General features: G+C 63.7%; 101 protein-coding genes and 1 pseudogene (2 of these 102 cut by a window edge). 37 read left to right on the top strand and 65 right to left on the bottom strand.

What is annotated here, in order from left to right:
- Positions 1–1528, bottom strand: the 5' portion of a protein-coding gene (locus C2L66_RS06900; protein ID WP_060601178.1) for a penicillin-binding protein 1A. Its footprint begins 1022 nt before the window's first position; the window shows 1528 of its 2550 coding nt (coding positions 1–1528); it begins with the start codon at positions 1526–1528; its stop codon lies beyond the left edge, outside the window.
- 628 nt (positions 1529–2156) lie between these two features.
- On the opposite strand from C2L66_RS06900, the gene C2L66_RS06895 reads away from it, so the two are divergent.
- The 3 genes from C2L66_RS06895 to C2L66_RS06885 all read left to right on the top strand — a co-directional run bounded on the left by C2L66_RS06895 (position 2157) and on the right by C2L66_RS06885 (position 5326).
- Positions 2157–2783 carry a plasmid mobilization protein gene (locus C2L66_RS06895; RefSeq protein ID WP_060601182.1) on the top strand — a complete coding sequence of 209 codons (627 nt, stop codon included), beginning with the start codon at positions 2157–2159 and terminating at the stop codon, positions 2781–2783.
- Positions 2784–3297: 514 nt separating this feature from the next.
- The gene (locus C2L66_RS06890; RefSeq protein WP_060602700.1) at positions 3298–3978 is read left to right on the top strand and encodes a PspA/IM30 family protein; all 681 of its coding nucleotides are present in this window, start codon (positions 3298–3300) and stop codon (positions 3976–3978) included.
- A 109-nt stretch (positions 3979–4087) separates the two neighbouring features.
- Positions 4088–5326, top strand: coding sequence for a tetratricopeptide repeat protein (locus C2L66_RS06885; RefSeq protein WP_060601185.1), 1239 nt, complete (start codon positions 4088–4090; stop codon positions 5324–5326).
- 60 nt (positions 5327–5386) lie between these two features.
- Here C2L66_RS06885 and C2L66_RS06880 read toward each other — a convergent pair whose 3' ends face one another.
- A complete protein-coding gene (locus C2L66_RS06880; protein ID WP_060601187.1) occupies positions 5387–6013 on the bottom strand; it encodes a TetR family transcriptional regulator in 627 nt (208 codons plus the stop codon).
- A 200-nt stretch (positions 6014–6213) separates the two neighbouring features.
- Between C2L66_RS06880 and C2L66_RS06875 the strand changes: the two genes are divergently transcribed.
- Both C2L66_RS06875 and C2L66_RS06870 read left to right on the top strand, forming a co-directional pair.
- Entirely contained in the window at positions 6214–7719 is a 1506-nt protein-coding gene (locus tag C2L66_RS06875; protein WP_082670349.1) for a flavin-containing monooxygenase, read from the top strand.
- Positions 7720–8237: 518 nt separating this feature from the next.
- The gene (locus C2L66_RS06870; RefSeq protein ID WP_054934524.1) at positions 8238–9650 is read left to right on the top strand and encodes a methyl-accepting chemotaxis protein; all 1413 of its coding nucleotides are present in this window, start codon (positions 8238–8240) and stop codon (positions 9648–9650) included.
- Positions 9651–9742: 92 nt separating this feature from the next.
- On the opposite strand, the gene C2L66_RS06865 is transcribed toward C2L66_RS06870, so the two are convergent.
- The 4 genes from C2L66_RS06865 to C2L66_RS06850 all read right to left on the bottom strand — a co-directional run bounded on the left by C2L66_RS06865 (position 9743) and on the right by C2L66_RS06850 (position 13866).
- Positions 9743–10561, bottom strand: coding sequence for an ABC transporter permease subunit (locus C2L66_RS06865; protein ID WP_007588301.1), 819 nt, complete (start codon positions 10559–10561; stop codon positions 9743–9745).
- Positions 10561–11490: an ABC transporter permease subunit gene (locus C2L66_RS06860; protein WP_060601192.1), complete on the bottom strand. Its 930-nt coding sequence runs from the start codon at positions 11488–11490 to the stop codon at positions 10561–10563. Before C2L66_RS06860 ends, C2L66_RS06865 begins: the two co-directional genes overlap by 1 nt.
- On the bottom strand, positions 11487–12650 hold the full coding sequence (locus tag C2L66_RS06855; RefSeq protein WP_054934531.1) for an ABC transporter ATP-binding protein: 1164 nt from the start codon (positions 12648–12650) through the stop codon (positions 11487–11489). Before C2L66_RS06855 ends, C2L66_RS06860 begins: the two co-directional genes overlap by 4 nt.
- A gap of 115 nt (positions 12651–12765) precedes the next feature.
- Entirely contained in the window at positions 12766–13866 is a 1101-nt protein-coding gene (locus C2L66_RS06850; RefSeq protein WP_054934521.1) for a polyamine ABC transporter substrate-binding protein, read from the bottom strand.
- Between the two features lie 547 nt (positions 13867–14413).
- Between C2L66_RS06850 and C2L66_RS06845 the strand changes: the two genes are divergently transcribed.
- From C2L66_RS06845 to C2L66_RS06835, 3 genes and pseudogenes are all read left to right on the top strand, one after another.
- The gene (locus tag C2L66_RS06845) at positions 14414–15715 is read left to right on the top strand and encodes an Nramp family divalent metal transporter (RefSeq protein WP_060601195.1); all 1302 of its coding nucleotides are present in this window, start codon (positions 14414–14416) and stop codon (positions 15713–15715) included.
- A gap of 249 nt (positions 15716–15964) precedes the next feature.
- Positions 15965–16102, top strand: a pseudogene (locus C2L66_RS06840) (phospholipase A); the annotation flags it as partial.
- Positions 16103–16204: 102 nt separating this feature from the next.
- On the top strand, positions 16205–16408 hold the full coding sequence (locus C2L66_RS06835; protein ID WP_054934518.1) for a DUF1289 domain-containing protein: 204 nt from the start codon (positions 16205–16207) through the stop codon (positions 16406–16408).
- Between the two features lie 119 nt (positions 16409–16527).
- Here the strand turns inward: C2L66_RS06835 and C2L66_RS06830 are convergent, their stop codons facing one another.
- From C2L66_RS06830 to C2L66_RS06810, 5 genes are all read right to left on the bottom strand, one after another.
- Positions 16528–17172, bottom strand: a complete 645-nt coding sequence (locus C2L66_RS06830) for an OmpW/AlkL family protein (protein WP_054934517.1) — start codon at positions 17170–17172, stop codon at positions 16528–16530.
- 96 nt (positions 17173–17268) lie between these two features.
- Complete coding sequence (locus C2L66_RS06825) at positions 17269–18459, bottom strand: NAD(P)H-dependent flavin oxidoreductase (RefSeq protein WP_054934516.1); 1191 nt, start codon at positions 18457–18459, stop codon at positions 17269–17271.
- 185 nt (positions 18460–18644) lie between these two features.
- On the bottom strand, positions 18645–20081 hold the full coding sequence (locus C2L66_RS06820) for an aldehyde dehydrogenase family protein (RefSeq protein ID WP_060601201.1): 1437 nt from the start codon (positions 20079–20081) through the stop codon (positions 18645–18647).
- Between the two features lie 170 nt (positions 20082–20251).
- Positions 20252–21844, bottom strand: coding sequence for an ABC-F family ATPase (locus tag C2L66_RS06815; protein WP_060601204.1), 1593 nt, complete (start codon positions 21842–21844; stop codon positions 20252–20254).
- Between the two features lie 98 nt (positions 21845–21942).
- Positions 21943–22851 carry an NAD(P)-dependent oxidoreductase gene (locus C2L66_RS06810; RefSeq protein WP_098021536.1) on the bottom strand — a complete coding sequence of 303 codons (909 nt, stop codon included), beginning with the start codon at positions 22849–22851 and terminating at the stop codon, positions 21943–21945.
- 172 nt (positions 22852–23023) lie between these two features.
- On the opposite strand from C2L66_RS06810, the gene C2L66_RS06805 reads away from it, so the two are divergent.
- Positions 23024–23233 carry a dodecin gene (locus C2L66_RS06805; RefSeq protein WP_035990918.1) on the top strand — a complete coding sequence of 70 codons (210 nt, stop codon included), beginning with the start codon at positions 23024–23026 and terminating at the stop codon, positions 23231–23233.
- A 198-nt stretch (positions 23234–23431) separates the two neighbouring features.
- Here C2L66_RS06805 and C2L66_RS06800 read toward each other — a convergent pair whose 3' ends face one another.
- The 4 genes from C2L66_RS06800 to C2L66_RS06785 form a co-directional block, all read right to left on the bottom strand.
- Positions 23432–24526: a BMP family ABC transporter substrate-binding protein gene (locus tag C2L66_RS06800; RefSeq protein WP_054934512.1), complete on the bottom strand. Its 1095-nt coding sequence runs from the start codon at positions 24524–24526 to the stop codon at positions 23432–23434.
- A 77-nt stretch (positions 24527–24603) separates the two neighbouring features.
- Positions 24604–25533, bottom strand: coding sequence for an ABC transporter permease (locus C2L66_RS06795; protein WP_054934511.1), 930 nt, complete (start codon positions 25531–25533; stop codon positions 24604–24606).
- Positions 25534–25557: 24 nt separating this feature from the next.
- On the bottom strand, positions 25558–26658 hold the full coding sequence (locus C2L66_RS06790; protein WP_060601210.1) for an ABC transporter permease: 1101 nt from the start codon (positions 26656–26658) through the stop codon (positions 25558–25560).
- A 65-nt stretch (positions 26659–26723) separates the two neighbouring features.
- Entirely contained in the window at positions 26724–28352 is a 1629-nt protein-coding gene (locus tag C2L66_RS06785; RefSeq protein ID WP_054934509.1) for an ABC transporter ATP-binding protein, read from the bottom strand.
- A 317-nt stretch (positions 28353–28669) separates the two neighbouring features.
- Between C2L66_RS06785 and C2L66_RS06780 the strand changes: the two genes are divergently transcribed.
- Entirely contained in the window at positions 28670–29599 is a 930-nt protein-coding gene (locus tag C2L66_RS06780; RefSeq protein ID WP_035990911.1) for a LysR substrate-binding domain-containing protein, read from the top strand.
- Positions 29600–29680: 81 nt separating this feature from the next.
- Here C2L66_RS06780 and C2L66_RS06775 read toward each other — a convergent pair whose 3' ends face one another.
- Positions 29681–31090, bottom strand: a complete 1410-nt coding sequence (locus C2L66_RS06775) for an 8-oxoguanine deaminase (protein WP_060601213.1) — start codon at positions 31088–31090, stop codon at positions 29681–29683.
- Between the two features lie 622 nt (positions 31091–31712).
- On the opposite strand from C2L66_RS06775, the gene uraH reads away from it, so the two are divergent.
- Entirely contained in the window at positions 31713–32066 is a 354-nt protein-coding gene (gene uraH / locus C2L66_RS06765; protein WP_042313565.1) for a hydroxyisourate hydrolase, read from the top strand.
- 228 nt (positions 32067–32294) lie between these two features.
- Positions 32295–33488 carry a urate hydroxylase PuuD gene (locus C2L66_RS06760; RefSeq protein WP_054934507.1) on the top strand — a complete coding sequence of 398 codons (1194 nt, stop codon included), beginning with the start codon at positions 32295–32297 and terminating at the stop codon, positions 33486–33488.
- Positions 33489–33606: 118 nt separating this feature from the next.
- Here the strand turns inward: C2L66_RS06760 and C2L66_RS06755 are convergent, their stop codons facing one another.
- The 11 genes from C2L66_RS06755 to C2L66_RS06705 all read right to left on the bottom strand — a co-directional run bounded on the left by C2L66_RS06755 (position 33607) and on the right by C2L66_RS06705 (position 43273).
- Positions 33607–33975, bottom strand: a complete 369-nt coding sequence (locus tag C2L66_RS06755) for a VOC family protein (RefSeq protein WP_060602702.1) — start codon at positions 33973–33975, stop codon at positions 33607–33609.
- Between the two features lie 202 nt (positions 33976–34177).
- Complete coding sequence (locus tag C2L66_RS06750; RefSeq protein ID WP_060601219.1) at positions 34178–34690, bottom strand: ureidoglycolate lyase; 513 nt, start codon at positions 34688–34690, stop codon at positions 34178–34180.
- Entirely contained in the window at positions 34687–35700 is a 1014-nt protein-coding gene (gene alc / locus C2L66_RS06745) for an allantoicase (RefSeq protein ID WP_042313548.1), read from the bottom strand. Before alc ends, C2L66_RS06750 begins: the two co-directional genes overlap by 4 nt.
- Before the next feature lie 66 nt (positions 35701–35766).
- Positions 35767–36288 (bottom strand): 2-oxo-4-hydroxy-4-carboxy-5-ureidoimidazoline decarboxylase, encoded by a 522-nt coding sequence (gene uraD / locus C2L66_RS06740; protein ID WP_060601223.1) that lies wholly within the window; start codon positions 36286–36288, stop codon positions 35767–35769.
- Complete coding sequence (gene puuE / locus C2L66_RS06735; protein WP_054934504.1) at positions 36285–37238, bottom strand: allantoinase PuuE; 954 nt, start codon at positions 37236–37238, stop codon at positions 36285–36287. The genes uraD and puuE overlap by 4 nt, the downstream gene beginning before the upstream one ends.
- 155 nt (positions 37239–37393) lie before the next feature.
- Positions 37394–38251 (bottom strand): aspartate/glutamate racemase family protein, encoded by an 858-nt coding sequence (locus C2L66_RS06730; protein WP_060601225.1) that lies wholly within the window; start codon positions 38249–38251, stop codon positions 37394–37396.
- Positions 38252–38336: 85 nt separating this feature from the next.
- Positions 38337–39833 carry an NCS1 family nucleobase:cation symporter-1 gene (locus tag C2L66_RS06725; protein ID WP_054934502.1) on the bottom strand — a complete coding sequence of 499 codons (1497 nt, stop codon included), beginning with the start codon at positions 39831–39833 and terminating at the stop codon, positions 38337–38339.
- Between the two features lie 394 nt (positions 39834–40227).
- The gene (locus tag C2L66_RS06720) at positions 40228–40944 is read right to left on the bottom strand and encodes a GntR family transcriptional regulator (protein ID WP_054934501.1); all 717 of its coding nucleotides are present in this window, start codon (positions 40942–40944) and stop codon (positions 40228–40230) included.
- Positions 40945–41272: 328 nt separating this feature from the next.
- The gene (gene ldcA / locus C2L66_RS06715; RefSeq protein WP_060601226.1) at positions 41273–42199 is read right to left on the bottom strand and encodes a muramoyltetrapeptide carboxypeptidase; all 927 of its coding nucleotides are present in this window, start codon (positions 42197–42199) and stop codon (positions 41273–41275) included.
- A gap of 13 nt (positions 42200–42212) precedes the next feature.
- Positions 42213–42791 (bottom strand): tRNA adenosine(34) deaminase TadA, encoded by a 579-nt coding sequence (gene tadA, locus C2L66_RS06710; RefSeq protein WP_224101588.1) that lies wholly within the window; start codon positions 42789–42791, stop codon positions 42213–42215.
- Between the two features lie 80 nt (positions 42792–42871).
- Complete coding sequence (locus tag C2L66_RS06705; protein WP_060602705.1) at positions 42872–43273, bottom strand: DnaJ family domain-containing protein; 402 nt, start codon at positions 43271–43273, stop codon at positions 42872–42874.
- 159 nt (positions 43274–43432) lie between these two features.
- Between C2L66_RS06705 and C2L66_RS06700 the strand changes: the two genes are divergently transcribed.
- Positions 43433–43669: a hypothetical protein gene (locus C2L66_RS06700; RefSeq protein WP_060601229.1), complete on the top strand. Its 237-nt coding sequence runs from the start codon at positions 43433–43435 to the stop codon at positions 43667–43669.
- A 176-nt stretch (positions 43670–43845) separates the two neighbouring features.
- On the top strand, positions 43846–44520 hold the full coding sequence (locus tag C2L66_RS06695) for an outer membrane lipoprotein (RefSeq protein WP_060601232.1): 675 nt from the start codon (positions 43846–43848) through the stop codon (positions 44518–44520).
- A 106-nt stretch (positions 44521–44626) separates the two neighbouring features.
- Here the strand turns inward: C2L66_RS06695 and C2L66_RS06690 are convergent, their stop codons facing one another.
- Entirely contained in the window at positions 44627–45445 is an 819-nt protein-coding gene (locus tag C2L66_RS06690; protein WP_054934497.1) for a response regulator transcription factor, read from the bottom strand.
- A 184-nt stretch (positions 45446–45629) separates the two neighbouring features.
- On the opposite strand from C2L66_RS06690, the gene C2L66_RS06685 reads away from it, so the two are divergent.
- Positions 45630–46475, top strand: coding sequence for a carbon-nitrogen hydrolase family protein (locus C2L66_RS06685; RefSeq protein ID WP_060601234.1), 846 nt, complete (start codon positions 45630–45632; stop codon positions 46473–46475).
- A gap of 170 nt (positions 46476–46645) precedes the next feature.
- Entirely contained in the window at positions 46646–47986 is a 1341-nt protein-coding gene (locus tag C2L66_RS06680; RefSeq protein ID WP_060601236.1) for an APC family permease, read from the top strand.
- A 64-nt stretch (positions 47987–48050) separates the two neighbouring features.
- Here C2L66_RS06680 and C2L66_RS06675 read toward each other — a convergent pair whose 3' ends face one another.
- The gene (locus tag C2L66_RS06675) at positions 48051–49592 is read right to left on the bottom strand and encodes a tetratricopeptide repeat protein (protein WP_060601239.1); all 1542 of its coding nucleotides are present in this window, start codon (positions 49590–49592) and stop codon (positions 48051–48053) included.
- 265 nt (positions 49593–49857) lie between these two features.
- On the opposite strand from C2L66_RS06675, the gene C2L66_RS06670 reads away from it, so the two are divergent.
- From C2L66_RS06670 to C2L66_RS42130, 3 genes are all read left to right on the top strand, one after another.
- On the top strand, positions 49858–51069 hold the full coding sequence (locus C2L66_RS06670; RefSeq protein ID WP_060601241.1) for a putative DNA modification/repair radical SAM protein: 1212 nt from the start codon (positions 49858–49860) through the stop codon (positions 51067–51069).
- A 15-nt stretch (positions 51070–51084) separates the two neighbouring features.
- Positions 51085–52545 carry a UdgX family uracil-DNA binding protein gene (locus C2L66_RS06665; protein ID WP_060601244.1) on the top strand — a complete coding sequence of 487 codons (1461 nt, stop codon included), beginning with the start codon at positions 51085–51087 and terminating at the stop codon, positions 52543–52545.
- A 149-nt stretch (positions 52546–52694) separates the two neighbouring features.
- Complete coding sequence (locus tag C2L66_RS42130) at positions 52695–52829, top strand: hypothetical protein (protein WP_257722136.1); 135 nt, start codon at positions 52695–52697, stop codon at positions 52827–52829.
- 110 nt (positions 52830–52939) lie between these two features.
- Here the strand turns inward: C2L66_RS42130 and guaA are convergent, their stop codons facing one another.
- From guaA to guaB, 3 genes are all read right to left on the bottom strand, one after another.
- Positions 52940–54523, bottom strand: coding sequence for a glutamine-hydrolyzing GMP synthase (gene guaA / locus C2L66_RS06660; protein WP_060601247.1), 1584 nt, complete (start codon positions 54521–54523; stop codon positions 52940–52942).
- A 210-nt stretch (positions 54524–54733) separates the two neighbouring features.
- Positions 54734–55552 carry a hypothetical protein gene (locus tag C2L66_RS06655; RefSeq protein WP_060601250.1) on the bottom strand — a complete coding sequence of 273 codons (819 nt, stop codon included), beginning with the start codon at positions 55550–55552 and terminating at the stop codon, positions 54734–54736.
- Positions 55553–55558: 6 nt separating this feature from the next.
- A complete protein-coding gene (gene guaB, locus C2L66_RS06650) occupies positions 55559–57019 on the bottom strand; it encodes an IMP dehydrogenase (RefSeq protein ID WP_054934486.1) in 1461 nt (486 codons plus the stop codon).
- Positions 57020–57326: 307 nt separating this feature from the next.
- On the opposite strand from guaB, the gene C2L66_RS06645 reads away from it, so the two are divergent.
- Positions 57327–58301 carry a DMT family transporter gene (locus C2L66_RS06645; protein WP_060601253.1) on the top strand — a complete coding sequence of 325 codons (975 nt, stop codon included), beginning with the start codon at positions 57327–57329 and terminating at the stop codon, positions 58299–58301.
- A 111-nt stretch (positions 58302–58412) separates the two neighbouring features.
- Here C2L66_RS06645 and C2L66_RS06640 read toward each other — a convergent pair whose 3' ends face one another.
- Together C2L66_RS06640 and C2L66_RS06635 are read right to left on the bottom strand one after the other, a co-directional pair.
- Positions 58413–58745, bottom strand: a complete 333-nt coding sequence (locus C2L66_RS06640) for an RnfH family protein (protein WP_060601256.1) — start codon at positions 58743–58745, stop codon at positions 58413–58415.
- Positions 58742–59179, bottom strand: coding sequence for a type II toxin-antitoxin system RatA family toxin (locus C2L66_RS06635; RefSeq protein WP_035990853.1), 438 nt, complete (start codon positions 59177–59179; stop codon positions 58742–58744). Before C2L66_RS06635 ends, C2L66_RS06640 begins: the two co-directional genes overlap by 4 nt.
- A gap of 131 nt (positions 59180–59310) precedes the next feature.
- On the opposite strand from C2L66_RS06635, the gene smpB reads away from it, so the two are divergent.
- Positions 59311–59757, top strand: a complete 447-nt coding sequence (gene smpB / locus C2L66_RS06630) for an SsrA-binding protein SmpB (RefSeq protein WP_035990850.1) — start codon at positions 59311–59313, stop codon at positions 59755–59757.
- Positions 59758–60595: 838 nt separating this feature from the next.
- On the opposite strand, the gene C2L66_RS06625 is transcribed toward smpB, so the two are convergent.
- From C2L66_RS06625 to ppsA, 3 genes are all read right to left on the bottom strand, one after another.
- Positions 60596–61522, bottom strand: a complete 927-nt coding sequence (locus tag C2L66_RS06625; RefSeq protein ID WP_054934483.1) for an SPFH domain-containing protein — start codon at positions 61520–61522, stop codon at positions 60596–60598.
- Positions 61523–61589: 67 nt separating this feature from the next.
- A complete protein-coding gene (locus C2L66_RS06620) occupies positions 61590–62042 on the bottom strand; it encodes an NfeD family protein (RefSeq protein WP_060601259.1) in 453 nt (150 codons plus the stop codon).
- A gap of 119 nt (positions 62043–62161) precedes the next feature.
- On the bottom strand, positions 62162–64564 hold the full coding sequence (gene ppsA, locus C2L66_RS06615) for a phosphoenolpyruvate synthase (protein ID WP_060601262.1): 2403 nt from the start codon (positions 64562–64564) through the stop codon (positions 62162–62164).
- A gap of 12 nt (positions 64565–64576) precedes the next feature.
- Here ppsA and C2L66_RS40550 point away from each other — a divergent pair, with 12 nt between their 5' ends.
- Both C2L66_RS40550 and ppsR read left to right on the top strand, forming a co-directional pair.
- Positions 64577–65077 (top strand): hypothetical protein, encoded by a 501-nt coding sequence (locus tag C2L66_RS40550; protein WP_146174372.1) that lies wholly within the window; start codon positions 64577–64579, stop codon positions 65075–65077.
- Between the two features lie 22 nt (positions 65078–65099).
- On the top strand, positions 65100–65915 hold the full coding sequence (ppsR, locus tag C2L66_RS06610; protein WP_060601265.1) for a posphoenolpyruvate synthetase regulatory kinase/phosphorylase PpsR: 816 nt from the start codon (positions 65100–65102) through the stop codon (positions 65913–65915).
- A gap of 28 nt (positions 65916–65943) precedes the next feature.
- On the opposite strand, the gene C2L66_RS06605 is transcribed toward ppsR, so the two are convergent.
- The 16 genes from C2L66_RS06605 to rpsB all read right to left on the bottom strand — a co-directional run bounded on the left by C2L66_RS06605 (position 65944) and on the right by rpsB (position 82180).
- Positions 65944–66729, bottom strand: coding sequence for a TrmH family RNA methyltransferase (locus C2L66_RS06605; protein ID WP_054934484.1), 786 nt, complete (start codon positions 66727–66729; stop codon positions 65944–65946).
- Between the two features lie 69 nt (positions 66730–66798).
- The gene (gene rnhB, locus C2L66_RS06600) at positions 66799–67548 is read right to left on the bottom strand and encodes a ribonuclease HII (protein ID WP_060601268.1); all 750 of its coding nucleotides are present in this window, start codon (positions 67546–67548) and stop codon (positions 66799–66801) included.
- Positions 67545–68714, bottom strand: coding sequence for a lipid-A-disaccharide synthase (gene lpxB / locus C2L66_RS06595; protein ID WP_060601270.1), 1170 nt, complete (start codon positions 68712–68714; stop codon positions 67545–67547). The genes rnhB and lpxB overlap by 4 nt, the downstream gene beginning before the upstream one ends.
- Before the next feature lie 3 nt (positions 68715–68717).
- Positions 68718–69506 carry an acyl-ACP--UDP-N-acetylglucosamine O-acyltransferase gene (lpxA, locus tag C2L66_RS06590; protein WP_054934479.1) on the bottom strand — a complete coding sequence of 263 codons (789 nt, stop codon included), beginning with the start codon at positions 69504–69506 and terminating at the stop codon, positions 68718–68720.
- 172 nt (positions 69507–69678) lie between these two features.
- Positions 69679–70140, bottom strand: coding sequence for a 3-hydroxyacyl-ACP dehydratase FabZ (gene fabZ, locus C2L66_RS06585; protein WP_035990836.1), 462 nt, complete (start codon positions 70138–70140; stop codon positions 69679–69681).
- A gap of 169 nt (positions 70141–70309) precedes the next feature.
- Positions 70310–71386: a UDP-3-O-(3-hydroxymyristoyl)glucosamine N-acyltransferase gene (lpxD, locus tag C2L66_RS06580; RefSeq protein ID WP_060601273.1), complete on the bottom strand. Its 1077-nt coding sequence runs from the start codon at positions 71384–71386 to the stop codon at positions 70310–70312.
- A 111-nt stretch (positions 71387–71497) separates the two neighbouring features.
- Positions 71498–72034 carry an OmpH/Skp family outer membrane protein gene (locus C2L66_RS06575; RefSeq protein ID WP_176052539.1) on the bottom strand — a complete coding sequence of 179 codons (537 nt, stop codon included), beginning with the start codon at positions 72032–72034 and terminating at the stop codon, positions 71498–71500.
- 41 nt (positions 72035–72075) lie between these two features.
- Entirely contained in the window at positions 72076–74388 is a 2313-nt protein-coding gene (bamA, locus tag C2L66_RS06570) for an outer membrane protein assembly factor BamA (protein ID WP_035990831.1), read from the bottom strand.
- A gap of 65 nt (positions 74389–74453) precedes the next feature.
- Positions 74454–75842 carry an RIP metalloprotease RseP gene (rseP, locus tag C2L66_RS06565; RefSeq protein WP_060602707.1) on the bottom strand — a complete coding sequence of 463 codons (1389 nt, stop codon included), beginning with the start codon at positions 75840–75842 and terminating at the stop codon, positions 74454–74456.
- A gap of 7 nt (positions 75843–75849) precedes the next feature.
- The gene (locus tag C2L66_RS06560) at positions 75850–77055 is read right to left on the bottom strand and encodes a 1-deoxy-D-xylulose-5-phosphate reductoisomerase (protein ID WP_054934476.1); all 1206 of its coding nucleotides are present in this window, start codon (positions 77053–77055) and stop codon (positions 75850–75852) included.
- Between the two features lie 21 nt (positions 77056–77076).
- Positions 77077–77898, bottom strand: a complete 822-nt coding sequence (locus C2L66_RS06555) for a phosphatidate cytidylyltransferase (RefSeq protein ID WP_060601276.1) — start codon at positions 77896–77898, stop codon at positions 77077–77079.
- Positions 77892–78674, bottom strand: a complete 783-nt coding sequence (gene uppS / locus C2L66_RS06550) for a polyprenyl diphosphate synthase (RefSeq protein WP_054934474.1) — start codon at positions 78672–78674, stop codon at positions 77892–77894. Before uppS ends, C2L66_RS06555 begins: the two co-directional genes overlap by 7 nt.
- Positions 78675–78747: 73 nt before the next feature.
- Entirely contained in the window at positions 78748–79308 is a 561-nt protein-coding gene (gene frr, locus C2L66_RS06545) for a ribosome recycling factor (RefSeq protein ID WP_054934473.1), read from the bottom strand.
- Positions 79309–79402: 94 nt separating this feature from the next.
- A complete protein-coding gene (pyrH, locus tag C2L66_RS06540) occupies positions 79403–80116 on the bottom strand; it encodes a UMP kinase (RefSeq protein ID WP_012400732.1) in 714 nt (237 codons plus the stop codon).
- 241 nt (positions 80117–80357) lie between these two features.
- A complete protein-coding gene (gene tsf / locus C2L66_RS06535) occupies positions 80358–81239 on the bottom strand; it encodes a translation elongation factor Ts (protein ID WP_054934477.1) in 882 nt (293 codons plus the stop codon).
- Between the two features lie 188 nt (positions 81240–81427).
- A complete protein-coding gene (rpsB, locus tag C2L66_RS06530) occupies positions 81428–82180 on the bottom strand; it encodes a 30S ribosomal protein S2 (RefSeq protein ID WP_054934472.1) in 753 nt (250 codons plus the stop codon).
- Between the two features lie 441 nt (positions 82181–82621).
- Between rpsB and map the strand changes: the two genes are divergently transcribed.
- The 3 genes from map (at position 82622) to C2L66_RS42265 (ending at position 88102) form a co-directional block, all read left to right on the top strand.
- Positions 82622–83434, top strand: coding sequence for a type I methionyl aminopeptidase (gene map, locus C2L66_RS06525; protein WP_054934471.1), 813 nt, complete (start codon positions 82622–82624; stop codon positions 83432–83434).
- 24 nt (positions 83435–83458) lie between these two features.
- Positions 83459–86038 carry a [protein-PII] uridylyltransferase gene (locus tag C2L66_RS06520; RefSeq protein WP_054934470.1) on the top strand — a complete coding sequence of 860 codons (2580 nt, stop codon included), beginning with the start codon at positions 83459–83461 and terminating at the stop codon, positions 86036–86038.
- Positions 86039–87199: 1161 nt separating this feature from the next.
- Positions 87200–88102 (top strand): pseudouridine synthase, encoded by a 903-nt coding sequence (locus C2L66_RS42265; protein WP_082434034.1) that lies wholly within the window; start codon positions 87200–87202, stop codon positions 88100–88102.
- Positions 88103–88181: 79 nt separating this feature from the next.
- Here C2L66_RS42265 and def read toward each other — a convergent pair whose 3' ends face one another.
- Together def and ligA are read right to left on the bottom strand one after the other, a co-directional pair.
- A complete protein-coding gene (gene def, locus C2L66_RS06505; protein WP_007580570.1) occupies positions 88182–88715 on the bottom strand; it encodes a peptide deformylase in 534 nt (177 codons plus the stop codon).
- The gene (ligA, locus tag C2L66_RS06500; protein ID WP_060601281.1) at positions 88712–90763 is read right to left on the bottom strand and encodes an NAD-dependent DNA ligase LigA; all 2052 of its coding nucleotides are present in this window, start codon (positions 90761–90763) and stop codon (positions 88712–88714) included. The genes def and ligA overlap by 4 nt, the downstream gene beginning before the upstream one ends.
- A gap of 251 nt (positions 90764–91014) precedes the next feature.
- Here ligA and C2L66_RS06495 point away from each other — a divergent pair, with 251 nt between their 5' ends.
- Positions 91015–91854, top strand: coding sequence for an alpha/beta fold hydrolase (locus C2L66_RS06495; protein ID WP_060601282.1), 840 nt, complete (start codon positions 91015–91017; stop codon positions 91852–91854).
- 182 nt (positions 91855–92036) lie between these two features.
- Here C2L66_RS06495 and C2L66_RS06490 read toward each other — a convergent pair whose 3' ends face one another.
- The 4 genes from C2L66_RS06490 to C2L66_RS40545 form a co-directional block, all read right to left on the bottom strand.
- On the bottom strand, positions 92037–93275 hold the full coding sequence (locus C2L66_RS06490) for a cell division protein ZipA C-terminal FtsZ-binding domain-containing protein (RefSeq protein WP_060601283.1): 1239 nt from the start codon (positions 93273–93275) through the stop codon (positions 92037–92039).
- Between the two features lie 170 nt (positions 93276–93445).
- Positions 93446–96964, bottom strand: a complete 3519-nt coding sequence (smc, locus tag C2L66_RS06485; RefSeq protein ID WP_060601284.1) for a chromosome segregation protein SMC — start codon at positions 96962–96964, stop codon at positions 93446–93448.
- A 167-nt stretch (positions 96965–97131) separates the two neighbouring features.
- Positions 97132–98109: a DMT family transporter gene (locus C2L66_RS06480; protein ID WP_060601287.1), complete on the bottom strand. Its 978-nt coding sequence runs from the start codon at positions 98107–98109 to the stop codon at positions 97132–97134.
- Entirely contained in the window at positions 98106–98282 is a 177-nt protein-coding gene (locus tag C2L66_RS40545) for a hypothetical protein (RefSeq protein WP_158512159.1), read from the bottom strand. Before C2L66_RS40545 ends, C2L66_RS06480 begins: the two co-directional genes overlap by 4 nt.
- A 278-nt stretch (positions 98283–98560) precedes the next feature.
- Between C2L66_RS40545 and dapC the strand changes: the two genes are divergently transcribed.
- The 6 genes from dapC to cls all read left to right on the top strand — a co-directional run bounded on the left by dapC (position 98561) and on the right by cls (position 104992).
- Complete coding sequence (dapC, locus tag C2L66_RS06475; RefSeq protein ID WP_060602709.1) at positions 98561–99778, top strand: succinyldiaminopimelate transaminase; 1218 nt, start codon at positions 98561–98563, stop codon at positions 99776–99778.
- A 95-nt stretch (positions 99779–99873) separates the two neighbouring features.
- Positions 99874–100701, top strand: a complete 828-nt coding sequence (gene dapD / locus C2L66_RS06470; protein ID WP_035990804.1) for a 2,3,4,5-tetrahydropyridine-2,6-dicarboxylate N-succinyltransferase — start codon at positions 99874–99876, stop codon at positions 100699–100701.
- Positions 100702–100703: 2 nt separating this feature from the next.
- Positions 100704–101072 carry an ArsC family reductase gene (locus tag C2L66_RS06465; RefSeq protein ID WP_054934458.1) on the top strand — a complete coding sequence of 123 codons (369 nt, stop codon included), beginning with the start codon at positions 100704–100706 and terminating at the stop codon, positions 101070–101072.
- Between the two features lie 130 nt (positions 101073–101202).
- Positions 101203–102342, top strand: a complete 1140-nt coding sequence (gene dapE / locus C2L66_RS06460) for a succinyl-diaminopimelate desuccinylase (RefSeq protein ID WP_060602712.1) — start codon at positions 101203–101205, stop codon at positions 102340–102342.
- 15 nt (positions 102343–102357) lie between these two features.
- Positions 102358–103245: a 50S ribosomal protein L3 N(5)-glutamine methyltransferase gene (gene prmB / locus C2L66_RS06455; RefSeq protein WP_054934457.1), complete on the top strand. Its 888-nt coding sequence runs from the start codon at positions 102358–102360 to the stop codon at positions 103243–103245.
- 307 nt (positions 103246–103552) lie between these two features.
- Positions 103553–104992, top strand: coding sequence for a cardiolipin synthase (gene cls, locus C2L66_RS06450; RefSeq protein WP_054934466.1), 1440 nt, complete (start codon positions 103553–103555; stop codon positions 104990–104992).
- Positions 104993–104999: 7 nt separating this feature from the next.
- Here the strand turns inward: cls and C2L66_RS06445 are convergent, their stop codons facing one another.
- Positions 105000–105491 carry a glutathione peroxidase gene (locus C2L66_RS06445; RefSeq protein ID WP_054934456.1) on the bottom strand — a complete coding sequence of 164 codons (492 nt, stop codon included), beginning with the start codon at positions 105489–105491 and terminating at the stop codon, positions 105000–105002.
- Positions 105492–105617: 126 nt separating this feature from the next.
- Between C2L66_RS06445 and C2L66_RS06440 the strand changes: the two genes are divergently transcribed.
- Positions 105618–107555 carry an ATP-binding cassette domain-containing protein gene (locus C2L66_RS06440; RefSeq protein ID WP_060601290.1) on the top strand — a complete coding sequence of 646 codons (1938 nt, stop codon included), beginning with the start codon at positions 105618–105620 and terminating at the stop codon, positions 107553–107555.
- 57 nt (positions 107556–107612) lie between these two features.
- A complete protein-coding gene (locus C2L66_RS06435; protein WP_098021538.1) occupies positions 107613–108740 on the top strand; it encodes a CaiB/BaiF CoA transferase family protein in 1128 nt (375 codons plus the stop codon).
- Here C2L66_RS06435 and C2L66_RS06430 read toward each other — a convergent pair.
- From C2L66_RS06430 to alr, 3 genes are all read right to left on the bottom strand, one after another.
- On the bottom strand, positions 108737–109000 hold the full coding sequence (locus C2L66_RS06430; RefSeq protein WP_035991350.1) for a DUF2866 domain-containing protein: 264 nt from the start codon (positions 108998–109000) through the stop codon (positions 108737–108739). The genes C2L66_RS06435 and C2L66_RS06430 overlap by 4 nt on opposite strands.
- A 139-nt stretch (positions 109001–109139) precedes the next feature.
- Positions 109140–110516: a DNA repair protein RadA gene (radA, locus tag C2L66_RS06425; RefSeq protein WP_035990795.1), complete on the bottom strand. Its 1377-nt coding sequence runs from the start codon at positions 110514–110516 to the stop codon at positions 109140–109142.
- Between the two features lie 45 nt (positions 110517–110561).
- Positions 110562–111632 carry an alanine racemase gene (gene alr / locus C2L66_RS06420; protein WP_054934454.1) on the bottom strand — a complete coding sequence of 357 codons (1071 nt, stop codon included), beginning with the start codon at positions 111630–111632 and terminating at the stop codon, positions 110562–110564.
- A 219-nt stretch (positions 111633–111851) separates the two neighbouring features.
- Here alr and lplT point away from each other — a divergent pair, with 219 nt between their 5' ends.
- Both lplT and thiD read left to right on the top strand, forming a co-directional pair.
- A complete protein-coding gene (gene lplT, locus C2L66_RS06415; protein ID WP_060601293.1) occupies positions 111852–113159 on the top strand; it encodes a lysophospholipid transporter LplT in 1308 nt (435 codons plus the stop codon).
- A 96-nt stretch (positions 113160–113255) separates the two neighbouring features.
- A complete protein-coding gene (thiD, locus tag C2L66_RS06410; RefSeq protein ID WP_060601296.1) occupies positions 113256–114062 on the top strand; it encodes a bifunctional hydroxymethylpyrimidine kinase/phosphomethylpyrimidine kinase in 807 nt (268 codons plus the stop codon).
- A 22-nt stretch (positions 114063–114084) separates the two neighbouring features.
- Here the strand turns inward: thiD and C2L66_RS06405 are convergent, their stop codons facing one another.
- A complete protein-coding gene (locus C2L66_RS06405; RefSeq protein ID WP_060601298.1) occupies positions 114085–115065 on the bottom strand; it encodes a DUF1853 family protein in 981 nt (326 codons plus the stop codon).
- On the bottom strand, positions 115062–115343 hold the final stretch of the coding sequence (locus tag C2L66_RS06400) for a uracil-DNA glycosylase (protein WP_060601301.1). The gene runs 744 nt beyond the window's last position; the window shows 282 of its 1026 coding nt (coding positions 745–1026); its start codon lies beyond the right edge, outside the window; it ends in the stop codon at positions 115062–115064. Before C2L66_RS06400 ends, C2L66_RS06405 begins: the two co-directional genes overlap by 4 nt.

Here is a 115343-nt window from a genome sequence, read left to right as displayed (position 1 = left end):
CGTGGTTGAACTTGTTCTTGTTGAAGTCGAAGCCGCCGACCAGCGCGCGGATCGCGCCGTCCTGCGGTGTCATCGACACGAGCGCGCCTTCCACCTGCGGCAACTGCGTGATCTGCCAGTTGCCGTTCGCATCGGCAATCAGGCGCACGATCGAGCCCGGCCGGATACGCTGCGCCTGCGCCGCACGCGCCGACAGCGCGCCCGCCGCGAAACGCAAGCCCTCGCCCGTCACGCTCGCCTGCGTACCGTCCAGCAATTGCGCCTTCACTTCCTTCGGCGTCGCCGACGTCACGACGGCCGCAATGATCTCGCCGTTGTCAGGGTGATCGTTGAGCGCGTCTTCGATGGCTTCGTCGCGCTCGTCGCCGGCAGCCGGCAACTCGACGAAACCTTCCGGTCCGCGATAGCCGTGACGGCGCTCGTAGTCCATCACGCCCTTGCGCACGGCAAGATAGGCCGCTTCCTGATCCGCGGAATCGATCGTCGTCGTGACGTTCAGACCGCGCGTGTAGGTCTCGTCCTTGTACTGCGCGTACATCATCTGGCGGACCATTTCCGCGATGTACTCGGCGTGCACGCTGTATTCGTTACCCGCCGTCTTCGTACGAATCTCTTCCTTGATGGCCTGGTTGTACTGGTCTTGCGTGATGTAGTTCAGATCGAGCATCCGCTTCAGGATGTACTCCTGGCGGATCTTCGCGCGCTTCGGGTTGACGACCGGGTTGTACGCGGACGGCGCCTTCGGCAGCCCCGCGAGCATCGCCGCCTGCGCGAGCGTGATGTCCTTCAGATCCTTGCCGAAGTACACCCGCGCCGCAGCCGCGAAGCCGTACGCGCGCTCGCCCAGATAGATCTGGTTCATGTACAGCTCGAGAATCTGATCCTTCGTCAGTGCGCGCTCGATCTTGTAGGCGAGCAGCATTTCATAGATCTTGCGCGTGTACGTTTTCTCGCTCGACAGGAAGAAGTTGCGCGCGACCTGCATCGTGATCGTGCTCGCGCCTTGCGACGAGCCGCCATGTGCGAGATCCGCGAAACCCGCGCGCAAAATGCCGATGAAATCGACACCGCCATGCTCATAGAAGCGGTAGTCCTCGATCGCGAGCACGGCTTTCTTCTGCACGTCGGGGATGTCCTGGAAGCGCACCAGACTGCGACGCTCCTCGCCGAACTCGCCGATCAGCACGTGGTCCGCCGTATAGATGCGCAGCGGCACTTTGGGGCGGTAGTCGGTGAGCGCATCGAGCGACGGCAGTTGCGGCCCCATCACGACGAGCGCATAGCCGATGATCAGCGCGCCGACCACCGCGAGCGTCGCGAACAGTCCGGCGAACCACAACGCGATCGTGCCGCCTATCGAACGACCCGAACGACCCGAGCGGGCACCGCGCCCGCGCTCATCGCGGTCGTCTTCTTCGCGCTGCGCGTAGCGGTAATCGCGGCTCGGGTTGTCGTTGCTGCCGAAAGATGGCTCGCGGCCTGAATGCCCTGAAGAGCTGGAAGAATGCGGTCGTTTGATGATTGGCATGACTGGAATGATGGGCGCTACCTACACGCCGGAGTTGCACGCGCAGTGCGCCTGGATCGTGATCGTGGCGCCGCTGCCGCGACATAACGCGCGACTGCGGCACCGTTGCGCGCCAGATCGGCGCCTTGCCGCCGATCCGACGGCCGCCATGCACGGGACGCTCGCGCGCAACACATGACGACGGCCTCTGCCTCTGGCGATTGCCGCCGCGCGGCGCCGACTTTTCACCCCGTCCCGGTCGGCCGCACGGCGCGCCCAGGCGGTGTCTGGCGCAACGTAACAGCGCATTTTAAAGAAATCAAGCGGCGCTGAAAGTGATTTTTTTGTAAGAATTCCCTCATGATTGCGCCCCGATGTAAGAAAAAACACTGTGTCCCGCCACGCGAGTCCGGTTGTGCCGCGTCGTGCGGTTATCAACAGAAAATGTTCACAGCCCTGTGGACAATACATCTTCAAACGTAGCAACTCATTGATGTGACAGCCATTTTACGGGCCGCCCGATTTGCGCCAGCGCCCAACCGCGCGCCGCGATTTAGTCTTATGATGGCTCGACGCGCGCCAAGCAGGACTCGCCGCCCTGCCCGGATTCCTCCGCAGTTCGACACCAACAAAGAACGCGAGCCGACCTATGAACAAGCCTAGCGAACGCATCGTCGTCTTCGTCAGCCCCGCCCAGAAACGCGCCATCTCCACGACGGCGGAGAACCTCGGCATCAGCGTCAGCGAACTGATGCGGCGTGCGGTGCTGAGCTTCGGCGCGACCAGCGAGCAGGTCAAGGCGGCGAGCATCGTCGACCGGTTGCGCGCGCCACGCGAACCCGACGCGCTGAACGAAGCGCTGCAACGCGTTGCGCGCGCAAGCAAGCACCTGCGGCAAGCCACGCCGGCCGCGCTCCGATCGCCCGCGCCGGGCAGCAAAAGCACGCCGACTGAAAACGATACCGTCTTCGCCGCCTCCGGCATGCCGCACGAGGCGCTCGCTCCCATCGATGTCGCCACGCCCGTCGCCGCGCTCGCGGCGCACGATGTGTCCGTCACGCCCGACAGCACCGACGACGATGCCACCGCTCAGGCTGCCGCTCGCGTGGCGGCCGCGAAAGCCGCCGCGCTCGCGTCGCATGACGCCGTCAATGCCGCCACCAGCACGCCCGCACTGCCGTCGTCGAAACGCAATGCCGCAAGCAAACGTCAGCAAGCGCACGAAGACGACGAACCGGGCATCGATCCCGCCGAAGGCAGCGGCCACTTCGCCTGAATTCGCAGCGCCACATGACGCGAGTACGATGCGCTCGCGGGCGCGGTATCGTCGGCTATCCGAAAGAATCCGGCCGCGCAGTTTGACAAATCCGCACGCTGATTCGTTCATCACGTTGCGTATGACGCCACACGTCGCAAAGATTGCGAAAGCATCGGCTGAAAGGCGCAGGAAATCGCGTTTTAAGACGGCTTTAAGGGTACGCGTGGTGTAATATCCGCGAGCTGTTGAATAGCCGGTCGTGCATCGATTGCGACGCGTGTATGAAGCGTCGAAGCGTGCGACGTGACAACTCGAATGCGTACTCGGCTCTTGCATTCCGGGCGCGCGCCCCGATGTCAGGTCCGTTTGCTCCGCCGTCATGCAACGAGCACGAAGGCACGTTGTCTGATGGCATGGAGCAAGACCCGCAGCATTGCGCAGGGCGGCGTAAACTACGTTAAGTCGATGTCGTCGCGCACCAGGTTCAATGCGCCGGGTATTCAGCATCGATTTCAATCAATGGAGGTATTTCATGTCGCTTTTTGACAGCATCACGCGGACGGTCAAAGGTCTCTTGAACGATGCAGCCGACTCCGTGCAAGACCCGTCGCGTGATGCGCGCCAGATCGTGCGCGAACTCGACGAGAGCATCGCGAAAGCGGAGAACTCGCTGATCGAGATCCAGGCGCAGGTCGCCACGCAGCAAAGCAAGCGCGACGTGGCCGCCGACAAGGCGAAGAAGTACGAAGACGGCGCCAAACGCGCGCTGCAGTCGGGCGACGAAGCGCTCGCGCGCGAGGCGCTCGGCGCGCAGTCCACGGCAGAAGCCGAACGCGATGCGCTCGCTAAGGAACTCGCAACACTCGAGCCGTCCGTCGAGCAGTTGAAGACGCAGATCGACGACATGCGTCAGCGCCGCAACGACCTGAATGCGCGCTCGAACATCCTGCAGGCCAAACAGCAGATCGCGGAGGCCAAGGACACGGCGGCCACGGCGCTGGGCGGAATCGGCGGCAAGAATCTTGCTGAAGACTTTCAGAAGCTGGAGGACAAGGTCGCGCTGTCGACGGCACGTTCCGACGCACGCCTGAATTCGGCCGATGTGAAGAGCGGCAAGGCGCTCGACGACAAGCTCGAGGACCTCAACCGCGGCCCGTCGATCGACGACCGTCTCGCCGCGCTGAAGAAGCAGCTGGACACGCCTGCGCAATAAGCGCGAGACAGGCGATGTGCTGCGCGGCGCCGTGTACTACGACACGACGGCCGCGCGGCACGGCAACTCGATAGTAAGGAGACGGGCGTCAATCCGCCCGGCCCGCATCATGAAAAAATTGCTCGCAGCAGCCGGTGTGTCCCTGACGCTTTCGCTGATGCTCGTGTCGGGCACCGCCTTCGCGTTGCCCACGGCGACGCAGATCGAAACGACGATCCAGCAGGGCGACTGGCAGAAGGCCGACTCGCAGTTGAACGAGGTGCTGAAGGCGCATCCCGACAGCGCCCGCGCGCACTATCTGTACGCCCAGGTGCTCGATCGCGAAGGCCGCCCCGCCGAGGCGCTCGCGCAGCTTCAACAGGCGAAGACGCTCGACCCGCAGGTTCGCTTCACCGACCCCGCCCGCTTCGCGCAGACGGAAGCGCGTCTGCGCTCGGACGCCGCGCGCGTGAGCGGCGGCGCCGGTGGAAGCGTCACGCATCGCACGAACAATCCGTTCGCGCAGCAGGAATCCGCGCCCGCCACGCCGTCGGCGTTCCAGCCGGCGCCCGAACGGCATGGTCCGTCGATGGGCATGTGGATCGGTATCGTCGTGCTGATCGGTGCGATTGCGTTGATCCTGCGCTGGACGCTGCGTCGCGCGCGCTCGCAGGACGACACACGCGCCACCGACGACCGCCGCGCACAGCTCAAGCGTGCTACCGATCTCCTCAACGACGTGCGCTCGCTGAAGCTCGACGTGAAGCTGTCGACGGCGCCAGGACATGAAGCGCTCGAGCGCGAAGTAGAAGGCGCGGAGACGCAGTTGCGTCAGCTGGTCGAAGCGCTGTCGAATAGCAAGAACCCCGTGCCGCCGTATCAGATCGAAGATCTCGAACGGCAGGTCGCGAGCCTCAAGGCGCGCGCCGAAGGCCGGCCTGATCCGAATGCGGCCCCTGCGGCGTCGGCGGGTACGGGCGACTCTTCCTACGCACGCGAAGCGGACCAGGCGTTCGGACGCGGCGGCCAGCAGCCTGGTTACCCGCCCGGTTATCCGCAAGCGCCCTACCCGTATCCGCCGCAGCAACAGCAGCCGCCCGTCATCGTGCAGCAAGGCGGCGGCTTCGGCGGCGGCATGGGCGGCTTGCTGACAGGCGTGCTGCTCGGCGAAGCGCTCAACTCGGGCCGCGACCGCGTGATCGAACGCGATGTGATCGTCGACGACGAATCGCGCAAGCGCGGCGGCAACGACGCAGGCTCGATCGACTTCGGCCAGGGCTCGAACGACTGGAGCGACGGTAACGGCGGCGGAGACGGCGGCGTCGATATGGGCAGCAACGACGATTCGGGCGGCTGGAACGACACCTGACCGGCTCAGTTGGTCCGTATGAAACGCGAAGGGCTCCTCACGGAGCCCTTTTTCCTTTTCTCATTGCGCCTCATGCTGCGCGAGGACAACGGCGCCCGCGAACAACCTGACGATGAAACGCTCCGCATAGCCGATCAACGACTCCCGCTGCGCGGCATTGCCAATGAATTCACGCGACAAATGGAAAAGCTGCAACACGATCTGCGTGCAGATTTCCTCGACGGTCTCGCGCGGCAACGCGGGCACCAACGTGAGCTGCACGACATCCTCGGCCATTTCCGCCGACACCTCGTTCAGGTTCGCTCGCACAGCCTCGCGCAACGCCGCAGACGTGCCGTGATACTCGGCCAGCGCGCTCAAAAACGCCTCGCGGTTCTCCAGCGCAAACGCAAAGAAGGCAACGCAGGCGCGGCGCAACACGCTATGCGGCTCGTCGTGAGCAGCCAGCCATCGTTCGCGCCGAAGCATCGGGCGCAGCCGGCGGCTGACCGATTCGACGGCTTCGCGCGCGAGATCGTCCAGCGTTTCGAAGTGCCGGTAGAACGTGTTGGGATTGAGTCTCGCCTCGCGCGCCACTTCGCGCAGGCCGAGGCTCGCAAAGCTGCGGCCGCCCGCTGTCAGGCGCAATGCGGCTTCGATCAGCTTGCGCTTGCCGGGAGCGAGTTCCAGTTCCGATGCGGATTGCATGACCTTCCGTTTAACGACGCATCATGGCCAACGCAATGTCATGGCCTTGGAGCCAGCACTGTACAACGATCTTGACGCACTGTGTACAGTTGTCTACCCTCCGCCTTAACCGTCGTAGACGGATCTAGACAAATCAGCTTTTATCTTATTCGGCATCGGAGAGTTTCCAGACTTCGACGATGCGCGGGAGCGTTGAACCTATGCCCTCATCCCCTCGTGCTGAGATGCGAATCGCGATTATCGGAAGCGGCTTCTCGGGCATCGGCATGGCGATCCGCCTCAAGCGCATGGGTTTTACGTCGTTCACGATCTACGAAGCTGCGGGCGAACTGGGCGGTACGTGGCGCGACAACACCTATCCAGGCGCTGCATGCGATGTGCCGTCGCATCTGTACTCGTTTTCATTCGAAGCGAACCCGTCGTGGTCGCGGGCGTTCAGTCATCAACACGAGATTCTTGCGTATCTGAAGCATTGTGCACGCAAGTATCAGGTGGACAGTGCGATGCAGTTCAATGCACGAGTAACGGCCGCGCGCTTCGATGAGGCGCGACTCGTCTGGCGGCTCGATATCAACCGCACTGGCGTGCATGACACCGTCGAGGTCGATGCAGTGATTTCTGCTATCGGGCTGTTATCGCGGCCGGCGATTCCGCAGATCGACGGACTCGACACGTTCGGCGGCAAGATATTTCACTCGGCGCGCTGGGACCACGACTATCCGCTCGAAGGCAAACGCGTCGCCGTCATCGGCACCGGCGCCAGCGCGATCCAGTTCATCCCGCGTATCCAGCCGCGCGTCGCGCAGATGCTGCTGTTCCAGCGCACCGCGCCGTGGATCATGCCCAAGCCCGACAAGCCGGTCAGCGCGCGCGCGCGCTGGCTGTTCAAACACCTGCCGTTCACGCAACGCTGCGTGCGCAGCGCGATCTACTGGCAGATGGAATCGCGCGGCCTCGGATTCTTCGTCAATCCGAAGCTCGTGAACCCTGCAATGAAGTTCGCGCACAGCTACCTCGAACGAAGGGTGAAAGATCCGGCACTGCGCGCCAGGCTGACGCCCGACTACAGACTGGGATGCAAACGCGTGCTGTTGTCGAGCGACTACTATCCGGCACTCGGCCAGCCGAATGTCGACGTGGTGACGACACCGATCCGCAGCATCGTGCATGACGGCATCGTGACGGCCGACGGCGCGCATCATCCCGTCGAAGCGATCATCTGCGGCACCGGGTTTCAGGTGAACGACGTCGGCGCGCCATTCGACGTGACGGGACTGGGCGGCGCCGATCTCGGCGCGCGCTGGCTGCGCGACGGACCCGAAGCGTATCTCGGCACGAGCATCGCGGACTTTCCGAATTTCTTCATGATGGCCGGGCCGAACACGGCCCTTGGGCACAACTCGATGATCTACATGATCGAGTCACAGGTGCAATACATTGCCGATTGCCTACGCGAACTGCACCGTCGCGGCGCCCGCACGATGAATCTTCGTGCGGACGTACAGCGCGAATTCAACGCGAGCCTGCAACGCGACATGCAGCGAACTGTCTGGGCGAGCGGCTGCCACAGCTGGTATCAGACGAAGAGCGGCAAAATCACGGCGATCTGGCCGCGCTTCACATTCAATTTCCGTCGGCGCACACGTCGTGTGCGCAGTACCGAATACGTGTATTCGGATCAGGCGCAGGCATCGGCGCAAAAGTAGGCGAAATCGACTGGCCAAAGCCGGATAGTCGACATTGAAGCGTCGTAACAGCGCTTCGTCGCCCACGAGGCCCACTGCGGTTCATCGTGCTCCGCGTGACAGTGCATTGCATTCTGCTTTAGGTTCAGCCGCCGCCCAGCAGACGCAGCAGGCCCCACAGGAACTTGCAGACCATGACGATCAATTCCCATAGATACAACAGCTGCTCCCAGCCAGAGACGCGCGCAAAGGATTCGATCATGGGTTTGGTTGGCGGATTCGACAGACATCTGGCACGGCTGGCGCGCGGACACCGGCGATCGTACCCGATTCGACTCCGGGATAGTCCCTATCAAGCAGTTCCGTAAGGAGCCGTTGAGAACCCGTAAGCGTGTAAGACGACGTGCACTTCATTTGCCGCAGCCGATCTGCGACATGCAGATCAGTGCGTGTCATCCTGCTTGCGACATGAACTTGTACACATACAACGGATACCAGGTCGGCGTGCGCCAGCGCCGCGCCGTTCAGGAGACTTGCCCATGACGGGTCTTTTCACTCGCCGCCGGCGCCGCAGCGGCGCCACCTTGTCCGTTGTCGGCGATATCGCCTCGCAGGCGGGCAAGCTCGGCATCGAGATCTGCGACGTCTCCGGTCATATCGAAGAAGTCGCCACCCGGGTCGAACGGCAAGCGGGCGTGTGCCAGACCCTTCGCCAGTCGGCGGCAGCGACGCTCGCCGGCAATCACCGCATCGCCGCCGCGGCCCGCGAAATGCGCGCGGTCACCGCGCAGGCGGCGGGTGACGTCGAGACCTCGCAGCAGACGCTCGAAGCGTCGCTGTCGGATATTCATGGGCTTGTCGAAGGCGTGACGGTGATCGAGAGCCAGATCGGCGCGTTACGCGCAGCGCTGTCGCACGTGAGCCGCGTGTCGGAGGAGATATCGCTGATCGCGCGCCAGACGCATCTGCTTGCGCTGAATGCCGCAATCGAAGCCGCGCGCGCGGGCGAATTCGGCAAAAGCTTCGCGGTGGTCGCCGCCGAGGTGAAGACGCTATCGGCGAAGACCGCGCAGGCAACGGGTCAGATCGAAACGACGCTGGCGCAACTCACCGAGCAAACCGAGCGCCTGATCACCGAAGGCGCCGAGAACACGGCACGCGCGCAGCGGGTACGCGAAGGCACGCGGATGATCGGCGACGTCGTGCATTCGACAGGTCACGCAATCATGCAATTGAATGCAGAGGCGAACCAGATCGCGACGCTGTCCGGCGAAATCGAAGATCAATGCAATGCATTCGAGTCACAAGTGCTCGATATTGCCACCGACGTCGAACATTCCGGCGAAAACTTCGTGCAGGCGAAGAACCGGCTCGGCAATCTGCTCGGCGTATCGGAAAACCTGATCGAACTGACGGCCGCCACGGGCGTCGCAACGGCGGACACACCGTTCATCGACGCCGTCGAACAGGCCGCCGCAAAAGCCGGCAAACTGTTCGAAGCTGCTGTCGCGCGGGGCGAACTGTCGATGAACGACCTGTTCGACGATCGCTATGTGCCCGTGCCGGGCACGAATCCGCAGCAGTTCACGACGCGTTTCACCGACCTCACCGACCGCGTCCTGCCGTTGATCCAGGAGCCCATCCTCGAACTCGATCCGCGTGTCGCGTTCTGCGCGGCCGTCGACACGCGCGGCTACCTGCCCACCCACAATCTCAAGTTCTCGCAGCCGCAGCGCGGCGATCCCGTCTGGAATGCCGCGAACTGCCGCAACCGGCGGATGTTCAACGACCGCACCGGCCTCGCTGCCGGGACCAGTACGAAACGCTTCCTGCTGCAAACCTATCGGCGCGACATGGGCGGTGGCGAATATGCACTGATGAAGGACGCGTCAGCGCCTATCTTCGTCAACGGCCGGCACTGGGGTGGATTGCGGATCGGATATCGAATCTGAGCGCGGGAATCGTGCATCACGCCCGCTGATGAAGACTCGCTTTGCCGGCGCCCACGCAGGCGCCGGCAAAGGACATGAAACAGCGGGATGAACTACACAGCCATCGCCAGGCGCCGCTTCTCGGCGCGCTGCATGAAGTGATTTGCCACCACGACGCCGACGGTGACGACTGCAATGAACAACGTCGCCAGCGCGTTCATCTCCGGGTTCAACCCCAGCCGCACGCGCGAGAACACCACCAGCGGCAGCGTCGTCGAACCCGGCCCGGACAGGAACGCGGACAACACCAGATCGTCGATCGACAGCGTGAACGACAGCAGCCATCCGGCAATCAATGCCTGCGAGATCAGCGGCAGCGTGATGAAGAAAAATACACGTAACGGCGTGGCGCCTAGATCCAGTGCTGCTTCCTCGAGCGATGGATGCAGGTCACGCACGCGCGACTGCACAATAATCGCGACGTACGAAATGCACAGCATGACGTGGCCGATCCAGATCGTGAAGATGCCGCGTCCCGCCGGCCACCCGAGCCACTTGCCCATTTCGATGAACAGCAGCAGCAGCGAAATGCCCTGGATCACTTCCGGAATCACGAGCGGAGCATTGATCATGCCCGTGTACAACGTGAAGCCGCGAAACCGCCCCATGCGCGCGAGCACGAACCCGGCCCACGTGCCGATGATCACCGACGCGAACGCCGTCAGCAACGCCACGCGCAGCGACAGCCACGCGGCATTGATCAGTTCCTCGTCCTGCAACAAAGCGGCATACCAGCGCGTCGAGAACCGCGTCCACACCGTCACGAGTTGCGACTCGTTGAACGAATACACGACGAGGCTGATGATCGGCACGTACAGGAACGCGAAGCCGATTGCGAGTGCAATGAACTGCAATACACGATTTGGCTTCATCAGCGTCGCTCCTCCAGTTCCTTCGCCTGCGAATACTGGAAAAGCGCCATCGGCACGAGCAGCAGCAGCACCATAGCGCAGGTGACGGCGGACGCCATCGGCCAGTCTGCATTGTCGAAGAACTCATTCCACATTACGCGGCCGATCATCAGCGTATTCGCGCCCCCGAGCAGTTCAGGAATCACGTACTCGCCCACGGCAGGAATGAACACCAGCAGACAGCCCGCGATGATGCCGTTCTTCGACAGCGGCAGCGTGATCTGCCAGAACGCCCGCCACGGCTTCGCGCCGAGATCGTATGCGGCCTCGAGCAGCGTCAGGTCCATCTTCACGAGATGCGCGTAGAGCGGCATCACGAGGAACGGCAGGTACGAATAGACCATGCCGATATAGACGGCCGTGTTCGTGTGATACAGCTCGATTGGCGAATGAATCAGCCCGATCGACATCAGGAAGTTGTTCAGCAGCCCATTGTTCTTCAGGATGCCGATCCACGCGTACACGCGAATCAGGAACGAGGTCCAGAACGGCAGCATCACCGCCATCATCAGGATGTTGCGCGTGCCGGGGTTCGAGCGCGCGATGTAGTACGCCATCGGATAGCCGAGCAGCAGGCACAGCAGCGTCGAGATCCCCGCGACCACCACCGAGTTCACATACGTCGCGAAGTACAGGCTGTCCTGTAGCAGAAACGCGTAGTGCGAGAGGTCGAGGGCGACATGAATCACGCCGTCCTTGAACGACGTCAGTTCCGTGTACGGCGGAATGCCGAGCTGCAGATCAGCGAAGCTGATCTTCACCACCAGCAGGAACGGCACGAGGAAAAACAGCAGCAGCCAGATGAACGGCCCGGCGACGACGGCCGTGCTGCCCGTCAGATTGAAGCGGCGCACGGGCCACGTCATGAACGAATGCAGCGCGCTCTTCATGATGTCAGCACCACCCCCGCCGATGCGCTCCAGCGCACGTACACTTCATCGCCCCACGTCGGCGTTTCGATTTCCGACAACGCGAGACTCGACACGTTCGCGATCACCGTCTTGCCTGCGTCGAGCTTCACGTGATACAGCGAGTAGCCGCCCATGTACGCGATGTTCGTGACGACGCCCTTGCCCCAGTTGAACGCGCCTTCAGGCGGCTTGCGCGTGAGCGCGATGCGCTCCGGACGCACCGAAATCGTCACGGGCATGCCGAGCGGCCCCGTGATGCCGTGGCTCACGTACAGCCGCACGGGCAGATCGGCCGTTTCGATGTACACGTGATCCGGCTCGTCCTCGACGACATTGCCGTCGAACAGATTCGTCGAACCGATGAATTCCGCCGAGAAGCGGCTGTTCGGATACTCGTAGACCTCGTTGGGCGTGCCGAGCTGCACGATCTCGCCTTCGCTCATCACGGCGAGGCGGCCCGCCATCGTCATCGCTTCCTCCTGATCGTGCGTGACCATGATGCAGGTGACGCCGACCTTGTCGAGAATATTGACGAGCTCGATCTGGGTGCGCTGACGGATCTGCTTGTCGAGCGCGGACATCGGCTCGTCGAGCAGCAGCAGCTTCGGCCGCTTGACCAGCGAGCGCGCCAGCGCGACGCGCTGCTGCTGGCCACCCGACAGCTGATGCGGCTTGCGTTTCGCGAAGCGCGCCATCTGCACGAGCTCCAGCGCGGCCTGCACGCGCTCCTTCAGCTCGGCCTTCGGCACGCCTTCCTGCTTGAGGCCGAACGCGACATTCGATTCGACCGTCATGTGCGGAAAGAGCGCGTACGACTGAAACATCATGTTGACGGGACGCCGGTATGGCGGCATCTGCGCGAGGTCTTCACCGTCGATCAGGATCTTGCCCGAGGTGACCGTTTCCAGCCCGGCGAGCATGCGCAACAGCGTGGACTTGCCGCAACCGGAACTGCCGAGCAGCGCGAACAGCTCGCCCTTCCTCACCGACAGGTTGACACCCTTGACCGCGACCGTCTCGCCGAATTTCTTCACGACGTCGACGATCTGCACGAAATTGTCCGCTGCGTTCTGCGCAGCGGCGGGATTGCCCGAGGACGACACGCCGGCCCCTGCCAGCACGTTCGACTGGTCACTCATGATCTGCTGCTTCTCTCCCTGCATTTGACGAACAAAGCCCCCGGCTGGATACCGAGGGCTTCATGATGATGCTTGCCTGCACTATCGTCTGGCTCAGACTGGCTCAGTGACGAAGTCAGCGGCCGGACTTGAACTCGGTCCACAGCCGCGTCTGCAGACGCTGGATTTCAGGCGGCAGCGGCTTCAACAGGAACAGCGTCTTGACGACGTCCGCCGGCGGATAGACGGCGGGATCGTTCGCGACATCCTTGTCCACGTACTTGCGCGCTTCCGTGTTCGCGCTCGGATAGTAGACGGCGTTGGTGATGGCCGCGTGGACCTGCGGCGTCTCGATGTAGTTGATCCACTCCATCGCCGCTTCCTTGTTCTTCGCGTCCTTCGGGATCGCCATCACGTCGAACCACACGGGCGCGCCGCCCTTCGGAATGTAGTAGTCGATCTTGTACGCCTTCTTCGCTTCCGCCGCGCGATGCTTCGCGATCACGACGTCGCCCGACCAGCCGTAGGCGAAGCAGATGTCGCCGCCGACCATGTCGTTGATGTAGCCCGACGAGTTGAACTGCGTGATGTACGGACGGATCTTCTTCATCATCGCGAGCGCTTCGCGATAGTCGGCCGGGTTCGTGCTCATCGGATCCTTGCCGATGTAATGCAGCGCGGCCGCGAACATCTGGTCGGGCGCGTCGAGCACGGAGACGCCGCATGCCTTGAGCTTCGAAATGTTTTCCGGCTTGAACAGGACGTCCCAGTTGTCGAGCGCGACGCCCTTGCCGAGAATCTGCTGCGCCTTGGTGACGTTGTAGCCGAGGCCCGTCGTGCCGTATGCCCAGGGCACCGAGAACTTGTTGCCCGGGTCCGCGCCCGCGACGAGCGCCATCAGCGCGGGGTCGAGATACTTGAGGTTCGGGATCTTCGACTTGTCGAGCGGCGCGAAGATGCCCGCTGCGATCTGCTTGCCCGCGTAGTTGCTGGTCGGCACGACGATGTCGTAGCCTGAGTTGCCCGTCAGCAGCTTGGCCTGCAGCGTGTCGTCGCTATCGTAGTTGTCGTACTTGACCTGAATGCCCGTCTGCTTGGTGAAGTTCGGAATCGTGTCCTTGGCGATGTAGTCCGACCAGTTGTACACATTGAGTTGTGTATCTTTTGCCGCCGCCGACAGGAAAGGCGTCGCGCACAGTACCAGCGCAGCCAGTTGGCCCACCACCCGTTTCTTCATTCCGTTCTCCGTTCTGACCAGCGCGAACCGGTCGCTTACCCCGCTTCAAGCCGCTGTACGCTGCCTGCGGCTACCCTTGAAAAACCCGAAAACTACCATCAATCGATGCCCGATTCAAAAAAAACCGCCAGATGTCGCGCAAAGGGTACAGCGCGCGGTTCTGTGGCCGGGTTCCGGCTTACAGACGGATTCCATGCGGTTCCGGCATCGAGCCTGCCGCCGGCGGCCTGTCGAGGCTGAACAGCGGCACTCCGTCCCGCCACATGCATCGGGTCGGCACAGCCGGCACGCCGCTGCAAAATTGGCCGCAATTTTATCGGGTTATCGCGTCCTGTCCACCCGAAAAAAACCTTGCTTCCTGCATCGAGCCTTCCTGCGCCTTGCTCGCCCCTGAAGCGGACTGCATCCCGCCCCTTACCCTCTTTCACCATCACTATAGACTGTCAAATTGGCCCAGATAGTGGTCGCGGCTTTATGCATCCGGGTGCAGTGGACTGCATGGCATGCCGATTGCCCCGTGGAGTGCGTCTTTCCCCGTCACAGTGCAATGAACTCGAACCCGTTCGCGTTGGATCCGTCCCGCCGCCGGCGCCGCCCAGGCTCGAAGCCGCCGCGCCGCGGCACCTGGCTGCCGTTCGTCGGCTCGGGCGCGCTGGTCGCGATCGGCTATATGGACCCCGGCAACTGGGCGACCGCGCTCGCGGGGGGCGCGAGCTACGGTTACACGCTGCTGAGCGTCGTCATCATGTCAAGCCTGATGGCGATGCTGCTGCAGTGGGTGTCGTCGCGCCTCGGCGTAGTGACGGGCCGCGACCTCGCGCAGCTGTGCCGCGAGCGCACCGGTCCGCGCATGACGCTATTCCTGTGGATCACGAGCGAGATCGCGATCATCGCGTGCGATGTCGCCGAGGTGGTCGGCAGCGCGGTCGCGCTGCAGTTGCTGTTCGGCGTGTCGCTGACGGCGGGTGTGCTGATGTCGGCAGTCGGCACCTTCGCGATGCTCGCCTTGCAACGGCACGGACAGCGCACGCTGGAGACGGTGGTGGTCGCGCTGATCCTGTTCGTCGGCCTGTGCTTCGTGATCGAACTGGTGCTCGCGCGGCCCGACTGGCGAGCCGCGCTGACGGGTGCGGCGCCCAGCCCGGAACTGCTGCGCAATGCCGGCATGGTATGGCTCGCGGCGGGCATTCTGGGCGCCACGGTGATGCCACACAACCTGTATTTGCATTCGTCACTCGTCAAAACGCACGCGCGCTCCGCCGGCGACGCCGACATTGCCGATGCCTTGCGCGGCGTCAACTTCGGCACCTTCAGCGCGCTTTCATTGGCTTTCGTGATCAATGCGGCGCTGCTCGTCGTGTCAGCGGCCGTCTTCCACGCGAGCGGCCATCGCGCCGTGACCGACCTTGCCGATGCGCACCGGTTGATCGCGCCCATCGTCGGTTCGCACTGGGCGGCTATCCTGTTCGCCGCTGCGCTGCTCGCGTGCGGCCTGAGCGCGACCGTGACGGGCACGCTGGCGGGTCAGGCGGTCATGGAAGGCTTCCTGCAGATCCGCCTGCCGCGCTGGCAACGCGCGCTGCTCACGCGCGCGCTGGCGATCGGCCCGGCGCTCGTCGCTGTCGGCCTGTTCGGGCCGCACGGCTCGGCACAGTTGCTGGTAGCGAGCCAGGTGGTGCTGAGCCTGCAACTGCCGCTCGCCGTCGTGCCCTTGATCCGCTTCGGATCGGACAGCCAGCTGATGCACGGCTGGCGCGTGCGCGGCGCCCCGCTCGCACTCGCGTGGATGTGCGCCGCGGGCATCATTGCACTGAATGGCGCGTTGATCTGGGAAACAGCGACCGGTTGACTGGACGCGTCCGGATGCATTCGACTGCCGCCCGCTTCGTTGCACGCGCGCGTGCGGCGCGCGCTTTGTAAGTCGTCTTTTACAATGACTTGATCGCAATCCGTGTCGGGACACTGCATCGAGCCCCTACACGCGATTGCGCCGCAAGTATGAAAATGCATTGAGGACGTTCGCAGCAAAGTGCAATGCAAGGCAATGCATACGAAGTTCGTTGCAGATCCCGTCGTCGACGGTTCTGCAGCGTGCACATTGGCCAGGCTGCTCGGCAGCAGCGCATGGGGTGGGTATCTGTGGGTCGGCTACTTCAACGGCTACGGCGAAGATCTGCTGGACTACAACAAGCGTCAGCACTGGATGGCGCGTATCGGCTACAGCATCGCGCGATGAAGTTCAATGCATGTCGGCCGAGCGCGAAATGGGTGCAGGAAGCCGACTGCGCTTTTGGTTTACCATAGCGGACCGCACGCATTTCCCGTTCAAGGTATCTCGATGTCATCGAATCTGCACGACCTTCCCGACAGCCCCTGCATCGGCGTCTGCTCGACGCTTTTCGACGAAGTCTGCAAAGGGTGCGGCCGCACGGCGACGGAAGTATCGAACTGGGTGTTTCTGACCGATGAGGAAAAGCGCGCCGTCTGGACGCGCATCGAGCTCGAAGGCACGGCGATGCGATTCAAATTCGACAAGCTGTGATGCATCGTCTGTTGGGCGGATGCACCGCGCCGCTGCGCATGCACTGATCCGCCAGGCGAAAACGCCGGCTCATAACGAGCCGGCGTTTTTCATTGCATCAACGTTGAGACGAGCGGTACTCAGAACTTCATCCCGACACCCACGCCGACGATCAACGGATCGATATGCAGCGTGCCGAGCGATGCACCATTGAGCGATGCATCCGTCTTCATCCAGACCTTCTTCACATCGACGTTCGCGAACACCGATTTCGTCAACTGCACGTCGACGCCTATCTGCAGTGCCGGACCAAAACTGCTGCGCTTGACGGAAATCTGCTGGTCGCCCGCATGCAGCCCGTCGTTGTAGAAGTACGTGTAGTTCACGCCCGCGCCGACATAAGGCCGAACCTGCCCCTGATGATTGAAGTGATACTGCAGCAGCAGCGTAGGCGGCAGCACGTTGACGCCGCCCAGGTCGCCGAGGTTCGAAGTCAGTTGATGCCGCGACGTGCCGAGAATGAGTTCCACGCCGATGTTGTCGCGAATCATGTATGTGAAGTCGAGTTCAGGCACGGTCGCGTTGTTGACGTCGACATTCAGGGCGGACAGCGTGTCGCTCGTACGCACCTGCGGCATGATACTGATTGCGCGCAGACGCACGAGTATGTCGCCGGCATGAATGCCCGAAGTCGGGTCGCCGTCTGCCGCGAATGCGTGTGAAGTCATCAGCGCCAGCCCGGCTGTGCACAATGCTGCCCCGATGGATCGAATTTTCTTGTTCATAAGCTACCCTGATTTTCTTGTGTGGTTGCGCGAGGTGCGAAGAATCGCGCACGTGAGCATTGTCGGCGTTCCCCTACGCGTGCTCTTTGACCCCCATCAACCCAGCGAAAACGCAAGCCGCCCTGCGACCACCGGTCGCGCCGCACCTGTCAACAGCAGTTCGAGAAGATCGCGCACGCTGCGGATCGCAGTGCCGAACGGCAAGGCTTCGCGTCCACGAAAAAACAGGCCGTTGTTCACGTCGCCGCGCAGTGCAGCCGCAAGGCGCGTATCGATGCAGAAGTGCCCGAACTTTTCAATGCCGTCGCGCAAACCACATGCACTCAGGCATTCGAGTGCGGTCGGGCACGCGCGTGTGAGTGCACCGATTTTTGTCCGGATGCGCGATTCGTTGCGCAGATAGCGTTCGAGCCACGGCGTCTTCACGGCGCGCGCCGGCAGGCCCGTCACGCTGACGAACTCGACGATGTCTTCGGACGTCGCATCGGCCAGCACGCGCTTGAAATTCGGATGGGCATCGCCCTCTTCGGTGACGGCGAACGGCGTGCCAATCTGCACGCCGTTCGCGCCTGCTTCGAGACACGCACGCACCGCTTCATGACTGTTGATGCCGCCTGCAACGATCACCGGCACTTCACTTCGACTGATCTGCAGTGAAGTGAATATCTCGTCGATTTCCTGCAGTACGCGTGTGAACTCGAAACGCGCATCGTGCATGTCGTCGAGATTCGTCACGCCGAGGTGACCGCCTGCATGCGCCGGGTGCTCGATCACGATCGCATCGGGCAAGCGGCCCTTCTTCATCCACTTCCTGAGCACGACGCCAACGCCCCGGCTGTCGGACAGAATCGGGATCAACGCAATGTCGCGTCCTTGCGTCAGGTCGGGGAGATCGAGCGGCAGGCCTGCTCCCATGACGATCGCGTCCGCGCCCAGCTCACAGGCGATCCGGACATAGTCCGCATGCGCGTTGACCGCCTTCATCACGTTGACGGCAATCATGCCGCGCCCTTCGCTGAGGGTTCGGGCGGCATGAATCTCACGTGTAAGCGCGATGCGGTTGGCGTCTTCGAGCGTCGCGCGGTCGGGGGTCGCGCGGCAGCGCTCGAGCAGGTCCGCGTGGTGATGGCGCAAATCGATGCTGGCGATCGTGCCGAGTGCGCCTTCGCGCGCCACGCTGCCCGCAAGCCGATGCGCGGACACGCCGACACCCATGCCGCCCTGCACGATGGGTAACAGCGATCGCCCGCGAATCACGAGCGGTGCAAAGGGATGAGATGGAAACATGAGAGGCCTCCGTCGCCGATGGGATTCGACGAAAAGCCTCGATGGTCGCAACTGGCAAATGCAGTATCTTGCGTGAGGTCAAACAAAAAGCGCGTGCCGGCCATCGACACGCGCTTTCGTTGCGCTCCGTCATCGGTTGTGCGTGCGCGTCGACATGAATTGCCCCGTGTCGCGCTCATGCAAATCTATGCAGGCTTGTCCACCTTCAATTGCATCGACTTGTACTCCAGATACTCTTCGAGCCCGTAGGTGCCGTTCTCGCGCCCGTGTCCCGACTGCTTGTAGCCGCCGAACGGTGCGGCCATGTTCCATGCGCCGCCGTTGATATCGACCTGTCCGGTGCGGATACGCCGCGCGACGCGGATGGCGTGCTCATCGCTCCCCGCCCATACCGCGCCGCCGAGTCCGTACACCGAGTCGTTAGCAATGCGCACGGCTTCGTCTTCGTCCTTGTAGGTAAGGATGGTCAGCACGGGACCGAAGATTTCTTCCTGCGCAATCGTCGCCTTGGGATGCACGCGGCCGAACACCGTCGGTTTCACGAAAAAGCCCTTTGAGATTCCATCCGGCATGCCGGTGCCACCCGTGATGAGCTCGGCGCCTTCTTCGATGCCACGCGCAATATAGTGCTGTACACGAGACTGCTGCGCAGCGGAAGCCAGCGGACCCAGACGTGTCGTTTCGACGCGAGGATCGCCTGCGACAAATGCTTCGGCCGCCTTCTTCGCCAGGTCGCGCGCTTCGTCATAGCGCGATTCGGGCACGATCATGCGCGTGTGCGCCGAGCACGTTTGGCCCGAATTCAGGAAGCACGCGCCCACCGTGCCCTTGATCGCCGCAGCGAAATCCGCGTCGTCGAGAATGACCGACGCCGATTTGCCGCCTAGTTCCAGCGCAACTCGCTTCACCGACGCGGCCGCCAGTTCCGACACGCGCTTGCCAGCCCGTGTCGAGCCGGTGAACGACACCATATCGACGGATGGATGGCTCGCGAGCACTTCACCGACCACGGGACCATAGCCGCTCACCAGATTGAACACGCCGGCGGGCAGCCCGGCTTCATGAATTGCTTCCGCCAGCACGAAGGCATTCAGCGGCGCCACTTCCGACGGCTTGAGCACGATAGTGCAGCCAGCCGCAAGCGCGGCTGCCACCTTCAGCGTGACCTGGTTTAGCGGATAGTTCCACGGCGTAATCGCGGCAACGACGCCGACGGGTTCGCGCACGACGAGCGAATTGCCGACCTGCTCTTCGAACTGGAATTCACCCGCGAGCTTCGCATAGGCCCGCCAGTTATACACGGGACCGCCGACCTGTATCGCGCGGGCAAGCTTGACCGGCATGCCGACTTCACCGCAGATGTAGCCCGCGAGTTCATCGGTTCGCGCCTTGAGATTGTCTGCAATTTTTTGCAAGTACGCGCCGCGCTCCTTCGGCGGCGTCGCGGCCCAGCTGTCGAAAGCAGCGCGTGCAGCGGCAATGGCCGCCTCGGCATCGGCTTCGACGCCCTCGGGAATGCGGCCCATCACTTCTTCCGTGCCCGAGTCGATCACATCGATCATGCCTGTGCCGCACGGCTTGATCCATTTGCCGGCGATGTAGAAATGCTCGAAGGTCTTCATTGTCTTGCGTCCTGTCTCCTGGATAGTCTGTCCATTTTACTCGTGGCAAAACGACGCGATCGGACACGCACAAGAGGAATCGGCGCGAGAGCGCAAGATACATCGGCAGCGGGCAATAAAAAACCCGCTTCGTAAGAAGCGGGTTTTCGCCTGAATCAATGCGGTAACGCTTACTGCACGCCCTGACTCGAAAGGAAGTCTTCGTAGTTGCCGCCGAAGTCAGTCAGCGTGCCATCCGTCTTCACCTCGATGATCCGGTTCGCCAACCCGCTCACGAATTCACGGTCGTGAGAAACGAAGATCAAAGTACCGTCGTATTTGTCCAGCGCGATCTGCAGCGATTCGATCGACTCCATGTCCATGTGGTTGGTCGGCTCGTCCATCAGCAGCACATTGTGGCGACCGAGCATCAGCTTACCCCAGATCATGCGGCCTTTCTCGCCGCCCGACAGCACTTTCACCGACTTCCTGATGTCGTCTGCATTAAACAGCAGCCGGCCCAGCGTGCCGCGCACCATCTGCTCGTCGTCGCCTTCCTTGCGGTACTGGTCGATCCAGTCCATCAGCGTGACGTCGCTCGGGAACTCTTCGTACGTGTCCTGCGGCATGTAGCCGACGTTCGCGTTTTCGGCCCACTTGACCGAACCATGGTCGACACTCAGATTACCGAGCAGCGAACGCAGCAGCGTCGTTTTGCCCGCGCCGTTCTCGCCGATGATCGCGATGCGCTCGCCCGGTTGCACACTGAGGCTGAAGTTGCTGAAGATCGTGCGGTCGTACTTCTTCGTAATGCTGTCCGCGACCACTGCAATATTGTGCAGCTTCTTCTCGTACTCGAAGCGGATGAACGGGTTCTGACGCGACGACGGCTTGAATTCCTCGATCTTGATCTTGTCGATCATCTTCAGACGGCTGGTTGCCTGGCGCGCCTTCGACTTGTTGGCCGAGAAGCGGCGCACGAAATCCTGCAGGTCGGCGACACGTTCCTTGGCCTTTGCATTCGCAGCCTGCTGACGCTCGCGCGCCTGCGTGCTCGCGAGCATGTAGTCGTCGTAGTTGCCGGGGTAGACCTTCAGCGTACCGTAGTCCATGTCCGCCATGTGCGTGCAGACCTGGTTCAGGAAGTGTCGATCGTGCGAGATGATGATCATCGTCGAGTCGTACTCGTTCAGCACGTCTTCGAGCCAGCGGATCGAGTTGATGTCCAGATTGTTGGTCGGTTCGTCGAGCAGCAACACGTCCGGCTTCGAGAACAGCGCCTGCGCGAGCAGTACGCGCAGTTTCCAGCCCGGCGCGACGTTGCTCATCGGACCATTGTGCAGGTCTATCGAGATACCGATGCCGAGCAGCAGTTCACCCGCGCGCGCTTCGGCCGTGTAGCCGTCGTACTCGGCGAACTTCGCTTCCAGTTCGGCTGCGTGCATGTAGTCGTCGTCGGTCGCTTCCGGGTTCGCGTAGATCGCGTCGCGTTCGGTCATCGCCGCCCACATTTCCGTGTGGCCCATCATCACGACGTCGAGCACGCGCACGTCTTCGTAAGCGAACTGGTCCTGGCGCAGCTTGCCAAGACGGACGTTCGGCTCGAGCATCACGTTGCCCGAGCTTTGCTCCAGATCGCCGCCCAGGATCTTCATGAACGTCGACTTACCACAACCGTTCGCGCCGATCAGGCCGTAGCGGTTGCCTTCGCCGAATTTGACCGAGATGTTCTCGAACAGGGGCTTCGGCCCGAATTGCATGGTGATGTTGGCAGTAGACAGCACGGCGCGTCCCTTTGAATGATAGATCGGCGAAAAACCTAGTATTTTAGCAGGTTATCGCATCACGCGCGCCGCGCTCCAGGCCTGTCGCGAGTGTCCTGCTACCCTTTTTTACGCGGCGTGTGCAACACGTCGATGAAACCGGACAAATCTGCATCCGCCAGTCCCATGGCTGCACCGAGACGCAACAGTTGCTGCACTGCGCCCGAAACCGGCATTGGAGTGCCTGTTTCGTAAGCGGCGGCGGCAATGGTGTCTGCATCCTTCTGGAACGTGCTCAGCGCGCCGATGGGCGGCTGACCCGACTCCGTCATGCGCGGCACGAAGGTCTGCAGCAGCACCGAGTCGGCCCAGCCGCCAGCGAGCGCCTGCGTCAGACGTGCGGCGTCGATGCCGCTGCGCTGCGCGAGGCTGACGGCCTCGGCAATGGCCGCCACCGTCGACGTCACGATCGCCTGGTTGCACAGCTTGGTGGTCTGTCCGGCGCCCGCTGCGCCCATGTGCGTGACGCGAGCCGCATAGGACTCGATGACGGGCGTGACGGCCGTGACGTCAGCGGCCTCGCCGCCGGCCATGACAGCGAGCGTTCCGGCGATCGCGCCCGCCACGCCACCCGAGACGGGCGCGTCGATCCAGCCGATGTTCGCTTCCGCCGCCCGCGCGGCGAACGCGCGCGTCGCCGACGGTGGGATGCTGCCGTGATCGACGATCCAGCGCACGCGGCTGTTGCCTTTCGCCTCGAGCACGCCCGGTACGATGCCGTTCGCGCCGAACACGACTTCTTCGACAGCCGCCGCGTCGAGCACGCACAGGAAAATGGCTTCAGCCCTGCCGACGAGTTCAGCGGGTGTCGACGCGACCGCCGCGCCGTCCGCCACCAGTGCCTCCGCTTTGGCTCGCGTGCGGTTCCACACCTGCACTGCATGACCTGCACCCAGCAAATGACGAATCATGGGCGCCCCCATCAAGCCCGGTCCGCAAAAACCGATCTCCACTTCTCTCTCCTCCATTTAATGCACCGCACGCAACGGACTGCCTCCACCGCCGAACGACGGCATGTGAACTGTTCATCATACCGGCCGCATCGCGTTGCAGCATGCCGGGCACGCGATGTGCGGCATGAATCGAGTTCGACACGCAACAGTCATTGCCTATACTTTTTGGACCATCAGGAGGTGAATCATGAGCGACCACGTGTACAAGCAGATCGAGCTAACGGGCTCGTCAACGAAGTCCAGCGACGACGCGATCCGCTGCGCGATCGAAAAAGCCGGAAAAACACTGCGCAATCTGCACTGGTTCCAGGTCATCGAAACGCGCGGTCACATCGAAGACAACAAGGTCTCGCACTGGCAAGTGACACTGAAGGTCGGATTGCGGATCGACGATTGAGGCCGGGAGGAGTCGCGCAGCGGGTTGCATGAAGCGTGCAGCCTGCAGGCGGCACGATCCGCGCAACCATGAAAAAAGCTGCATCCGGTACAAAACCGGATGCAGCTTTTGGCGTTAGTGCATGACGCGACAGACGCGCACTGCATGCCTTTCAATCGCGGAAAGCAAACCCCGCACGAATCCCGCGCGCCTGCGGCGTCACTTCGGCAACGAACCGTCCACGCCTTCGACGTACCAGTTCAGACGCTGCAGTTCAGGATCGGCAAGCGTCTTCCCAGCCGGCACTTTCACTGCACCCGTCTGGTCCTTGATCGGGCCCGTGAACACATCCCACTTGCCGCTTGCCAGTTCCGCGCGCTTCGCGTCGACATCCTTCATCGCGTTGGCGGGAATTGCCGTCGTGTTCATGTCTTCGAGATTGACGGCCTTCTGCGGAATGCCCCACCACACGGGATCGTTCTTCCACTTGCCGTCCAGCACCTGCTGGATCGCAGCCGAGTAGTACACGCCCCAGTGCGCGACCACCGAACCCAGATGCGCCTCGGGACCGAACTTCTTCATGTCCGAGTCCCAGCCGAATGCATGCACATGCTTTTCCGCAGCCGTTGCCAGCGTCGCGCTCGAATCGGTGTTCTGGAGCAGCACGTCCGCGCCCTGCCCGATCAGCGTTTCGGCGGCCTGCTTTTCCTTGCCCGGATCGAACCAGCTGTTGATCCAGATGACCTTCGTGTGCACCTTCGGGTTCACCGAACGCGCGCCGAGCGTGTATGCATTGATGTTGCGCACCACCTCAGGAATCGGCACGGAAGCGACGAAGCCGAGTGTATTCGTCTTCGTCACGTAACCAGCGGCGACGCCTGCCAGATAGGCACCCTGATACATGCGAACGTCGTACGTGCCGAAGTTTGCTGCCTTCTTGTAACCCGTTGCGTGGAGGAAGACCGTGTCGGGGAAGTCCTTCGCAACCTTGAGTTCGAAGTCCTGGAAGCCGAAGCTCGAACCGAAGATGATCTTGTTGCCCTTGTTCGCCAGATCGCGGAACACGCGCTCCGAGTCGGCGGACTCGGGCACGTTCTCGACACGCGTGATCTTGATCTTGTTGCCGAACTTCGCTTCCGCTTCCTTCGAGCCCTGGTCGTGCGCGTAGGTCCAGCCGGCATCGCCGGGGTTGCCGAGATACACGAATGCTACGCCAGGGACATCGGCCGCCTGCGCACTCTGCGTCAGCGCGCCGCCCGTCGCCAGCGTTGCGGCGGCCAACGCCAGTGCGCTCAGCATGGTTCTTTTCTTCATGTTTTCTCCTGTCGTCGAATCAGATGTTTTTACTTGATGAACTGGCATGCACTGTCATGCATCGCTGGACGCCGAGCTCAGCCCGCCGCGAAGAACGGCTTGCCGAGCGACGCGGGCGCATTCAGGCGAATCGTGTTCGGATTGCGCGAAATCAGCACGAGCACAACGACCGTTGCAACGTACGGCAGCATCGCGAGGAACTGCGTCGGCACCGGAACGCCGATCGCCTGTGCATAAAACTGCAGGCCCGTCACTGCCCCGAACAATAGTGCACCGATAAGCAGACGCCCCGGACGCCACGTCGCGAACACGACGAGCGCCAGCGCAATCCACCCACGACCTGAAGTCAACTGCTCCTGCCACAAATGCAGATTGACGATCGAGTAGTAGCCGCCGGCGAGCCCGGCCATCGCGCCGCCGAACAGCGTCGCGCCATAGCGCACGCCGATCACGGGAAACCCGACCGAATGCGCGACCTGCGGCGACTCGCCGACCGAGCGCAGCACCAGCCCGGCGCGCGTGCGATACAGAAACCAGCCGACGACGCCGAACATGATGAACGCGAGGTAGTCGAGCGGCGTCAGGCTGAATAGTGCAGGTCCGAGCACGGGAATCTTCGAGAGGCCGGGAATGACCCACGTGCCGATCGACTCGCGCACGGCCGCCGACGTGTACGGCTTGCCGACATAGGCCGACAGGCCGATACCGAAGATCGTCAGCGAGAGCCCGGTCGCGACCTGGTTTGCGAGCATCGACAGCACGAGAAACGCGAACAGCAGCGACATTGCGATGCCCGCGCCGATCGCGGCGAGCACGCCGAGCCACGGGTTGCCCGTCACGGCCGTCACCGCGTAGCCGGTCACGGCGCCCATCAGCATCATCCCTTCCACGCCGAGGTTGAGCACGCCCGACTTCTCGGTGACGAGTTCGCCGACGCCGGCGAACATCAGCGGAATCGCTGCGACGACGGCACTCGACGTGAGCGCGCTGGCTTGTTGAATATCCATGAGATTTGATCTGTTTCGACGGTTTTACGATGCCGCGATGCCGCGACGGCGCACGCGATAGTTGACGAACAGGTCCGCACCGAGCAGACAGAACAGCAGCAGTCCCTGGAACACGCCCGACAACGCCTGCGGCAGCTGCATCGACGTTTGCACGGCTTCGCCGCCGAGGTAGAGCAAAGCCATCAGCAGACTCGCGAGCACGATGCCGACGGGATGCAGCCGTCCAACGAACACGACGATGATCGCCGTGAAGCCGTAGCCCGGCGACCACGTCGCCTGCAACTGGCCGATGGGACCGGAGATTTCGCCCATGCCCGCGAGTCCCGCGAGGCCGCCGCTGATCAGCAACGACGTCCAGATCGTTTTCTTGTCGGAGAAGCCTGCGTAGCGCGCGGCCAGCGGCGCAAGACCGCCGACGTTCATCCGGAAACCCGCGAAACTCTTGCGCATGAACAGCCACACGAGCGGGATCGCGACGATCGTCACGAAGACCGACGCGTTCAGCCGCGTGCCCTTCAGAAATTTCCAGTGCCAGTCTCCATAGAACGTCGGGTACAGTGCATCGCCTGAGAACATTTCGGAGAGCGGGAAATTCATGCCCTGCGGGTCGCGCCAGGGACCGCTGACGAGATAGATCAGCACCTGCGTGGCCACGTAGGTGAGCATCAGGCTCGTGAGAATCTCGTTGGTGTTGAAGCGGCTTTTGAGCAACGCGGGAATCGCGGCCCACGCCATGCCGCCCAGCACGCCCGCGATCATCATGGCCGGCAGGATCCACCAGCCGGTCGCCTGATCGAAGTAGATCGCGACACCGCTCGCCGCAATACCGCCGAGCAGCATCTGCCCTTCCGCGCCGATGTTCCACACGTTCGCGCGGTAGCCGATGGCAAGGCCCAGCCCGATCAGGCACAACGGCGACGCCTTCAGCAGCAGTTCGGCCCAGCCGTTGACGCTCGACAGCGGCTCGATGAAGAACGCGGCCATCGCCTGCCCCGGGTCACGCCCGACGAGACTGAAGATCAGATAGCCGATCACAAGCGTGAGAAGCGCGGCGATCAGCGGCACGGCAAGCTGCATCGTTCGTGACGGCGACGTGCGGGCTTCGAGTCGATACGGAAGAATCATTGTGCGTGTTGTCGATGTTGTCTGTGCAGTTGCATTCGTAAGCACTTCAGTGCATGCATCACATTTCATGCATGTGCCGGGTGCCCCGCTGACGGGGGTGCACCTTCAGGCGGTGTGCCCTCGCGGTCGCCGAACAGCCCGGCCATCCAGCGGCCGATTTCTTCCGCGTTGGTGTCGCCCGTCATGCGGGCCGGCGACATGCGCCCGCGCGCAATGACGGCGATCCGGTCGCAAATGTCGAACAGTTCCTCGAGTTCTTCGGATATCACCAGAATCGCGACGCCGCGCGCCGACAGATCCAGCAACTGCTGTCGGATGAACGCGGCCGCGCCGACGTCGACACCCCACGTCGGCTGCGCGACGACGAGCACCTTCGGCGCCTGCAGAATCTCGCGGCCGACGATGAATTTCTGCAGATTGCCGCCCGACAGGCTCTGCGCGAGCGCGCCGTCGCCGCCGCAACGCACGTCGAACGATTCGATGCAGCGCTTCGCGAACGCGCGCATTGCGCCCGCGTCGATCCACCCCGAACGCACCATCTGTTGCCGATGCGCCGTCAGCAACGCGTTTTCCGCGAGCGACATGGCGGGCACCGCGCCGCGTCCCAGCCGCTCTTCGGGCACGAAGGCAAAGCCTAGCCGGCGACGCGCCGCCGCGCCGAGCTTGCCAGCAGGTTTGCCGCAGATCGTCACGGCATCGGCGCGATTGCCCTTGTGCTCGCCCGAGAGCGCCGCCAGCAGTTCCGCCTGACCGTTACCCGATACGCCCGCGATGCCGAATATTTCACCTGCATGCACGCTGAACGACACATCGGCGAGCGAGGTCCCGAACGGATCGTCGCTGGCAGATGAAAGATTTTTCACGTCGAGCAGTACATCGCCCGGTGTGTGCACGCGGCGCTCGTAATCGGGCAGCGAGTGACCGACCATCAGTTGCGCAAGGGATGCATGCGTCTCTTCGCGCGGCGTCACGCGGCCTGTCACCTTGCCGCCGCGCATCACGGTAGCCGTGTCGCAGAGTTCCTGGATTTCGTCGAGCTTGTGGCTGATGTAAAGAATGCTGCAGCCTTCCGATGCGAGCCGGCGCAGCGTCCCGAACAGCTTGCGCACGGCTTGCGGCGTGAGCACCGAGGTCGGCTCGTCCATGATGAGCAGACGCGGATTCTGCAACAGGCAGCGCACGATTTCGACGCGCTGCCGCTCGCCCACTGTCAGGCTGTGCACGTGGCGCTGGGGATCGATGTCCAGTCCGTACTCCGCCGACACTTCGCGGATGCGCTTTCCCAGTACCTTCAGATCGAATGGCTCGTCGAGCGCGAGCGCGATGTTCTCGCCGACCGTCAGCGTCTCGAACAGCGAGAAGTGCTGGAACACCATGCCGATGCCGAGCTTGCGCGCCGCGGCCGGGTTCGCGATCTCGACGAGCTGGCCTTCCCAGCGGATCTCGCCTGCATCCGGGCGCACCGCGCCGTAGATGATCTTCATCAGCGTGCTCTTGCCCGCGCCGTTTTCGCCGAGCACTGCATGAATTTCACCGGGAGCGACGATCAGCGTGACGTCGTCGTTCGCGCGAACTGCAGGATATTGCTTGCTGATGCCCGTCAGTGCGAGGCGCGCTGTGGCGCCGTCGCTACGGTTTGCGCCGTTTGCGTATGCGCTGCTGCCCGTCGGGCCGCCTTTAGGTGTGTCGCTCATGTTGTTCCGTATTACGCGTGTGGCCGGCGGCACGGAGCGTCGCTCGCGCGCTCCCCGCTTGAGTCCTGCTCGAATCCCGTTTGAACGCCAGTTCAAATCCCGCTCGAAATTCCGGCCCCGGACGCGCGCGTCGTGCTACCGCAGCCGATCGACGATACCGAAATCGCTCCTCCCAGTCGAGCCGCCAAAATTCCCGCAGAGCCGCGCCGCAGCGTGGTTTGCGGGTATCCCACCCTTGACGGTTTCTTATCTCTATATTAAAACGCATATACCCCCAAGCCTGTTCGATCAGCCAGAACATATATTTCGGAGAAGTCATGAGTCAGCAACGCGAGGCGATCGACACCTACCTACTGCGCGTCTTGCACACCCTTCTGATGGAGCGCAGTGTCACGCGCGCCGCCGTCAAACTAAACCAGTCGCAACCCGCGATCAGCGCCGCGCTGCGTCGGCTGCGCGACATCACGGGCGACCCGCTTCTCGTGCGCGGCAAATCCGGCATGGTGCCGACCGAGTACGGGCTGCGCCTGCTCGAACCCGTGCAAAATGCACTGCGCGAAATCGAACGCATTAAATTTCAGCAACACAACTTCGATCCTGCGACGTCGATCCGCTGCTACCGGATCGGCTGCCCGGACTATCTGAACGTCCTGTTCGTGCCGACCGTCGTCGAGCGCTTCCGCCAGGCCGCGCCGAACGCGACACTCGAGTTCCACTCGCTCGGCCCCGCGTTCGACTACGAACTGGCGCTCGAGGACGGCAAGCTCGACATCGTGGTCGGAAACTGGCCGGAACCGCCCGAGCAACTGCACCTGTCCAATCTGTTCGTCGACCAGATCGTGTGCCTGATGAGCAACACGCATCCATTCGCAAAGCGCGGCGGCCTGACGCTCGACCAGTATCTGAACGCACCGCATCTCGCACCGACGCCCTATTCCGTCGGCCAGCGCGGCGCGATCGACGTGCATCTCGCGCGCGAGCGCCTCAAGCGCCATGTCGTCGTCACACTGCCCTACTTCAACCTCGCGCCGTACGTGCTGATCAAATCCGATCTGATCTTCACGACCACGCGCCTGTTCGCCGACTACTACGCGAAGTTCCTGCCATTGACCGTCGTGCCCGCGCCGCTGGATTTCCCGCCGATGCAGTATTACCAGCTGTGGCATGAGCGTGTGCACTACTCCGATGAAGTGCGCTGGTTGCGTAGCCTCGTCGCCGAAGCGACCAAGACTTTGATTGCGAAGTAGTTTTCCTTTCACTCACAGCATGCAAGGCACTAAGGTGCAGGCGACGGCTCCGCGCCGCCGCCCTGCTTTCATGCCACGCGCTCAGGCTGCACTTTCATACAGCGTCTGAGCGAGACGGTTATGCCGCTCGATCACCGGGCCGAGATCCACCGTGTTCAGCACGCCGTCCTTCACCACCACCTTTCCGCCAATCACGCTCGTCGAGACTTGCGACGGCGCACAGAACACCAGCGCCGCGACGGGATCGTGCAGCGCGCCCGCAAAGAGCGGTTGCCGCAGATCGAACGACACGAAGTCCGCCGCCATGCCGGGCGCCAGCGCGCCGATATCGTCGCGGTTCAGCACTTTCGCGCCGCCGAGCGTCGCGATCTCGAGCGCCTCGCGCGCAGTCATCGCATCCGGTCCGAAGCCGACCCGCTGCAACAGCAGCGCCTGACGCACTTCGGCGACCATCTGCGCGCCGTCGTTGGACGCCGAACCGTCGACGCCCAGGCCGACAGGCACGCCCGCGAGCCGCATCTTCTTCACGGGCGCGATGCCCGATGCGAGCCGCATGTTCGAACACGGACAATGCGCGACGCCGGTTCCCGTGCGCGCGAACAGCCGGATTCCGGCATCGTCGAGCTGCACGCAGTGCGCATGCCATACATCGTGACCAATCCAGCCGAGGTCCTCTGCATATTCTGCCGGTGTCATGCCGAACTTCTCGCGGCTATATGCAATATCGTTCACGTTCTCGGCGAGGTGCGTATGCAGCGACACGCCGTAGTGCCGCGCCATGGCCGCCGACTCACGCATCAGATCGCGGCTCACCGAGAACGGCGAGCACGGCGCAACGACGACACGCAACATCGCGTAACGCCCTTCGTCGTGGTATGTCTCGATCAGACGCTGCGTGTCTTTCAGAATGTCGGCTTCCTTCTCGACGACGGAGTCCGGCGGCAGGCCGCCGTCCTTCTGCCCGACACTCATGCTGCCGCGGCTCGCATGAAACCGCATGCCGATGCGGCGTGCAGCGGCAATGCTGTCGTCGAGCCCGCTGCCGTTCGGATAGATGTACAGGTGATCGCTCGACGTCGTGCAGCCCGACAGCAGCAGTTCGGCCATCGCCGTCAGCGTCGACACCTCGATCATTTCCGGCGTGAGATTCGCCCACACCTTGTACAGGCTGGTCAGCCAGCCGAACAGCTCGGCGTCCTGCGCAGCGGGTATCGCGCGCGTCAGGCTCTGATACATGTGGTGGTGTGTGTTGACGAGGCCGGGAATCACCAGATGGCCCTTCATGTCGAGGATTTCGTCGGCTACGTCGGGCAGTTCATCCGACCGGCCGACCGCGACGATCCGGTTATCTTCGATATAGAGCCCGCCGTCGCGCAGCTCGCGCCGCTCGCCGTCCATCGTGACCAGCACATCCGCATGCCTGACGAGCATCGTCTTGCCGCGTTGGCCGGTCGTCCCGCTCGCGCCGGTTGAATTGGTTTGCATCGTCATTCGTTTCTCCAGTACTGCCCTGTGTTGCCGCCGATGAGGCCGCTGCACGATGCTGCGCCCTCGCGCTGCTCCGCCGGCATGTAGCCGCTCAAAGCTGCATCGTTCTGCCGTCGCCGCAGCCTGCGGTTGTCCGGGCAAGTGCAAAAGTCGTTCGAACGCGATGTCGCCGGCACGCCACCGTGCCGTCGCGTCCGTTCGAACGCAGTTGGCCCGGTTACCCAGCGTGCTCCGCCGTCTTCGGGATGCGCAGCCGTGCCGCGCATGGACGTAACCTTCGGGCGACAAAATTACGCTGGCAACTCGCGCCATTGCGATACCGAAGTTCACGACGTGCATATAGTCGGTATTTTTGGCGCCGGTACGATCGGAACCGTGCGGCGCCGCCCGCCGAGCCTGCATCGGACTGCCTGTCCGATGGGCGGCAGCGGGGCGTCATGCGGTAGCGATTATCTTTCCTATCGCTGGCTCGCGGAGGTGAACAATGTTTCTACAATGGATGTCACGGCGCTCGCTTCAAACCGCCGACGGGTATGTAGCCACTGACGTGGAGCCTCGATCCGCCGCAACGTGTAATGGATCGGGCCGCCGCTGAAACCTCGCATCCACACAAGGACAATCGCGAATGGGCAAGCTCACTACCCACGTGCTCGACACGGCCAACGGCCGTCCCGGCGCCGACATCAAGGTCGAACTCTTTGCGCTTTCCGGCGACACGCGCCGTGCGCTCAAAACCACCACCACCAATCACGACGGCCGCTGCAACGAGCCGCTGCTCGAGGGCGATGCACTCGCCGTCGGCGAATATGAACTGGTGTTCCATGCCGGCGACTATTTTGCGTCGATCGGCACCAAAGTGCCCGAACCGCGCTTCGTCGATCGCGTCGTGCTGCGTTTCGGCGTTGCGGATGCGGGTGCGCACTATCACGTGCCGCTGCTGGTGTCGCCTTGGGCTTACAGCACCTATCGCGGCAGCTGACGCGAACGGCGTCGCGTGCAAGATCGTGCGCATGCGTGCATTTCGCAGATGACATGGAGACATTCGCGAAGCGCAAGCCAGAGATCCGCGATCGATCGGCACCCGATTTCATCCGATTGCCGTTGCATGCACTGATCCGATAGCGGACATGCACCGGCGCAACAACCCCGCATGCCGCGCAACACCCGAGATGCTGCGCGAACAACGAATCAGGAGTGGAGGAGTTTCATGGAAGGCTTTATCACCGACTGGCTGAATCTCGCGATTCGCTGGTTTCACGTTATCGCCGCGATTGCATGGATCGGCGAGTCGTTCTATTTCGTTGCGCTCGACAACAGCCTGAAGCCGCCCACCGACCCGAACCAGCGCCGGCGCGGCGTGTTCGGCGAGCTGTGGCATGTGCACGGCGGCGGCTTCTACAACATGCAGAAGTACACCGTCGCACCGCCCGAAATGCCCGATGACCTGCACTGGTCGAAGTGGCCGTCGTACACGACGTGGCTGTCCGGCTTCGGTCTCTTCACGGTGTTGTATCTGTTCGCACCGAACACGTATCTGATCGACAAGAACGTGCTCGACATGGGCCCCGTGGTCGCGATCTTCTCGGCGCTCGGGTTTCTCGCCGCAGGCTGGATCGTGTATGACTCGCTGTGCCGGCTGCTCGGCAACAAGGACAAGGTGCTCGGCATCTGCGTGGGCATCTATGTGCTGATCGCCGCGTTCCTCGCGTGTCACATTTTCGCGGGCCGCGCAGCGTATCTGATCATGGGCGCGATGCTCGCGACGATCATGTCGGCGAACGTGTTCTTCGTCATCATCCCCGGCCAGCGCAAGATGGTCGCCGCGATGCTCAAGGGCGAAACGCCCAACCCGATCTACGGCAAGCGTGGCAAGCAGCGCTCGGTCCACAACACGTACTTCACGCTGCCCGTCGTGTTCGCGATGCTGTCGAATCACTATGCGATGACGTACACGCATCCGTACAACTGGGCCGTGCTGGTCGTCATCATGCTGGCGGGCGCGCTGATCCGTCAGTTCTTCGTGATGCGTCATCGCGGCCAGGTGCTGTGGTATCTGCCGCTCGCCGGCATCGTGCTGATGTTCGGCGCGCTGTTCTGGACGATGCCGAAGCCCGTCGTTCCCGTGGCGGAAGCAGCGAACGCGCCCGTCGTGAAGACGGCCGACATCGTGCCCGTGTTGCAGCAGCGCTGCGTCGCCTGCCACTCCGCGCATCCGACGATGATGGGCAGTGCACCCGCTGGCGTGCTGCTCGATACGCCGGCAGAAATCTCGACGAACGCGCAGCGTATCTATCAGCAGGCCGTGACGCTGAAGGCGATGCCGCTTGGCAACGTCACGCACATGACCGACGAGGAACGGCAGAAGATCGCCGCGTGGTTCCAGGGCGGTGCGGTGAATTAACGAATGAGGTGTCGATGACGGGCGCAAGCCCGGTTCTTCGAGGTTAGCGGGCGGTTCGCGCAAGCGGCAGTCCGCTTTTTTTATTTCCGTGACGGCACGGCAGCATCACCACGCACGCTCAACGTCCCACGCGAAAGCCTCGACTGGAAATCGACACGGAATTGCCATCCGGGTCTTTTGCATTCGCAAAGCTGTAGCCGTCCGCGCGATGCGTCGCGCCGAATACGAGTCCTGCATCTGCGCAACGCGTCTTGAACGCTTCCACGTCTTCAACGTCGAACACCAGCTTGACGGTTGCTTGCCCTGCTTTGACGCCTTTCGCGGCAGGGTGAATCATCAGGATCGCGCCGCCGTGCGGCGGAGTCAGTTCGACGATACGGTCGTCGTTATCGCGCGTAGACGCGAATCCGAAGTAGCGTTGATAAAACTCACACGCGCGTTCGACGTCCTTCACGTACAACAGAATCCTGTTCAGTGACGGTTGCATGTTTTCCCGTGGAAAGATGTTTGCCTGCATATGATCAATGCCGCCCGCGATTCTGCGCGATTTCATACGGCACGCGCAACACGCACAACACGCGCACCAAAGCAAAGGCCCATTGCGACTCCCGTCGCAATGGGCCTTTTTCAACCACAACCAGTCACACTACCAAACCGCGCAATTCGAACCTAAGCACAGCGCGCCAGACTCAGACGACCACCGCATTCATCGCGTCTTCCGTCAACCACTGCGATTCGCGCAGATTCTGCTCATTGAGATTCAGCCCATCACCGCCACGATCGACGACGATGAAATCGCTCACCTCGCCCAACGCGAGCAGCGGATGATGCCACACGCCCTTCGCGTAGTTCACGCCTTGCCAGCCGCTCGTGACGAACGCGCGAATCTTCGACTCATCCAGCTCGCCGGCAGGCGCCACGACAACCAGATAAGGCTTGTCGTTCAACGGAATGAACGCTTGCGAACCAAGCGGATGCCGCTCCATCATCGTGATTTCGAACGGCAGCGCGCGCGGCTGTCCGCGGAACAGATTGACGAGCGTGCGGCCGTTTTCATCCGTGACGTCGACTTTCGCGAGATCGTGATAACGGATCGTCGTGCCGAGATTGATCGGGATCTGCTTCGCACCTTCCAGCTCGATCACATCGCCGAACGGCGCGAACGCTTCGCGTGTCAGCGGTTCGATAGCGAGTGTCTTCATGATGCGAGCGTGCCCCACAAACGCAGACGCGACACGCCGCCATCAGGAATGATGTTGAAGCGGATATGCGTGACGGGACCGAGCGCCGCGATCTCGCTTTCGAAGAAGTGCTGCTTGTCCATCTGCAACTTCTGCTCGCCAAGCAGCACCGGCCAGAACATCGCCTGCGTGATCAGCGAACTATCGGTGCCGCCCGTCACATACGCCGCCTGGATCGAGCAGCGGTCCGGATAGTTGCCCTTGAAGTGCGCCGTATCGACTTCGATCTTCTTGATGACCCCGGGCTGCGCGAGCGCGACGATTGCCCAGTCGTTGCCCGGTTCGCGGCGACGGCGCGTTTCCCAGCCGTCGCCCATGTTGACGCCGCGGCCTGGCATCAGCAGCGTCGATGCGGCGCCGAAGTGCTGGTTGTTCGCGCCGACCAGGTAGGCGCCGTTTTCCATCGCGGCGAGGTCGAACAGATCGGTGCGGCTCGCGCCCGCCCAATCGACCTGCGGCTGGCCGTACACGCGCAGACGCGCGATGCCGCCGTCCGGATAGATGTTCACGCGCAGGTGCGTGTACGCGTTCGTGTCGCCCACTTCGAGGTAGTGGTGGCTGTTACCTTGCAATGTGGTCGACGGGACGATCTCCGTCCATTGCGTCGACTGGTTCGGCGCGCCATCGACGACGCGAGCCGCTTCCACCGATGCCGCCGGCGGGAAGTTGCCCGTGAAATGGCTGGTATCGAGATCGAGGCCCTTGATGACGCCCGGACGCGCGAGCTTCACGACGCACCAGTCATAGCCCGTCGTGCGCTTGCGGCGCGTTTCCCAGCCATCCATCCACTTGCCGTGCTCGTCGTACTTACCCGGAATGAAAACGGCCGGCTCCGGATTCAGCATGCGGTCTTTCGGCGCGAAAAAATCGTCGCTGGCTTCGAGCGCCTGTGCGCCAAGACGCGGGTCCGCGAGGTTCACGAAACGGCGCGTGAAGTCGGGTGCGTTGGGGTCGAGAATCGGGAGTGCCATCGTTGTCTTCCTTGCTGTCTGGTTGTTGCTTTGTAAATGCGTGAATGTGCGACGATATCCCAGCGATCAGGGGCTGATCAGATCGTCGAGACGAAAACGCGCAATGCGGTAGATCTGGTCGAGACTCGCGCGCAGTTCGTCGGCGCGGCTGTTGTTCACGCGCGCTTCGAAGTTCGCGATGATGCCGTGCCGGTCATAGCCGCGCACGGCGAGAATGAACGGAAATCCGAACTTCTCACGATACGCTGCGTTCAGGCGCAGCAGCTTGTCGAACTCTTCCTGCGTGCATTGACCGAGGCCCGCGCCGCTTTGCTCGCGCGTCGATTCAGCCGTCAATTCGCCACGCACGGCCGCCTTGCCCGCGAGCTCCGGGTGAGCGTTGATGAGCGCGAGCTGCTTCGCCACGCCTGCCGTTTCGACGGCGTTCGACATCGTCTGATGCAACGCATCGATGCTCGCGTACGGCCGCTGCGCCGCAGCCACTTCGGCGACCCACGGCGAATGCTCGAAGATGCCCGACAGCGCCGCGACGAACGCGTCGGTCGAGATGCTGTTGAGTTGGTCCAGTGTGTATTGCATCGCCTTCATGCCGCAGCCCCGCGGTTGTCCTGTTGTTGATAAGGATGATGCTCGCGCCAGTGACGCGCGATATCGACACGCCGTGTGACCCACACGCGCTCGTGCTTTTCGATGTGATCGAGAAACCGCTGCAGCGCGCGGAAGCGGCCCGGGCGGCCGAGCAGGCGGCAGTGCATGCCGATCGACAGCATCTTGGGCGCTTCGTCGCCCTCTTCGTACAGTACGTCGAATGCGTCGCGCAGATACGTGAAGAAATGGTCCGCCGTGTTGAAGCCTTGCGGCGTGGCGAAACGCATGTCGTTGGTGTCGAGCGTGTACGGCAGGATCAGTTGCGGCACTTTCGCGCCGCCCGTCACTTCGACATCCATCCAGAACGGCAGGTCGTCGCCGTAGTTGTCGGAGTCGTACAGAAAGCCGCCGTATTCGGCGACCAGCCGGTGCGTATTGGGACTGTCGCGGCCCGTGTACCAGCCGAGCGGCCGCTGGCCCGTCACGCGTTCGATCGCTTCCATGCCGAGGCGCATATGCTCGGCTTCGCGCTCCGGCGACATGTCCTGATAGTGAATCCAGCGATAGCCGTGACACGCAATTTCATGGCCCAACTCGACAAAGGTGCGCGCAAGCTCCGGGTGTCGCTCGATCGCCATGCCGACGCCGAACACCGTCAGCGGCAGGCCGCGCTTCTCGAACTCGCGCAGGATGCGCCACACGCCCGCACGCGAGCCGTATTCATAGATCGACTCCATACTCATGTGACGCGCCGGATACGACGCCGCGCCGACGATCTCCGACAGGAACTGCTCCGAGCCTGGATCGCCGTGCAGCACGCAGTTCTCGCCGCCCTCTTCGTAGTTGAGCACGAACTGGACCGCGACGCGCGCGCGTCCTGGCCAGTTTGCCTGCACGGGGTGGCGGCCGTAGCCGATCAGGTCGCGCGGATAGTTCGGATCGAATGACATGATATGAATGGCGCAGCGGTTGGCGTGAGCGTTGACAGGTACGCGCCGGCGGACGTCGTAAGCGCGGGAAAACACGCTACGGCAAGGCCGGCAGGGTTGAACCAGTGTAGCGAAAACACCCGGGTGCGCCCATACACCCGGGCAGATAGTGCATGTCAGACTGAGTGTATGTGCGGTGCAATATCGGCGGCGGGGTCGGCGCGTAGTGCACTCGAGTTCACTCGCAGCAGCGCGTCCCCGGCGGCTTGCCGGGCGGCAGGCGCCGCAGCTGGCTGCTCGCCCGTCGGGCTGAAGCGCGCGAACTCGCCGTCATAGCGCTTGGCGAGCGGACGCGCATAGTCGCCGCGCTTGGCCGTAGCCAGCCGCAGCGAAACCAGCGCTTCGACCCACTTCACAGCCGCCGTCACGCCTTCGACGACAGGTGCGCCCAGTGCGTCCTCGATCTCGCGGCACAGTTCGGCCATCCCTGCGCAGCCGAGCACGATCGCGTCCGATCCGTCTTCGTCGAGCGCGCGCCGGCATTCGTCGAGAATGATGCGCCGCGCGGACGAGCCGGGCTGATCGAGCTCGAGTACGGCGACATCCGTTGCACGCACGTTGCGGCAGAAGCGCTTCATGCCGTAGCGCTCGGCCAGATGCCACGCCATGCCGCAGGTGCGCGACAGCGTCGTGACCACCGAGAAGCCCGGCGCCAGCACGCTCGCCGCATGCATCGCCGCTTCCGCGATGCCGATCACCGGGCCGCGCGCCAGTTCCCGCGCCGCGTAGAGGCCAGGATCGCCGAAACATGCAATCACATAACCATCGAAGCCGTCACGCTCGCCCGCCTCGATTTCCGCGAGCAGCCCCGGCGTGGCGAGCGCCTCGTCGTAATAGCCTTCGATCGACGGCGGGCCCATCGTCGGGCTCACCGCCACCAGCTCCGTGCCCGGCGCCACGACGTCGCGCGCACAACGGCCCATGGCTTCCGTCATCCGTTGCGTCGTGTTCGGGTTGATCAGTTTGATACGCATGTCGACTCCTGTGTCGACGGGAGTTAGCGCTTTAGCGCTTACTCCCGTCCCATGCAAGATATTGCTTGCACGCTTTGATGAACTCTTATGCACCGCGCGGCAGATCGCGAGCCAATACACTGTAGAACACTGCACCGAGTCCCGCACCGATGAACCACGAGAAGTTCGCGAGAGCGTTCAGCGACGGCACCATCACGCAGATCACCGCGATCACTGCAGCCGGCAGCAAGGCACCGACTGCACGATAGTTCACGCCATTGCGATACCAGTACGAACCCTTTTCCGACACCGTGTACAGATCGTCGAGCACGATCTTCTGACGCTTCACTAGGAAGAAATCGACGATCAGGATGCCGTACAAAGGTCCGATGAAGCTGCCAAGCACGTCGAGGGTGTAATGGATCACAGCCGGGTTGTTGAACAGGTTCCACGGCGTGATGAAAATCGATGCCACTGCAGCGAGCATGCCGCCTGCACGCCAGCTGATGAGCTTCGGCGCCACGTTCGAGAAGTCGAATGCGGGCGAAACGAAGTTCGCGACGATGTTGATGCCGATAGTCGCGATCGTGAACGTCAGTGCACCGAGAATCACGGCTGTCGGATAGTCGATGCGGCCCACCGTTTCGACGGGATCCGTAATGAGTTCGCCGAACACGGGCAGCGTCGCAGCCGTCGTGACGACCGTCACCAGCGAGAACGCGAGGAAGTTGACGGGCAAGCCCCAGAAGTTGCCGCGCTTGACGCTGCGGAAGCTCTTGCCATAACGCGAGAAGTCGCCGAAGTTCAACATCGGGCCGGAGAAGTACGACACCACGAGTGAGATCGCCGTGATCATCACCGGGATCACTTCCATGCCGTGATACTTCACGCCGCCCAGATTGATGCCGATGTTCTTCCAGCCCGCGCGCCAGATCATGTAACCAGCGAGGATGAACATCACCACGTACACGGCGGGACCCGCGAAGTCGATGAACTTCTTGATCGTCTCCATGCCGTTCCAGAACACGAGTGCCTGCAGCACCCACAGCAGCATGAAGCCGGCCCAGCCTATCGTCGACAGGCCCATGAAGCCGTGGTGATGCACATCTGCGTAGGGCAGCAGCTGTGGAAAGAACTTGAGCACGACGATCACGAGCGCGCTCGACGCGAGATACGTCTGGATGCCATACCACGCAACCGCAATCAGGCCGCGGATCACAGCGGGAACGTTGGCGCCCAGCACGCCGAAGGTCGCACGGCACGCAACGGGATACGGCACGCCGTTCTGCTGGCTCGGCTTGGCGATCATGTTGCACAGCACGTTGACAAGCGTAATGCCGACGAGCAGCGCGATCAGCACCTGCCAGCTCGTCAGCCCGAGCGCGAAGAGACTCCCCGCGAACACGTAACCGCCAACACTGTGCACGTCCGACATCCAGAACGCGAAGATGTTATAGGCGCCCCACGTCTGATGCTTCAACGGCGCGAGGTCTTCGTTGTAGAGGCGTTCGCTGTAGCCTGCGGGCAGCGCATGAGCGCCTTGTTCGCTGCTCTCGTAATCGGGGATTGCCGAACTATCCGGTGCTGCACTGAACTGAGCCATGGATTCCTCCTAAGATGGGAACGCCGACGGGAATCGACGAGCATTGCATCGTGTATGCCAGGCGCACGGCCGGCCCACTATGTGGCTGGCTCGCATGCGTATCGCTTACAGGTTGCCGCGGATGTCTCCGTACTTACGTACTTGTTTTGATGGCCCTGCGCACTTTCCGCGAATGCCTGCAGGGCTTCGCCGCGTGAGCGTGGCCGCCTGATGGGCGTCCCTCGCCGTACGGTCTTTCGGTCTCGACACGTGCCGGGTGCGGCGCGTATCGGATGGGGTAGCGATCGACGTTTGGGTCGACTTTCTGTTCAAGCTCCGTTCACTTCAGTGCAGCGCGCACCGCCAGCGAGCGCGGGCGTGCGTCAGGCTTGCACTTCGACAATCCATCAGCGTGTCAGCCGGCTGCGGCTCTGGGCGCGCGCGTGCCGAACACTTCGTGCAGATCGGTCCCACCGCTAGCTGGCCGATCCAGCATCTTCAACTCAACGCTCTGCAAGTGACGCGACATCAACGCGCCTGCTGTTTTCGCGTCGCCGGCGTCGAGCGCGGCGAGAATCGCTTCATGGTCTTCGAACGAACACGGGCTGCGGCCCAGCGATTCGTACAGCGCCGAGATCAGCGTCGAGCGCGCGACCAGGCCGTTCAGGCAATCGCACAGCACCGTATTGCCTGTCAACGACGCGAGCTCCGTATGGAACTCGCCCGACAGTCTGATCCACGCCGGAAAATCGCGCGATTCGAACGCCCTGCGCTCCCGCGCGATCATCCCGCCAATGTTCTTCAATCGCCGCGAGCCTTGGCTCGCGCAAATCTTGTCGACGACGGCCAGTTCGATGATCCGGCGCATCTCGAACACTTCATGCACTTCCTGCAGCGACGGACTCGCGACAAACGCGCCGCGGTTCGGCTCGAGGTCGACCAGGTGGTCAGTGGACAGCAGAGCCAGCGCCTGGCGGATCGGTCCGCGCTTGACGCCGAATACTTCGCACAACTGGGCTTCCGTCAATTTCGCGCCAGGCGCGAGCCGATGCTCGAGGATCGCGGCGCGGATGCGCTCGGCGATCGCTTCGGGTTTCGTACTGCTCGCGGTGGCGTTGGGTGTCTCGGACATGATGAGCTTGCTGTTATGGGGTCCATCTTAGGACGGACATAAATATTGTCAACAATTTTGCGGGTCGATTTACGACAATTCTGGTTTGGACTGCCGTGCTCAAAATGATCCCAAATCTGGCGAAGGCGTTGTCCCCGCTCGTTTTCAGCGCATCGGCGCAGTTCGATCGATCGCTGTCTTGCAGACTATTTTGTCAACAAAATCGGGGTTTGCGCTGACGTGACCGGATTAGGAGGTATCGGTGGAACTAGACCGTTAGTTGCATTCAATGCTGAAACACAAAGGCGAGTTGCCTCGCCTTCGCGGATGTGAAAGGGGAACGCAACCTTCAGTCGAGCACGGGATGCCCCGAAACCGTCAGCTTGAACCCACGCGCGCCCGCGACGAGCCGCGCTTCGGCGCCGACGGGCAGCGTGACCATATCGGGAATATGGCCAAACTGAAGGCCCGTCACGATCGGAATGCCGATCACCGACCTCACCTGCTCGACCATCGCGCGCAGATCGTAGCCGTTGTCGTAGTCGAATGGCTTGCCGCCCGAGAAATCGCCGAGCACGAGCGCCTGTTGCCGCTCCAGAATGCCCGCGAGATGCAGCTGATAGATCAGCCGCTCGATCCGGAACGGCTGCTCGTTCACGTCCTCGACAAACAGGATGCCGCCTTCCACAGGCGGCATGTAAGGCGAGCCGACCAGCGATGCGATCACGGCCAGATTGCCGCCCCACAGCGTGCCCGTCACGTCGAAGGTTTGCGACTGGGGGGCCGTGCTGGAGATCGTGAACGTCTCCGAAGTCAGCGCGTGCCAGAAATGCTTCATCGTGAAATCGCTGACGCTTTCGGCGCCGAAGTCGACGGCGAGCATCGGGCCGCCGAAGGTCTTCACGTTCGCCTGCGACAGCAGCGCCAGCTGCAGCGCCGTGAAATCGCTGTGGCCGCAAAAGGCGATCGGCTGGTCGCCCAGGCGGCGCTGCAAGCCGCGATAGTCGAGCCCATGCAGGAGCCGCACCGCGCCGTACCCGCCGCGCACGGCGAGCACGATATCGGGCAGTTCGCGCGATGGGTCCGCGAGACGATTGAGTTCAGCCGCGCGCTCGCCATCCGTGCCGGCGAACCGCTGAAAGCGCCGCTGCGTCGCGCTGACGTTCTCGACGTGATGCCCTTGCGCACGCAAGCGCTTCAGCGCGACATGAACCGCGTTCGGATCGTGTGGATAGCCGGAAGGCGCGATCAGTTCGATGGTGCGGTGCTTGGCCATATGAAGTGGCAAGTCAGTGGGTCGGGTTGGTGTCCGGGCGCGGATCGGCCGCGTCCGATGCATTGCTCGATGCGGCCGCAGCCCGTGCTTCCCGCGCGGCGCGCCGGCGGTCGGCGAAAAACGAGCGCAACGCGGCGCCACACTCGTCTGCGAGCACGCCGCCCGTCACGGTCGTGTGATGGTTCAGTTGCGGATTCGCGAACGCATCGACGACGCTGCCGCATGCACCCGTCTTCGGGTCGCGCGCGCCGTACACGACGCGTGCGATGCGCGCGTGCATGATCGCGCCCGCGCACATCAGGCAAGGCTCCAGCGTCACATAGAGCTCGCACCCCGGCAGCCGGTAATTTTCGAGCTTCTGCGCGGCGGCGCGCAGTGCGGCCATTTCGGCGTGCGCCGAAGGATCGTGGCCGCCGATGGGATGATTGAACCCCTTTGCGATCACTTCGTCGCCGCAGACCAGCACCGCGCCGACAGGCACCTCGCCGGCGGCGCGCGCCTCTTCGGCGGCAGCCTGCGCGAGCGCCATGAAGCGGCGATCGCGTTCGCTAATGGGGGCGGGTTCGGGCGTGTCGGCGTTCGCATCGCTCACGTTCGAGCAGAGTGCGCCGCCTGAATCTTCAGATGAAACGGAAACGGCAGACGGCAAAACAGCCGGCGCGGGGCCGGTGTTCACGCCGGCCCCGCGCCGGCGGCCGGCTCGTCCGCGACCCGCTCGTACAGGCGCTCCGCGATCCGGCGGCAGTACTCGCGCGGCATCACCATCGGCCCGCCGCGCAGCGATTCCAGTGCCATATCGAGAGCCAGCATCTTCGCTTGCAGGCGGCAGCGGCTGTTGCGGTCGCTGACGGCATCCAGTTCGTTTTGCAGATCGCGCAGCGCTCGCAATTGTTCGACGGCGGGCGGCACGAAGCCCGCATTCTTCAGAATGCGGTTCGCTACTCGAACTTCCTCGGGCACCAGGGCGTCGTCATCGAGAACCTGCGGCGCGCCGGTTCCCGGCAAATCATCGAACTCGCCGCGCGCAGCCGCGGCGGCAATCCGTTGTTCGACAAGTGCATCAAGCAATTTCATTTGCAGTCCACTACGTTGCGGCTCTGACATTTTATCAGGACGCTGCGAAATGGATTTGTCAGACGCCTAGAGGACACACCCAAGATTAGGATTTATCGTATTTGCTGGCATTCCAGGCGCAGATATGGTTGTCGGCTTTTCAGATCTTCCGGCCCCGTCATGTCCCATCGAAATACCACTCCCGCCATCGTCTCGATTCAGCAGAAGCGCGCCGCCGCCCGCCGCTCGCGGATGCCGGGCGCGATTCGCCGCCGCGTCGGCTGGTACGCGACGATGTTTGTAACGGGCGTCGCACTGTCGCTGGCGTTGTCCGGCTGCGGCGTGTTTTGCAATGTCGGCGGGGGCAGCGGCGGCGTTGGCGGCAGCTGCGGCGTCGGCACCGGTTTTCGCTTCTGACTTCACTTGTCACGCGATCGTCTGACCCACCTCCGGCCCGCGCCTCACTGTGTCGCCAGGCGTTTTTATCGGACGCGCAATTTACATACTGTTACGCAGGCCGCGCATCACGAGCGATGCGCGTTTCCCTATACTCGTCGCGGCCACACCCGGTGGCATCACGACAATCACGTAACATGACCCACACACGTTTTGCTCGCCCTCTCGTTCGAACGACGCTGATCGCGCTCTGCGTGACGCTGCCGCTCGCCGGCTGCGTCGTCCCTGGCAATTCGCCGTATGGCGCGAGTTATGGCTCGACGTACGCCACGCAACCGGCCTACGCACAACCGGCGCAACCCGTCTATTCGCAGCCCGGCTACGTGCAGCAGCCGCAGTATCAGCAGCCTTATCAACAGCCCTATCAGCAGCCGTATGCGCAGCAGCCGCAGTATCAACAGCCCGGCTCCGATCAGTCAGACTGGCAAAACGGCCAGGCATATCAGCAGCCGCAACAGGGCTATGGCGAGCAATACGGTGTCGTCTCGTCGATCCAACCGCTTGCGAATCCCGGCGCCGTGACGGCGGGCGGTGTGGCGGGCACGGTGATCGGCGCGGTGGTCGGCGGCGTGATCGGCAACCAGTTCGGGCGCGGCCACGGACGCGATGCGGCGACTGCGATCGGCGTGCTGGGCGGCGCCGTCGCGGGCAACCAGCTGGGGCAGCAGGCGGGCGCGTCGTCGCCGGGCGGCTACCGCATTTCGGTGCAACTGAACGACGGCTCCGTGCGCGCTTTCGATGTCGGCTCACCCGGCGACTTGCATCCTGGTGATCGCGTGCGTGTCGCGGGCAACCGGCTCGACCGCTATTGAGCCGCCTGCGCCGTCACCAGACCACGAACTCGACGCACGCCCGCGCGGCTAGCACCGTGCGCCGCGCGCTGCTTCGATCACGAGCAATCGAAGCAGCGCGCGAAATTCACTCCGGTTCGACCGTTCTTCCCGGCTCGTAAAACATCGCAAACAGTTCGGACTGCGATCCGACGCCGAGCTTCGCGTAGATGTGCTTCTTGTGCGCGCGCACCGTTTCGAACGAGATCGACAGTTTCTCCGCGATCGCGCGCGACGAGAAGCCGCTTAGCGACAGCATCGCCACTTCGATCTCGCGTGCGGTCAATGCGCCGCGCCCGTTCTTGCCCGTCAGCATGCCGAAGCGCGCGTGCAGATCCGCCTCATCGTTCCCGGCCGCGCGCGGCTCTTCTTCGCCGACGAATTTCTCGAAGCGCAAGCGCTGCTGCATCAACGCGAGCACCCACGGCGAATACAACGTGAGCAACGCGGTCTCGCGCTCGTCGTAACGGCTCGTCTTGCCGAGCGAGAAGCCCATAGTGTGATCGCGATCGATCACGACATTGAAATGCACCTCGTCGCCGACGATATTCTTCTTGAAGTAGCGCTGGTAGTACTCGGTCATCCGGAAGTTGTCGGGCGCGACGTCGGCGAGCGTGTAGAAGCCCGACGCCTGCGTTTCGAACGCGGCAAGATAAAACGGATCGAGCTGGTAGAGCGCGGCCAGATAATCCTGGAACATCAGGTCGATCTTGCCGTCGGGCATGGCCTGCTCGGCGAGCACGAGCGGCGCGGCATCGCGCTTGAAGCGCAGCGCAACCCAGCTGTCGAAACCGATGTGCCGTTCGAGCACCCGCGTCAGCCGCGCCCAGAAATGCGGACCATCGAGGGCGTCGATGGCCGAGCCGATCTCCCGGTGAAAAGCGAGATCTCGCCATTCGAAGTCCATCGTGTCCTCCGGTGAGGGTAACCCTCGTGGGTAATTTCAGGACAAAAATAATACCCTGATAATCGGCCTCACTACGAGAGCGGGCGGCGCACGCACCGTTCCGCGCGGCACGAGAATCGCAGGCAATACGGATGCGCGACGCACACCGCGCACCGCTGAAAGGCATCTGGAAGGAGGCAACACCATGCAGGTAGAACTGGCGCAACTCACGCTGATCGACGGCGTCGTCGCGCACAACACGCGCAAGGTCGTCGAGACGATCGGAAGCGCCGACGCAGCGGGCGGCACGAAACTGATCGTGTTCCCCGAAACCACGCTGTCGGGCTTTCCGACGCGCGAGAACGTCGCCGACGTCGCGCAGACGCTCGATGGCCCCGCCCTGTCCGCCGTGCGCGACGCGGCCCGGCAACAAGGCGTAGCCGTCGCAGTAGGCCTCGCCGAACGTGACGGCAAGCAGTTCTACAACACGACAGTGCTCGTCGACGAACGCGGTGACATCGTGCTGCGCTATCGCAAGACGCATCTGTGGGCATCGGATGTAGGCGTGTTCACGCCGGGCGACCGCTTCGAGACCTGCGTGTGGAACGGCCTGACGGTGGGCTTGCTGATCTGCTACGACATCGAATTTCCCGAATCGGCGCGCGCCGTCGCCGCGCTCGACGCCGATCTGCTGATCGTCACCAACGGCAACATGGACCCGTTCGGCCCCGTGCATCGACGCGCAATCACAGCGCGCGCAATGGAAAACCAGATGTTCGCGCTGATGGTGAACCGCTGCGGTTCCGGCGACGACAATCTGACGTTCCCCGGCCTCTCCGCACTGATCGATCCGTTCGGGGAAACCGTGCTCGAACTGGGTGGCGACGAGACGGTGACGAAGGCCACCGTCGATTTCAAGCGGCTCGAAGCGAGTCGCGAGCACTACAACTATCTGCACGACGCACGCGTGCCGCTTGGCCTCGTGCCCGTCGAACAGTCGAACGGCCATCGCGCGCTGATGGTCGAAGCGCGCCGCCGCCGCACCGACTGAACGCTTTTTTTAGCAGTCTGTCCGGACGCACCGCACGGGGCCGAGCGCGCCCTGCGCGGGCGCGCCCACGCCCGTCGAAATGCCAGCCGTACGGCGAGTGCCCGGCACCATAAGGCATCCAGAAGACATCCATATCGGCCATCGCTATCGGCCTGGCTTTAGGAGAAATCATGCAAGCGTCGTCATCCCATGAACCGTCGCACCTGAAGCGCACGCTCGGCTTGCCGTCCGTGTTGCTGTTCGGTCTCGCCTATATGGCGCCGCTGATCGTCTACGGCACCTACGGCGTACTCGCCAAGGCCAGCGACGACACAGCCGCCCTCGCCTATCTGCTCGCGCTGATCGCGATCGCCTTCACGGCGCTCAGCTACGGCAAGCTCGCGCGCCTCTTCCCCGTCGCCGGCTCGGCGTACACGTACACGCGCAAGACCTTCAACGCGCACCTGGGCTTCCTGATCGGCTGGGCGACGCTGCTCGACTATTTCTTCCTGCCGATGGTGATCTGGCTGATCGGCGCCGCGTATCTGAACGCGGCGTTTCCGCATGTGCCGTCGTGGATCTGGATCGTCGCGTTCATCGTGCTGACCAGCGGGCTGAACATCGTCGGGATCGAGCTGGCTGCGCGTTTCAATATCGTGCTGATGGTCGTGCAACTGGCGATCGTCGCGATGTTCGTCGCCTTGTGCTGGCACTATGCATCGGCGGCGGCCGGGCCGGGCGGCATCGCGATGGCCGAACCGTTCTTCAAGCCGCATGTGCCGCTCGGCGCGACGATGGCGGGCGCCGCGATTGCCGCCTATTCGTATCTCGGCTTCGATGCCGTGTCGACGCTGACGGAAGAAACCATCGATCCGAAGAAGAACATGCCGCGCGCCATCCTGCTGATCGCGCTGATCGGCGGCGCGATTTTCGTGATTGCCGCGTACACGATGCAGCTGGCGCACCCCGGCGTCGAGTTCAAGGACACGGACTCGGCCGCGTTCGAAGTCGCGAAGATGATCGGCGGCGATATTTTCGTGACCGTGTTTCTCGCGGGGCTGATTCTCGCGCAGTTCGCATCGGGCATCTCGGCGCAGGCGAGCGTCGGCCGTCTGCTGTATGCGATGGGCCGCGATGAAATCCTGCCGAAGCGTTTTTTCGGCTACATCCATCCGCGCTTCAAGACGCCGGCGATCAACATCGCGATTGCGGGCATCGTCGGATTGATCGCGCTGAAGCTCGATGTGGCCACGTCGACGTCGTTCATCAACTTCGGCGCGTTCCTCGCGTTCACGGCCGTCAACCTGTGCGTGATTCGCGTGTATCTGTCGGGCAATCATGGCGAGCGCAAGATCGGCCTGCTCGGCGGACTGGTGTTTCCGCTGATCGGCGCGGTGGCCGATATCTGGCTGCTCGCGAGCCTCGAAAAGACGGCGCTCGTGCTCGGCGCGGCGTGGTTCGTGCTGGGTATCGCGTATCTGTGCTGGATCACGCGCCTGTTCCGCCAGGCGCCGCCCGAAGTGGCGATCTGAACGAATAGCGTGCGAGAAAACGCGGCGCATACAATGCGCCGCGTTTCGCTTTGTGTTCTGCCATTTATGCGCGCGCCGGAAATTCCGCTTCCAGCGCGTCGATCAGATTCGACAGCACGTCGACCCAGTTGCCGCGCTCCGACTGATTGAAGAGCCGCATGCCGGGATACCAGGGGCTATCCGTGCGCTCACGCAGCCACCGCCAGCATCCCGCGTAGCGATTGAGCAGCCACACGCGCTTGCCCATCGCGGCGGCGAGATGCGCGACCGATGTATCGACCGCGATCACCAGATCGAGCGGCTCGACGAGCGCTGCCGTGTCGGCGAAATCCGCGATCTCGTTCATCCAGTCGGTCACGTTGGGACGGGGCACGCAAGCGAGTTCCTTCGACGCATCGTCTGCCTTCTGCAAGCTGATCCACTGTGCGCGCGGCCATGCAAGCAGCCGCTCGATCTGCGCAGGCGCGATGCTGCGCATCCTGTCCATATGCGCGTTGATCTTGCCGCCCGCCCACACCATGCCGATGCGCGGCACACCTTGCGGCGCGACGTCCGCGAGACGCGCGCGCCAGTACGCGGCGCGCTGCGGGTCGGCGCGCAGATAGCGCGACGGCGCCGAGCCGAGGTTCTGCAAGCCGATGCCGAGCGCCATCGGCAGCGAAAGCATCGGCGAATAGCAGTCCCAGTCGCGCCAGTCGGAGGGCACGTCGTCCACCAGTCGCAACTGCGGATAGCGCTCGCCGAACGAATCCTCGAAGAGCCGCCGCAGCGGCTTGGGGCAGTTGAAGCCGATTGTCGAGAAACGGTCGAGCGTGAGCGGAAAGAAGCGGCTGAACTGCAACGCATCGCCGAGTCCCTGCTCGTACACGATGAACAGCCGCGCGTCGCGGGTCGGGGCAGCGTCACCCAGCCATTGCGGCACGGGCCATTCAGCCGGCCGCGCGCCGCGCTCGCCGCGATTGTTGCCGAGCGCGGCCCAGCGATATTCGAAATGCGGCCATGCTTCTTCGTATCGCCCGGCCGCAAGCATCATATGGCCGATATTGCTGCGTGCTTCGAGATTCGACGGATCGAGTTCATACGCGCGCCCGTGATGCACGATCGCCGCTTCGACGTCGCCGAGCGCGTTCAGCACGAGACCGAGGTTGTTGTGCGCGCCGGAGTGCGCCGGATTCGTTGCGATCACGCTGCGATACGCGTGCTCTGCCGCTTCCATGTCGTCGTTGAGTTGCAGCGCGACGCCGAGATTGAAGGCGAGAATCGATGTATCGATCGACACGGACGGCTCGCTGCGCGCGAGATCGAGGCCGCGTTGCGCGCTCGCCGCGCCCTCGGCGAGCGCGCCCGACCGAATCTGCACGACGCTCAGACTGTTGTAGAAGATGGGATCGGGCCGCACGCGCAGCGCCTGTTCGATCCAGTGCGCCGCGCCGCCCGGCTCTTTCGCTTCGAGCGCGACGAGGCCGCGCAGATGCAGCGCGGCGGCGTGCCCGGGATGCGCTTGCAGGACACCGTTCAGATATGCACGCGCCACGTCGTGGTCACCCGCGACAAAGGCTTGCTCGGCTGCCGCGTACCGCTCGTCGATATCTGGCTGGGATGTCATTCGATCATGTCCTTCACCGCGAAAAAACGGAGGCTTCGAACCGTCGATACGTCGATTCGTCGATTCGGCCCCGGCGGCGGCAATGATTGCACTGTGCCGCTGGCGAGCTGTGAAGTTATGTAACGGCAGAAGCCAACGTGATTCCCCTTATCCAATGAAAATAGGACAAAACCGCGACGGCCGCGGGGTTTGCGTCGATACATGCCTTGTAGACCACGCGCGACGGCGTAGAATACTGTACGCATATACAGTATCGTCGTCTGCTATGGAACTGCTCAAAAAGCTCGAAATACTCGCCGACGCGGCTAAATACGACGCGTCGTGTGCGAGCAGCGGCGCGCCGCAGCGCAATTCGCGCGGCGCGGACGGGCTCGGCGCGAGCACGGGCGCGGGCATCTGCCACAGCTTCACGCCCGACGGCCGCTGCGTGTCGCTGCTGAAAATCCTGCTGACCAATTTTTGCCTGTACGACTGTCAGTATTGCGTGAACCGCCGCACGAGCAATGTGCCGCGCGCGCGTTTCACGCCCGAGGAAGTCGTGAGCCTCACGCTCGACTTCTACCGGCGTAATTACATCGACGGGTTGTTTCTCAGCTCCGGCGTGATCCGCTCATCGAACTACACGATGGAGCAACTGGTGCGCGTCGCACGGTCGTTGCGCGAAGTCCATCTGTTTCGCGGCTATATCCATCTGAAGACGATTCCCGACGCCGACCCGGAACTGATCGCGCAAGCGGGCCGTTACGCGGATCGCCTGAGCGTCAATATCGAACTGCCGACCGAAATCAGTCTGGAACGGCTCGCGCCCGAGAAAAGCGCGCGCACGATCCGCCTCGCCATGAGCTCGATCCGGCTAGCCAGCGACGAAGCCGGGAGCGACGCGAAAGCGCCGCGCTTCTCGCCGGCTGGGCAAAGCACGCAGATGATCGTCGGCGCGGACGACACCAGCGACAGCACGATCCTGCAAACGGCTGAGACGCTATACGGCGCTTACCGGCTCAAGCGCGTCTACTACTCAGCGTTCAGCCCCATTCCCGACAGTCCGACCGCGCTGCCGGCCCAGGCGCCGCCGCTGTTGCGCGAGCATCGCCTGTATCAGGCGGATTTTCTGCTGCGCGGTTACGGCTTTCGCGTCGACGAACTGTTCGACACACCGGGCAATCTCGCGCTCGACATCGATCCGAAGCTCGCGTGGGCGCTGAATCATCGGGAGCGCTTTCCCGTCGATCTGAATCGCGCCAGCGCACGCATGATCGCCCGCGTGCCGGGCATCGGCATGCGTAACGCAAAGCGTCTGGTGGAACTGCGGCGCTCGCGGCGCATCCGCTATCAGGATCTCGTGCAACTGCGCTGTTCGATGGACAAGACGCGGCCATTCGTCGTAACAGCCGACTATCGTCCTGCACATGCCGACCTGTCGACGCAGCGCTTACGCCACGCGCTGACGCCGCCGCCGACACAGTTGTCGCTGCTTTGACGCGGGCGCGAGCGCATGCAGATCATCTCGATCGACGACGACTATCAGGCGTGGCGTGAAGCCGCGTTACAGGCGCTTGCGAGCCGCATGGCGCCCGAGGATATCGACTGGCGTGTGATTGCCGACGACGATCGCGCAGCCACGCCCGCCTTGTTCGACGATCGCGCGCGCGTGCCGCGCGCGGCAGTGGCGCCCGCCAAGGTGCGCATTTCTCGCGAACTCGGCGAACTGCTGAAGGACGCGGCATGCTATCGCGACACGGCACGCTGGGCGTTTCTCTACCGCGTGCTGTGGCGATGGCATGACGGTGACCGCTCGGTCGCGTCCGCCGCCGATTGCGACGGCGCGCGTCTGTACAAGATGGCCAAGGCCGTGCGACGCGCGAAGCACGACATGATCGCCTATGTCCGGTTCCGGCTGCGGGAGCCGGGCAACGATGTGCCTGCGCCCGATCAGCCCGAATATGTCGCCTGGTATGAGCCGGAACACGATGTGCTCGCGTGGTCGGCCGAACATTTCGCGCGCCGCATGGGTCGTTCGACGTGGCTCATCTCGACGCCCGATGCCGCCGCGTGGTGGGATGGCAAAAACTTGCGGCTCGAACACCGCCCTGCGTCATCCAGCGATCATTGCAGGCACACCGCCGATGAGGCCGAAGCACTCTGGCTCGCTTACTACCGCAGCACGTTCAATCCCGCCCGCCTGAACGAGACGGCGCTCGAACAGCACATGCCCGTGCGCTTCTGGAAAGGATTGCCCGAAGGCCGCCTGATTCCGTCGATGATCAGTGAAGCGAAGAGCGGCGCGCAACGGATCGCGCAGGCTCGCGGCGTCGGCATGCTGGGCGGCAAGAGCGTGCCCGTCGATGCACATGACGCGCAACCGGCGCGTGCGCAGCCATCGACGCTCGACGCTTGCCGGCGCTGCGAGCTGTGGCGGCACGCGACGCAAGCTGTCGACGGCATCGGTCCCGACGACGCACGCATCATGCTGATCGGCGAGCAGCCCGGCGATCAGGAAGATCTCGCGGGCAAGCCGTTTATCGGGCCAGCCGGACGCTTACTCGATGCGGCGATCGAGCGCGCGGGGTTACGGCGCGAGCATCTTTATCTGACCAACGCCGTCAAGCACTTCAAGTGGATGCTGCGCGGCAAGCGGCGCCTGCACAAGACGGCGGCGCAGCAGGAGATCGAGGCGTGCGGCTACTGGCTCCAACGCGAACTGGAGCGCGTGACGCCTGCCGTCGTCGTCACGTTGGGCGCGACCGCTTTGACTGCGCTGCTGCGCGAGAAAGTCAGCTTGCGCGATTGGCTCGACCGGCCAATCGAGGTCGACGGCATGCGGGTGATCGCGACGTATCACCCGTCGTTCGCGTTGCGGCAGGAGCATGACGAGGCGCGCGAGCGCGTGCTGGATGCGATCGCTTCTGCGCTGGCGCGGGCGCGTGATCTGGCTGACGCAGAGCGGGAACGGTAGCGGGCATTGGGCATCGGGCTGGTGTTTCACCATCAAGCGAACGCGGCGAGCGCAGCGCTGACGCGTCCCTATTCTTGAAACATCAACAGAGCGCCACTCGACACCATCTGAATCGCGCCTGTTACCACCTTCAACGACAGGAGCGCATCATGTTTGCCTACTTCCTTCTCAGCCAGTTCAGCCACTGGCTTCGTTTCGTGGACAAGCCGCGTTGCGGCGCATTTCTCGCAGCATCCGTCGATCTCGAAGAGCTAGGCAAGCACGCGCAACGATACGATCGATAACTCGAATCTCCACGATTTGCCACCGCGAAGAGTCGACGCAAAAAAAGCCCGCTGACGCGGGCTTTTGAACATTCTGATGCTTGCAGGTTTCGGTACGTTCAGGCGTCCGATCACTCCCACTCAATCGTCGCAGGCGGCTTCCCCGAGATGTCATACACCACGCGATTGATGCCGCGCACTTCATTGATGATCCGGTTCGACACATGGCCGAGCAGATCATGCGGCAGATGCGCCCAATGCGCCGTCATGAAGTCGAGCGTCTGCACCGCGCGCAGCGCGACGACATACTCATACGTGCGCCCATCGCCCATCACGCCTACGCTCTTCACCGGCAGGAACACCGCGAATGCCTGGCTCGTCAGGTCGTACCACGACTTGCCCGTTTCCTTGTCGATAAAGGTGCGCAACGTTTCGATAAAAATCGCGTCCGCACGACGCAGCAGATCCGCGTAATCGCGCTTCACTTCGCCGAGAATCCGCACGCCGAGGCCCGGACCCGGGAACGGATGGCGATACACCATCGAAGGCGGCAGACCCAGCTTCACGCCGAGCTCGCGCACTTCATCCTTGAACAGTTCACGCAGCGGTTCGAGCAGCTTGAGATTCAGCGTCTCCGGCAGGCCACCGACGTTGTGGTGGCTCTTGATCGTATGCGCAGCCTTCTTGCCCTTGCCCGCCGACTCGATCACGTCCGGGTAGATCGTGCCTTGCGCAAGCCACTTCGCGTCCGTCAGCTTGCCGGCTTCCGCCTGGAACACTTCGACGAACTCGGCGCCGATGATCTTGCGCTTCGCTTCCGGATCGGTCACGCCCTTGAGCTTCGACATGAACGCTTCGCTCGCATCGACGTGGATCACCTTCACGCCGAGGTTGTCGGCGAACATCGCCATCACCTGCTCGGCTTCGTTCAGACGCAACAGGCCGTGATCGACGAACACGCAGGTCAATTGATCGCCGATCGCGCGATGCAGCAGCGCCGCCGCCACCGACGAATCCACTCCCCCCGACAGACCGAGAATCACATGCTCGTCGCCGACCTGCTTGCGGATGTTCTCGACGGCTTCGTCGATGTAGTTGCCCATTTCCCAATCGGGCTTCGCACCGCAGATCTTCAGCACGAAGCGCTCGAGCATCGCGCGGCCCTGCACCGTGTGCGTGACTTCCGGGTGCCATTGCAGGCCGTAGAAGTGGCGCGCCTCGTCGGCCATCGCCGCGATCGGACACGAGTCCGTCGACGCCATCAACTGAAAGCCTTGCGGCATTTCCAGCACCTTGTCGCCGTGGCTCATCCACACCTTCAGCATGCCGTGTCCTTCGGACGTCGCGAAGTCCTGGATGCCGTCGAGGAAACTCGTGTGGTTGCGCGCGCGCACTTCCGCGTAACCGAATTCGCGCAAATGGCCCGTTTCGACCTTGCCGCCGAGCTGCTCGGCCATCGTCTGCATGCCGTAGCAGATGCCGAGCACGGGCACGCCTGCTTCGAACACCGCTTGCGGCGCGCGCGGCGTGTCGCTCTCGGTCACCGAGTTCGGGCCACCCGACAGGATGATGCCCTTCGGCTTGAATTCGCGGATGAACTCGTCGCTGACGTCGTGCGGATGGATTTCCGACAGCACGTGCGCCTCGCGGATGCGGCGTGCGATCAGTTGGGTGACTTGCGAACCGAAGTCGAGGATCAGGATCTTGTCATGCATGGCAGCGGACGGAATCTAAAAAGAACGGATAGGGAAAGCCGCGCTGGTCGCATCGCGACAGAACGGCGTTGTATTCGAAACGGATTGGCTTGCGCGGCGACGGCGGCGTGAACGCCGCATCGCTGCGTGCCGTGATCGATAAAAAGCGCGATAAAAGACCTGCGCAGACGGATTCCAGTTGTTTCGGCAGTGGGCGTGAGCTTGCGCGGGTCAGCCATGAAACGGCGGCCGGGGCGTGCCCGATTTCGCTTCGGCAGCGCGCGCGTCGGCTTCGTTGCGCTGGGCTGCGGCGCGTTCGCGCGCGGCGGCGTCCTGGTGGGCTTCGGCCCGGCGTTCATGCGCCAACGCATCTTCACGCGCGGCGGCGGCCGCTTCGGGCATCGTCGCGCGCGGCGGTTGCGCCGTCAGGCCCGGCTCGACGGGATGCCCCGTCGCGGGACTCACAGGCGTTGCCGCGCCCACGGCAGGCGTGGCGGCGAGTGTCGGCTCCACATGCGGCCCCGTGGTAGCAGGATAAACCACACCCGGGCGAGCAGCGTTACGCTCACGCTCGGCCTTGCGCGCCTCGTTCTCGGCCTCGCGCGCCGCCACACGATCGGTGCGTTCGGCGGCAGCCGTGCCGGCCAGCCGCTCGCGCCGCTTCACCGCGCTGGAGAGCTTCACACCACCCAGGCCGATAATGAGCAGCACCACACCCGTCAGCACCGCCACCAGCTGACCAAACCCCGTCAACTGCGGTGTATGCAGCCCGACCAGCCAGACCAGCATCAGCACGCCTGTCAGCCAGTTCACATGGCCGACGACCTTGGCCGTCGTCGCCGTCATCGCGCCGTCGATGGACGCATGCAGCGCAAGCCACGCCAGGCCGATCAGCGCAATGCCCGCCCCCTGCCCAACCAGCGCAGGGTCCGTCTGCACCAGCTGCAGCGCGTCGTACAGCGATTTCCACGGCGTGAGCAAGAACAGCAGCCCGAACGCCAGCAACAACAAGGCATCGATGATCAGTACGGCACGCAGCAGCGGCTTCATCGGCAATTAGTCCACGTGGTAGTTGGGGGCTTCCTTCGTGATCTGGACATCGTGCACGTGCGATTCGCGCATGCCCGCCGCCGTGATTTCGACGAACGACGCCTTGTCGTGCAGTTCGTCGATCGTGCGGCAGCCGCAATAGCCCATCGACGCGCGCACGCCACCGATCAGCTGGAACAGGATCGCGCCGACCGAGCCCTTGTACGCAACACGGCCTTCGATGCCTTCCGGCACGAGTTTGTCGATGTTCGCGGAGTTGTCCTGGAAGTAGCGGTCAGCTGCGCCGTCCTTCATCGCGCCGACGGAACCCATGCCGCGGTACGACTTGTACTGGCGGCCCTGATACAGGAACACGTCGCCTGGCGATTCTTCCGTGCCGGCGAACATGCTGCCCATCATCACCGCATTCGCGCCCGCTGCCAGCGCCTTGCTGACGTCGCCCGAGAAGCGCACGCCGCCGTCGGCGATGACGGGTACGCCCGTGCCCTTGAGCGCCGCCGACACGTTGGCGATCGCGCTGATCTGCGGCACGCCCACGCCTGCGACGATACGCGTCGTGCAGATCGAGCCCGGGCCGATGCCGACCTTCACGCCGTCCGCGCCGTACTCGACGAGCGCCTTGGCCGCGTCAGCCGTCGCGATGTTGCCGCCGATCACCTCGACGTGCGGGAAATTCTTCTTGACCCACTGCACGCGCTCCAGCACGCCGCGGCTATGGCCGTGCGCCGTATCGACGACGATCACGTCCACGCCCGCCTGCACCAGCAGCGACACGCGCTCTTCGTTGTCCGCGCCGACGCCGACGGCTGCGCCCGCGCGCAGCTTGCCATGCTCGTCTTTACACGCGTCCGGGTGTTCCGTCTGCTTCGTGATGTCCTTCACCGTCATCAGGCCGCGCAGCTCGAACGCGTCGTTGACGACCAGCACGCGCTCCAGGCGGTGGCTGTGCATCAGCGCTTTCGCTTCGGCGAGCGGCGTGCCTTCCTTGACCGTGACGAGGCGCTCGCGCGGCGTCATGATCGTGCGCACCGGCTCGTCCAGGCGCGTTTCGAAGCGCAGATCGCGGTTCGTGACGATGCCGATCAGCTGCGCGCCTTCGACAACCGGGAAGCCCGAAATGCCATGCTGGCGCGACAGCGCGATCACGTCGCTCACCTTCATTTGCGGCGGAACCGTGATCGGATCGCGCACGACACCCGATTCAAAGCGCTTGACCTTGGCGACTTCACGCGCCTGCTCGGCCGGCGTGAGATTCTTGTGGATGATGCCGACGCCGCCCATCTGCGCCATCGCGATGGCGAGGCGAGCTTCGGTGACGGTGTCCATGGCGGCGGACACAAGCGGCATATTCAGGGAGATGTTGCGGGTCAGCCGGGTTTTCAGGCTGGTGTCGCGCGGCAGAACGTCGGAGAAGGCCGGGACGAGGAGCACGTCATCGAACGTGAGTGCTTTTTGGATCAGACGCATGGCAAATCCTATAGGCGCAAAAGCGAATTATACGCGATACCTCCCCGGTTTTCACTGCGCGAACAGTCAGTTAGCGAAATTCTTCAATGTTTTTTCGCGTCGAACGACCGTCTGATTTCGCTTCTGCGTTCGGCTCGCGTTCGAACCGGTTTCGTATGCTCGTTCGAACGCACGCGCTGCCCGTCATCCTTCGAAGCGCGTTTTTCAGCATAGGCGAAGCGCTGCAAAGTGCAGAATCGAACAAGACGCGACGACGCCCGTCCGGCTATGCTTCGCGCACTTTCAGTTTTTCGATCGGGGCAAGGCAATGCAGCGCGGCGTCGTGTATGGGATGTTGGCGGGAGCGTTATGGGGCATGGTGTTTCTGGTGCCGCGGCTGTTGCCCGATTTTTCGCCCGTGCTGCTGAGCGCCGGCCGCTACGCGATGTACGGCGTCGTCTCGCTGCTGGCCGCGCTGCCTTCCGCGCGCTCGCTGCTGCGCCGGCTCACGCGCGAAGACCTGAACGCGCTCGTCAGGCTCGCGTTGGCGGGCAACCTGCTGTACTACCTGCTGCTGACGGGCGCCGTGCACCTCGTCGGCATTGCGCCGTCCTCGCTGATCGTCGGCGTGCTGCCCGTCACCGTGACGCTGCTGGGACGGCGCGACCATGGCGCCGTACCGCTCGCGCGGCTCGCGTGGCCGCTTGCGCTCGTCGTCGCGGGCATCGCGTGCATCAATGTCGATGTGTTCGGCACGGCAGGCGAAACGCCCGGAACCATCATGAACAAGCTGATCGGCATTGCGTGCGCTGTGGGCGCGCTGGGCTGCTGGACTTGGTTCGCCGTCGAAAACGCGCGCTATCTGCAGCGTCATACGCATTTCAGCGGCAACGAGTGGTCGGTGCTGTGGGGCGTCGTGACGGGCCTGCTTGGCGCGCTGCTGTGGCTCGTAGTGGCGGTGCTGCCGTCGTCGGCCGTCGATACGACGCATGTCGACACCCGCTGGCATCTGTTCTGGCTGCTGAACCTGGGACTCGCGATTGGCGCGTCGTGGCTCGGCAACGGCCTGTGGAACGCGGCGTCCAAGCGTCTGCCGCTCACGCTGTCGGGCCAATTGATCGTCTTCGAGACGCTGTTCGCGCTGCTCTACGCGTTCATCTACGACCACCGGATGCCCCGTCCGCTCGAAATGGCCGCCATCCTGCTGCTGGTCGCGGGCGTCAGCTGGTCGGTGCGCCAGCATGCCGACGACGATTCGGACCGCTCGACGCTCGAAGAAAAGGCTCAGGCGGCCGTTCACTAGGCTGCGGCTCGCCATGGGCCGGGCGACCAACGCCGGCCGCAAAAACGGCAACGGCGCACCGCGTGACACGGTGCGCCGTTGCCGTTTGCCAGTCGCAGGTTCAGCGCGACGTCAGCGCGAATCCTTGTGCAGCCACTTACGCCCTTCGACCGAGCCTTCCTGGCGCGATTTCTCGACGCGCCGCTGCCGCGCGAGCTTCGGATCGACGATCAGCGGCCGGTAGATTTCGACGCGGTCATGGTCGGCCAGCACGGTGTCGAGCGGCTTGAGCTTGCCGAACACGCCTGTCTTCTGTTTCGTCAGATCGATTGCGGGATGTCGGGCGAGGATACCGCTCGCGTCGATGGCCTGGCCGAGCGTCGTGCCTTGTGGCAACTGAAGTTCGAACAACGTCTGCTCGCGCGGCAGCGCGTAGCAGACCTCGATGGTCAATGTCGTGCTCATGCCTTGCCGTAGCGCTGGTCGGCGCGTTTCACGAACGATTCGACGAACGTGTTCGCGATATGGCTGAACACCGGACCGATGATTTTCTCCAGCAGAATGTTCGCGAATTCGTAGTGCAGCGCGAACTCGATCTTGCAGGCGTCCGCGCGCAGCGGCGTGAAGCGCCAGTAGCCGGTGAACTTCTTGAACGGGCCGTCGGCGAAGTTCATGTCGATGCGCGTCGGCCGCTCTTGCGTGTTGTGCGTTGCGAAGTGCTGCTTGATGCCCTTGAAATTGATGTCGATCTTCGCCTCCATCAGGTTTTCCTCCTGGCGGCGGATCTCGACGCCGCCGCACCACGGGAGGAAATTGGGGTAGTCGGCGACATCGGTGACGAGGTCGAACATCTGTTCCGCCGAGTGGCGTATCAACACGGTTTTCTGGACATCTGCCATAAATTGAACGGCGCGTGGCAACAGGGATTGATAAATAGCGAGCGCGTGACAACTGAATGACACCGCGGCGGGTTTTCGGCGTCCCGCTTTGCTAAAATCGTGATTTTAAACGAGTTGGCCAGTTTCCATTCATGAGCATCATCGACAACAGAAAAGCGTTCTACGACTACTCGGTCGAAGAACGTTACGAGGCGGGGCTCGTGCTTGAGGGCTGGGAAGTCAAGGCGCTGCGCGCCGGGCGTGGCCAGATCAAGGAAGGCTACGTCGTGATCAGGAACGCGGAGCTGTTTTTGATCGGCACGCATATCAGTCCGCTGCCCGAAGCGTCGACCCATATCACGCCGGACCCGGTCCGTACGCGCAAGCTGCTGCTGCATGCCGAGGAAATCAGCAAGCTGATTGGCAAGGTCGAGCAGCGCGGGTATACGCTTGTGCCGTTGAATTTTCATTACAAGAATGGGCGCGTTAAGTGTGAGATTGGGCTTGCCAAGGGCAAGAAGCAGCACGATAAGCGTGAAACCGAGAAGAAGCGGGATTGGGAGCGGGAAAAGGCCCGGTTGATGCGGACGCCGGTGTGAGGGTTTTTTTGGCCTGCGCGGCGCGGTGAGGGTTTGGGGGTTTGGGGTTTTGCCGCGGTGCGGGTTTTGGTTTTGGTTTTGGTTTTGGTTTTGGGGTTGTGTGGTGCGCTGGCCTTTGCGCTGGCATCCGCGATTTGCTTGCGTACTTCACGCGTCGCCCCTGTGCGGGGCGGCACCTACTTTTCTTTGCCGCCGCAAAGAAAAGTAGGCAAAAGAAAGCGGCTCACACCGCCAGTGCTAGTTCTTGCCTGAGGGCCCCCAAAGGTTCTTACGCCTCACACGGCAATCACATCATTCGTGTTCGTTGCCAGCGCTCTTGCTGGGGGCCTCACCCGCTTCACGCACCCGCGTTTCAGCATGCCTCACCAGACAGTCCACGGCCGCCCAGGTGGCAAACTGTGTGTCGGCCCTCGGTGCTCCACATGCTTCACTCCAGACCGATTGAGCACGCGCTCCACCCTGTAAGAGCGCTAACGTGTACGTCAGGAAAACCTACACACAGTTTGCCACCTGGGCGGCACATACCATTCGCTGCCGCTTGACCGGGTACGGGTATCCGAAGCGGGTGAGGCGTTTGTTCGAAGCGTTGGCAACGGGCACCAACCAAGGCGCTGGTGTGTGAAGGATGGGGACGTTGGGGGCCCGTGGGTAAACGTCAAGAATTGGCGGTGTGAGCCGCTTTCTTTTGCCTACTTTTCTTTGCGGCGGCAAAGAAAAGTAGGTGCCGCCCCGCACAGGGGCGACGCCTGAAGCACGCTAACAATTCGCGGATGCCAGCGAAAACACAAATCGCGGATGCCAGCGCCCCCCCCCAGCCTCGCCGACACAAAAACCCTAATCACCCGGCACTCTTCGCCTGCTTCACGATCGTCAACGCCGACGCAATCATCGACCCCATATCCGCCATATTCCCCGGCACGATCAACGTATTCCCGGCCTTCGCCAGATTCGCAAAAGCACCCACATACTGCTCAGCGACCTTGAGATTCACCGCCTCCATCCCGCCTGTAGACTGAATCGCCGCCGCAATTTTTTGGATTGCCTGAGAATTAGCCTCGGCGACCGCCAAAATCGCCGCCGCCTGGCCCTGCGCCTGGTTAATCGCCGCCTGCCGTTCGCCCTCCGACTTCTGGATCGCCGCCTCACGCCCGCCCGACGCGATATTGATCTGCTCCTGCTTGCGCCCTTCCGATGCCGCGATCAGCGCGCGCTTCTCGCGCTCCGCCGTGATCTGCGCCTGCATCGCGTGGAGAATCTCCTTCGGCGGCGTCAGATCCTTGATCTCGTAACGCAACACCTTCACGCCCCAGTTCGACGCCGCTTCGTCGAGCGCCGACACGATCGAATGATTGATGAAGTCGCGCTCCTCGAACGTCTTGTCGAGCTCGAGCTTGCCGATCACCGAGCGCAACGTCGTCTGCGACAGCTGCGTGATCGCGAACACGAAATTGCTCGACCCGTATGACGCCTTCATCGGATCGGTGACCTGAAAGTACAGCACGCCGTCCACCTGCAACTGCGTGTTGTCGCGCGTGATGCAGACCTGGCTCGGCACGTCGAGCGGAATTTCCTTGAGCACATGCTTGTACGCAATCCGGTCGATGAACGGCACCACGAAACTCAAGCCCGGCGTGAGCGTCGCGTGATAGCGCCCGAGGCGCTCCATCACCCACGCGTGCTGCTGCGGCACGATCTTGATCGTCTGCGCAGCGACCACGATCACGACAATCAGCAACACCAGTCCGACGATACTCGACGATTCCATTCCTGCACCCCCATCTGCTTTTGAATTGTTGTGCGCGTTCAGTTGCGCCTGCACTGCATCTGACGGCTCAGGCCCTCGCCGGCGCACGCTTGCTCGCGACAACGACGAAACAGTTGCCCCGCAATGCAGTGATTTCATAGAGACTGGCGTCTTCCGGCTCGCCGGGCGCGAGTTCAACATCCCATGACGCGCCACGATACCTGGTGCGCGCGTGTCCGTCGTGCCACGCGGGCACGGTCAGCGTCGAGCCGATATCGAGGTTCACGTCGGGATTGCGCGCGGCTTCGGCGCGCGCTTTCGTTTTACGTCCGAAGCGCGACTTGCGCAGCAACAGCATCGCGGCAAGCGCCACGGCAACCGCAATGCACAGTTGCAGCGGCAGATCAGCCCCTGCGAGACGCGCCAACGCCGCCGCAATAAAGCCGAGCGCCACCATCAGCAGATAGAACGTGCCGTGCATCAGTTCGAGCACGATCAGCACGCCTGCGCCGATCCACCAGAACAGTCCACTTTGGAACACTCGCGCCTCCACAAAGCAAAACACCCCGGATCTACCGGGGTGTTTATAGCATGAAGCGCCAGCGTTTTATCGTTCGTAGCAGCACCTTTTACGCGCCGCTACAAATCGATGCGCAATGCTTACTTCGTCACTTTTGCCAGCGCCTGCCACGTATCGATGATCGTGTCCGGGTTCAGCGAGATAGACGCAATGCCTTCCTGCGTCAGCCACTCGGCGAAGTCCGGATGATCCGACGGGCCCTGGCCGCAAATGCCGACGTACTTGTCCAGACGCAGGCAGGTTTCGATCGCGCGCTTGAGCAGGAACTTGATGGCGGGATCGCGCTCGTCGAAGTCCGCTGCCAGCAGCTCCATGCCGGAGTCGCGGTCGAGTCCGAGCGTCAACTGCGTCAGATCGTTCGAACCGATCGAGAAGCCGTCGAAGTACTGCAGGAACTCTTCCGCGAGGATCGCGTTCGACGGCACTTCGCACATCATGATCAGGCGCAGACCGTTCTCGCCGCGCTTGAGGCCGTACTTCGCCAGCAGCCCGACCACGCGCTCCGCCTGCTTCAGCGTACGCACGAACGGCACCATGATCTCGACGTTGTCGAGGCCCATCTCTTCGCGCACGCGCTTGAGCGCGATGCACTCCATTTCGAACGCCTGCGCAAAGTCTTCCGCGATGTAACGCGACGCGCCGCGGAAGCCCAGCATCGGGTTTTCCTCGTCCGGCTCGTAGCGCGAACCACCGATCAGCTTCTTGTACTCGTTCGACTTGAAGTCCGACAGACGCACGATCACGGGCTTCGGATAGAACGCAGCGCCGATCGTCGCGATGCCTTCCGTCAGCTTGTCGACATAGAACGCACGCGGCGATGCGTGACCGCGCGCGACGCTTTCGACAGCCTTCTTCAGGTCCTGATCGATGTTCGGGTACTCGAGAATCGCCTTCGGGTGAACGCCGATGTTGTTGTTGATGATGAATTCGAGGCGAGCAAGACCGACGCCCTTGTTCGGCAGTTGCGCGAAGTCGAACGCGAGTTGCGGATTGCCCACGTTCATCATGATCTTGACGGGAATTTCCGGCAGTTCGCCACGCTGGATTTCCGTCACTTCCGTTTCGAGCAGACCGTCGTAGATCTTGCCTTCGTCGCCTTCCGCACACGAAACGGTCACCAGCGCGCCGTCCTTCAGCACGTCCGATGCATCCCCGCAACCCACCACGGCGGGCACACCCAGTTCACGCGCGATGATCGCCGCGTGGCAGGTACGGCCGCCACGGTTCGTGACGATCGCGGCTGCGCGCTTCATCACGGGTTCCCAGTTCGGGTCGGTCATGTCCGCGACCAGCACGTCGCCCGGCTGCACGCGCTCCATTTCCGAAGGATCGTGAATCACGCGCACGGGGCCCGCGCCGATCTTCTGGCCGATTGCCCGGCCCGTCGCCAGCACCTGCGACTGGCCCTTCAGCTTGAAGCGCTGCTCAGCCTTGTTGCCGCCCTGGCTCTTCACCGTTTCGGGGCGCGCCTGCAGAATGAATATCTTGCCGTCGCGACCGTCCTTGCCCCACTCGATGTCCATCGGACGCTGGTAGTGCTTTTCGATGATGACCGCGTACTTCGCCAGTTCGATCACGTCTTCGTCAGTGATCGAGAAGCGGTTGCGCTGCTCGTGCGGCACGTCGACGGTCTTCACGCGGCCTTCTTCGCCCGCCTTCGTGAACTCCATCTTGATGAGCTTCGAGCCGATCGAGCGGCGGATGATCGGGTACTTGTTCTGTGCGAGCGTGGTCTTGAAGACGTAGAACTCGTCCGGATTCACCGCGCCTTGCACGACGGTTTCGCCGAGGCCGTAGCTCGACGTAATGAACACGGCGTCCTTGAAGCCCGATTCCGTGTCCAGCGTGAACATCACGCCCGCTGCGCCGACGTCCGAGCGCACCATGCGCTGCACGCCCGCCGACAACGCGACTTCAGCATGCGTGAAGCCCTTGTGGACGCGATAGGAGATGGCGCGGTCGTTGTAGAGCGACGCGAACACGTGCTTCATGCGATCGAGCACGTCTTCGATGCCGACCACGTTCAGGTAGCTTTCCTGCTGACCGGCGAACGATGCGTCCGGCAGGTCTTCCGCCGTCGCCGACGAACGGACCGCGAACGACAGTTCCTCAGGCGAGCTCTTTTGCAGCGTGTCGAAGCCTGCGCGGATTTCCTGTTCGAGACGCGCCTGCAGCGGGGCGTCGACGATCCATTGACGGATCTCCTTACCCGCAGCGGCGAGTGCCTTCACGTCGTCGACGTCGAGCGTCTCGAGACGTTGGGCGATACGTTCGGTCAGGTTGTTGTGATGCAGAAAGTCGCGGAATGCGAGCGCCGTCGTCGCGAAACCCGTCGGCACGCGCACGCCCGCTTCGGCGAGCTGACTGATCATCTCGCCGAGCGAAGCATTCTTGCCGCCGACGATTTCCACGTCGGTCATTCGCAACTGCTCGAATGGAACTACATACGCCTGATCCTTAGCAACGTTAACTGCGTTAGTCATACAAGCCCCTAAGTGGAAAAAATGCTCGATTGCGCAAGTGGGCTCGAACACGAGGCGCCCATTGGGAGCGTGACTCGTGCCTTGCGCAACCTGTTGGAGAAGCAATCGCGGAAGGCTTCAGGCGCGGCACGAAGCCCGACGAAGCAGAAGATTGAACGAATTTGCAGCGTTGCCGTGCAACTTACGAACAAATCACGACGCAATCAAAGAGCGATAACAGATAGTTACACGCGATTTGGCTGCAATTGCTTATCCAACAGGTTGCCGCTATTCTACCGTGCCGACTCTCAAAATGTGACAGTCGGACGAGAAATGCGCCTCGAACGGCGCGCGCGGCTTGCCGACGGGGTTTGCGTGACAGCCCGCGGCGTCATCCCGGCCGCGCGTGGGGCTGTTTGCCCGTTCGGGCGCACGCTGCGCCGCGTGTCGTCTGGTGTTGCGCCGCTGCCGTTTTCCGGCCAGCCACCGGGCAGCGCGCGCCACGCGGCAATGTCTGATTCGAGCGGATTTTGACGCTCATGTTCCCTGCCCACTGATGCCGCCCACCGTATTCATCGTCTCCGACGGTACCGGGATCACTGCCGAAACCTTCGCGCATTCGATCCTCTCCCAGTTCGACCAGAAATTCCGTCTGGTCCGTGTGCCCTTCGTCGATTCGACGGAAAAAGCCTACGCCACGCTCGAAAAAATCAACGAAGCCGCGCATCACGAAGGCCGCCGCCCAATCGTCTTCACGACCCTCGTGGACAGCGCGTCGAACCAGATCGTGAAGGATTCGAACGCACTCGTGCTGGACATGTTCCAGACCTTTGTCGAGCCGCTCGAACAGGAACTGGAACTGAAGTCGAGCCACGCCATGGGCCGCGGCCACCAGAACGCCGACACCGAGGAATACAAGAACCGCATCGAGGCGATCAACTTCTCGCTCGCGCACGACGACGGCCAGTCCAATCGCAATCTGGAAGAAGCCGACGTGATCCTCGTCGGCGTGTCGCGCAGCGGCAAGACGCCGACCAGCCTCTACCTGGCGATGCAATACGGCGTGAAAGCGGCAAACTATCCGCTGATCCCCGAAGACTTCGAGCGCGGCAAGCTGCCCACGCCGCTGCTCGCGCATCGCACGAAGATGTTCGGCTTGTCGATCGATCCGCAGCGGCTTTCGGAAATCCGCAACGAGCGGCGTCCCGGCAGCAAATATGCGGCACTCGAAAACTGCCGCTACGAGATCAACGAAGCCGAGACGATGATGCGCCGCGAAGGGATCAAGTGGCTCTCGTCGACGCACAAGTCTATCGAGGAAATCGCGACGACCATCCTGCAGGAAATCAGGCTGGACCGGTCGTCGTATTGATGGCGCGAGTCGATTTCGATAAGTGAATTCAGCCGGCAGCGCGCTGCTGCCGGCACTGCTCGAAAAGACACACGGCGGCGGCCGCCGCCACATTGAGCGACTCCATCCCGCCGGGCTGCGGAATCGTCACGCGGTATGTCACCGCGTCGCGCCACGGCTGCGAGACGCCCGCCCCTTCATTGCCGAACACCCACGCGACAGGCCCCGACAGATCGGTGTCGTAGATTGCCTGCGCGCCGTGCGAATCCGTGATCGCGACGGGCACGTCTAGCCGTTCGATCAACGTCTGCGGCTCGATGTCCTCGTGAATCTGCAGCAGAAAATGCGCGCCCATTCCCGAGCGAAGCACCTTCGACGACCACGCGTACGCGGTGCCCGGCGCGCAGAACACATGCCCGATGCCCGCTGCCGCAGCGCTGCGCAGAATCGATCCGACATTGCCAGCGTCCTGCACGCCGTCTAGCACGACGCAGCCCTGCGTCACGCGCCCGGGCAGCGGCAGGTCGAGCTTCTCGACGAGCAGTAACAGGCCGACGCCGTTGACGACATTCGACAGTTGTCCAAACAGCGCGTCGGGCAGCGTGACGATGCGCCGTTCCTCGATCCGCGCGACCAGCGCCTGCGCCTCGTCGTGGCGCAGCGCGCCTTCCGTGACGACGCACATTTCCGGCTGGCCCGCGACGTCGAGATACGCGCCCGCCAGGTGAAACCCTTCGAGCAGCGCATGGCCGCTCTTGCGCTGTTGATGCGTCGAGCCGGCCAATGCCTTCAGACGCTTGTAGAGCGGATTGTCCCGCGAGGTGATGGCTTTCACAGGCAGCACGAAAAGAATAGCGGTGAAAAGAAAAGCGCCCGCAGGCGCTTGATCGTGTTTTGCGTGGCGTCAGAACGGCGCGCTGTCGTCGGCGAGGAATGCTGTGTCGGCGGCTGCGGGCGGCATGACGATCGCCCCTTCCTGCAAACCAATGCCGGTGCCGAGCCGCACATGCGCTTCACGCACGGGCGCGAACGAGCGCCGGTGATGCTCGCACGGACCATGCTCGCGCAGCGCCGTCAGATGCTGCGGCGTGCCGTAGCCGGCGTGTGCATCGAAGCCATATACCGGGAACATCTGATGCAGTTCGAGCAGCATCCGGTCGCGCGTGACTTTCGCGAGAATCGACGCGGCCGAAATGCACGGCACCAGCGCGTCGCCGCTGATGATCGCCTCGCTGCGAATGCTCAGCGTCGGACAACGGTTGCCGTCGATCTTCGCCAGCGTCGGCGTGACCTTTAGCCCTTCGACTGCGCGCTTCATCGCGAGCATGGTTGCGTGCAGGATGTTCAGCGAATCGATTTCTTCCACGGAAGCCGACGCGACGCAATATGCAAGGGAACGCTCGATGATCTTCTCGTAGAGTTCGTCGCGCTTTTTCGCCGTCAGCGCCTTGGAATCGTCGAGGCCGCGAATGCGCGGCTTCGACGGATCGAGGATCACGGCGGCAGCAACCACGGGCCCGGCCAGCGGACCACGCCCCGCTTCGTCGACGCCGCAAATGACGTCTTCCGGGGACGAAAAATCGAGGCCGCCCTGGTCCGCTTTGTTCGCCGACGCTTTGCGGCGCGGCGCAGCCCCGCCCGTCGCGCGGGTCATGGACGCCCCCGGCGCGCTTCGATGACGGCGACGACCGCTTCCGCAGCCCGCTGCGCGGTGTTTTGCCTGAGCACGTGATGCATCTCGGTGAAAATTTCCGTCAGCGTGCGCCGGTTTGCGTCGTCGCGCAACTGGGTCAGCGTGGCATCCGCCAGCGCTTCGGGCGTCGCGAAGTGCTGCAGGATTTCCGGCACGACGAAACGGCCGGCCAGAATATTCGGCAAGCCGACGTACGGCAGATAACCCTGCCGGCGCATGATCTGCCCCGTGAGCCAGGGCACCTTGTACGAGATCACCATCGGCTTTTTCAGCAGCGCCGCTTCCAGCGTGACCGTGCCGCTTTTCACGAGAATCGCGTCGGCGGCCGTCATGGCGGTCTGCGCGTTGCCGTCCGTCAGCGTCAACGGCAGCTTCGGATGCGCTTCGACGAGCGGCTTGAGCAGTTCGCGCAGCGCCGGCGTCGCGGCCGGCATGACGAAACGCACGCCCGGCTCGCGCTGCAACATCAGTTCCATCGCATCGAAGAACGTCGGGCCGATCAGCGAGATTTCCGAGCGCCGGCTGCCCGGCAGCACGGCGATCACCGGGCCGCTTTCGGGCAGCCCGAGCACGCGGCGCGCGCCTGCCGTGTCTGGTTCGAGCGGAATCTCGTCAGCGAGCGGATGACCGACATAGGTCGCCTTCACGCCCGATTTCTCGAGCAGCGCCTTTTCGAACGGGAACACGCACAGCATGTGATCGACGGCCTTGACGATCTTCTTGATGCGGCCGCCGCGCCACGCCCAGATGGATGGGCAGACGAAGTGAATGGTCGGTATGCCCGCGTCGCGCAACGGATGCTCGAGGCCGAAGTTGAAGTCGGGCGCATCGACGCCGATAAAGGCGGACGGCGGCTCGGCCAGCAACTGGCGCTTCAGTTCGTTGCGAATGCCGAGAATCTCGGGAATGTGCTTCAGCGCTTCGACGTAGCCGCGCACCGACAGCTTTTCCATCGGAAAATGCGCGTCGAAGCCCTTCGCGATCATGCGCGGGCCGCCAATGCCGAAGTACTGTGTGGTGCCGGGCAGACGGGCGGCGAGCCCGTCCAGCAACGAAGCCGCCAGCAGATCGCCCGACGGCTCGCCGGCCACCATTGCGAGCCGCAGCGGACTGGTAGGCAACGGCATCGGTTAGCGGATGATGCCGCGCTGCGACTGCTCGACGAATTCGACGAGCGCGCGCACCGGCTCGTCGCCGTCGCCGCCCGCCGCTGCGAGTTCGCGCAACTGCACTTTTGCCTCTTCGAGCGACAGACCGTTCTTGTACAGCAGACGGTAGGCCGAGCGCAGTGCCGAAATCGCATCCGGTGAAAAGCCGCGACGGCGCAGCCCTTCGACGTTGATGCCGTGCGGCTCCGCCTTGTTGCCCGCCGCGATCACGAACGGCGGAATGTCCTGCACGAGCGCCGACGCGCCACCGAGCATGGAATGCGCGCCGATCCGCACGAACTGATGCACGCCCGACATGCCGCCGACGATCGCGTGATCGCCGATGATCACGTGACCCGCCATCTGCGCGTTGCTCGACAGGATCACGTTGCTGCCGATCTGGCAGTCGTGGCCGATATGCACGTAGGCCATGATCCAGTTGTCGTCGCCGAGCGACGTGACGCCCTTGTCCTGCACGGTGCCCGTGTGGATCGTGGTGAACTCGCGGATCGTGTTGCGATTGCCGATCACGAGCCGCGTCGGCTCGTCCCTGTACTTCATGTCCTGCGGACGCCCGCCGACCGATGCATAGTGACCGATCCGGTTGTCTTCGCCGATCGTCGTGTGACCTTCGATCACGCTGTGCGAACCGATGGTCGTACGTGCGCCGATCGTCACGTGCGCGCCGACAATGGCGTACGGTCCGATTTCGACCGATTCGTCGAGCTGCGCGCCCGACTCGATGATCGCAGTAGGATGAATCCTGCTCATGCGCCCTCGCTAGTATTTCCGCGTATCAGTTACATACCGCCGATGACGCTGCGGCGTCATCCGACGCGTTGAAGCGGTCACGATGCAACCCGTTTTGTGACCGCTCAAGGTTTCGATGGTTCTGCCTCGCGCGTGCCCGGACACGCCGCTCACGGCTGCCCGGCCGCCGGCATCACTCGCTGTCCGTCTGGCGCACCGCACACATCAGGTCGGCTTCGGCAGCCACCTGGCCGTCCACTTCCGCGCGCGCCTTGAACTTCCAGATGCCGCGCATATGGCGCTCGAACGTGACGTTCAGGATCAACTGGTCGCCCGGCTCGACGACCCGCTTGAAGCGCGCATTGTCGATGCCGACGAACAGATACAGCGTGTTGTCCGGATCGTGCGGCTCTTCCGCGAAGGTCAGGAGCGCTGCCGTCTGCGCGAGCGCTTCCAGAATCAGCACGCCAGGCATAACCGGGCGCTTCGGGAAGTGACCCATGAAGTACGGTTCGTTGATCGACACATTCTTCAGCGCTTTGATGCTCTTGTGCGGCTCGAGTTCGAGCACCCGATCGACCAGCAGGATCGGATAGCGGTGCGGCAGCAGCGTGAGAATCTTGTGAATGTCGAGATTGATTTTTTCGGTGCTCATGGTGTTTCTGCTCACGCGGGGATTGCGCGATGATGACTTCGAATGCTGGGTGCAAGGGCCTGGTTGATGACGACGCGCCCTGCCGCCCGTTCCTGTTCCGGCTGCGCGCGATCCGGGGGCCGCGCGCGCCGGCGTTTCCTTCCGGTCGTGCCGATGATGCCGGCGATCCTTACGCCTTGTCTCCGGAGGCGCTGGCGACTGCGGCTTCGAGCGCCTTGATGCGATCGCGCAACTTGTCGAGGTTGCGCATCAACGCGGCACTCCTGTTCCAGTCGGCGTGATCGACGGCCGGGAACGCGCTCGTGTACATGCCGGGCTTCAGAAGCGACTTCGATACACCCGACTTTGCCGTGACGATCACGTAGTCGGCCAGGGTGACGTGGCCGGCAATGCCGACCGCGCCGCCGATCATGCAGTGGCGGCCGATTGTGGTGCTGCCCGCAATGCCCGCGCAACCGGCAATCACCGTGTAGGCGCCGATCTTGCAGTTATGGCCTATCTGCACGAGGTTGTCGATCTTGACGCATTCTTCGATGACAGTATCGGCCATCGCGCCGCGGTCGATCGTGGTATTTGCGCCGATTTCGACGTCCGGTCCGATCGACACGCCGCCAACCTGCGGAATCTTGACCCAGCTGCCCGTACGCGCATCGCCTTCGCCGACGAAGTCCGGCGCGAAGCCGAAGCCGTCCGAGCCGATCACGGCGCCCGCGTGAATGATTACGCGCTCGCCGATCTTGCAGCCGTGGTACACGGCGACGTTCGGATACAGATGCGAGCCTGCCGCGATCTGCGTGCCACGACCGACGAATACGTTCGCGTCGAGGCGCACCTTCTCGCCGATCGACGCGCCCGCTTCGACCGTCACGTTCGGGCCGATCACGGCGCTCGCGGCGATCTGCGCCGACGGGTCGATGGTCGCGCTCGGATGCACGCCAGGCTTCGCCTTCGGCGACGCCATGTCGATGAAGGCCTGCGCGAGGCGCGCGAAGTAAGCGTACGGATTCGGCGTGACGATGAAATTACGAGCGTCGCGCGACGTCACCTTCTCCAGATCCGCCGCGTTGATCAGCACCGCGCCCGCGCGCGTCGTCTCGACTTGCGCCAGATACTTCGGGTTGGCGAGAAACGCCAGTTGATCGGGGCCAGCCTGATCGAGCGGCGCCAGATTGCTGACGCGGTGCGCGCGATCGCCGACGATCTCTCCGCCGAACTGCTGGACGATCTCCTCGAGCGTGAATGCCATGCGTGTACTGCTCCTGCTGTTCAGTTGCCCAACTTGCGCGCGTCGCACACTTCTCGCGCGCGCCAAGGGTTTGGCGCCGGACGGCTGGCGTGGGCGCCGTCCGGCCCGGCTTCAGTTGCCCGATGCGGCCAGCGCCTTCAGCACCTGGTCGGTGATGTCGATACGCGGGCTGACGTAGACGGCCTCCTGCACGATCAGATCGTAGTGTTGCTGCTCGGCGATCTGCTTGATGACCTTGTTCGCGCGGTCCAGCACGGCCGCCAGTTCTTCATTGCGGCGCTGGTTCAGGTCTTCGCGGAATTCCCGCTGCTTGCGCTGGAAATCCGTGTCGAGCTGCGACAGGTCGCGCTGTTTTTGCGCGCGGTCGGCCGGCGCCAGCGACGCGCCGTTCTTGTCGAGCGAGTCGGACAGCGACTTCAGACGCTGCGCCATGTCCTGCAGGTCCTTGTCGCGCTTCGCGAACTCCGCTTCGAGCTTGGTCTGCGCCGCTTTCGCCGCCGCCGATTCACGCAGGATGCGATCCGAATTCACCGCGGCGATTCGCGCTTCCTGCGCCAGCGCGGCATTCGCCGCGCCCACGCCGAGCGTCATGGCAAGCACCATTGCACACGCCACACGTTTCGAAAACATACCAGTTAGCAAAGTCATCCTCTCGATGCTGTAAGGGGTTCCAGTTCCGGTGCGCGCAATCAGAACGCCGTACCGATCTGGAACTGGAACTTCTGATACTGGTCGCCCGTATGTTTCTGGAGCGGGAAGCCCAGCGACAGCTTGAGCGGCCCGATCGGCGAAATCCACGCGAGACCGACACCGTAACCGTAACGCAAGCCGTTCGAACCGACCGTCGTGTCGCCGCCCTGACGCGAATCGCCCCAGACGTTACCGGCGTCGAGGAAGGTGAACACACGCAGCGTGCGGTCATAGCCCGTGCCCGGCAGCGGGAACGTGAGTTCGATGTTGGAGACGAACATCTTGTTGCCGCCGATCGGGTCGTTCGTGACCTTGTCGCGCGGACCCAGCGAGCTCGGTTCATAACCCCGGACCGAGCCGATACCGCCCGCGTAGTAGTTCTTGAAGATCGGGTACGCGTTGCCGATGCCGTTGCCGTAACCGCCCTGCACGTTGAAGCCGATCACGAAGCCGCGCGAGAACGAGTAATAGTACTGCGCCTGCAAGTCAGCCTTGTAATACTCGGTGCCGCCGATCGGCGTGCCGTATTCGGCGTTGGCCTGCGTGAAGTAACCGCGGCTCGGCACCAGCGCGCTGTCACGCGCGTCGCGCGACCAGCCGACCGTCAGCGGCACGTTGTTCGACACGCGGCCGAAGTCCTGCACGTAGTTCTTGTAGGCCTGCGGCGTGTTCGCATCGACGTCGAGCGTGTTCTGCTCGAAGCCCGCGCCGAAATACACCGTGTCCACTTCCGAGAACGGAATGCCGAACTTCAGGTCGCCACCCATCGTGACGATACGGAAGCTCGAATCCGTCGAGTAGTACAGCGGCTCGTACGTGCGATAGTAGACGTCGGTGATGCGCTTGATGCCGTCGACCGTGAAATACGGGTCGACCTGCGTGACCGTCAACGTACGGTACGTCTTCGCGGTGTTCACGTTCACCGAGAGGCTCGTGCCCGAACCGAACACGTTGTCCTGCGACACGCCCGCCGACAGCACCACCTTGTCCGTCGACGAGAAGCCCGCGCCCAGCGTGATCGCGCCCGTCGGCTTTTCGGCGACCTTCACGTCGACGTCCACCTGGTCCGGCGTGCCTTCGACGGGAATCGTCGTCACGTCCACGTCCGTGAAGTAGCCCAGACGGTTGATACGGTCCTTCGACAATGCCAGCCGGTTCGAATCGAACCACGAGCTTTCGAGCTGGCGCATTTCCCGGCGCACGACTTCGTCGCGCGTACGCGTGTTGCCCACCACGTTGATGCGGCGCACGTACACGCGGCGGCTCGGATCGACCTGCAGCGTCAGGTCGACCTTGTGATGCTCCTGGTCGATCTGCGGCAGCGCGTTCACGGTCGCGAACGCGTAGCCGTATTCGCCGAGCTTGTCGACGATCGCCTTGGTCGTCGCCTGCAGTTTTTCAGCAGAGAACTTGTCGCCCGGTTTGATCTTGATCAGCTTGTTCAGCTCGGCTTCGCGGTCGAGCAGATTGCCCGCGAGCTTGATGCTGTTGATCGTGTACGGCTCGCCTTCGTGCAGCGTCACCGTCAGATACATGTCCTTCTTGTCGGGCGTGATCGACACCTGGGTCGACTCGATGTTGAACTCGAGATAGCCGCGATTCAGGTAGTACGAGCGGACGTTCTCGAGGTCGCCCGTGAGCTTTTCTTTCGAATACAGGTCGTTCTTCGTGTACCACGAGAACCAGTTCGGCGTGGACAGCTGCATTTCGTCGCGCAGCGTGCCCGTGCTGAAAGCCTTGTTGCCGATGAAGTTGATCTGGCGGATCTTCGCGCTCGGACCTTCGATCACGGCGAACAGGACCGCAACACGGTTGCGATCGATCGGCGTGATCGTAGTCGTGACTTCAGCTGCGTAGAAACCGCGCGTCAGATACTGGCGCTTCAATTCCTGTTCGGCCTTGTCGACGAGCGCCTTGTCGTAATAGCGGCCCTGGGAGAGGCCAACGGCGCGCAGCGCCTTGATCAGGTTGTCCTTCTCGAACTCGTGCAGGCCGGAGAAGTCGATCGTGCCGATGGCGGGACGCTCGAGCACCTGAACCACCACGACGTCGCCTTCTGTGGCGATCTTCACGTCGTTGAAGAAACCCGTCGCATACAGCGCGCGAATGGCTTCGGAAGCCTTCTCGTCGGAAAACGTATCGCCTTGCTTGATGGGAAGATAGGAGAACACCGTGCCGGGTTCTACGCGTTGCAGCCCTTCGATCCGAATGTCTTTCACCACAAAAGGTGTCGTCGCGTGAGCTGCCAGCCCATGCGCGGCGATTGCCGCGGCTACAACCGTCTTTGGAACAAAGCGATGAGGTTTAAACAACGTGCTTCCCCAGTGTGTATAGCTGCATCAGGTCAGGCGGGCGCCATCGTACGCCGCCAGACACTTTAAAAATGGATTAAACGAGCAAGATCGTTGAACAGCGCGATCGCCGACAAGGCGACGATACAAGCCAGTCCCGCTCTTTGAAGAACGAGCTGCCAGCGATCCGATACGGCTTTGCCGGTAACAGCTTCAACCAGATAATATAACAGATGCCCCCCGTCCAATACCGGTATTGGTAAAAGGTTGAGCACGCCGAGGCTTATGCTGACAAGCGCAAGGAACGACAGGAATGCTGACGGACCGAGTCTCGCGCTCTTGCCTGCATAGTCCGCAATGGTCACGGGACCGGACAGATTCTTCAGCGACGCTTCGCCGACGATCATCCTGCCGAACATCCGCACGGAGTACACAGCAAGGTCCCACGTGCGATGCGCGCCGAGCCGCACGCTGTCGACGGGACCATAGCGGACGTCGATGGACGGCACCTGGGTGGCGAGCTCGGCGCCGATCCGGCCGATGGGTTGCCCGGTCGTTTCGTCGCGCTGTGCGCCCGGCACGATGGTTAGATTCTGTAATGCACCCGTCTGCTGGTTCTTCGCGCCGCGCTCGATCTGCAGCACGATCGGCTTGCCCGCGTGCGACTTGATGTAGTTGATGAAGGTGGTCGCGTTGTCGGCGGGATGGCCGTCAACAGCGCGAATCCGGTCGCCCGCCTGCAGCCCCGCCTGCAAGGCCGCGCTGCCCGGCTGCACGCCCGCCACCGACAACGTCCCGCCGCCCGGCTCGAAACCGAGGCGCGACATGAAATCGTCATCGACTTCCTTGTCGGAAAGATTCTGCAAGTCGAGCGGGAAGTCGAACGTGCCGTGCGTGTCCTTCGCGGTCAGCACGACGCGTTTGTGGTCGAACGCGGCGCCCAGCAGCTTCCAGCGCAGATCGGACCACGAGCGCACGGGTTCCGATTCGCCCGCATTCGCATCGCGCACGGCCACCACCGTCTCGCCGCCGTCAAAGCCCGCGCGCGCGGCGGCCGTTTCGACAGCGGGCGCCGCGACGATCGCCGCGGGCTCGGTGACGCCCGTCGCGAACACCGCGGCGAACAGCACGACAGCAAGAATGAAGTTGGCGATCGGGCCCGCCGCCACGATTGCAATGCGCTTGCCGACCGACTGACGGTTGAACGCACGCGGTAAATCGGCGGGCTCGATGGGCGCGCCCTCTTCGCGCTCGTCGAGCATCTTGACGTAGCCGCCGAGCGGCAGCGCCGCGATGGTCCACTCGGTTCCCGTCTTCTTGCTGACCCAGCGCGCGAGCGGCTTGCCGAAGCCGATCGAAAAACGCAACACCTTGACGCCGCACAGGCGCGCGATGCTGTAGTGGCCATACTCATGGACGACCACCAGTACGCCAATCGCGACTGCGAAGGCGACCACTTCGATCAGCAGGTTCATAAACGCCTCACTGGACGGCGCGTTCCGTAAGGCGGGCGCCCGCCGGCAGACCGTCGATGAAAGCGTGGGCGGCGCGTCGCGCAGCGGCGTCGGCGTCGACCACATCGGCGAGGCTCGATGCCTCGCGGTTGGGCAATGCGTTCAGCACGGCATCGACGACCTGGGCGATCGCCATGAAGCCGATGCGGCGCGTCAGGAATGCCTCGACGGCGATCTCGTTCGCCGCATTCAGCGCTGCGCTTGCGACGCCGCCCTCGGCCAGCGCCTTCATCGCCAGCGCGAGACACGGGAAGCGCGTGTAATCGGGCTTTTCGAACGACAGTTGAGCGATCTGCGCGAGATCGAGTTGCGCGACGCCGGAATCGACGCGATCCGGGAACGCCAGTGCGTGCGCGATGGGCGTGCGCATGTCCGGGTTGCCCAGTTGCGCGAGCACCGAACCGTCCGCGTACGACACGAGCGAGTGAATCACGCTCTGCGGGTGAATCAGCACCTCGATGCGGTCGCCCGGCAGATTGAACAGCCAATGCGCCTCGATGACTTCGAGGCCCTTGTTCATCATCGTCGCGGAATCGACGGAAATCTTGCGGCCCATCACCCAGTTCGGGTGCTTGCATGCCTCTTCCGGCGTGACGTCGCCGAGGCTGGAGGGCTCGCGCGTGCGGAATGGGCCGCCCGACGCCGTCAGGATGATCTTCGACACGCCGCCATGCAGCGCCGATTCACGCGGCAGGCACTGGAAGATCGCGTTGTGCTCGCTGTCGACGGGCAGCAGGATCGCGCCGTTGTCGCGCACGGCGTCCATGAAGATCGCGCCCGACATCACCAGCGCTTCCTTGTTGGCGAGCAGGATGCGCTTGCCCGCGCGCGCCGCCGCAAGACTCGGCTCGAGGCCCGCCGCGCCGACGATCGCCGCGACCACGGTGTCGCAGCCGTCGCTCTTCGACACATCGACCAAGGCCTGCGTACCGTAAGTCACCTCGGTCTTGCAGCCCGCTGCGCGCAGTTTCGCGGCCACGCTCGCGGCCGTATCGGCGTCGCCGACCACGGCGACTTCGGGCTGAAAGCGCAGGCATTGCTCGACGAGCTTGTCGCCATTGCGGTGCGCCGTCAGCGCATACACCGAGAAGCGCTCAGGATGACGCGCGACGACGTCGAGCGTGCTGTCTCCGATCGAGCCCGTAGAACCGAGCAAACTAATTCGTTTTTGCATATCTCTTTCTCTAGCCGATGGCTACGACAACACGAGCATCGCAAGCGGCAGCACCGGCAACAAAGCGTCGATGCGGTCGAGCACGCCGCCGTGACCCGGCAGCAGATTGCTCGAATCCTTCACGCCGGCCTGGCGCTTGAGCATCGATTCGAACAGATCGCCCACCACGCTGAACACGACCAGCAAGGTCAGCGTAGCGAACGCACGAGCGGTGCCCAGATGGTCGAGCAGCGCGGAAAACAGGGTCGGCGCAAAGGCATGCGTGATGACAGCGAGAGCCGCGACGATCATCACGGCCAGCCACCCGCCGATCGCGCCTTCCCAGGTCTTGCCGGGACTGATCGACGGCGCGAGTTTGTGCTTTCCAAACGCCTTACCCGCAAAGTATGCGCCGATATCGGCCAACCAGACCACCAGCAGCAGGGAAAGCACGAACGGCACGCCCGCCATCCGCGCCGCGACGAGCGCATGCCAGCAGGCGGCGAACACGACCACGCCCGCCAGCAGCAGGAACGGCCGCCATGCGCCCTGCGAGAGCGTCGGCTTGCGCAGCAGCACGAACGGGCCGGCGAATATCCAGAAGATTGATGAAGCCTCGAACAGCGGGCGAGGCGCCGTGACGCCCGTGCCGAGCTTCGTGCTGGCGACCAGCGCCAGCGCGGCGACGATCGCGTAGATGACGGGACCGGCGCCCGGCAGCTTCAGAAGCCGCGCCCATTCCCACGCGGCAAACACGACGACGAACGCGATCAGCGCACCAAAGCCGCCGATCGGCGCCCAAAGCGTGACAGGCAGAAGAATGGCCAGCAGGACGATCGCCGTGATGACACGGGTTTTTAGCATGGAAGCGAATCGACGTTTTGCGATTGCGGCTCGAGCTGCGCGCTCGTGCGTCCGAAGCGCCGCTCGCGCCCCGTGTACGAACCAATGGCGCGGCCGAGCGCGTCGGCGTCGAAATCCGGCCAATAGGTATCGGTGAAGTAGAACTCGGTGTAGGCGAGCTGCCACAGCAGGAAGTTGCTGATGCGCTGCTCGCCGCCCGTGCGGATGAACAGATCCGGCTCGGGCGCGTAGGCCATCGCGAGGTGCTCGGCGAAGGCGTCTTCGTTCACCTCGACGGAACGCCCCGCCGCCACCGACTGCTCGACCAGCTTGCGCGTGGCCTGCATGATGTCCCAGCGGCCGCCGTAGTTCGCGGCGATGGTAAGCGTGAGGCGTGTGTTGCGCGCCGTCTTGGTTTCTGCGCGCGCGATCAGATCCTGGATCTTCTTGTCGAACATCGACAGATCGCCGACCACGCGCAGGCGGATGCCGTTCGCGTGCAGCTTGCCGATTTCGCGCTCCAGCGCGGTCACGAACAGGCGCATCAGAAACGACACTTCGTCGGTCGGACGGCGCCAGTTTTCCGAACTGAATGCGAACAGCGTCAGATATTCGACGCCCTGGCGCGCGCACGCCTCGACGGCTGCGCGCACGGCGTCGACGCCGCGCGTATGGCCCGCCACGCGCGGCAGGCGGCGTTGCGTCGCCCAACGGCCATTGCCGTCCATGATGATCGCGATATGACGCGGTACGGCTGAGACGTCAGGGACGCGAACGGTTGAGCTTGTATAGGTCATGGCCGTCGGGTAAAGCTGCAAAGAAAGAAACGATGATCAGTGAAAGTCTTGAGGTCTGGTATGCGCCAGGTCCTCAAACCGTCATGATCTCGCCTTCCTTGGTCTGTACGAGCTTGTCGATTTCGGCCACGAATTTGTCCGTCAGCTTCTGGATGTCTTCGCTACCACGGCGCTCGTCGTCTTCCGAAATTTCCTTGTCCTTCACGAGCTTCTTCAGCGCTTCGTTCGCGTCGCGGCGCAGGTTGCGCACGGCCACCTTGGCCGTTTCGCCTTCGCTCTTGACGACCTTCGTCAGTTCGCGGCGGCGCTCTTCCGTCAGCGCGGGCATCGGTACGCGGATCACGTCGCCTTGCGACGCCGGGTTCAGCCCCAGATCCGACTCGCGAATCGCCTTTTCGACGACCGTGATCATCTTCTTTTCCCACGGTTGCACGCCGATCGTGCGCGCGTCGATCAGCGTCAGGTTCGCGACCTGCGAGATCGGCACCGGCGAGCCGTAGTAATCGACCTGGATGTGATCGAGCAGGCCCGTGTGCGCACGGCCCGTGCGGATCTTCGACAGATCGTTCTTGAACGCGTCGATCGAGCGCTGCATCTTTTGCTCAGCGCCTTTCTTGGTGTCAGCCACAGACATGATTAAACCTCCGAACCTTCAAAACGATGCGGGCCCATAAGCGCGCGAGGCGCAGCCTGAGCCCGCGTTCAAGCCCACAGACGTGAAAGAGAGTTTACACGTGGACGAGCGTGCCTTCGTCCTCGCCCTGCACGATGCGCTTGAGCGCGCCCGGCTTGACGATCGAAAACACGCGGATCGGCAGCTTCTGGTCGCGGCACAGCGCGAACGCCGTGGCGTCCATCACCTGCAGATTGCGGCCGATCGCCTCGTCGAAACTGATCGTCGTATAGCGCGTGGCCGACGGGTCTTTTTTCGGGTCGGCCGAGTAGACGCCGTCCACCTTGGTCGCCTTCAGCACCACTTCGGCGCCCACTTCCGAGCCGCGCAGCGCAGCTGCCGTGTCGGTCGTGAAGAACGGATTGCCCGTGCCGGCCGCGAAGATCACGACCTTGCCTTCTTCCAGCTGGCGGATCGCGCGGGGGCGGATGTAAGGCTCGACCACCTGGTCCATGCGCAGCGCCGACTGCACGCGCGCCTCGATGCCGGCGTGACGCATTGCGTCCTGCAGCGCCAGCGCGTTCATCATCGTGGCCAGCATGCCCATGTAGTCAGCCGTTGCACGGTCCATGCCCGCCGCGCCGCCCGCGACGCCACGAAAGATATTGCCGCCGCCGATCACCACCGCCAGTTGCGTGCCGAGCCGCACCACCTCGGCCACGTCCGCCACCATTCTTTCGATCGTCGCACGATTGATGCCGAATGCATCGTCGCCCATCAGGGCTTCGCCAGAGAGTTTGAGGAGGACGCGTTTATAGGCAGTGGGCATAGAGATATCCGGGTCGCGCTGAGCAGGGCAAAAAGCCGCCAAACAACAAGAAACTAACTGTAGGGGTGAAATAGGGGTTCGGGCAAGCGCCGCCAAATTGACGCGCCTCAACCCTTTGATCGAGGCCTGCCAACGGGTGGCTGCAACGCCTGTCGCGCGCACAGCCCGGAGGCGCTGCCGGCCGCGGCGAAGTCCAGCTCCGCCGCGGGTCACACGGTACTGCGTGAAACTTAAATAACGCTTATTGTTGCTTTGCAGCAGCGACTTGCGCAGCCACTTCAGCCGCGAAGTCGTCCTGACGCTTCTCGATGCCCTCGCCGACCACGAACAGCGCAAACTTCTGCACGCTCGCGTTCGCTGCCTTCAGCATCTGCTCGATCGTCTGCTTGTCGTTCTTCACGAACGGCTGGTTCAGCAGCGACACTTCCTTCAGGTACTTCTGCACCGAGCCGTCGACCATCTTGGCGACGATCTCAGCCGGCTTGCCCGATTCGGCAGCCTTCTGTTCGGCAATGCTGCGTTCCTTGGCGATGAGGTCAGCGGGAACGTCGTCCGACGACAGCGAAACCGGCTTCATGGCCGCGATGTGCATCGCGACGTCCTTGCCGACCTGCTCGTCCGCGCCCGTGTACTCGACCAGCACGCCGATACGCGTGCCGTGCAGGTACGCAGCCAGCTTGTTCGACGTTTCGAAACGTGCGAAACGGCGGATCGACAGGTTTTCACCGATCTTGCCGACCAGCGCCGAGCGCACTGCGTCGACCGTCGAGCCTTCCAGCGGCAGTGCCGACAGAGCAGCGACGTCAGCCGGGTTTTGCTTGACGATGAGTTCGGCGACCTGCTTCGTGAAGCCGATGAAGTCGTCGTTCTTCGAAACGAAGTCGGTTTCGCAGTTCAGCTCGACGATCGCGCCGACGCCGCCTTCGATGAACGAAGCGATCACGCCTTCAGCCGTGACGCGCGACGCTGCCTTGCTGGCCTTGTTGCCGAGCTTCACGCGCAGCAGTTCTTCCGCACGCGCCATGTCGCCGTCGGCTTCCGTCAGCGCCTTCTTGCATTCCATCATCGGCGCATCGGTCTTCGCGCGCAGTTCTGCCACCATGCTTGCGGTAATTGCCGCCATCATTCGCTCCTTGAGTCTGTCTGTCACACGCCGCCCGCATTCGATGCCGGCGGCAGGATTTCGTTTCCTGCGCAGCGCACATTTTTCGGGCGCCGCCGCGTGCCCGTTGCGGCACGCTCATTCAGATCGTCGCGACTAAAAAAAAGGGGACTATAGAGAGCCCCCTTTTTTGCCGGACACAGGGTGCTTTACGCTTCCCCGTTGACCTCGACGAACTCGTCGCCGTCGGTGCCGCGGACAGCCTGCACGACTTCGTTGACCGCGTTCGCACGGCCTTCGAGGATCGCGTCGGCCACGCCTTGCGTGTACAGCGCGACAGCCTTGCTGGCGTCGTCGTTACCCGGGATCACGTAGTCCACGCCTTCGGGCGAGTGGTTCGTATCGACCACGGCGATGACGGGCACGCCCAGCTTGTTCGCTTCCGTCACGGCAATCTTGTGATAGCCGACGTCGACGACGAAGATTGCATCAGGAATGCCGCCCATGTCCTTCACGCCGCCAATCGACTTTTGCAGCTTGGCGATTTCGCGTTCGAACAGCAGCGCTTCCTTCTTGCTCATCTTTTCGAGCTCGCCTGCCTCGACTGCTGCTTCCATGTCCTTCAGGCGCTTGATCGAAACCTTCAGCGTCTTGAAGTTGGTCAGCATGCCGCCGAGCCAGCGTGCGTTGACGAACGGCATGCCTGCGCGTTGCGCTGCTTCAGCGATCGTGTCGCGCGATTGACGCTTCGTGCCGACAAACAGGATCGTGCCGCGGTTCGCTGCCAGTTGACGCACGTACTTCAGCGCGTCGTTGTACATCGGCAGCGTCTTTTCGAGATTGATGATGTGAATCTTGTTGCGATGGCCGAAGATGAAGGGGGCCATCTTGGGATTCCAGAAGCGCGTCTGGTGACCGAAGTGGACACCGGCTTCCAGCATTTGACGCATGGTAACTGCCATGAAAATCTCCGCTAGGGTTGGGTCTTAAGCCGGCTGCCGTATCCGCCGCGCCGCCTTCACCGCTTCGGGAAGACCTGACGCCGCGAACACCCTGGGTGCGCCGGCTTGCGAATTCCGCGAACCGCGCCGCATGTTTATGCATGCACGACGCCGCTCACGAAGAAGCCCACCGCCGAGGTGAATGCTGAATATTCAAACTGGCGATTGACTTAGCCAAACAGTATAGCACGCGAGCATTGCAGGACTCAACCTGCCCGGTGGCCCCATCTGCGCCGCGGGTTGCACCGTAACGCCCCGCTCGCGCGCAACCCGGCCGCCCGGCAAGGCCGCGCGCAACGCCCGCCGCAAGCGCCGCTGCCAACCTTCGCGCCCCGCAATTTCCAGCGATCGCGTGAATAAGGTGCGATAATTACACGATAAACCGCATTTCAGGCCCGACTCATGGCTATTACGCTCAAAAACGAAGACGATATCGCGCAGATGCGCATCGCCGGACGGCTCGCGAGCGAGGTGCTCGACTACATCACGCCGTTCGTCAAACCCGGCGTCACGACGGGCGAACTCGACCGTCTATGCCACGAATACATGACGAACGTGCAGGGCACGATTCCCGCGCCGCTGAACTACCAGCCGCCGGGCTATCCGCCGTTTCCGAAGGCGGTCTGCACGTCGGTGAACGACGTGATCTGCCACGGCATCCCCGGCGACAAGGCGCTGAAGAACGGCGACGCGCTCAATATCGACGTCACCGTTATCAAAAACGGCTACTACGGCGATACGAGCCGCATGTTCATCGTCGGCGAGGGCTCGATCATGGCGAAGCGCCTCGTCCAGACCACGTACGAATGCATGTGGCTCGGCATCGAGCAGGTGCGCCCGGGCGCGCATCTCGGCGACATCGGCCATGCCATCCAGAAGCACGCGGAAGGCCTCGGCTACAGCGTCGTGCGCGAGTATTGCGGCCATGGCATAGGCCAGGTTTTCCACGACGATCCGCAGGTGTTGCATTACGGCCGCCCCGGCACGGGCATCGAACTGCAGGCGGGCATGATCTTCACGATCGAGCCGATGATCAACGCTGGCCGCCGCGACATCCGCACGATGCCCGACCAATGGACAGTCAAGACGAAGGACCGCAGCCTGTCGGCGCAATGGGAGCACACTATTCTCGTCACGCCGACCGGCTACGAAGTGCTGACTGTTTCCGCCGGCACGCCCGCCCGCCCGCAGATCGCGGCCGCCGCCACAGCCTGATCCTCTTCCCGCCACCCGCCGCCTATGAGTAGCGTTCACGCTGTCGCCCTTTCCGATGCCACGTCTCTCAAGGCGGACTACAAGGTGGCCAAGACCCCGCTGCTCGATCGCTTCAAGACTGCGACCAATGTCGACACGTTGATGCACGCGCTCGCGCGCATCACCGACGACGCGCTGCGCGGCGCGTGGGCCGCGTGCGAACTGCCTGCGTCGCTGGCGCTGCTGGCCGTCGGCGGCTACGGGCGCGGCGAGCTCGCGCCCCACTCCGACATCGACATTCTGGTGCTGCTGCCCGACGAGCCGGTGGCGCATCTCGAAGCGCGCATCGAGCGCTTCATCGGGCTCGCGTGGGATCTGGGGCTGGAACTGGGCAGCAGCGTACGCACGGTGTCGCAATGCATCGAGGAATCGGCCAATGACGTCACCGTGCAGACTTCGTTGCTCGAAGCGCGGCGTATCGTCGGCAGCACGACGCTGTTTGAGAGCTTTTCGCTGCGCTACCGCGACGCTCTCGATCCCCGCGCGTTCTTTCAGGCGAAAGTCCTGGAAATGCGCCAGCGTCACGCGAAATTCCAGGACACGCCTTACTCGCTCGAACCGAACGTCAAGGAAAGTCCGGGCGGCCTGCGCGACCTTCAACTGATTCTGTGGATCACGCAGGCAGCGGGCTTCGGCAGCAGCTGGCGCGAACTGGACGCGCGCGGCCTGATCACCGACCGTGAAGCACGCGAACTGCGCCGCAACGAAGGCTTCCTGAAGGCGCTGCGCGCCCGTCTGCACGTGCTGGCGGGGCGTCGCCAGGACATTCTGGTCTTCGACCTGCAGAATCCGCTCGCCGAGAGCTTCGGCTTCAAGGCCACGTCCACGCGCCGCGCCAGCGAACAGCTGATGCGCCGCTATTACTGGGCCGCCAAAGCCGTCACGCAGCTGTCGACCATTCTGATCCAGAACATCGAAGCGCAGCTTTTTCCTAGCACGAGCGGTATTACGCGTGTGTTGTCCGATCGTTTCGTCGAGAAACAGGGCATGCTGGAAATCGCCAGCGACGACGTATTCGAGCGCGAGCCGAACGCGATCCTCGAAGCCTTCCTGCTGTATGAAGAGACGCCCGGCGTAAAAGGGTTGTCGGCGCGCACGCTGCGCGCGCTGTACAACGCGCGCGACAAGATGGACCACCGCTGGCGGCGCGATCCGGAAAACCGGCGCCTCTTCATGGAAATCCTCAAACAGCCGCAGGGCGTCACGCATGCGATGCGTCTGATGAACCAGACCAGCGTGCTTGGGCGCTATCTGCTGAACTTCCGACGTATCGTCGGACAGATGCAGCACGATCTGTATCACGTCTATACGGTCGATCAGCACATCCTGATGGTGCTTCGGAACATGCGGCGCTTCGCGGTGGCCGAGCACGCGCACGAATACCCGTTCTGCAGCCAGCTGATCGTGAACTTCGAGCGGCCATACGTGCTGTACGTGGCCGCGCTGTTCCACGACATCGCGAAGGGCCGCGGCGGCGATCACTCCACCCTCGGCATGGCCGACGCGCGCCGCTTCTGTCGCGAGCACGACATTTCCAGCGACGACACCTCGCTGATCGTCTGGCTCGTCCAGCATCACCTGACGATGAGCCAGGTCGCCCAGAAGCAGGACACGAGCGACCCGGAAGTGATCAAGCGGTTCGCCGATCTGGTCGGCACCGAGCGGCGCCTGACGGCGCTCTATCTGCTGACGGTGGCCGACATTCGCGGCACCAGCCCGAAAGTCTGGAACACGTGGAAAGGCAAGCTGCTCGAAGACCTGTACCGTGCGACGCTCGCCGTGCTCGGCGGTGCCCGTCCGGACGCGCATTCGGAACTCAAGCAGCGCCAGGAAGAAGCGCTCGCGCTGCTGCGCCTCGAAACGGTGCCCGAGAACGCGCACCGCGCGCTGTGGGACAAGCTCGACGTCGGCTACTTCCTGCGCCACGACGCCGCCGACATCGCGTGGCAAACGCGCGTGCTGCACCGTCACGTCGAGACGGAGACGCCGATCGTGCGCGCGCGGCCTTCGCCTATCGGCGAGGCGCTGCAGGTGCTCGTCTACGTGAAAGACCGTCCCGATCTGTTCGCGGGCATCTGCGCGTATTTCGACCGCAATTCGCTGTCCGTGCTCGATGCGCGCGTGAGCACCACGCGACACGGCTATGCGCTCGACAACTTCCTCGTTGCGCATACCGAGCAGGACGTCCACTATCGCGACATCGCCAACCTCGTCGAACAGGAACTGGCGGAGCGCCTGAGGGCGGAAGGCACGCTGTTGCCGGAACCGTCGAAGGGCCGTTTGTCGCGCCTGTCGCGCACGTTCCCCGTGACGCCGCGCGTCGACCTGCGGGCCGACGAGCGCGGCCAGTATTACATCCTGTCCGTGTCGGCCAACGACCGGCCGGGCCTTCTTTATTCGATCGCGCGCGTGCTGGCCGAGCACCGGGTCGGCGTCCATGCGGCGCGGATCAATACACTCGGCGAACGCGTCGAGGACGTGTTCCTACTCGACGGACACGGCCTCTCTGACAACCGACGACAAATCCAGGTCGAAACGGAGCTGCTGCGCGCGATCGCAGTGTGAGATTTCATGCGAGTCAAACTGACAGCCAAGCATCCGCGGCCGAGTTCGTCCGAGCGCACCCCTGTGCGTCCGGGCAGCACGACGGCACGCAAGACGACGCGGCCCGCCGCCCCAGCCAAAGGTGCTTCTTCAACGGGGCCGCGCGGCGGCGCCGGCTCAGCGGGCGCAAGCACGGCGCGCCGCGGCGCAACGGCGAGCGGCGAAGTACCGAGGCGCCCTGCCGGCAAGCCGGCGGGTGCGCGTGACGGCGCGTCACCGCGCTTCGGCGATCGGCCCGCGCGTGCAGCGGGCACGGGTTCACGCGAACGCGGCGATTCCGGTTCGTTCGAACGGCGCTCGACGGGTGACCGGACCGAACGACGCGCGCCGTCGGATCGTCCTTCGCGTGGCGACGCTTCGGCGGGCGCAGCGGAGCGCGCGCCACGTTTCGCGCGTGAAAGTGACGAACGCCGTGGGCCTCGCGCACCGCGTGAAGGCGACGAACGCCGTAGCGCACCTCGCGCTCCGCGTGAGGGTGACGAACGCCGCAGCGCACCGCGCTTCTCCCGTGATGGCGACGAACGCCGCGCGCCTCGCGCACCGCGTGAGGGTGACGAACGCCGTAGCGCACCACGCTTCTCCCGCGATGGCGACGAACGCCGCGCGCCCCGGGCTCCGCGTGAGGGTGACGAACGCCGTAGCGCACCACGCTTCTCCCGCGATGGCGACGAACGCCGCGCGCCTCGTGCTCCGCGTGAGGGTGACGAACGCCGTAGCGCACCGCGCTTCTCCCGCGATGGCGACGAACGCCGCGCGCCTCGCGCCCCGCGTGAAGGCGATGAACGCCGTAGCGCGCCGCGCTTCTCCCGCGATGGCGACGAACGCCGCGCGCCTCGCGCTCCGCGTGATGGCGACGAACGCCGGGCACCCCGCGCTCCGCGCGAAGGCGACGAACGCCGCAGTGCTCCGCGTTTCTCCCGTGAGAGCAACGAACGCAGCGCACCCCGCGAACGCAGCGAATCGCCCCGCTCACGCTTCGGTGCCGGGCGCGAAGCCGCCACCGACCGCCGCCCACGCAGCGACGCCCCGGAAGCCCGCGTCGAACGCACCTACGCGAAGCCCGTCAAAAGCGCCTACGCGAGCCGCACCGACGACGCGCCGCCTAAGGCCGCACCGCGCGCAGTGAAAGCAAAACGCGACCCGCGCTCGCTCGACGACAGCTTCGACCGCCCAGCCCAATTCGACCGCGCCGCCCCGAAACCAGCGCGCAAGGCTCGCCCGGAGGCCGCCCCGCGGCATCGCGACGAGGGCGAATACAACGACGCGCCCGGCAACCTGCGCCTGTCGAAGCTGATGTCCGAACTCGGCCTGTGCTCGCGCCGCGAAGCGGACGAATGGATCGAGAAAGGCTGGGTGACCGTCGACGGCGTCGTCATCGATACGCTCGGCACGAAGGTTCGCCCCGACGCCGACATCCAGATCGATCCCGCCGCGCAAGCCATGCAGATGAAGCTGGTGACGATCCTTGTGCACAAGCCGGTCGGCTTCGTGTCGGGCCAGGCGGAAGATGGCTACGAGCCGGCCGTGACGCTCGTCAAACCCGAGAACCATTGGGACGGCGATCACACGGACACGCGCTTCTCGGTCGCGCACCTGCGCCAACTCGCGCCGGCGGGCCGCCTCGACATCGACTCGACGGGCCTGCTGGTGCTGACGCAGGACGGCCGCGTCGCGAAGAAGTTGATCGGCGGCCATTCGGAAATCGACAAGGAATATCTGGTGCGCGTCGCCTACGGCGACGTTGAAACGGACGTCGAACACCACTTCCCGCCGGAACGTCTTGCGCAGTTGCGCCACGGCCTCGAGCTGGACGGCGTGCCGCTCAAGCCCGCAATGGTCAGCTGGCAAAACGGCGAGCAACTGCGCTTCGTGCTGCGTGAAGGCAAGAAGCGCCAGATTCGTCGTATGTGCGAGCTGGTTGGATTGCATGTCGTCGGCCTCAAGCGCGTGCGGATGGGTCACGTCATGCTCGGCGCATTGCCCCCCGGACAGTGGCGCTATCTCGGTCCGGACGAGTCGTTCTGAGATCGGGCGCCGTCCATCGGCGCCGCTCGACATGAAAAAGCCCGCTCGCGCGGGCTTTTTCATTTTCGACGTCTGAAACTCAATCGTCCGATTTCGGATCGAGGTCGGGAAACAGCACCTCGGTAAAGCCGAACTTGGAAAAGTCCGTGATACGCATCGGATACAGCTTGCCGATCAGATGATCGCACTCATGCTGAACGACGCGCGCATGGAAGCCCTCGGCGACGCGATCGATCGGTTTGCCGAACTGGTCGAAGCCGTGATAGCGGATCATGGACAGCCGGCTCACCGCGCCGCGCAGGCCCGGCACCGACAGGCAGCCTTCCCAGCCCTCTTCTGTGTCCAGAGAAACGGGCGTGATGGTCGGGTTGATCAGCACCGTTTCCGGTACGGAAGGCGCGTCGGGATACCGCTCGTTATGGCCGAATCCGAAGATGACGACCTGAAGATCGACGCCGATCTGCGGCGCGGCGAGCCCGGCGCCATTGGCGTCATGCATCGTCTCGAACATGTCCCGGACGAGTTCGTGCAGTTCGGGCGTGTCGAAATGATCGACTGGCTTGGCGATGCGCAGCAGGCGCGGATCGCCCATCTTGAGGATTTCGTGAATCATGTTGTCTGCCCCTCCAGGAGCTTACGCATACCATCTTCGTCGAGCACGGGGATGCCGAGTTCCTCGGCCTTTGCGAGCTTGCTGCCCGCTTCGGCACCCGCCACCACGTAATCGGTCTTCTTCGACACCGAGCCGGCCACCTTCGCGCCGGCCGCCTCCAGCAACTCCTTCGCTTCGTCGCGGCCCATATTGGGCAGCGTGCCCGTCAGCACGACCGTCTTGCCGGCCAGCACGCCCTGCGGCGCCCTCGGCGCGGGCGGCCCTTCAGGCCATGTCACCTTGCCGGGCGCGCGCAACTGCTCGATGACAGTGCGGTTGTGTTCCTCGGCAAAGAACTGATGAATCGCCTCCGCGACGATGGGACCGACGTCGTTGACTTCGAGCAACGCTTCGACCGACGCATCCATAATCGGCGTGAGCGAGCCGAAGTGCTTCGCCAGATCCTTCGCCGTTGATTCGCCGACATGCCGGATGCCGAGCGCGTAGATGAAGCGCGCGAGCGTGGTGTGCTTGGCCTTCTCGAGCGAGTCGATGAGGTTCTGCGCGGACTTTTCCGCAAAGCGGTCGAGTTCGGCGAGCGTCGCAAAGCCCAGGTTGAAGAGATCGGCGGGTGTGCGCACCAGATTCAGTTCAACGAGTTGATCGATGATCTTTTCGCCCAGGCCGTCGATATCGAGCGCGCGGCGCTGAGCGAAATGCCACAGCGCCTGTTTGCGCTGCGCCGGACAGAACAGGCCGCCCGAGCAGCGCGCGATCGCTTCGTCCGGCAGCCGTTCGATGGCGGAGCCGCACACGGGGCATTGCGTCGGCATGACGAACTCGTGCGCGTCGGCCGGACGCCGGTCGAGCAGCGCGCCGACCACTTCGGGGATCACGTCGCCAGCGCGCCGCACGATCACGGTGTCGCCGATACGAATGTCCTTGCGACGCACTTCGTCCTCGTTGTGCAGCGTCGCGTTCGTCACGGTCGCGCCGCCGACGAACACCGGCTCGAGTCGCGCGACGGGCGTGATCGCGCCTGTACGGCCAACCTGCACGTCGATGGCGACGAGCTTCGTCAACGCCTCTTGCGCCGGGAACTTGTGCGCGAGCGCAAAGCGCGGGGCGCGGGACACGAAACCGAGCGCCTCCTGCTGATCGCGGCGGTTCACCTTATAGACGACGCCGTCGATGTCGTACGGCAGCTTGTCGCGCTTCTCGCCCACTTTGTGGAAGAAGCCAAGCAGCCCTTCAGCGCCCTGCACGACCGCGCGCTCGCTGTTCACGGGCAAGCCCATCTCGTGATACCAGTCGAGCAGCTCGCTGTGCGTAGCGGGCAACTCGAAGCCGTCGAGCACGCCGATCCCATAGGCGAAGAACGACAGCGGACGCTGCGCGGTAATTTTCGAATCCAGTTGCCGCAAGCTGCCCGCCGCCGCGTTGCGCGGGTTCGCGAACTCACGCTGTTCGGCGTCGCGCTGACGCTGGTTCAGCTTGTCGAAGTCGCGCTTGAACATCAACACTTCGCCGCGCACGTCGAGTAGCTTCGGCACGCGCTTGCCCTTGAGCTTCAAAGGTATAGAGCGGATGGTACGCACGTTCTGCGTCACGTCTTCGCCCGTCGCGCCGTCGCCGCGCGTGGACGCCTGCGTGAACTGGCCGTCCACGTAGCGCAGCGAAATGGCCAGGCCGTCGAACTTCAGTTCGCACGCGTAGTCGACGGTCTCTTCGTGCAGCGCGTCCGACACGCGCCTGTCGAAAGCCGCGATGTCTTCATCCGAAAAACCGTTGTTCAGCGACAGCATGGGCATGTCGTGCACGACGGGCTGAAAGCCGCTCGCCACTTCGCCGCCGACCCGCTGCGTGGGGGAATCCGGCGTGATGAGATCGGGATGCTCGCTTTCGACCTGCTGCAGTTCCTTGAACAGCCTGTCGTATTCCGCGTCGGGCAAGTCCGGCTGGTCGAGCACGTAGTACGCGTGGTTCGCGCGCTCGAGTTCGGCGCGCAGCCACAACGCCCGCTCGGCGGGTGCGCTGGTTGCTGGATCAGGGACGTTGGTTCGGGCCATGCTGTCAGCGTTTCGCGGATGGTAACGGGATGTCAGATTATCTCAGGAAGCGCTTCCTGTCGCATCGGCCGGATGGCCAGTTTCGTGCGCGCGCAAACCCAGCACGACGGTATTCCTACAAGTCCTGGCCGATCGGCTAGTTCGCGCGCAAACCGTTGACAGCGCGCGGCTCGCAATGCGACCGTGTCGCCTGCCGTCCATCGCGTGCCTTGATCCACATTGGCACGCATCGACTGGGAGAACCTGTCGCCATGCCCGCTATCGCCGTCCGCTTCGTTCGCTTCGTCCATTCGCTGCTCGTGCTTCTGGGTGCGCTCGCCCTTTTGAGCGCACCAGACGCAAGCGCGAGCGAGCAAGTGGTCAGCGTGCCGCTCGCCAAGGGCGCGTCGATCTCCTATCTGCTCACGCAGCAGGACGGCAGCGCGCCGCGTTGGGTGCTGGTGATGTTCCCGGGCAGCGCCGGAGATCTCGAACTGTCGCAACAGCCCGACGGCACGATCCACATGCGCGAGAAGAACAACTTCCTGGTTCGCGCACGCCAGCTATTCGTGGACGCGCAGTTCGCGACGGCGATCGTCGATGCCCCATCCGATCAACCTCGCGGCTACTCCGATGCGTTCCGCGCGTCGCCAAGTTCCGCGCGGGATCTCGCCCAGGTCGCAGCCAGCCTGCATGGCCGCCTCCCTGACGCGAAACTCGTACTGGTCGGCACGAGCCGCGGCACGATCTCGACGGCTTATGTGGGCCGCGCGTTGCCCGATGTCTGGGACGCCGTCGTGCATACGTCCACGCTCAGCAGTCCCGCACGCGGCCGCGCCACGCCGTTGATCGGCTTCGATTACGGCTCGATTCGCCCGCGCCAGCTATTCGTGCACCACGCCGACGACGGCTGCTTCCTCTGCTCGTATGAAGCGCTACGACGCATCGCGGAGAGCGGCCAGTACGCGCTGATCACCGTGCATGGCGGCGATGTGCGCGGCGAACCTTGCGAGGCTTCGTCGCATCATGGGTTCTATGGAAGGGACAAGGCAGTGGTCGCCGCGATCAAGGCGTGGATCAGCGGCCAACCATGGCAGGACGACGTGGGATAAGGCCTGCCGCAGTGTGCGCTGCAAGCACCTGTGCGAAAGGCGAGATTCAAATGAAAACCGCCTGAAGCGGCGGCGCGCGACAGGCGGTTTGTCCGGGTGTTGGCCCTGTTGTTGGCCCCGTTGTTGGCCCTGTTGTTGGCCCGGCGAAGACGAAGCTTCGTCGCGTAACCTGTGTTGCAGGCTTACTGGCTGAACAGTCGCCGCGTTGCTGGCGAGCCAGCGGGAATCCCCGCCTGCTCGAGCTTCGCGTAAAGCGTCATCAACTGTTGCTCGATCGCGAGCAGCGCACTCTCCGGCAGCGGCCGCCGGCCATCGTCGACCACGCGCCCGCCGATGCGCTCGGCCAGCGACTTCGCGTAATCGCACATCAGGCGGAACGGCAGGATGTCTTCGTCGGCGACGGGCACGTCGAGCACCAGCGTGATCATCTGGCCGCCTTTGTACGTGAGGTCGTCGCGCAGGAAGTTGGTGTCGCCGAACTGCAGCATGAACACCGGGCTTTGCTTCACGTCGAGCTTGACGAAGCGCGTGCCGTCGCGCGACAGCAGCAGCCCGTCCTGCGACGCGACGGCCTGCACGTAGTTCGCCGACCACGGCGCGCCGTCGGACAGCACGTTGATCGACAGTTGCGCGTCGCATTGCGCAGCAAAGCCGTCGAGCTCGCGCGCCATCGACACCGTTTCCATCATGTCCGGAAACTCCGGCGATGCGTCGAGCGCATCGGCGAATTGCTGGACACCCGTAACGAACTCGGAAAACTCCAGTTCGTTGAGCGGGCCGCTGCGATTCGCAAGCTGCGCAGCCGCGCGCAGGTCTTCGTAGCGCACGCCGTTTTGCAGAAGTTCCCACGCGCCGCCGCCTTCCGGTTTGCCCTCGATGTGCACCGGCTTGCTGCCCGCGCGGCGCAGACGCTGCGCGAGCGGCAGCACCTTGTCGCCCGCCACGGGAGACGACAGCCTGATCGGCACGATACAGTCGATACGCCGATCGACGATCGCGGGCGGCGCCGACGAAATCGTCGTGGCAGCGGGCAAAATCGGCTCGTTGCGCTCGTCGTCGGCCTGCACTTCGGCAGCCGGCTGAGCGGCTTCTTCATCCTCGGGAAAACCGTTCGGCGAGGTGTTCTCTGCCTGAATGTCCGCTGGCGTGTCGAGCGGCGCGGCGCCGCCGAAAGTCGGCTCGACGCGCGCGGCTTCCGCCGGCTCGCCCGCGGCGGATTCGCGGCGCGTCGTCGGGCGCGCCGGCTCGATGAACGGGCTTTGCTCGACCTGGTCGTCCCGGACGAGCGGGTCCGCCGCATCGGCGGGCATCGGCCGCGGCATCCTGCGGCGCACCTTCGCACCCTGCCACGCGTTGTAGACCACCACTCCCCCGACCACCACGGCGCCCGCGCCAATCAATCCGAGTGTCAACTCGTCCATGCACGCTCCATCTGCAATTCTTTTCGTCGTTGCGCGCAGCGCCAGGTTCGCGCGGCTGGCAGGTGACACCGTAAGTGACACGCGCCGCCGCTGCGGGCACAGACGCGCAGCGTATTCAGAGTTCTGTTTCAGCAACACCCGCGCAGCCGAAGCGACGCGCGGGTGGACGTTTAAACGATATTCTGGACAAATCCCGCAGCCGTTTCCATGTCGACGGCCACGATCCTCGAGACGCCCTGCTCCTGCATCGTCACCCCGATCAGTTGCTGCGCCATTTCCATCGCGATCTTGTTGTGGGAAATGAACAGGAACTGCGTCTTCTCCGACATCGCACGCACGAGATTCGCGAAACGTTCGGTGTTAGCGTCGTCGAGCGGCGCGTCCACTTCGTCCAGCAGACAGAACGGCGCCGGATTCAGCTGGAACATCGCGAACACGAGAGCCGTCGCCGTCAGCGCCTTTTCACCGCCCGACAGCAGGTGAATCGTCGAGTTCTTCTTGCCCGGCGGCTGCGCCATCACCTGCACGCCGGCGTCGAGAATCTCGTCGCCCGTCATGATGAGTTTCGCCTGGCCGCCGCCGAAGAGACGCGGGAACAGCTCGCCGAAATGATGGTTCACCTGGTCGAACGTGCCTTGCAACAGCGTGCGCGTTTCCTGGTCGATCTTGCGGATCGCGTCTTCGAGCGTTTCGATTGCGTTGGTCAGGTCGGCCGATTGCGCGTCGAGGAAAGTCTTGCGTTCGGACGCCGCCTTCAGCTCGTCGAGCGCGGCCATGTTGACGGGCCCGAGCGCGGTGATCGCGTTGTTGATGCGCGTGACTTCGCCCTGCAGGTACGACGGCTTCATGTCCGGCGTGAGCTTCGCCTGCAAATCGGCTTCGTCGACACCCGCCGCCGTCAGCTGCTCGATGAACTGCTCGGCGTTCAGGCGTGCCGCCTGCTCCTTCAACTGCAATTCGGTGATGCGGTCGCGCAACGGCTGCAATGCGCGCTCGGTAGTCAGACGCAGTTCGTCCGACGCACGCAGCTTCGCCGTCAGATCGTCGAGTTCGAGACGCGCCGCGTGCAGCGCCTCTTCCTTCGTGCGGCGGATTTCGAGCGCGTCCTGCAAGCCGGTGTGCGCCGTCTGCTCGTTGATGGTTTCGAGCTCGGCGCGCGCGTCTTCGAGCGAACCGGCGACGCGCTCGCTCTGCTCGTGCGCGACCTGGATGCTGCGCTTGAGCTCGTCGATACGGTTCGCCGAGTTGCGCGCGGCAAAGCGTGCATCGGTGGCGGCACGGTCGAGATCGCGTGCTTCGTTGCGCGCGTTGCCGAGTTCTTCGTCGAGTGATTCGAACGCGAGCTGGTTGTCTTCGAAACGCGCCTGCAATTGCGCGAGTTCGCTGTCGTGACGCTCGAAGTTCGCCTCCGATTCGGCACGCAACGCGCGTTGCTCGTCGATCTGCGCGGTGATCTCTTCGAGCTCCTCGCTGATCTGCGTGCTGCGCTGCGTGTAGCGTTCGTGCGCCTGCGTGAGCTTGAGCACGTCCATCTGCAGCGCGTGCACGCGCTGGGTCGCGCGCTCGGCCTGCTGGCGCACTTCCGTCAACGCGTTCGATGCCTGCGTATGCGCGGCTTCCGCGCGAATCGCGGCCGCCTTCGCCTCTTCGGCGAGCAGCGCCTGCGCGCGCACCTGGCGCGTCAGGTTTTCGATTTCCTGCTGACGCGCGAGCATGCCTGCCTGCTCGGAATCCGCCGCGTACAGTTGCACGCCGACGCGCGTCACCACGTGCCCGGCCTTCACGACGAACGCGCCGCCTTCCGGCAATTGCGCGCGCATCGACAGCGCCTGGGGCAGATCGTCGGCGATGAACGCATTGCCGAGCCAATCGTTGAGCACCGCGCGGATGCCAGCGTCGTCGATGCGCACCAGGGAAAGCAACGGCCGCAGCGACGCCGGCGCCGCCACCGGCTGACCGGCCGCGGGCGGCGCGTAGAACGCGAGCTTGGCGGGCGGCGCGTCGCTGACGAAGTGTTTCACCCAGTCGAGATTCGACACTTCGACCGCGGCAAGACGCTCGCGCAGCACGGATTCGAGCGCCGTTTCCCAACCGGCTTCGACATGCAGCTTCTTCCACAGACGCGGCAGCGCGCCCAACTCGTGCTTGTCGAGCCACGGCTGGATCTTGCCTTCCGTCTGCACGTTTTCCTGCAACTGGCGCAGCGCGCCCAGACGTGCTTCGAGCTGATGGATCTGCGCGCTCTCCGCCTGCACGCGTTCCTGCGCGGCGCGGCGCTCGCCGTCCAGACGCGGCAGCGTGTCCTGCGCATCGGCGAGACGCGCTTGCGCTTCGCTCAGAATCTCTTCGTGCTCGGCAAGCTGCATGCGCAGTTCTTCGAGCTGCGCCTCGTCGGGTGCGTCGAGCCCGCCCGCTTCCGTCTTCAGACGTTCCTGCCGCTGCTGCAACTGCTGCAACTGCTGGTCGGCGTTGCGCTGGTGCGCGGCTTCGAGCTTGAGCGCCTGCTCGGTCTGCGCAATGCCCGCGCGCTCTTCATTCAGTTGCGCCTGCGCATCGCGCCAGCGCGCTTCGAGCGCGGGCATCGCGTCGTGCTTCGCGGCCGCCGTCTCTTCGGCGATCACCGCCTTCTCTTCGCCTTCGCCGAGCTGGATTTCGGCGTCTTCGAGATCGTCCTGGGCCTTCTGTGCCTGCGCGAGCCACTGCTCGCGCTGCGCCGTCAGCGCGGCGATCTGCGCCTGCACGCGGTTGCGCGATTCGACGATGAACTTGATTTCGGCTTCGAGACGGCTCACTTCGGCGTTCGCTTCGTACAGCGCGCCCTGTGCGCCCTGCATCGCGTCGCTGGCCGAATAATGCGCGACGCGCAGCGTTTCGAGCTGCGCTTCGACTTCGCGCAGCTTCGCCGTTTGCGCTTCGAGGTCGATCTGCGCCTGTTCGATCGCGCGTTTCTGCCTGTCCTGCTCGGTGCCCGCTTCGTTCTTGCGCAGCAGCCACAACAGGCGCTGCTTCTCTTCGCCTTCGGCCTGCAGTTGCTTGTACTTCGTCGCGACGACAGCCTGCGCTTCGAGCTTTTCCAGATTCGCCGTCAACTCGCGGACGATATCTTCGACGCGCGTCAGATTCTCGCGCGTGTCGTGCAGACGGTTCTCGGTTTCGCGGCGGCGTTCCTTGTACTTCGACACACCCGCGGCTTCTTCGAGGAACACGCGCAGTTCTTCGGGCTTCGCCTCGATGATCCGCGCGATCATGCCCTGCCCGATGATCGCGTACGCACGCGGCCCGAGGCCCGTGCCGAGGAAGATGTCCTGGATGTCGCGGCGGCGCGCGGGGAGATTGTTGATGTAGTAGCTCGACGTACCGTCGCGCGTCAGCACGCGCTTGACGGCGATTTCGGCATACTGGCCCCACTGGCCGGCGGCGCGGCCGTCGGCGTTGTCGAACACCAGTTCGACGCTGGCGCGGCTACCCGGCTTGCGCGCCGTCGAGCCGTTGAAGATCACGTCCTGCATCGATTCGCCGCGCAGCTCCGAGGCGCGCGATTCGCCGAGCACCCAGCGCACGGCATCGATGATGTTGGACTTGCCGCAACCGTTGGGACCGACCACGCCGACGAGCTGGCCCGGAACCTGGAAATGCGTGGGATCGACGAATGACTTGAAGCCAGCGAGTTTGATCGAGGTCAGACGCACGGCGATTTCGCTGTTTGAGAAATAATTTATGGAAACGGAACGCGCGGGTTCATGTGCGAACCGCCACGAGGTTCACCCCCCGACTGACGGCACGATGTAGCGCGAGCCCGCTGCGATTCCGGCGCCGCGGTGCGCCCTACGCTGCACCGCCGGCCAATGAGGGGCAATCATACCATCGCGCGTGGCCGATTCTTACCGTTGCCGTCGGCGTTTCCGTCCTTGCCCGTGTCCGTCTTCTCCGCAGCCTTCGCGCGATGCACCCAGCTCGACAGCGCCGACGCCAGCACGATGCACGCGCCGCCCGCCCATTCGCGCGGACCAGGGACTTCGCCCGCGAACAGCCATGCCGTTAGCGCCGTAATGACGATCTCGAACAGCATGATGATCGACGCCCGGTTGGCAGGCACGCGCGCGAGTCCGTATTGCACGAGCATGTTGTTGGTGGCGAGCACGAAGCCGATGGCAAGCACGAGAAACACGGCCATGCCGATGTGCTCGCCCGCCGGCGGCGCGGGCATCGATTCGAAGAACGACGCGCAGCCGCCGAAGATCGCCGCGCCGCCGAAGATCACGGCCGTGCGCATCTCCGCCTTCATGCCGGGCAGCACGCGGCTCGTCTTGAGGATCAGCACGTTGCTCATCGCGAAGGACATGCCCGCCGCGAGCCCCGCCCATTCGGCGAGGCTGCCGGGCACGGGAATGCCGAGTTGCGGCGACCACAGCATCATCATCGCGCCCGCTAGCGACAGCGCCGCGAGCCCCGCGCCCGCCCACGTCAGGCGCTCGTGCAGGATGAAATGCGCGAACAGCGCGGTCCATGCCGGCGTCAGATAGAAAAGCAGCAGCACGCGCATCACCTGGCCGTGGATCGCGCCCCACACGAAGCCAAGATTGGTGATGCCCGCGAACAGCGCGAGCGCGGGGAGCAGCCAGTGCCAGCGCATCGTTTTGATCGCACTGCGCCGCACGAGCAGCACGAACAGGCATCCCGCGCCGCTCGTCAGCGCGCTCGCGGCCGTGCCCGTCACGCCCAGCGCGTGCAGCATGCGCAGCGGATACCAGACCATGCCCCACACCGACGCGCCCAGCATGATCGCGAGCGTCGGCCACGCGTTGCCCACAGTGTTGCGAAGCGAGAGATTCATCGCGCGGCGCTCCCGCCGGCGCCCAGCGTGTCTTGCATGACTGCCTTGCGTTGCGTGTTGCCCTTGTTGCCGTTGTTGCCCTTGTTGTACTGCTGATTGCCGCAGGCGGCGCGTGATCGCTGCCAGCCGTTGCCGCTGAATCCGTTACCGTTGCATCCGGTGACTGCCCGCATTGTGTCTCCGCTTTCTTCTGTGTGCCGGGCGCACCGCGCCGGTCGCGCCCATCTCGTTGCCGGCGCCGCAAAGCCTTGTCCAGATGGACGATGCGCCGTGCCGCAGCCCGCCGACACGCTATAATCGACCGCTCGTCGCCGGTGCCGCGCAGCCGTTTCGATGCCGCCGCATCCGAGGCCTTGCGCATCGTGTCCGCCGCGCGCCGCTTTCGCTGTGTCAGCCTGTGTCCGTCCGACAATCCGTCCTGCAACACGCCGAACCTACGCCGAACCGCCAAGTGAATCCGCTACTCGACTCCCTTCAGTCCTATCCCTTCGAAAAGCTGCGCCTGCTCTTCAAGGACGTCACGCCGCCCGCCAGTCTCGCGCACATCAGCTTCGGGATCGGCGAGCCGAAACATCCGACGCCCGAGCTGATCAAACAAGCCGTGATCGATTCGCTCGGCGGTCTTGCAGCCTATCCGCTCACGCTCGGCACGCCGGCGCTGCGCGAAGCGATCGCGAAGTGGGTCGGACAGCGCTACAACCTGCCGCACGTCGACCCCGCCACCCAGGTGCTGCCCGTGTCCGGCTCGCGCGAGGCGCTGTTCGCACTGGCGCAGACGGTGATCGACCCGAAGAAAAACGCTCGCGGCGAGCCTGCGATCGTACTCTGTCCGAACCCGTTCTATCAAATCTACGAAGGCGCGGCGCTGCTGGCGGGCGCGCAGCCGTACTTCGCCAACAGCGACCCGGCCCGCAACTTCGCGTGTGATTACTCCGCCATTCCCGACGACGTCTGGGCGCGCACCCAGCTGCTCTACGTCTGCTCGCCGGGCAACCCGACGGGCGCCGTGCTGACGCTCGACGACTGGCGCGAGCTGTTCGAACTGTCGGACCGTCACGGCTTCGTGATCGCGTCGGACGAATGCTACTCGGAGATCTATTTCGACGAGGCGCGTCCGCCGCTCGGCGGTCTGGAAGCGGCGCACAAGCTCGGCCGGGGTTTCGAGCGGCTCGTGATGCTGTCGAGCCTGTCCAAGCGCTCGAACGTGCCGGGCATGCGCTCGGGCTTCGTCGCGGGCGACGCGGCCATTCTCAAGCAGTTCCTGCTATACCGGACTTATCACGGCGCCGCCTTGTCGACGGTCTTTCAAACTGCGAGCATTGCTGCGTGGAGCGACGAAGCGCATGTGCGCGAAAACCGCGCAATGTACGTGCAGAAGTTCTCGACCGTCACGCCGATGCTCGCCGACGTGCTCGACGTCAGGCTGCCCGACGCCGCGTTCTACCTGTGGGCGAACGTCGCGCGCACGGGCCTGTCGGACGACGAGTTCGCCCGCCGCCTGTACGCCGACTATAATGTGACGGTTCTGCCCGGCTCGTTTCTCGCGCGCACCGCGCACGACACGAACCCCGGTCGCGATTTCGTCCGCCTCGCCCTGGTCGCGGGCGTCGACGAATGCACGGAGGGCGCGCGGCGCATCGTCGAGTTCTGCCGCTCGCTGAAAAGCTAGATCCGGCATTTCTCACAGGCCGCATGGAGCGCCGCCGTTGCGCTCCGCTCTCACCCGCTTTCCGATTTCAACCTTCTCGAAAGAGCACCACGAACATGTCGCAACAACTTCAGCAGATCATCGATACCGCCTGGGACAACCGCGCCGACCTGTCGCCGAAGGCCGCGCCCGCCGACGTGCGCGAAGCCGTCGCGCATGCCATCGAGCAGCTCGATAAGGGCGCGCTGCGCGTCGCCGAAAAGAAGGATGGCGACTGGGTCGTCAACCAGTGGCTGAAGAAGGCCGTGCTGCTGTCGTTCCGCCTCGAAGACAACGCGCCGATGCCGGCTGGCGGCTACTCGCAGTTCTACGACAAGGTGCCGTCGAAGTTCGCCAACTACACGGCTGAAGACTTCGCCGCCGGCGGCTTCCGCGTCGTGCCGCCCGCCATCGCGCGCCGCGGCTCGTACATTGCGAAGAACGTGGTGCTGATGCCGTCGTACACCAACATCGGCGCCTACGTCGACGAAGGCACGATGGTCGACACGTGGGCCACCGTCGGTTCGTGCGCGCAGATCGGCAAGAACGTGCACCTGTCGGGCGGCGTGGGCATCGGCGGCGTGCTGGAGCCGCTGCAGGCCAACCCCGTCATCATCGAAGACAACTGCTTCATCGGCGCGCGCTCGGAAGTCGTGGAAGGCGTGATCGTCGAAGAGAACTCGGTCATTTCGATGGGCGTGTACCTCGGCCAGAGCACCAAGATCTACGACCGCGAAACGGGCGAAGTCACGTATGGCCGCATTCCGGCGGGCTCGGTGGTGGTGGCGGGCAACCTGCCGTCGAAGGACGGCTCGCACAGCCTGTATTGCGCGGTGATCGTCAAGAAGGTCGACGCCAAAACGCGCGCGAAGGTCGGCCTGAACGAACTGCTGCGAGGCGACTGATCGTGGCACGCGCTTCCGCTACGACCGTCGTCTACGGCATTCCGAATTGCGACACCGTGAAGAAGGCGCGCGTGTGGCTCGAGGAACACGGCGTCGAGTTCGAGTTTCACGACTTCAAGAAGGCCGGCGTGAACGACAAGCTGATTGAAGACTGGCTCAAGGATGTGCCGCTCGATCAGCTCATCAACAAGCGCGGCACGACCTGGCGCGGCCTGTCGGACGTGCACAAGGCCGAAGCCGGCACGACCGCCGGCGCGATCGCGCTGATGATCCACAAACCGTCGATCATCAAGCGGCCTGTGATCGTCGTGAACGGGCGTGTGAAGACGCTGGGCTTCTCGGCGGACAATTACGCGTCGCTGTTCGCCTGAGCTTTCTGCGCTTCGGCGCACGCATGTAAAAGCTGTTGCCGGCCCGCTCGGGCCGGCATTTTTTCACCCCTGGATTCAAGCGTGGCGGTTACGCGCGCGTCTCACCTGCTGGTTGGAAGGAACTGAATCGATGTCCGGCACCCTTGCCCTTACCGAAGCCCTGATCGGCCGCGCGTCCGTCACGCCCGACGACCAGAACTGCCAGCGCCTGCTGATCGAGCGCCTGTCCGCGATCGGCTTCGAATGCGAAACGATCGAATCGAACGGCGTGACGAACCTGTGGGCCGTCAAGCGCGGCACCGCGGGCCAGGACGGCAAGCTGCTCGCGTTCGCGGGTCACACCGACGTCGTGCCGACGGGCCCGCTTGATCAATGGACCTCCGCGCCGTTCGAACCGTCCCATCGCGACGGCAAGCTGTACGGACGCGGCGCCGCCGACATGAAAGCGTCGATCGCGGGCTTCGTGGTGGCAAGCGAAGAGTTCGTCGCCGCGCATCCGCAGCATCGCGGTTCGCTCGCCTTTCTTATCACCAGCGACGAAGAAGGCCCTGCAACGGACGGCACCGTGAAGGTCGTCGAAGCGCTGCAGGCGCGCGGCGAGCGTCTCGACTATTGCGTGGTGGGCGAGCCGACGTCGAGCGTGCAGTTCGGCGACATGGTGAAGAACGGCCGCCGGGGTTCGATGTCGGGCAAGCTGACCGTCAAGGGCGTGCAAGGGCACATCGCCTATCCGCATCTGGCGAAGAACCCGGTGCATCTGCTCGCCCCCGCGCTCGCCGAACTGGTCGCCGAGCATTGGGACGCAGGCAACGAGTATTTCCCGCCCACCACCTGGCAGGTTTCGAACATCCACAGCGGCACGGGCGCGACCAACATCATTCCGGGCCACGCGGAAGTGATGTTCAACTTCCGCTTTTCGACGGCGAGCACGGTTGAAGGACTGCAAAGCCGCGTGCATCAGATCCTCGACAAGCATGGCCTCGAGTACGACCTGAAGTGGACCGTGAGCGGCCTGCCCTTTCTGACGCCGCGCGGCGAGTTGTCGAATGCGCTGGAAAGCGCGATCCACGCCGAAACGGGTCTCACGACGGAACTGTCCACCACGGGCGGCACGTCCGATGGCCGCTTCATCGCGCGCATCTGCAAGCAGGTGATCGAATTTGGGCCGTTGAATGCGAGCATCCACAAGATCGACGAACATATCGAAGTTGCACATATCGAGCCGCTCAAGAACGTCTATCGACGCGTGCTCGAACAACTGATCGCCTGACGGAGGGCCCAGACCATGACTCATCCGTTTTCCACGGTTCGCGATGTGCTGCGCCATGCGGTGACGCAGTTCAACCAGGCCGGCCTGGCGTTCGGCCACGGCTCGTCGAACGCTTATGACGAAGCCGCGTATCTTGTCCTGCACACGCTGCATCTGCCCATCGACCTGCTCGAGCCGTTTCTCGATGCGCGCCTCACGTCCGCAGAAATCGACGCGGTGCTGAAAGTGGTCGAGCGGCGCGCGAAGGATCGCGTGCCGGCCGCCTACATCACGCAGGAAGCGTGGATGCACGGCTATCGCTTCCATGTCGACGAGCGCGTGATCGTGCCGCGCTCGTTCATCGGCGAGCTGCTGCAGGACGGCTTGCAGCCGTACGTCGAGGACCCCGAACAGGTTGGCGCGGTGCTCGAATTGTGCACGGGCTCCGGGTGCCTCGCGATTCTCGCGGCGCACGCCTTCCCGAATGCCGACATCGACGCCGTCGATCTGTCGCCCGCCGCGCTCGAAGTCGCGGCACGCAATGTCCACGACTACGAGCTGGACGAACGCGTCGCACTGTTCGAAGGCGATCTGTACGCGCCGCTGCCCGAGCGCCGCTACGACGTGATCATCACCAATCCGCCGTACGTGAACGCGGAATCGATGAAGGCGCTGCCCGCCGAATACAAACACGAGCCGGAAATGGCGCTCGCGGGCGGCGCGGACGGCATGGATATCGTGCGCCGCATCATCGCCGATGCCCGCAACTGGCTGACCGACGAAGGCGTGCTGGTGGTCGAGATCGGCAACGAGCGCGCGCATGTCGAAGCGGCGTTTGGCGGCCTCGACCTGGTGTGGATGTCGACCAGCGCCGGCGACGACAACGTGTTCCTGATCCAGGCCAGCGATCTGCCCGGTAACTGACGAATCCGACGGCCGCACGCTTCTGATCCACGCACGACACGACGCACGCCGCCCGCCTGGGCGCCGTGCGTCGCGTGCTTTTCAGCCCGCGCATTCGATGTGCAAAAGCATCGAATTGCGCAAAAAGCCCTTCACGCATTGACGAAGCGCCGACCGCGACGCGGGCGCTTTCGGTAATATGAGCGCGACCGCGCTGCTGTCGCCCGGTATTGAAGCTCAGTCAAGTAGTCAGTCACGCGAGCCCGGCCTCGATAAGTGCCGCCACGAAGTCAACTACGCGCAGCGGAAGGCCATCGCTCGCACGCTTATGCAATTCGATCTGCTTCACATCGGCACGCTTGTGTTTCTCGCCCACGCGCTGGGCGTGATCGCGGCCTGCCACGCCATATTGCATACCCGCACATCGCAAGGCGCGATCGCGTGGGCGGTGTCGCTCGTCGCGATGCCGTATCTGACGCTGGTTCCGTATCTGTTCCTCGGGCGCAGCAAGTTCGCCGGTTACGCGGACGCGCGCCGCCTCGAGAACGAAACGCTGCGCACCCGCGCGCATCCGCCGGAGTGGGATACGGAAGCCTCGTCGCATGGCCGTCCGACGGAAGCGCTCGGCCATCATTTCGTACGCTCGCTCACGCGCCTGTCGGGCATGCCGTTTCTGCCCGGTAACCACGTGCGCACGCTCGTGAACGGCGAAGCGACGTTCGCCGCGATTCTCGATGCGATCGAAAACGCGCAGCGCTACATCGTCGTGCAGTTCTTCATCGTGCGCGCCGATGCGCTCGGCGAGATGCTCAAGGACGCGCTGCTCGCAAAGGCCGCGCAAGGCCTGCGCGTGTACGTGCTGTACGACAGCATCGGCAGCTTCGACCTGCCGCACCGCTATGTCGCTTCGCTGCTCGCGGGCGGCGTGCAGATGCATCCGTTCGCGACGAACCGGCAGTTCGTCAACCGTTTCCAGCTCAACTTCCGCAATCACCGCAAGATCGTCGTGGTGGATGGCGAGCGTGCGTTTGTCGGCGGACACAACGTCGGCGTCGAGTATCTGGGCGGCAAGCCGCCCCTGTCACCGTGGCGCGACACGCACATAGAAGTGCGCGGCCCCGCCGTCGCCAGCATCCAGTTCGTGTTCACGGAAGACTGGTACTGGGCCACGCAGGATCTGCCGCACTTCGACTCGCCGCCACCCGCGGGGCCTGGCGACGGCATGCACTGCCTCGTCGTGCCGACGGGCCCGGCCGACAAGCAGGAGACCTGCTCGCTCTTTTTCGTCGAAGCGATCAATGCGGCGCGCGAGCGGGTCTGGATCACCACGCCCTACCTCGTGCCCGACGAAGCCGTGTTCGCGGCCTTGCGGCTCGCGGCGCTACGCGGCGTCGACGTGCGCATCCTGATTCCGTGCCGGCGCGACCACCGTGTCGTGTTCGAAGCGTCCAAACTCTACGCGTACGACTCGATCCGCGCGGGCGTGCGCGTGTTCCGTTACCGGCCGGGCTTTCTGCATCAGAAGGTGGTGCTGATCGACGACGTCGCGGCAGCCGTGGGCAGCGCGAATCTCGACAACCGGTCGTTCCGCCTGAACTTCGAGATCATGGTGCTGACCGTGGATCACGGCTTCGCGCTCGAAGTCGAAGAAATGCTGCTGCGCGACTTCGCCGAATCGTTCGAGATCGACCGCAGCGAGTATCGCAACGCGCCCGCGCTGCGGCGCGTGTTGATGCATGTCGCGCGGCTCTTCGCGCCGATCCTGTGACGCGCGCTTACAGCAGCGCTTCGATGTCGTCGGTGATCGTTTCGGGTTTCGTGGTGGGCGCGTAGCGCTTGACGACCTTGCCGCTGCGGTCGACGAGGAACTTCGTGAAGTTCCATTTGATCGCTTCGATGCCGAGCACGCCGGGCGCCTCGTCTTTCAGAAATTTGAACAGCGGGTGCGCGTCCGGTCCGTTGACGTCGATCTTGTCGAACATCTGGAACGTGACGCCGTAGTTCTTTTCACAGAACGCGCCGATCTGCGCGGCGTCGCCGGGTTCCTGCTTGCCGAACTGGTTGCACGGAAACCCCAGCACCTGCAGTCCGCGCGCCGCATACTGCTCGTGCAGCTTCTGCAAACCCGCGTACTGCGGCGTGAAACCGCATTCGCTCGCCGTGTTGACGATCAGCATCACCTTGCCGTCATAGCGATCGAGATTGACCGGCTCGCCACCCAGTGTGCGAGCCGAAAAGGAATAAACCGAAGACTTGTCCGCTGCCATGTGCCGCCCTCCAGGAATGTCGTTAGTGTAGGTGTTTCGACGCCGCGCGCCACCTGGCCGATCGGCCAATGCCTGAGCGCGCGCCGCGCAGTCTAAAATAGCGTTTTTCTTCGAGCCGGCCTTGCTGTGATCCGCTTTAACCAGTTCAGTCTCGCGCGCGGCACCAAGCCGCTCTTCGAACAAACCACGTTCACGCTCAACCCCGGCGAGAAGGCCGGTCTCGTGGGCGCAAACGGCGCGGGCAAATCCACTTTGTTCTCCGTCCTGCTCGGCGAACTGCACGCGGACGGCGGCGATGTCTCGATCCCGCCGTCGTGGCAGATCGCGCACGTCGCGCAGGAAACACCCGCCGCCGACAAGACCGCGCTCGACTACACGCTCGACGGCGACGCGGCCTTGCGCGCGATCGAATCGCGCATCGCCACGGCCTCCGCCGCCCATGACGGCGCAGCCGAAGCCGAAGCGCACGCCGCGTTCGCCGATGCAGACGGCTATACGGCGCCCGCGCGTGCCGAGGCATTGCTGCTCGGCCTCGGCTTCACGCTCGAACAGACACGCGCGAGCGTAGGCAGTTTCTCGGGCGGCTGGCGCATGCGCCTGAACCTCGCGCAGGCGCTGATGTGCCGTTCGGACCTGCTGCTGCTCGACGAGCCGACCAACCACCTGGACCTCGATGCGATCGTCTGGCTCGAAGACTGGCTGCACCGCTATCCGGGCACGCTGATCGTGATCTCACACGACCGCGAATTTCTCGACTCGGTCTGCAATGTTACGCTGCATCTGGAGAACCAGCAGATCAAGCGGTACGGCGGCAACTACTCGCAGTTCGAAGTGCTGCGCGCGCAGCAACTCGCGCTGCAGCAGAACGCTTACGAAAAGCAGCGCAAGACCATCGAGCATCTGCAGAGCTTCGTCGACCGCTTCAAGGCAAAGGCGACCAAGGCGCGCCAGGCGCAAAGCCGGATGAAAGCACTCGAAAAGATGGAGCTGATCGCGCCCGCGCATATCGCGTCGCCGTTCACGTTCGAGTTCCGCACGCCCGTCTCCGCGCCTAATCCGATGATGGTGATGGAAGAGGTGCGCTGCGGTTATCACGCGGTGGACGGCGGCGAGATTCCCATTGTCGAGCGTGTCGCGCTGTCCATCCAGAACGGGCAGCGCATCGGCCTGCTCGGCGCGAACGGCCAGGGCAAGTCGACACTCATCAAGACGCTCGCGGGCACGCTGGCGCCGCTCGGCGGCCATGTGCGCGAAGGCAAGGGTCTGCAGATCGGCTACTTCGCGCAGCATCAGCTGGAAACACTGCGGCCCGACGATTCCCCCTTGCAGCATCTGGCGCGGCTCGCGCCCGACACGCGCGAACAGGAACTGCGCGACTTCCTCGGCAGCTTCAACTTCTCCGGCGACATGGCGACGGCCGCCATCGCGCCCTTCTCCGGCGGCGAAAAAGCGCGTCTGGCGCTGGCGCTGATCATCTGGCAGAAACCGAACCTGTTGCTGCTCGACGAACCGACCAACCACCTCGACCTCGAAACGCGCCATGCACTCACCATGGCGCTCGCGCAGTTCGAAGGCACGCTGATCCTCGTGTCGCACGACCGGCATCTGCTGCGCGCCACCACGGACCAGTTTATGCTCGTCGCGAAGCACAAGCTGCAGCCGTTCGACGGCGATCTCGACGACTATCGCGACTGGCTGCTGCAACACGCCGCCGAGCAACGCGCGGCGCTCAAGGCGGAAGCATCGAACGGCGATGTGAACGGCGCGGATGTGTCGGTGAATCGCAAGGAACAGCGCCGTCTCGAAGCGGAAACGCGCCAGAAGCTCGCGCATCTGAAGAAGCCGTTGCAGACCCGCATCGCGAAGATCGAAAAGGAAATGGATGCGCTGAACGCGGAAAAAGCGACGCTCGATACCTTCGTCGCCGATCCCGCCAGCTACGCCGCCGAGCAAAAAACCAGGCTGACGGAGGCCATACGCCGTCAGGCAGATGTCAGCGCACGTCTCGAAACGCTCGAAGCCGACTGGCTCGAAGCGCACGAGGAACTCGAACAAATCGGCTAACGGCCCCTTCGCCGCCGCGAAGGCACAGACAGGGAATCGAGGCCGCGCCAGCAATCGATGGAGGGCTGGGCATTGTCGTCTACTGCCGCATTGAAGGGCTTGCGCGTGCTCGATCTGACACGCCTGTTGCCCGGTCCCGTCGCGACGCTCCGGCTCGCGGAAATGGGCGCCGACGTGTTGAAGATCGAAGCGCCCGGCGCCGGCGACGCCACGCGCACGATGATGCAAAGCAGCGCCGACCGCGTGGCGGGACGGCCCGGTGCGTTCTACCGGCTGGTGAATCGCGGCAAGCGCGAGACGCGGCTCGATCTGAAGTCTGAAGGCGGACGCACCGTGCTGATGGCGCTCGCGCGCGAAGCGGACGTGCTGATCGAGAGCTTCCGGCCTGGCGTGATGGAGCGGCTGGGCCTGGGCTATGACGTGTTGCGCGTGATCAACCCGAAGCTCGTCTATTGCGCGATTTCGGGCTACGGCGCAGACGGGCCTTTCGCGCAACTGGCCGGGCACGATCTGAACTACATCGGCTATGCGGGCGTGCTCGACCAGCTGGCTTCGCGCGACGGCGCGCCGATCGTCCCCAACTTCCAGATCGCCGATCTGCTCGGCGGCGCGCTGTCGGCAGTCAACCAGATTCTTGCCGCGCTATGGGCCGTGGCGCGCGGCGGCGATGGACGGTTCGTCGATGTGTCGATGGCGCATTGCACGTACGCGAACAACGTCGTCGCGCAAGTCGCGCTCGCCAATGACGGCACGGCGCCCGTCGCGGGCAGCAGCCTGTTGAACGGCGGCGTGCCCTGCTACAACCTGTATCGCACGCTCGATGGGCGTTGGCTCGCCGTCGGCGCGCTCGAACTCAAATTCTGGGAAACGCTGTGCATGGCGCTCGACCGCCCCGACTGGGCAACGCGCCACTGGAGTCTCGGCCAGGCGATCGCCGGACCGGACGCGGTGCAGTTGATCAAGGACCTGGCCGACGTGATTGCCGCGCGGACGCTCGACGAATGGGCCGCGCTGCTGGTGCCGCTGGATTGCTGCGTATCGCCCGTGCTGACGCCGGCGGAAGCCGCCCACCATCCGCTCTTCAATGCGGCCGCGCGCGAGGCGCTGATGCAGCGGCAGGCGAGCGACGCAGAGTCCGACGAGGCGCCCGACGGACTCAGCGAAAGCCGCGCGGGGAAACCTTAGCGCCGCGGCAAGGTCTGCCGTGGCTCCCGCTCGTCGTCGATCAACCGGTGCTTGCGGCCTTCAACGTGGTGCCGGATCGTGGCCCGCACCTCGTCGGGCGTCACATCTTCCGCGACCACGCGTCGCGAAATTTGCCCCGTCGTGTCGATCCATTCGACGATCCGGCAGCCGCCGCCCCAAAGCCCTTGAATGGGCGCGGATACGCGACAGCCGCGCAGGTTCGAGAGAAACTCGCCCGAGGATTCATGAGACTGTTTCAAGACGCTTCCTTTTTCCGCTCGTGACATTCCACTTCACGAGGATAGGGAAAACGAAAGTCGCCTGGGTTACAGCCGCAGTTGAGAAATTTACAGCGGATTACGACAGAAAGCCGACGCAGTCCGCCAATGTCCGGGCCGGCTATTCGAGCGTTCGGATACGGTCGATTGCCTGCTCAATGCGCTCGACGGCGATCACCTGCAATCCGTCGATAGCTTGCTTCGGAGCATTCGCCTTCGGAATCAGCGCAATCGAAAAACCGAGTTTCGCGGCTTCCTTCAGACGTTCCTGACCGCGCGGCGACGGCCGGATTTCACCCGCCAACCCCACTTCGCCGAACACGATCAGCCCCTTCGGCAGCGGCTTGTTGCGCATCGACGAATGAATCGCGAGCAGCACGGCGAGGTCGGCGGCCGGCTCGGTGATCTTCACGCCGCCCACCGCGTTCAGGAACACATCCTGATCGAAACAGGCGATGCCCGCGTGCTTGTGCAGCACGGCGAGCAGCATCGCGAGACGGTTCTGTTCGAGGCCGACGGCAAGCCGGCGCGGATTCGGCACGTTCGCCGCATCGACGAGCGCCTGCACTTCGACCAGCAGCGGCCGCGTGCCTTCCTGCGTGACCAGCACGCACGAGCCAGGCACGATCTGCTCGTGCTGCGACAGGAACAGCGCCGACGGATTCGCGACGCCGCGCAGGCCGCGTTCCGTCATCGCGAACACGCCCAGCTCATTGACGGCGCCGAAGCGGTTCTTGAACGCGCGCACCAGCCGGAACGACGAATGCGTGTCGCCTTCGAAATACAGCACGGTATCGACAATATGCTCGAGCACGCGCGGACCAGCCAGCGCGCCCTCTTTCGTCACGTGGCCGACCATGATGATGGCCGTGCCGGACTGCTTGGCGACGCGCGTCAGTTGCGCGGCGCACTCGCGCACCTGCGCGACCGAGCCCGGCGCCGACGTCAGCGCTTCAGAATAGATGGTCTGGATCGAGTCGATCACGGCGACGTCCGGCTTTTCGTCGGCGATGGTCGCCTGGATTTTCTCCAGCTGGATTTCGGCCAGCAGCTTCAGCTCGCTGGCGTGCGAACCCGGTTCGAGCAGCGACAACCGTTGCGCGCGCAACGCAATCTGCGCCGCCGATTCCTCGCCGCTCACATAGAGCGCCCGCCGCTCGCTGGCGATTTCCGCGAGCGACTGCAACAGCAGCGTCGATTTGCCGATCCCCGGATCGCCGCCGATCAGCACGACGCCGCCCGCCACCAGTCCGCCGCCGAGCACGCGATCGAACTCGCCGACGCCCGTCGAAAAGCGCGGCACGTCCGACGCATGGATTTCAGCCAGCCGCTGCACCGGCTGGCTCTTGGCAAGCGCCTGGAAGCGGTGCGCGGAAGGCGACTCCGCGACCGATTCGACGAGCGTGTTCCACGCATGACATGCAGGGCACTGGCCCTGCCACTTCGGCGATTGCCCGCCGCATTCCGTGCAGATGTACAACGTTTTCTGTTTAGCCAACTTGTTTCGTCACGCGTCGTGATGCTTCGTTGTTCTGGATAGGGATCATTCGGCGCGCACGGGCACGCGCGGCGCGACGGCGCACATCAGCTCGTAGCCGATCGTGCCGCATGCCTGCGCGACATCGTCGATGGGCAACTGCGCGCCCCACAGCTCGACGCGCGAGCCGACGGTCGCCTGCGGACAGGGCGTGAGGTCGACGGTAATCATGTCCATCGACACGCGCCCGACGATCCGCGTACGGATGCCGTCGACGATCACGGGCGTGCCTTCCGGCGCGACACGCGGATAGCCGTCCGCGTAGCCGCACGCAACGACGCCGATGCGCATGCCTGCGCGCGCGGTGAAAATCGACCCGTAGCCGATCGTGCTGCCTTCCGCGAGGGTCTGCACAGCGATCAGTTCCGAGCTCAACGTCATGGCCGGCTGCAGGCCCGTGTCCTTGATGTCCGCGCTCAGGCCCGACGGCGACGCGCCGTACAGCATCACGCCCGGGCGCACCCAGTCGAAATGCGCCTCCGGATACCAGAGCGTAGCGGCCGAATTGGACAGGCTGCGCGCGCCCGCGATGCCCTGCGCACCGCGCTCGAACGCTTCCATCTGATGGGAGATGCCGCGCTCGCTGTCGGCGTCCGAGAAATGGGTCATCAACGTGATCTGACCCACGCCCTGGCAGGCCCGCGCACGCTCCCACGCGGCGCGGAACTTCTCGGGCAGATAGCCGAGCCGGTTCATGCCGCTGTTCATTTTCAGCTGGATATTGACGGGTTTGGACAGCCGCGCCATTTCCAGCATGCGCAATTGCTCGTCCGAATGCAGCGCCGTGGTGAGGCTGTAGCGGTCGATCACGTCGATATCCGTCGGCCGGAAAAAGCCCTCGAGCAACAAAATTGGCCCGGCCCAGCCCAATTCACGCAACTTCACGGCTTCTTCGAGGTCGAGCAAACCAAAGCCGTCGGTTGCGCGCAGGCCCGGGAACGCCCGAGCGAGCCCGTGACCGTAGGCGTTGGCCTTGACGACGGCCCAGATCTTGGACTTCGGCGCGTAACGGCGGGCAACGGCGAGGTTATTGGCGAGAGCGGCGGTATGAATCGTGGCTGAGACTGGGCGCGGCATGGGATATTTTCGTAAAGACATTGTCGAATCAGCAGCTTACAGGGCGTTTGTAACGCTCCCGCGGCAACCGCGACAATGCGATCAAGGATTCTGCTAGTCGGGATTCGGCTATTTTCGTGATATAAAGCCGTGCGCACAACCCATTTCGAACGGAATAAGCCCGGACGCACACCTCACGGCCGGGGCGGACAGACCGCAGCGAGGAAAGCATCGCATCAGATGAAAAAAGGTTTTTACACCATTATGGCCGCGCAGTTTTTTTCGTCGCTGGCCGACAATGCGCTTCTGATCGCTGCTATTGCACTGCTGAAAGATCTTCACGCCCCGAACTGGATGACGCCGCTGCTCAAGCTGTTTTTTGTGCTGTCGTACGTCGTGCTCGCGGCTTTTGTCGGCGCCTTCGCGGATTCCCGTCCGAAGGGCCGTGTGATGTTCGTGACCAATACGATCAAGGTGGTCGGTTGCCTCGCGATGCTGATCGGCGCGCATCCGCTGCTGGCGTACGGCATCGTCGGCTTTGGCGCCGCCGCCTACTCGCCCGCCAAGTACGGCATTCTCACCGAACTGCTGCCGCCTGACCGACTCGTCGCCGCCAACGGCTGGATAGAAGGCACGACCGTCGGCTCGATCATTCTCGGCACCGTGCTCGGCGGCGCGCTGATCAGCCCGCATATCGCCTCGCATATCATCAAGCACACGCCCCCCGCGATCCATACGCCGGCGGAAGCCGCGATGCTCATCATCATCGTGATCTACGCTATCGCCGCGCTCTTCAATCTGCGCATTCCCGACACGGGCGCCCGCTATCCGCGCCAGGCACACGGCCCGATCAAGCTCATCACCGACTTCGCCGACTGCTTCGTCGTGCTGTGGCGCGACAAGCTCGGCCAGATCTCGCTCGCCGTCACGACGCTGTTCTGGGGCGCCGGCGCGACGCTGCAATTCATCGTGCTGAAGTGGGCGGAAGTGTCGCTCGGCATGTCGCTGTCGGAAGGCGCGATCCTGCAGGCCGTCGTCGCCGTGGGCGTCGCGGCGGGCGCGATGGTCGCCGCCGCGCGCGTGCCGCTGAAGAAGTCGCTGTCGGTGCTGCCCGTCGGCATCATCATGGGCATCGCGGTGATGCTGATGGCCTTCTATACGAAACATCTGTTTCCGACTCACTGGGGCTTTTACTTCGGCAGGATGCACGTCCCCGGTTATCTGATCTTTGCCTATATCTTCCTGATGATCGTCGGTGCGCTGTCGGGGTTCTTCGTCGTGCCGATGAATGCGCTGCTCCAGCATCGCGGGCACGTGCTGCTGTCGGCGGGTCACTCGATCGCCGTGCAGAACTTCAACGAGAATCTCTCCGTGCTCGTCATGCTGTGCCTGTACGCCGTGCTGGTGTGGCTCGACGTGCCCGTCGCCATCGTGATCGTGCTGTTCGGCACCTTCGTGTGCGTGATGATGTGGCTCGTGATGCGCCGCCATCAGGCGAACCAGCGCGCGTTCGATTCCGTGTCGCTGATCGGCGAAGCGCGGCACTGACGCCGCGCTGACACCCGCCGCTGCCGCACCTTGGCTGCCGCCGCGCATCCGTCTTCTTTCAATGCGTCACGCGCGCTTCGCTTTTCAGGTTCTTCCATGACCCGACCGATTCCCAACGTCCTGACGATCGCCGGTTCCGACTCCGGCGGCGGCGCCGGCATTCAGGCCGATCTCAAGGCTTTCTCGGCGCTCGGCGCGTACGGCGCGAGCGTGATCACCGCGTTGACGGCGCAGAACACGCGCGGCGTGACGGCCATCCACACGCCCGATCCCGGCTTCGTCACCGCGCAACTGGACGCCGTATTCGACGACATCCGCATCGACGCGGTGAAGATCGGCATGCTGGCGAACGCGTCGATCGTGCGCGCCGTCGCCGATGCGCTGCGCCGTCACCAGCCGAGGCACGTGGTGCTCGATACCGTGATGATCTCGAAGAGCAATCACGCGCTGCTCGCACCCGAAGCCGTCGACGCCGTGCGCAGCGAACTGCTGCCGCTCGCCGATCTGCTGACGCCGAACCTGCCGGAAGCGGCCGCGCTGCTCGGCACATCGAGCGCGGCCGACGAAGCCGCGATGGTCGATCAGGGCGAAGCGCTACGCAAGCTGGGCGCGCGCGCCGTGCTGATGAAAGGCGGCCATCTCGCCGCTGCCGACAGCCCCGACTGGCTGATACAGGACAGCGGCACGATGCGCCTCGCCGGACCGCGCGTGCCCGTCAAGAACACGCACGGCACGGGCTGCTCGCTGTCGTCGGCGATCGCGGCGCTGATTCCGCAGCGCGACGACCTCGCGAGCGCCGTCGCCGACGCGAAAGTCTGGTTGACGGGCGCGCTCGAACAGAGCGGCCGGCTCGACGTCGGTCATGGCGTCGGGCCGGTGCATCATTTCTATCGCTGGTGGTGACGCCCTGGCGCTGAGCGCCTGGTCAGCGGCGCGTCGGCTCGCGCGCAAATGCCTGCGCGCGCTCGGGCCAGTCGTCGGGCACGATGAAGCCGCGCGAGCGCTCGGTCCACTGTCCATCGGCACGCTCGACGAACGCCGCGACCATCGTGGGGCCGGTCTGTTGCGCGAGTTGCTGCGCGAGCGCAGCCGCTGACATGAAACCCGGCGCGTGACGCCCATCGCGCACGCGCGGTGCGAGCCATTCGAGCCTGGGCAGCAGCATCCACGCATCGGCCTGCGTGCCGGCAAACGACGCCCAGTCGGCGCGCGTCGTCCACCAGCCGCGCGCGTGCGCCGGATCGATTTCGACGGGATCGCGCTCCGCGCGTCCATTCCGATAGAACAGCCAGCCCTTGACGAACATCTGCGGCTCCCACGGCCCCCGATGTCCGAGCGACGCAAACTCTTCGCGCGCACTGAGCGGCAGTTGATGATCGAGCAGATGCGCGAGCTTCAGATCGAAGCGGTCCTGCAGATTCGGGCCCACGTAATCGGCCAGCTCGCCGCGGCCATCGCCCGCGTGCAGATAACATTTGACAGCCAGTTCCCAATGCAGCCGCCTGCCCGCCTGCGTCTCGACGAGAAAATCGCATTCGCCTAGCGTCACGCCCGCGCGGCGCAGCGCGACGTTCGCCGCAATCAGGTGGGCCGCCGGGCCCTGCTGCAGAAACCATCCGAGCAGGCACTCGGCGTAGCGCCCGAGGCGCGTCACGCGCGCCGCCGCGATATGCCGATGCAACGCGGCGGGGTCGGCATCCTGCGCTTCGAGCCAGTCCAGCGACGCAGCGACTTCATCGGGCGATTCGAACGGCGTCGCGAGCACGCCGGGCGGCCGTTGGGCGCGCAACAGACCGGGACTGAACAGCAACCACGCGATGTCGCGTACGGCGGCATCGGCCAGCGCATCGAGCCGGACCGTTGACGGCGCATCGAATGAGGCGGCCGGCCCGGCGTCCTCGCTCATTTCGCCGCTTCTCCTTGCGCGGCTGCGTTGCGCCAGGTGTCGCGAGCGAGGCACAAGTCCTGCCAGGACTTCGCCTTGTCGCCGAGGCTGCGCAGCAGATACGCGGGATGATAAGTAACGATGACGGGCACGCCTTCGTATTCGTGAACGCGTCCGCGCAGCGACGAAATGCTCGCCTCCGTCTTCAGCAGACTCTGCGCGGCGAAACGCCCAAGCGCCACGATCAGCTTCGGCTTCACGAGCGCGACCTGGCGTTGCAGATACGGCTCGCAGCGCGC

The sequence above is a fragment of the Paraburkholderia caribensis genome (genome assembly GCF_002902945.1).
GTDB lineage: Bacteria > Pseudomonadota > Gammaproteobacteria > Burkholderiales > Burkholderiaceae > Paraburkholderia > Paraburkholderia caribensis.
The sequence above is the reverse complement of the archived record's forward strand: the minus strand, read 5'-3'. Positions and strand labels throughout refer to the sequence as shown.

What these genes read in the sequence shown, in the direction of transcription:
- prmB (WP_054934457.1), top strand. Translation starts at nt 102,358, where the DNA reads ATGACTCATCCGTTTTCCACGGTTCGCGATGTGCTGCGCCATGCGGTG.
- C2L66_RS06760 (WP_054934507.1), top strand. Translation starts at nt 32,295, where the DNA reads ATGGAAGGCTTTATCACCGACTGGCTGAATCTCGCGATTCGCTGGTTT.
- thiD (WP_060601296.1), top strand. Translation starts at nt 113,256, where the DNA reads ATGACCCGACCGATTCCCAACGTCCTGACGATCGCCGGTTCCGACTCC.
- guaB (WP_054934486.1), bottom strand. Translation starts at nt 57,019, where the DNA reads ATGCGTCTGATCCAAAAAGCACTCACGTTCGATGACGTGCTCCTCGTC.
- smpB (WP_035990850.1), top strand. Translation starts at nt 59,311, where the DNA reads ATGAGCATCATCGACAACAGAAAAGCGTTCTACGACTACTCGGTCGAA.
- C2L66_RS06695 (WP_060601232.1), top strand. Translation starts at nt 43,846, where the DNA reads ATGACCCACACACGTTTTGCTCGCCCTCTCGTTCGAACGACGCTGATC.
- alr (WP_054934454.1), bottom strand. Translation starts at nt 111,632, where the DNA reads ATGCCGCGCCCAGTCTCAGCCACGATTCATACCGCCGCTCTCGCCAAT.
- C2L66_RS06575 (WP_176052539.1), bottom strand. Translation starts at nt 72,034, where the DNA reads ATGACTTTGCTAACTGGTATGTTTTCGAAACGTGTGGCGTGTGCAATG.
- C2L66_RS06720 (WP_054934501.1), bottom strand. Translation starts at nt 40,944, where the DNA reads ATGTCCGAGACACCCAACGCCACCGCGAGCAGTACGAAACCCGAAGCG.
- dapD (WP_035990804.1), top strand. Translation starts at nt 99,874, where the DNA reads ATGTCGCAACAACTTCAGCAGATCATCGATACCGCCTGGGACAACCGC.
- rpsB (WP_054934472.1), bottom strand. Translation starts at nt 82,180, where the DNA reads ATGGCAGTTACCATGCGTCAAATGCTGGAAGCCGGTGTCCACTTCGGT.
- lpxB (WP_060601270.1), bottom strand. Translation starts at nt 68,714, where the DNA reads ATGCCGTTGCCTACCAGTCCGCTGCGGCTCGCAATGGTGGCCGGCGAG.
- uraH (WP_042313565.1), top strand. Translation starts at nt 31,713, where the DNA reads ATGGGCAAGCTCACTACCCACGTGCTCGACACGGCCAACGGCCGTCCC.
- C2L66_RS06405 (WP_060601298.1), bottom strand. Translation starts at nt 115,065, where the DNA reads ATGAGCGAGGACGCCGGGCCGGCCGCCTCATTCGATGCGCCGTCAACG.
- C2L66_RS06560 (WP_054934476.1), bottom strand. Translation starts at nt 77,055, where the DNA reads ATGCAAAAACGAATTAGTTTGCTCGGTTCTACGGGCTCGATCGGAGAC.
- C2L66_RS06680 (WP_060601236.1), top strand. Translation starts at nt 46,646, where the DNA reads ATGCAAGCGTCGTCATCCCATGAACCGTCGCACCTGAAGCGCACGCTC.
- C2L66_RS06825 (WP_054934516.1), bottom strand. Translation starts at nt 18,459, where the DNA reads ATGTTTCCATCTCATCCCTTTGCACCGCTCGTGATTCGCGGGCGATCG.
- dapE (WP_060602712.1), top strand. Translation starts at nt 101,203, where the DNA reads ATGTCCGGCACCCTTGCCCTTACCGAAGCCCTGATCGGCCGCGCGTCC.
- rseP (WP_060602707.1), bottom strand. Translation starts at nt 75,842, where the DNA reads ATGAACCTGCTGATCGAAGTGGTCGCCTTCGCAGTCGCGATTGGCGTA.
- C2L66_RS06755 (WP_060602702.1), bottom strand. Translation starts at nt 33,975, where the DNA reads ATGCAACCGTCACTGAACAGGATTCTGTTGTACGTGAAGGACGTCGAA.
- pyrH (WP_012400732.1), bottom strand. Translation starts at nt 80,116, where the DNA reads ATGCCCACTGCCTATAAACGCGTCCTCCTCAAACTCTCTGGCGAAGCC.
- C2L66_RS06555 (WP_060601276.1), bottom strand. Translation starts at nt 77,898, where the DNA reads ATGCTAAAAACCCGTGTCATCACGGCGATCGTCCTGCTGGCCATTCTT.
- C2L66_RS06640 (WP_060601256.1), bottom strand. Translation starts at nt 58,745, where the DNA reads ATGAGCACGACATTGACCATCGAGGTCTGCTACGCGCTGCCGCGCGAG.
- C2L66_RS06490 (WP_060601283.1), bottom strand. Translation starts at nt 93,275, where the DNA reads ATGGACGAGTTGACACTCGGATTGATTGGCGCGGGCGCCGTGGTGGTC.
- C2L66_RS06725 (WP_054934502.1), bottom strand. Translation starts at nt 39,833, where the DNA reads ATGGCTCAGTTCAGTGCAGCACCGGATAGTTCGGCAATCCCCGATTAC.
- C2L66_RS06785 (WP_054934509.1), bottom strand. Translation starts at nt 28,352, where the DNA reads ATGAGCGACACACCTAAAGGCGGCCCGACGGGCAGCAGCGCATACGCA.
- C2L66_RS06855 (WP_054934531.1), bottom strand. Translation starts at nt 12,650, where the DNA reads ATGAGTGACCAGTCGAACGTGCTGGCAGGGGCCGGCGTGTCGTCCTCG.
- ldcA (WP_060601226.1), bottom strand. Translation starts at nt 42,199, where the DNA reads ATGGCCAAGCACCGCACCATCGAACTGATCGCGCCTTCCGGCTATCCA.
- puuE (WP_054934504.1), bottom strand. Translation starts at nt 37,238, where the DNA reads ATGTCATTCGATCCGAACTATCCGCGCGACCTGATCGGCTACGGCCGC.
- C2L66_RS06875 (WP_082670349.1), top strand. Translation starts at nt 6,214, where the DNA reads ATGCCCTCATCCCCTCGTGCTGAGATGCGAATCGCGATTATCGGAAGC.
- C2L66_RS06880 (WP_060601187.1), bottom strand. Translation starts at nt 6,013, where the DNA reads ATGCAATCCGCATCGGAACTGGAACTCGCTCCCGGCAAGCGCAAGCTG.
- C2L66_RS06670 (WP_060601241.1), top strand. Translation starts at nt 49,858, where the DNA reads ATGGAACTGCTCAAAAAGCTCGAAATACTCGCCGACGCGGCTAAATAC.
- lpxA (WP_054934479.1), bottom strand. Translation starts at nt 69,506, where the DNA reads ATGAGCAGGATTCATCCTACTGCGATCATCGAGTCGGGCGCGCAGCTC.
- rnhB (WP_060601268.1), bottom strand. Translation starts at nt 67,548, where the DNA reads ATGACCCGCGCGACGGGCGGGGCTGCGCCGCGCCGCAAAGCGTCGGCG.
- C2L66_RS06835 (WP_054934518.1), top strand. Translation starts at nt 16,205, where the DNA reads ATGTCATCGAATCTGCACGACCTTCCCGACAGCCCCTGCATCGGCGTC.
- fabZ (WP_035990836.1), bottom strand. Translation starts at nt 70,140, where the DNA reads ATGAGCACCGAAAAAATCAATCTCGACATTCACAAGATTCTCACGCTG.
- lplT (WP_060601293.1), top strand. Translation starts at nt 111,852, where the DNA reads ATGAAAAAAGGTTTTTACACCATTATGGCCGCGCAGTTTTTTTCGTCG.
- C2L66_RS06645 (WP_060601253.1), top strand. Translation starts at nt 57,327, where the DNA reads ATGCAGCGCGGCGTCGTGTATGGGATGTTGGCGGGAGCGTTATGGGGC.
- ppsR (WP_060601265.1), top strand. Translation starts at nt 65,100, where the DNA reads ATGCCGCCCACCGTATTCATCGTCTCCGACGGTACCGGGATCACTGCC.
- C2L66_RS06805 (WP_035990918.1), top strand. Translation starts at nt 23,024, where the DNA reads ATGAGCGACCACGTGTACAAGCAGATCGAGCTAACGGGCTCGTCAACG.
- C2L66_RS06865 (WP_007588301.1), bottom strand. Translation starts at nt 10,561, where the DNA reads ATGAAGCCAAATCGTGTATTGCAGTTCATTGCACTCGCAATCGGCTTC.
- ppsA (WP_060601262.1), bottom strand. Translation starts at nt 64,564, where the DNA reads ATGACTAACGCAGTTAACGTTGCTAAGGATCAGGCGTATGTAGTTCCA.
- guaA (WP_060601247.1), bottom strand. Translation starts at nt 54,523, where the DNA reads ATGCATGACAAGATCCTGATCCTCGACTTCGGTTCGCAAGTCACCCAA.
- C2L66_RS06800 (WP_054934512.1), bottom strand. Translation starts at nt 24,526, where the DNA reads ATGAAGAAAAGAACCATGCTGAGCGCACTGGCGTTGGCCGCCGCAACG.
- def (WP_007580570.1), bottom strand. Translation starts at nt 88,715, where the DNA reads ATGATTCACGAAATCCTCAAGATGGGCGATCCGCGCCTGCTGCGCATC.
- uraD (WP_060601223.1), bottom strand. Translation starts at nt 36,288, where the DNA reads ATGAAGGCGATGCAATACACACTGGACCAACTCAACAGCATCTCGACC.
- C2L66_RS06885 (WP_060601185.1), top strand. Translation starts at nt 4,088, where the DNA reads ATGAAAAAATTGCTCGCAGCAGCCGGTGTGTCCCTGACGCTTTCGCTG.
- C2L66_RS06830 (WP_054934517.1), bottom strand. Translation starts at nt 17,172, where the DNA reads ATGAACAAGAAAATTCGATCCATCGGGGCAGCATTGTGCACAGCCGGG.
- ligA (WP_060601281.1), bottom strand. Translation starts at nt 90,763, where the DNA reads ATGGCCCGAACCAACGTCCCTGATCCAGCAACCAGCGCACCCGCCGAG.
- C2L66_RS06445 (WP_054934456.1), bottom strand. Translation starts at nt 105,491, where the DNA reads ATGGCAGCGGACAAGTCTTCGGTTTATTCCTTTTCGGCTCGCACACTG.
- tsf (WP_054934477.1), bottom strand. Translation starts at nt 81,239, where the DNA reads ATGGCGGCAATTACCGCAAGCATGGTGGCAGAACTGCGCGCGAAGACC.
- C2L66_RS06795 (WP_054934511.1), bottom strand. Translation starts at nt 25,533, where the DNA reads ATGGATATTCAACAAGCCAGCGCGCTCACGTCGAGTGCCGTCGTCGCA.
- C2L66_RS06480 (WP_060601287.1), bottom strand. Translation starts at nt 98,109, where the DNA reads ATGAATCTCTCGCTTCGCAACACTGTGGGCAACGCGTGGCCGACGCTC.
- alc (WP_042313548.1), bottom strand. Translation starts at nt 35,700, where the DNA reads ATGGCACTCCCGATTCTCGACCCCAACGCACCCGACTTCACGCGCCGT.
- C2L66_RS06860 (WP_060601192.1), bottom strand. Translation starts at nt 11,490, where the DNA reads ATGAAGAGCGCGCTGCATTCGTTCATGACGTGGCCCGTGCGCCGCTTC.
- C2L66_RS40545 (WP_158512159.1), bottom strand. Translation starts at nt 98,282, where the DNA reads ATGCGGGCAGTCACCGGATGCAACGGTAACGGATTCAGCGGCAACGGC.
- C2L66_RS06675 (WP_060601239.1), bottom strand. Translation starts at nt 49,592, where the DNA reads ATGACATCCCAGCCAGATATCGACGAGCGGTACGCGGCAGCCGAGCAA.
- C2L66_RS06655 (WP_060601250.1), bottom strand. Translation starts at nt 55,552, where the DNA reads ATGAAGCCGCTGCTGCGTGCCGTACTGATCATCGATGCCTTGTTGTTG.
- C2L66_RS06690 (WP_054934497.1), bottom strand. Translation starts at nt 45,445, where the DNA reads ATGGACTTCGAATGGCGAGATCTCGCTTTTCACCGGGAGATCGGCTCG.
- C2L66_RS06870 (WP_054934524.1), top strand. Translation starts at nt 8,238, where the DNA reads ATGACGGGTCTTTTCACTCGCCGCCGGCGCCGCAGCGGCGCCACCTTG.
- C2L66_RS06810 (WP_098021536.1), bottom strand. Translation starts at nt 22,851, where the DNA reads ATGGAGGAGAGAGAAGTGGAGATCGGTTTTTGCGGACCGGGCTTGATG.
- C2L66_RS06520 (WP_054934470.1), top strand. Translation starts at nt 83,459, where the DNA reads ATGAGTAGCGTTCACGCTGTCGCCCTTTCCGATGCCACGTCTCTCAAG.
- lpxD (WP_060601273.1), bottom strand. Translation starts at nt 71,386, where the DNA reads ATGGCATTCACGCTCGAGGAGATCGTCCAGCAGTTCGGCGGAGAGATC.
- C2L66_RS06775 (WP_060601213.1), bottom strand. Translation starts at nt 31,090, where the DNA reads ATGACGATGCAAACCAATTCAACCGGCGCGAGCGGGACGACCGGCCAA.
- C2L66_RS06625 (WP_054934483.1), bottom strand. Translation starts at nt 61,522, where the DNA reads ATGGAATCGTCGAGTATCGTCGGACTGGTGTTGCTGATTGTCGTGATC.
- C2L66_RS06435 (WP_098021538.1), top strand. Translation starts at nt 107,613, where the DNA reads ATGGAGGGCTGGGCATTGTCGTCTACTGCCGCATTGAAGGGCTTGCGC.
- C2L66_RS06750 (WP_060601219.1), bottom strand. Translation starts at nt 34,690, where the DNA reads ATGAAGACACTCGCTATCGAACCGCTGACACGCGAAGCGTTCGCGCCG.
- C2L66_RS06890 (WP_060602700.1), top strand. Translation starts at nt 3,298, where the DNA reads ATGTCGCTTTTTGACAGCATCACGCGGACGGTCAAAGGTCTCTTGAAC.
- C2L66_RS06700 (WP_060601229.1), top strand. Translation starts at nt 43,433, where the DNA reads ATGTCCCATCGAAATACCACTCCCGCCATCGTCTCGATTCAGCAGAAG.
- C2L66_RS06665 (WP_060601244.1), top strand. Translation starts at nt 51,085, where the DNA reads ATGCAGATCATCTCGATCGACGACGACTATCAGGCGTGGCGTGAAGCC.
- C2L66_RS06850 (WP_054934521.1), bottom strand. Translation starts at nt 13,866, where the DNA reads ATGAAGAAACGGGTGGTGGGCCAACTGGCTGCGCTGGTACTGTGCGCG.
- map (WP_054934471.1), top strand. Translation starts at nt 82,622, where the DNA reads ATGGCTATTACGCTCAAAAACGAAGACGATATCGCGCAGATGCGCATC.
- C2L66_RS06895 (WP_060601182.1), top strand. Translation starts at nt 2,157, where the DNA reads ATGAACAAGCCTAGCGAACGCATCGTCGTCTTCGTCAGCCCCGCCCAG.
- C2L66_RS06730 (WP_060601225.1), bottom strand. Translation starts at nt 38,251, where the DNA reads ATGCGTATCAAACTGATCAACCCGAACACGACGCAACGGATGACGGAA.
- C2L66_RS06820 (WP_060601201.1), bottom strand. Translation starts at nt 20,081, where the DNA reads ATGAAGACCTTCGAGCATTTCTACATCGCCGGCAAATGGATCAAGCCG.
- C2L66_RS06635 (WP_035990853.1), bottom strand. Translation starts at nt 59,179, where the DNA reads ATGGCAGATGTCCAGAAAACCGTGTTGATACGCCACTCGGCGGAACAG.
- C2L66_RS06845 (WP_060601195.1), top strand. Translation starts at nt 14,414, where the DNA reads ATGAACTCGAACCCGTTCGCGTTGGATCCGTCCCGCCGCCGGCGCCGC.
- uppS (WP_054934474.1), bottom strand. Translation starts at nt 78,674, where the DNA reads ATGACCTATACAAGCTCAACCGTTCGCGTCCCTGACGTCTCAGCCGTA.
- C2L66_RS42130 (WP_257722136.1), top strand. Translation starts at nt 52,695, where the DNA reads ATGTTTGCCTACTTCCTTCTCAGCCAGTTCAGCCACTGGCTTCGTTTC.
- C2L66_RS06780 (WP_035990911.1), top strand. Translation starts at nt 28,670, where the DNA reads ATGAGTCAGCAACGCGAGGCGATCGACACCTACCTACTGCGCGTCTTG.
- C2L66_RS06495 (WP_060601282.1), top strand. Translation starts at nt 91,015, where the DNA reads ATGCCCGCTATCGCCGTCCGCTTCGTTCGCTTCGTCCATTCGCTGCTC.
- C2L66_RS06705 (WP_060602705.1), bottom strand. Translation starts at nt 43,273, where the DNA reads ATGAAATTGCTTGATGCACTTGTCGAACAACGGATTGCCGCCGCGGCT.
- C2L66_RS06685 (WP_060601234.1), top strand. Translation starts at nt 45,630, where the DNA reads ATGCAGGTAGAACTGGCGCAACTCACGCTGATCGACGGCGTCGTCGCG.
- frr (WP_054934473.1), bottom strand. Translation starts at nt 79,308, where the DNA reads ATGTCTGTGGCTGACACCAAGAAAGGCGCTGAGCAAAAGATGCAGCGC.
- C2L66_RS06790 (WP_060601210.1), bottom strand. Translation starts at nt 26,658, where the DNA reads ATGATTCTTCCGTATCGACTCGAAGCCCGCACGTCGCCGTCACGAACG.
- cls (WP_054934466.1), top strand. Translation starts at nt 103,553, where the DNA reads ATGCAATTCGATCTGCTTCACATCGGCACGCTTGTGTTTCTCGCCCAC.